Below are 114108 nucleotides of genomic sequence, written 5' to 3'. Positions count from 1 at the left end.
GTTGAAAGGCTGGGGTATCCATGATGGTAGACCTCAAGGTGATGGCCTACTTCAAGCTTAGCCTTTCAACACATAATTGGGACAGAGCCTTTTATTTTATCTCCGATCTGCAAACAGGCTCTGTGCCATCACCAGCCAATTGTAACAAGCTGTTGCCGTTACCCATTTAATGGTTACTGCGGGGTTGACCTCCCCACGGGATTAGATAATCATGCCGCCGGCACAACCCAGGGTTGTGCAGATTATTTGCAGCATCTCGTTAGGCGAGGCTCCTGTATAAACACAGGCCACTGATCTCACGACGTCCAGAGACGCCCAAGATCAGGACAGTTTTCATCGGATTAAGGTGTAAACCCAAGTGGCTTCCGGCATGCCGGATACGTTATACAGTGCTAAAGCTGGTACGTGGGGATGATGACACGCCGAACGGCGTCATTTCCTGCCTATTACTCGTCAATCAAATTGCTGTTTTCTTTCAGACTGCGATCGGATATCCGATCGTGTTCAGGCTCAGCCTGAAATCACATAAGGTCATTTGTGATGAAGAAAACACATACCATTCTTAACCGTCATCAACTGCTCGATCTGGCTGCCCTGCAGGGTTGGCTGGAACATAATCTGGATCCGGTTCAGCGCGCAGATCAACTGCTGACCCTGCGTCCGGAAGAGCTCAACTGTATCTTTGATACCCTGCCCGTTTCACAAGGGGCCGAACTACTTGGCTCGCTCTCGGCCGAGAGTGCGGCCCGCTTGCTACAGCGACTGCATGGCAGCATTGTCAGCGTGTTGCAGGAGGCCATTCCCCGTCGTGAGATGGTCGCCATCCTGCGCAAACTGGGCCGTCAGGAACGCACTATCTTGCTGGCCCGCTTCCCGACCCAGGCGCAGGCCATGTACTACTCCCTGCTGGATTGGCCCACCGAATCGGTGGGAGCCAACATGCGCCACGAGTATCTGGCGGTGCGGGAGGAGGACACCGTCGGTCACGCCAAACAGCTGATCCACGATGCCTGGGACAATGCCCAGCTGTTTCGCCACATCTATGTGGTCAACGGGGATGGCCGTCTGCAAGGGAGCCTCTCTCTCAAGACCTTGCTGATCGCCGACCCGCTGGCTAATGTGGCCAACCTGATGGATCGGGAGACGGTACGGATCAACGCCCGGGCGGATCAGGAGTTGGCCGCGCGCCTGCTGATCGACCGCGACCTCTCGGTCCTGCCGGTCGAGGATCAGGGGCGCCTGGTCGGTATTTTCCACGTCGATGACGCGGCCGATATTCTGGAGCTCGAATCCACCGAGGATGCCGAGATGCAGGGGGGCTCATCGCCGCTCGATACTCCCTACCTGCAGGCTACACCCTGGCAGCTGTGGCGCAAACGGGTGGGCTGGCTGCTTATCCTGTTTGTGGCGGAAGCCTACACCGGCACAGTGCTGCGGGCCTTTGAGGAACAGCTGGAGGCCGCCATCGCGCTGGCCTTCTTTATCCCCCTGTTGATCGGCACCGGTGGTAACAGTGGTACCCAGATCACCACCACCATAGTCCGCGCCATGGCGGTCGGAGAGGTGAGCCTGCGCAATCTCGGCACAGTGCTGAAAAAGGAGCTCTCCACCGGCCTCTTGATCTCGGGGGCCATTGCCATGGCCGCCTGGGTGCGCGCCTGGAGCCTGGGGGTTGGCCCCGAAATAGGCATGGTGGTGACCTTTACCATCATCGCCATCGTGCTGTGGAGTGCCACGGTCGCCTCTATCATCCCCATGGTGCTACGTCGTTTCCGCATTGACCCGGCGGTGGTCTCTGCGCCGTTTATTGCGACCCTGGTGGATGGTACCGGTCTTATCATCTACTTCGAGATGGCCAAATGGTTATTGCCTGAGTTGCAGTAACGAGAGATTAAACCCTGTTGATGAGACCTGGATAAACAAGCGGGGCAGTTTGTATTGCCGGAACCTTGTATTGCCGAAAAGAAGGGAGCTAAGCTATCCCCGCAGCGTGAAGCCAAGGCCACAGAAAAACAGTGTGAAAAAAGCCAATAAAAAAATGCCAGTCAGGCTTAACTGACTGGCATTTTCCTCATGGAGCCGGTTTTGGGCTTCTGACCATCAACCAGTCATTACATTTGGTCGATCATGTCCTGAGCAAACTGGGAGCAGGAGCGCAGGGTGGCCCCCTCCATCAGACGCTCGAAGTCATAGGTGACGGTCTTGTTGGCGATGGCCGCTTCCATCCCCTTGATAATGAGATCGGCCGCTTCGACCCAACCCATGTGGCGCAGCATCATCTCGGCGGAGAGGATCAGGGAGCCCGGGTTGACCTTGTCCTGACCGGCATATTTCGGTGCAGTACCGTGGGTCGCCTCGAACAGGGCCACGCCGTCACCAATGTTGGCGCCCGGCGCGATACCGATACCACCCACCTGAGCGGCCAGTGCGTCGGAGATGTAGTCGCCGTTGAGGTTCATACAGGCGATGACGTCATACTCGGCCGGACGCAGCAGGATCTGCTGCAGGAAGGCGTCAGCGATGACATCCTTGATAACGATGGTCTTGCCGGTTTTCGGGTTCTTGAAGGAGCACCAGGGGCCGCCGTCAATCAGCTGGGCACCGTACTCGTGCTGGGCCAGAGCATAACCCCAATCCTTGAAGGCACCTTCGGTGAACTTCATGATGTTGCCCTTGTGCACCAGGGTCACGGAGTCGCGATCGTTGTCGATGGCATACTCGATGGCGGCACGCACCAGACGCTCGGTACCGGCCCTGGACATCGGCTTGATGCCGATACCGCAAGACTCGGGGAAGCGAATTTTCTTCACGCCCATCTCGTTTTGCAGGAAGGCGATTACTTTCTTGGCTTCTTCGCTATCCGCCTTCCACTCGATACCGGCGTAGATGTCTTCGGCGTTCTCGCGGAAGATCACCATGTCAGTCAGATCCGGACGTTTGACCGGGCTCGGGGTCCCTTCGTAGTAACGGACCGGGCGCAGGCAGATGTAGAGATCCAGCTCCTGACGCAGGGCCACGTTGAGGGAGCGAATACCGCCACCGACCGGCGTGGTCAGCGGGCCCTTTATGGCCACGCAATATTCACGAATGAAATCCAGGGTTTCGGCCGGCAGCCAGGCACCTTCGCCATAAACATGAGTCGACTTCTCGCCGGTATAGATCTCCATCCAGGCGATCTTGCGCTCGCCCTTGTAGGCTTTCTCGACCGCAGCATTCACCACATTCAACATGGCCGGGGTTACGTCAACACCGATGCCATCCCCTTCGATAAACGGAATGATCGGATGGTTGGGAACCTGCAGCTTGCCGTTGGCATCGACTGTGATTTTCTGACCCTGGGTCGGGATTACTACTTTGCTTTCCATCGGCATCTCCTAACTTCCGTTTGTTATCAACTTGTTTGTTGCGCGCGGCCATCTTAGCCCATTCATTTTCATAATAAAATGGCGAGCAAGCATGTCAGACCAAAGAGGTAGCCACCCGCCAGTGCGCCGTCACCACCCCTTCCCGACCCCGGCCATTTATCCCTCCTGCTCGCTGGTTACAGCCTGGGGCTGACTTAACGATCGATACTGGGAAGGGGTCAGCCCAGTCTTCAACTTGAACACCCTACAGAAATAGTTCACATCGGTAAAACCGCAGCGATTGGCCACCTCTTCCAGACGAAAGCGATATTTTTTGAGCATGAACTTGGCCCGCTCCAGCCGTACCCAACTGATGTAGTCCGCCAGCCGCATATGCCCCTGCTGGCGGAACAAGCGGGAAAGGTGGCTGGGGGAGAGATTGAAGCGGGCGGCGATGCATTCGCGACTGATGGGGCGGTGAAAGTTTTCCTGAATGTAGATGCAGATGCCGTGGAAGAGATCGGAGCCGCGAGGACGACCGCTCTCCGACTCCACCAGCAGTTGCCGTGAATAGCTCAGCAGCGCCTGTAGCAGGTGATTGTCCATCGGCGCCCTCACCTGCTCCTGCGCCAGAGTATTAAGAGAGAGCAGGATATGATCGAGCGCTCGTCCAGCCCCGGCCTGAATACTGTGTTTTTGCACATCGAAGAAACCGGTGTCCCCCTTGTGTTTGCTCACCAGACTGAACCCTATCTGGCGCTTGCCAAACAGCAGGCTGAGCACGGAACAGTCGTTGTCCCAGTCCGGCTTGTTCCAGCCGTTGGGGGGGATGTACATCGCCTCCCGCTGACCCATCTGTACCGACTGCACATCCCCTTCAGGGGACCAGATCTGGTTGAGATAGTGGCCACTGAATACCAGCTCGAGACGCGGGAAGTTGACCTGATAACTGAAGCAGGGAGGCACCCCTTTGTCAGAGGCAAACAAGACCTTCTCAAAGCCTTCCCCTTCACTTAGAAAGCCATCCAACAGCTGGGTAAAGATGATACTCATGAATGATCCTGATCAAGATGCAGAGAGCAACCGATTGCGGTGCGCTGCCCCTGCCATGCTATAGTCCGCGCCAGACTGAAATTCCCAAAAAATCGTTCTGATACAAGGAGCCATCCATGAGCTACCCACCGTTTTTTCTAATGTGCAACCCGATCCAGGATTATGTCTGGGGCAGTCGTGACTCCCTGACCACGCTGTTTGGCATCAAAAATCCCGAGGGCAAACCACAAGCTGAACTGTGGATGGGCGCTCACCCCAATGGCTGCTCCGAAGTGACCCTGACCGGCGAAAAACTGAAGCTATCCAGCCTGATTGAAGCCAACCCCGTTGCCATGTTGGGCGCAGCCACCCAGGCTCGCTTCGGCTCACTCCCCTTCCTGTTCAAAGTGCTCTGCGCCGAGCAAGCCCTCTCCATTCAGGTGCACCCGAGCAAGGCCCAGGCCGAAGCGGGCTTTGCCAAAGAAGAGGCCGCAGGCATCGATATCAAGGCGAGCAACCGCAACTACAAGGATCCGAACCACAAGCCGGAGCTGGTCTTTGCCCTCACCCGCTATCAGGCGATGAACGGCTTTCGCGCCATCCCGGCCATCCTGGCCCTGTTCGATCGGATGGCGCTGCCAGCGCTGACCGACCTGACCACGGCACTGCGCCAGTCACAGGATGAAGCTGGCTTGCAGCACTTCTTCCACCAGTTACTGATCCTCTGCGGTGCGCGCAAGGACGAGGCGCTGGCAGGCCTGCTGGCCTATGCCGCCGCCCATCAGGATGAAGAGACCTTCGCCACCATCAGCAATCTGGCCAACCAGTATCCGGGGGATGTGGGGCTCTTCTCGCCGCTGCTGCTCAACGTGGTCACCCTCGAGCCGGGTCAGGCGATGTTCCTCGATGCCCAGACCCCTCACGCCTACATTCACGGCACAGGCCTCGAGATCATGGCCAACTCCGACAACGTGCTGCGCGCAGGGCTCACCCCCAAATACATGGATGTGCCGGAGCTGCTGGCCTGCACCCGCTGCGTCGCCAAACCGGACGACCAGATCCTGCTTAGCCCGCGCATGGAAGGCACGGTACAGCACTTCGACGTGCCGGTACCGGACTTCACTTTCAGCGTGTATGACGCAGGGGAACATGCCCTGACCACCGGCAATGCCGAGATCCTGTTCGCCATCGATGGGCCCATCACCCTGATCGGCCAACATGATGAGCATCTGACCCTGACCATCGGACAATCTGCTTTTGTACCCGCCAGCACCGGCGATTATCGAGTGATGGCTGAAGGGCGTTTTGCCCGCGCCAGCAACCGCTGATCCTGCTGAGCCATCGGCTCACCACCGTCTATTTCAAGGGCCCTTCAGGGCCCTTTTTTCCAGCTCATCTGACCACATGGGTGCAGGTATCGCTCACAAAACCGGTCATTTAACCCAACGCCAAAGAGTAACACGTTGACTTATAATGATTAATATCATTTAGCCTCCAAGGTCACGCTACCCTGCGGTTATGCGAGCCAGCTCACACCCTTCCGCACACGTCATAAAAATCCAGTTAATGCCATTTTTTTCCTCTGTCAACGGATATTAATCACGGAAATAATAGAAATCGTTAATTTACAGGCAGCAGGAAAAACGCTTCAGACCATTTATATATTTCAAATTTAACACAGCGTTGCCATTTATTTCAGATGTAGAAGAGGCGACGTTTCAAATCAGGCTATGGGTGCCTGTTATTTCCCTGCGCTTTTATTTTTCCGCCTGTATGGCCAGATCGTTTTCACTATCCATTTTATCTGGCTGATATTTTCCCCTGTCACCATCTATATCCAGTGACAGTCGGGGCAATACATGCAGATGGCCCTCTCATCCGGCAGATATTCATTGGCTGAACCGGCGACTGCATTATCGGTTTTTATACGTTCAATACCCTACTTCCATTAACCTGTGGCGACAAATATGAAACTGAAACGTTCCCTACTTGCTTGTGCCGTACTGGCTGGCCTGGTTGGTATATCCGGTTGTCAAAATGACTCAGATACCGCTGGCGATAACAATAATGAGACCAGCGTCTCCCGTTACGTCAATCCGTTTATCGGCACAGGGAATCTGGGCAACACCTACCCCGGTGCCACCACCCCGCACGGCATGGTGCAGCTTTCGCCCAACAACGGCGCCAATGGCTGGGAATACATCTCCGGCTATTACTACCACGACAATCGCCTCGCCGGGTTTTCTCACACCCACCTCTCGGGGGCTGGTGCCGGGGATCTCAACGATATTCTGGTGATGCCCATCAACTCCCGCTCCAATTTCATGCTGAACGAGGGGTCAGCCTCCCTCAATCTGGAGGCCTCCCGTTACAGCCACAAGGATGAAGAGGCAACGGCGGGCTACTACAAGGTCGATCTGAAGGATTACGGCATCAAGGCCGAGCTGACCGCCTCGGATCGGGTGGGTGTTCATCGCTACAGCTTCCCGCAGGATAAAAAATCACAAATCGTGGTCAACCTCGGCTTCAAGGTCAACTGGGACTACACCTCCGACTCCTATCTGAAATGGGACAAAACCAACAACCGGATCGAGGGCCATCGCTTCTCTGACGGCTGGGCCCCCAGCCAGAAAGAGTTCTTCGTGATGGCGTTCGACCAGCCCATCAAAAATATCCGCTTCGCCTACTTCGACAAAGAGCAGAACCGCTATCTGGATCTGCCGGAAGGCACCACCGAGATCGGCAACGAGACCCGTGGCAAATATCAGTACGCGCGCGCCTATGTGGAGTTTGATACTGCAGATAAGGGCCTGGCCGTGGAGGCCAAGGTAGCCCTCTCCAACGTCGAGATCGGCCGGGATGGCAACGCCGGCGCCTCCCTCAACATGACCGAAGTGGCCAACATGTCGTTTGACGATGTCCGTCAGGCCGCCACTAAAAAATGGGAAGAGGAGCTGGGCAAGATCCAGGTCAGCGGGGATGAGGAGTACAAGCAGACCTTCTATACCGCGCTCTATCACACCTATCTGGGCCAGACCATCCACTCCGATCTGGATGGGCGCTACCGCCAGGTGCATCAGGGGCGCAATGCCTACCCGGATGGCAACACGCCGTGGGGCGAGCAGATCGACACCCTCAAGGAGTCGGTGCGCACCGCCGATGCCAACCGGGATGGCAAAGCGGACTTTACCCGTTACGACACCTTCTCCCTGTGGGACACCTACCGCGCAGTACAACCCCTCTCGTCACTGCTGGAACCGGATCGCCTCGCCGATGTGGTGCTCTCCATGCTCTCTTACGCCGAAGAAGAGTGGATGGACGATCTGGGCAACCTGCGCAAGGGCAGATTGCCGGAGTGGACCTTCAAGGGCAACGAGACCGGCATGATGATGGGGATGCACTCCACCACCGTCATCCATGATGTGCTCTCCAAAGGGTCGCTAGAGCGACGGATGATCGCGCTTGGCTTCAGCGATGCGGAGCGTCAGGAGATCAAGGAACGACTGGTGACCGCCATGATCACCGATGCCCGCGCATCCACCAGCCAGGGGGTCGCCTGGATCAAGGAGTACGAGCAGCAGGGCTATGTGCCCGCCCAGTTGCACGACACGCCGCCGACCAATGACTGGGAATCACACTCCCCGTTCAAGGATGCCTGGACTTCCTCCTACTCGCTGGAGTACTCCATGGATGACTGGGCGATCGCCCAATCGATCAAGGCGGTGTTTGGCGAAAGTGACCCCCGCTATCAAGAGTTTGCCGATCGCTCCAAGAACTGGCAGGCGCAGTTTGACTTTGGCGGCAAGCAGTACAAGGGGTGGTTCAAGGCCCGCGACTACGACGGCAACTTCATTGATGCCGACTGGGTAGACCCGAAAACCGGCCGGGCAGTGGGCAAGGACTGGCGACCAGACATGTTTAACTGGTCATTCGCCGAGTCCAACGGCTGGCAATATGCCTTTAGCGTGCAGCATGACATCCAGGGTCTGGTCGACCTGATGACCCGTTTCGATCAGACCCAGAATCCTCAGGCTAAACGGGGCGAACTGTTTGCCAAGCGGCTGGACGAGTATTGGACCACCTACCCGGATCGCAACGCTGGCGACAACCAGTTCCCGGTGTTCAACACCGGTAACGTGGGTCAGCATGTGCAGGGCAACGAGCCGGATATCCATGTTCCCTACCTCTACAACTACGTAGGGCAACCCTGGAAGGGACAGGCGGCCATCGCGGCAGCCACCAACGTCTGCTACAAAAACACCCCTGACGGCATCTGTGGCAACGATGACTTTGGCACCCTTTCTGCCTGGTTCGTGTTCCGGGCGTTGGGCTTCTTCCCGGTCAATGCCTCCTCCGGCATCTACGAGATTGGCACCCCCATGTTCGAAACCGCCTCGCTCGATGTGGGGGCTGGTAAGCAGTTCACCGTCACGGCCCAGAACGTCAGCCGCGACAACATCTACATCCAGTCCGCTCGCCTCAATGGCAGCGAGTTCAATCGCAGCTACCTCACCCATGAGGAAATTCTGAGTGGTGGCAAGCTTGAATTCGTCATGGGCGATAGCCCCAACCAGAACTGGGCCAGCCAGCCGGAAGATTTGCCGCCCGCGCAAGGTATCGGCACCTTCCTGCACGAAAGTGATATGCCTGCTGGCTCACGTTAACGATCTGTTCGGGGGAGGGTTCCCTCCCCCACCATCAATCAATATTGGAATGCCCATGTTCAAACGTAATTTCATCGCCCTTGCCGTTATTGCTGGCCTGACGGGCGGTATTGCTGGCTGTACTGACGAAGAGCAGTCAACCGCCGTCGAGATCCCCGTGACCCCGATTGTCGACCTTTCCGTACTCAACTACGTCAATCCCATGATCGGCACAGCGGCCTCCGGCCATACCTTTCCCGGCGCCACCCACCCGGCAGGGATGGTGCAGCTCTCGCCAGATACCTTTATTGGCTCCAACAGCGGTCATGAGTCAGGGCAAAACCCCTGGCACTCCGCCTCGGGTTACTGGGATTCATCCAATTACCTGACCGGCGACATAGTCGCGAACGATGTCCCGCTCTACGGTTTTTCCCACACCCACCTCTCCGGTACCGGGGCCACGGACCTCGGGGATATTCTGGTGCTGCCTTACTCGGACATGGCAGACACCCAGCTCAACAGCTTTGACAAAGCCAATGAAAAAGCCAGCGCCGGTTTTTACAAAACCAAGCTGAATAAGGGCGGTATTGAGGTGGAACTGACCGCCACCAAGCGGGTGGGACTGCACAAATACACCTTTGCCAAAGGGGCCGAACGCAGCGTGAAGTTCGATCTGGGTCACACCCTGCTCAACAACAACGGTCAATCACTGAACAACAAGATCGAAGTGCTTGATGAATACACCCTTCGTGGCCGCAGAACCTCAACCGGTTGGTTTCAGGGGCAAAATCACCTGGGTCAGGATATTTTTTTCTACGCCAAGTTCAACCAGCCAGTGGCCAGAGCCATGCTGGGGGAACAAGACAAGATGCCGACCCGGGAGATGCGCTACAACAGCGTTTATCAGGGCGATGATGTCACCGCCTACCTCGATTTTGGTCAGGGCGATCAAGCCATCGAGATCCGGGTCGGCATCTCCCCGGTAAACTGGCAAGGGGCACAGCAGAACCTGGAGGCTGAAGCCCCCACCTTTGATTTTGCCAAGGCGAAATCACAAGCCGAATACGCCTGGGCCGAAAAGCTGACCAAGATCCGGGCTGAAGGGGGAAGCTCGACGGAAAAAACCAACTTCTACACCGCCCTCTATCACATGATGATTGCCCCCATCGAGTTCTACGATGTGGATGGCCGATACGTTGATATGCTCGGTACTGTGCGCACCCTCAAGCCGGGTGACACGCCAAACTACTCCATCTACTCCACCTGGGATACCTTCCGCGCCGTGCACCCCATGTGGACCATCATGGATCCGCCGCAGGCGACCCTGTATGCCAAGGATTTAATCCGTAAGTCCAACGTGGAGTTCGGCCTGCTGCCCAAGTGGGAAGGTCACGGTTCGGAAACCGGCACCATGATCGGCTACCCTTCGGCCGCGATTCTCGGCGACGCTGTCACCAAAGGATTGATAGATGCAGACGAGGCGCTGCAAGCCTCGGTCAAATCGGCCCACTACCGACCGGCCGATTACCCGCAGATCAACGATGACATTCTGAGCGCACTGATGGCCGGTCAGCTCAGCTATCACGAGAAAGAGCAGTGCGTCCGTTATCCCAACTGGAACTCGGTCTCCTACTCGCTGGAGTTCTCTTTCTACGACTGGACCATCGCCGAGATGGCGAAAGCCGCGGGCGACATGACCACCTATCAAGAGTTCAAGGCGCGCTCCTACAACTCGCTCAAGCATTGGGATCCCCAGGCAGGCAATGCCGATGGCAAGGGCTTCTTCGTGCCGACCGAGCTGAAAAACGGCGACCCGTGTGCCCTGAAATACGCGGCGGCCGATTTTGATCCCTACAAGTCGGATGCCTTCTACTACACCGAGGGTAACGCCTGGCAGTGGCAGTGGTCCTTCATGCAGGATCTCGACAAGCTGACCGAAATCATGGGGGGTCAGCAGGGGCTCAACGACAAGCTCGACAACCTGTTCAACGCCAACCCGAATGGTGGCGATGCACATCAGGACATGACCGGCTATATCGGGCAGTACATCCACGGCAACGAGCCCTCCCACCACGTCATCTATCTCTACAACCGCACCGCCCAGCCCTGGAAAGCGCAGGAGTACCTCGATCTGGTCTACAAGGCGTTTTATAAAAACACCCCGGATGGTCTGATCGGCAATGAAGACGTCGGCCAGATGTCCGCCTGGTACATCATGAGTGCCATGGGCTTTTATCAAATCTCCCCGGGCAACCCGACCTACACCATAGGCCGACCCATTTTTGACAAGGTCACCATCAACCTGCCCAACGGCCAGTTCAAGGTGGTGGCGCAGAACAATGGCCCGGACAACCTCTATGTCAAAGAGGTCACCATCAATGGCAAGCCGCTCAACCAGTACAACACCTTTGCCCACAGCGAGATCCATCCCGGTGGTGAGCTGCGTTTTGTGATGACCAACCAGAAACCGACCCCGTAACTCTGCAAGCGGCAAGCCACCCGGCTTGCCGCGTGTTCATATCAGGTATTCAGGAGCAACAGATGTTCAAACCCCATAAGCTGGCCATCGTGGTGACCACCCTGCTTGGTCTTTATGGCTGCAACGCAAACGATGAGACCACCACTGACAATGACCGCCCCGACAATCCCCTGCAGGTGCTGCAATATGTTGATCCCCTGATCGGCACCGATGGGCTGGGCAATGTCAATCCCGCCCCCGTCATGCCGGAAGGGATGATCCAGCCAGGCCCGGATAACTGGAACCCGGCCAACTGGAATGGCAAGGGCTCCCCTTCCGACTACCACCACCATCTGACCAAGCTTTCCGGCTTTAGCAGCACCCATATCTCGGGGGCCGGCAAGGGGGATCTCAATGACTTTGCCTTCTTGCCATACACCGGCAGCAATACCGATCCGGTCACCATCAACAAGCCGAGCGAGCTGTCGGAGGTGGGCTATTACAAAGCCGATCTGGTAGAGACCGGTATCAAGGCCGAGCTCACCGCCACCCAGCGAGTTGCCTTCCACCGTTACCGCTATCCGGCAGGTGAAGATCGCAAAGTCCAGCTTGATCTGCAGCACGAGCTGCTGGAGCAGTACGGCAACCACTCCCGCAACATTTACTTCAAGCGGGTCAGCGATAACGCCATTGCCGGGGCCAGAACCAGCAACGAGTGGGGGCAGTGGCAAACGGTCTTTTTCTACGCCGAATTTTCCGAAAACTTCGTGGAGCAGACCCTCTATGTCGATGGCAAACTGAGCAGCGACACCGAGGTGGGGCTTGCCGATTACATCGGGTATGGCGAAACCAGACCCCGGGTGCGGGATGTGGTGACCCAGCTCAACTTTGCCAAAGGGGAGCAGCCCATCACCATGAAGATGGCGATCTCGGGCACCGGCATTGAGGGGGCGATGGCCAACCTGCGCGCCGATGAACATGGCTACCGCTTCGATCAGGTGGTGCAGGAGAACAAGCAGGCATGGGCGAAGGTGCTCAATAAGTTCACCCTGGAGGGGGGGAGCGATGCCGACAAGACGATGTTTTATACCTCCCTCTATCGCACCTACATAGCCCCCTTCGTCTATCAGGATGTGGATGGCCACTATCGCGGGATGGATGGCAAGGTGCATCAGGCCAAGCCGGGCTTTACCAACTACTCGGTCTACTCCATGTGGGACACCTTCCGCGCCGCCCACCCGCTGAAGACCATCATCGAAAAAGATCGCGCCATCGACTATGTGCACGATCTGCTCAACAAATATAAAACCGGCGGCATCATGCCCAAATGGGAGCTGCACTCCGACTATACCGGCGAGATGGTCGGCTATCCGGCGGTCTCCATCATCGCCGACGTCATCGTCAAATATCCGGGTAAGTTTTCCTCTGAAGAGATAAAGCTGGCGCTGCAGGCGGCCAACGTCTCCGCTAGCTTTGACCTCGAATTGACCAAATCCTGGGTGCCCTATCAGGATCCCTGGAACGGCGACAAGCGCTTCACCGTGATGACCCGTCACGGCCAGTATGCCGAGCAGCACGGCTATGTCCCCGCCAACGTCAAACTCAAGCCAGAAGAGGGGGGCATGGCGCAGGACAAGTACGATGAGCTGGTCAACGAGTCCGTCTCCTACGGCGTAGAGAATGCCTACTATGACTGGTGCATCGCCCAGCTGGCCCGCCTGGCGGGCGACAAATCCGCCGAGAACCGCTATCTGGCCCGGGCCACCACCTGGCGCGCCTATTTTGATTACAACCCGACGGAATATGGCAAATATGGCGCGACCGGCTTTATGCGCCCCAAAAATTACGATGGCAGCTGGGTCAACAACTACCCCTCCTGTGCCATCGACAAAAACGGCAACCCGGTCACGCCACCACAAAATTGCGACATCAACGACAGCAGCCGTTATGACACCTTCTGGCCCTATCGTGCCGAGCACCGGGGGCAGGACTTTACCGAAGGCAACACCTGGCAGTGGAGCTGGTTTGTTCCCCACGATATAGAGGGGCTCAAAGAGGCGATGGGGGGCGAGGAGGGATTCCGGAAAAATCTGGATGCCCTCTTCACCGCCAACTCCAGCGCTGACACCTCGCAAGGGGACATGACCGGCTATATCGGGCAGTTCGTGATGGGTAACGAGCCGGATCACCATGTCCCCTACCTCTATAACTGGACCAAAGAGCCGTGGAAAACCCAGGAGTATGTGGATCAGGCGGTGCGCAGCTTCTTCCACCCGACCACCACCGGCCTGATTGGCAATGAGGACGTGGGGCAAATGTCGGCCTGGTACATCATGAGCGCCCTCGGCTTCTATCAGGTCACGCCGGGGCTCCCGGTCTACACCATAGGTCGGCCACTGTTTGACAAGGTGACGATGGATATTGATGGCGGGAAATTCACCGTGATCGCCGAAAACAATGGCCCCAAAAATATCTATGTGGAATCCGTCACCATCAATGGCAAACCGTTGGGGGAAAACCTGACCTTCAACCACAGCGATATTCGGGCAGGCGGAGAGTTGAAATTTATCATGACGGCGCAAAAACCAACCCGCTCAGATAATAAATAACCATCATTTATTACCAATATATGCCCAGGTCCAAAGCTTCCTTTGGGCCTCTTTTTTGCTGGGCTCACAAAAACACTCAAAAAATATAACGTTCTGTATCACATGATACGCGGATCACAAACAGACAGCCTTGTCACAAAAGTCTAGTGAATGACACTTTTTTGCTCTGTCGATGAAACAGGGGGCATGGGAATAATAGCGGTAGCCGGGATTAACAGCGCTGAGCCTTAATATTGCGCAGGTACCACTCCGGCATCAGAAAAATAGATCATGACTGCTCACCCCCTACCCGATGGAGCCGTTCCATATGTTCAAGAAAAGTATTCTGGCCATTACCCTGACCACCACGCTCACCATGTTATCTGGCTGTGATGCTGATGACAGCACCACCAATAACGATGACCAAAAGCCAACGCCAACCAATGTGTTGCAATACGTGAATCCATTCGTTGGCACTGGTTTTAATGGGCACACCTTTCCCGGCCCCGTGGTACCGGAAGGGATGGTGCAACTGTCGCCGGATACCGAACTGATTGGCTGGCACTCCTCCTCCGGCTATCACTTCGATAAAGATACCCTGTTCGGCTTTTCTCACACCCACCTCTCCGGCACCGGCATGGGGGGGCTGGGGGATATTCTGTTCCTGCCCTTTACCGAAGATAAATCCAAATACATCGAGCAGAGCGATGATTACCGCAAAGCCATCTCGGTCAAAATGGACAAAAAGTCCGAGCAAGCCGAGCCTGGTTATTATGCGGTCCGCATCGCCGAAAATGGCATCAAGGCAGAGTTGACCGCCTCCGAGCGGGTGGGCTTTCACCGCTACACCTATCCGCAGGGCCAACCACAACGGCTGAAGATCGACTTGAACTCGATCCTCAACAGCGACTGGGGCTCGAGTTCGCTTCGCAACAAACTCACCGTCAGTGAAGATGGCTACACCATCACCGGCGAACGGGATGCCGCCCACTTCTCCGGCTGGGCGAAAAACCAGAAGATCTTCTTCTATGCGACCTTCGACAAGAAGATCAAAGGGGTCTACATCCTCGCCGGAGGTGTACCGGTAGAGGGGTTGAGCGCCGAGCACAAGGCAAAATCCAAAGCCGATGTCACCGCCTACGTCGAGTTTGAAGAGGGGGATTCTGCCCAGCTGAACGCCAAAGTCGCCCTCTCGGCAGTTGATGCCAGCGGCGCCCGGAACAACTACCAGGCAGAAGGCAATGTGTCGTTTGACGAAGCCCGCACCAACGCCCGCGAGAAGTGGGCCAATGCCCTCAACTTCACCATCGAGGGGAGCAGCAAGGAGCAAAACGAGATCTTCTACACTGCCCTCTATCACACCAAGATCGCCCCCATCGTCCATCAGGATGTGGATGGCAGCTTCCGCGGCATGGGCAAAGGGGCGCAGGCCAAGGGGGAAGGCAGCTACTCAATCTATTACGGTCAGGCAAGCGAAGAGCAGCCTAACTTCTCGGTCTACTCCCTGTGGGACACCCAGCGGGCGCTGCACCCGCTCAAGACCATCACCGAACCCACCCGCGCTGTGCAATATGCCAAGAACCTGATCCAGAAGTATCAGGAGAGCGGCCTGCTGCCCAAGTGGGAGCATCTGGGGGATGAGACCGGCACCATGGTGGGCTATCCGGCGGTGGTGGTGATTGCCGACGCCATCACCAAATACCCCGATGCCTTCACCGCGCAGGAGAAAAATCTGGCGCTCAAGGCCGCCATCGACTCCTCCAGCTATGACAACTATCCCATGTTGGCGACCGAGTGGGACAAGGATGTGCTGGACAAGACCCTGACCAACCACATCGATTACATCGAGAAGAACGGCTTTGCCCCGGCGGTGCAGCGGATCAACAGTCAGCCCGTCTCCCCTGACTACACCCTCGAGTCAGTCTCCTACGGTCTGGAAAACGCCTTCTACGACTGGGCCATCTCCCGGATCGCCAAGGCGGCCGGCAACCCGGCGGCAGAGGCGCGCTATCTGGCCCGTTCGAACGGCTACCAGCGCTACTTCGATCACAATGCGGCCGAATATGCCCAGTACGGGGTGACCGGTTTCATGCGTCCGGTGATGAGCTATGGCTCCTTCATGACGCCGTTTGATCCCTATGGCACCGAACATGAGACCGGCAACTATACCGAGGGCAACGCCTGGCAGTGGACCTGGTTTGTCCCCCATGACATCAAGGGGCTGAAAACCGCGATGGGCGGGGAAGAGGCCTTCAAGCAGAATCTGGATGCGACCTTCGCCGCCGAGAGTCAGGGATCGGAGACCGCTGACATGACCGGGATGCTGGGGCAGGTAGCCTTTGGCAACGAACCTTCCCACCATATCCCCTACCTCTACAACTGGACCTCGGAGCCGTGGAAAACCCAGGAGAAGGTCGATTACATCCTCCACACCATGTACACCAACACCCCGGCAGGCATCATAGGTAACGAGGATGTGGGCGCCATGTCTGCCTGGTACGTCATGTCTTCACTCGGCTTCTATCAGGTGAATGCGGCAGATCCCGTCTACACCATCGGCCGTCCGCTGTTTGCCAAAGCGACCATCCCGGTCAAGGGAGGAACCTTCACCATCAGCGCCGATAACAACAGTGAGAAGAACCGCTATGTCCAGTCGGTCACCATCAATGGCAAACCGCTCAAGGATGGTCTCTTCTTCGAGCACAAAGAGTTTGTACCCGGTGGCAACCTCCACTTCGTGATGAGCGATACTCCGCCACAAAAGTAACGAGCCATAGCATTGAAGTGACATTCAGCACGTAACCCGCAAATGTCACTTTGTGATACCCTACGGCCCACGCCAGATGGATTGATAAAATCCAATCAGCGCCGGGCCGTTTTATTTTCCAGTGGGGAACGGCAGCACAGCAATAAACCCGTTTTTTCTGAAAACCGCCTTAAATCGGGCAATAAACCGCAAAAAATGGCCTTAAAGTTCGTTGCAAGGGTTTTTCTGCCATACCTTGACCGCTGTCACATCCCGCCATCAATTAAACAAAAACAGCTATTGAGTCACCACTCAACACTTTGCGAGCTGGATCACACCGGCAGAACCATGCAACAAAAATCCAGTTATTGCTACATTCATCGCCTGTCCAACCCAACCTGTGAGGGCAATAATGAGCCCAATTCGCAACGCATGACTTAGCCCTGACGGGAAAGGAGAGTGAGATGTTACCCACCATGACCAACGGCAGACTCATCTGCCTGGAGTTGAAGGCCACCAGCAAGGAGGCCCTGTTCGACGAGATGGCACAGATGCTGGCGCGCGATGGCGCTGTGTCTGATCAACAGCAGTTCGTCAAAGATGTCTGGGCCCGCGAGCAGCTGGACTGCACCGGCTTCGAGCAAGGTGTCGCCCTGCCCCATGCCAAGAGCAAGGCCGTCAGCCGCCCTGCCATTGCCATCGGTGTCAGCCGCCAAGGTATCGAGTACGGCGCCGAAGATGGCAAGCCGACCCAGCTGATCTTCATGATCGCCTCCCCGGATGGCGGCGCCAACCACCACATCGAAGTGCTGGCCGAGCTCTCTACCCGTCTGCTGGAACCCGGTTTTATCGAGCAGATGAAAGCGGCCACTACCGTTGAGCAAGCGCTGACCCTGCTCAAGCAAGGCCCGAAAGTGGCAAAGCCTGCCCCTGCCGCCAAACCGGCAGCCACTGCTCCGGCAGCCCCCGAAGAGCGCACCTTCAAGGATCGCCTCAATACCATGAAGCAACATCTGCTGTTTGGTACCTCCCACATGATCCCCTTCATCGTGGCGGGCGGTGTCCTGCTGTCGCTGTCAGTGATGCTGAGCGGCAAGGGCGCCGTGCCGGAAGCGGGCTTCCTCAAAGACATGGCTACCATGGGTATCGCCGGTCTGACCCTGTTTACCGCCGTACTGGGTGGCTACATCGCCTACTCACTGGCTGACAAACCGGGCCTGGCCCCGGGCATGATCGGCTCCTGGATTGCCGTTCAGCACTATCAAACCGGTTTCCTCGGCGCCATTCTGGTGGGCTTTATAGCCGGTTTCGTGGTCAATCAGCTCAAGCGGATCAAGTTGCCTGACTCCATGACCTCGCTAGGTTCCATCTTCATCTATCCGCTAATCGGTACCTTCCTGGTGTGCGGCATCGTGATGTGGGGGATCGGTGCCCCGATCGCCGCCATGATGGAAGGGATGAACCACTGGCTCTCCAGCATGGCGGGCTCAGGTAAAGTGATGTTGGGTGCCATTCTGGGTGGTATGACTGCCTTCGATATGGGCGGCCCGGTCAACAAGGTTGCCACCCTGTTTGCCCAGACTCAGGTCAACACCCAGCCCTGGCTGATGGGTGGTGTCGGTATCGCCATCTGTGTGCCGCCACTGGGTATGGCACTGGCTACCTTCATGTCTCCGAAGCGTTACAAGAAAGAAGAGCGTGAATCCGGCAAAGCGGCCGCCATCATGGGCATGATCGGTATCAGTGAAGGTGCTATCCCGTTCGCCGCTGCTGACCCCGTGCGTGTTATCCCGGCCATCGTCGCAGGCGGTATCGTCGGCAACATCACCGGCTTCATGATGCACAGTATCAACCACGCCCCTTGGGGTGGCTGGATTGTCCTGCCGGTAGTAGAAGGCAAGATGGGTTACATCCTGGGTACCGTCCTCGGCGCCCTGACCACGGCCATCATCGTCAACCTGCTGAAGAAGCCGGTGAGCGAAGAAGATGACGTGACAACCACCCAAACCAGCTTCGAGATCATCGAAGCGGAAGGTGAAGCTGACGTGCTGGCCATCACAGCCTGCCCGTCCGGTGTTGCCCACACCTTCCTGGCCGCCAAGAGCCTGCAGAAGGCAGCTGCCAAGCAGGGGATCAAGATCAAGGTCGAGACCCAAGGCGCCAACGGCATCATCAACCGCATCACCGCCAAGGATGTCGCCAACGCTCGCTACGTTATCTTCGCTCACGATGTGGCGATCAAATACCGCGAACGCTTCACCGATATCGAAGTCATCGATGTGAAGACCAAAGAGGCGATTCACAATCCGGAAGGTCTGCTGGCCCGCACCCTGGGCAACAAGGCAAACGCCGCCTGATAGCAGTCAGACTCCACCGATCACAAGGGGCCCATCACGGGCCCCTTTTCATTGCCTGCCGAGCAACCGCACATCATCCCACCGACCAAGCCACTGATTTAAAACATATTAACCAGTCACATCACGGATCTTGGCGAGCCGTCACAGAACGGTGACCGCTAAAAAAACAGCGATTGAAGCGCTGGTCAGATCTCATGTCAAATGGCTCCGCCTACTAAACTGGAGCATCACAAAAATGATAAAAATCAATAAATTGGTTATGGCTGTTACCCTCACCCTCACTGCTACCCCCTTGCTGGCTGCCCACTGGGCGTGCGGCGAGCACGTGCGCTTCGGCCTCCCCTCCGAATCGGATCAGAAGCTCTGCCGTGAAGGGTATGCCGTTGGCTACAACTACGACTACAAGGTGGCGGACTGGGTCTCCTACCGGATGACCGCCCAGAGCGCACAGGGCACAGTGCCGCGCAAGGATGCCTTCGCCGAGGACAAGGAGATCCCGGTTGCCTACCGCGCCACCCTCTCCGACTACAAGGGATCCGGTTATGACCGTGGTCATCAGGCCCCGGCGGGGGACATGAAATCGAACAAGAACACCATGAAAGAGAGCTTCCTGCTGAGCAATATGACGCCGCAGATCGGGGTGCTCAACCAGAAGGCGTGGCGCGTGCTGGAGGACAAGGTGAACAAGTGGGCGGTCTCCCGCAAGGAGGTGCAGGTGATCACCGGCCCCATTTTTACCGGCTCTGAAGAGTCCATCGGTCAGGGGGTGGCGATCCCGAGCGCCTACTACAAGATCGTGATGGACCCGGCCAAACTGCAGGCCATCGCCTTTATCATGCCGCAAGAAGAGGTGCCCATCAGCCAGATCGCCGACTACCGGGTCTCGGTGCGTCAGGTGGAGGAGCAGACCCAGCTCAACTTCTTCAGCGATATGCCCGAAGAGCAGCAAGAGACGCTGGAAGCCCGCGTCTCCCAGATGTGGAACTGACCGCGAATACTCATTAGCAGATAGATTGACACCCCATCTATCTTGAATCGCGATAGATAGAGGGAGGGGCCAGCGTCCCTCACAGCAGGGGGAAGCCGGTTCCCCCTGCCCCTTTTAGATGCCTGCAGGCCCTTTGTTGCCACAGGGATACATCCCTGACAGTGGCAACCAGGCAACCCGCCCCGACTCACAGTTTGCCGCACCGTTAGCTGGTATATTGCCCCCTCTTTGGCACTAACAGACTGAATTGACGCACTTTTGCCTTATCCCATCGGCCCACAAGCCGGCGCACCATGGCGCGATTCAGCCCGACAGAGGAATCCTTCGATGAAACAGACCCTTCTTGCCCTGACCCTCGGCGGCCTGCTGACGCTCTCTCCCCTCGCCCTGCAGGCGGCAGAAAGCTCGATGCAGATGGAGCACGACCTCAATACCCTGGTCAGCAAACGCCAGACGGTGGATATGCTGCTCGGTGAGGCGCTGCAGATCTACAAGTCGCCAGCCAAGATCTCCCACGCCGGTTTTACCGCCAAGATGCCGAGCAATATGGAGCTGGTGACCGAGCGGCTGCTGGCCGCCTACCAGCTTGAACCCTACCGCACCGACCTGCTGATCTCGGCCGCCAACGCCCAGATCTACAACGGCAACCTGAGCCGCGCCATCACCTTGCTGGAGCAGGCGCAGGCCGTCGCCCCCGATGATCTCGACATCAACAGCTATCTCGCCATCTGGCAGCTGGTGAAGGGCAACAAGGAGGCCTCCCGCAGCTATCTGGCGAAAGTGGCGGATCGCAACAGCGGCCGCGCCGCCGATCTGGAGGAGATCATCGCCCGAGTGCAGCGGATCACTGCCGCCCCGCTGCAGACCGAACTGACCGGGGATCAACTCAAGGCTACCCAGGAGGGCAAACGCGCCATCGTCACCCTGGGCTACGCCCTCAATCCCGACGGCAGCATGGACAAGATCCTGCTGGGCCGCCTGCAAACCACGCTGGCGCTGGCCAAGGCCGACCCGGAGGCGCTGCTCATCCTGACCGGCGGCGTACCCCAGAACCGCCAGACCGAGGGCAAGCTGATGGCGGACTGGCTGGCCAACCACGGCATCGACCGCAGTCGGCTGATTGAAGAGAACTACGCCACCAGCACGGTGGATAACGCCCTCTACAGCGCCTATGCCCTCGCCCGCCACCAGATTGACTATGCGCTGCTGGTGAGCTCCGCCAGCCATGTGCGCCGGGGCCAGACGGTGCTGGAAGTAGCCTGCGACCAGATTGGTCCGGCCAACCTCAAGGTGGCGAGCGTCAGCTACCCCGACAAGCCCCTCGAGGAGCTGGCCACCCCGAGCGAAAGCGAGCTGCTCGGCATCTACCGCGACGCCCTGCGCACCTACGGCATGTGGAGCTACCGCTCCGCCCCCCTGCTGGAGCGTTGATCGGCCATCAAAACAAAAAAGAGAGGGCGGCGTCATGCCTCCCTCTCTTTTTATTGGCCCAGCCGCTTTCCTTAACTGACCATAAAGCCCTGCGAGGGGGCCGCTTTGGGATCGTCACCGAAGCGGTTCGGTCCCTGCTGGCCGTTGCAAACCATAAAGTAGATGAGCACCAGGGTGCCGATGATGGGGATGAGCCCGAGCAGCAGCCACCAGCCGCTGCGGTCGGTGTCGTGCAAGCGACGGGCCGCCACAGCCAATGACGGCAGCAGCACCGCCAGCGAATAGATGGAACTGATCAGCTCCTTGTCGCCGCCAATCAGCTTGTCCACCATGCCGAGCAGCAGCATAACGATGACGTTGCACAGCACGAACATCCAGTATTCAGTGCGGCGAGCCCGCCCGCTAAATACCGCATATTGCTTGAGGACCGAGATATACCAGTTCATTGCGCCTCCAGAATGGCTATCACGCCAGTGAGTAAAAAGAGAGTCGATAAAACAAGTAGTTAAGATCTTAGCGCGATCATCCCCCCGAGTCGACAAAGATGCCCGAACGCCTCCAAAACTAATCAACTGCGGCAATCATTGACCGGCCCAAGCCGGGAGATCTGCGCCCCTGCGACAGGGCAAATCATCCCCATCAGCGCATCACTCTCGTCACAAGCAGGAAAATGGTGCTTAATAATCCATTAGCAATCGTATGGACTCGGCGTGAGGATAACGGTAGATTCTGCGCCCAATCCTGAACAGGATCTGTGTCTCCCTCCCATAATGAATCCACTTATTCATTACTTCTCCTAACACAGGGATTGCCATGAGTATTACACGCAGAGATTTTCTCAATGGCGTTGCCATCACCATTGCGGCAGGCATCGCCCCCATCAATCTGCTCAAGGCTGCCGAAGGCGGCAGCGCGCTGGCGGATAAAACCCTGGCCTACCCGCCCGCCCTCACCGGCCTGCGCGGCAACCACCCAGGCTCTTTCGAACCGGCCCACAGCATCGCCCGTGACGGCAAGCAGTATGACTTCGCCAATATTCCCCTTGAGGGAGAGGTCGATCTGGTGATCGTCGGCGCCGGGATCAGCGGTCTGGCCGCCGCCTGCTTCTATCAGCAGTTGCTCGGCGCGGATAAGAAGATCCTGCTGCTCGACAACCACGACGACTTTGGCGGCCACGCCAAGCGCAACGAGTTCACCACCCCCGATGGCCTGCGGCTGGGTTATGGCGGCAGCGAATCCCTGCAATCCCCGCGCTCGGTCTACAGCCCGGTGGCGCTGGGGCTGCTCAAGGCGCTGGAGGTCAACATCGACGAACTGGCGGCCGGCTTCCAGCAGACCTTCTATCCGGATCTGGGGCTGAGCCGCGGCGTCTATTTCGACGAGAAGCACTTTGGTGTCAACAAGATAGTGAGCGGGGACCCGGGTCACAACGTGGCGGACGACATCCCCCGCGATCGCCTGAACGGCCGGCCGCTGGCGGAGTTTATCGGTGACTTCCCGCTGGATGATGCCGACAAGGCTGCCCTGTTGGCCCTGCACGAGTCGAAGATCGACTACCTGAGCGGCATGACCCGCGAGCAGCAGGACGAGTGGGTGACTCGCAACAGCTACACCAGCTTCCTGCGTGACAAGGTGGGCCTGAGCGAGCGGGCGATCACTTACTTCCAGCAACGCACCAACGACTTCCAGGCGGTCGGCATCGACGCCACCGCCTGTGCCGATGCGCGCCTCTGCGCCTTGCCGGGTTTTGATGGCCTCAATCTGACGCCGCTGGATGCCGAGGAGCAGGCGGAGCTGGACGATCCCTACATCTTCCACTTCCCAGATGGCAACGCCGGTCTCACCCGCCTGATGGTGCGCAAGCTGATCCCGCAAGTGGCACCGGGTCACACCATGCAGGATGTGGTGCTGGCCAAGTTTGACTACAGCAAACTCGACCTGCCTGAGCACAAGGTGCAGTTGCGCTTGGGCAGCACGGCACTGCAGGCCAAAAACGTGCGCCTCGCCGATGGCAAGCTGGCCGTGGATGTCACCTACATAAAGGAGGGGAAACTGCATCGGGTGCGGGCCAAGCAGTCGATCATGGCGGGCTACAACATGATGATCCCCTACATGGTGCCCGAGATGCCGGAGCCCCAGAAGGAGGCGCTGCGCCAGAATGCCAAGGCGCCGCTGGTCTACACCAAGGTGGTGATCAAGAACTGGCAAGCCTTCGTCAAGCTGGGGGTGCATGAGGTCTACTCCCCGGCCGCCCCTTACAGCCGGGTCAAGCTCGACTATCCGGTCAACCTCGGCGGCTACGAGCATCCCAAGAGCCCGGATCAGCCCATGTGCCTGCACATGGTCTATGTACCTACCCTGCCGGGCAGTGGCCTCTCGGCCCGCGAACAGTCCCGCAAGGGGCGCGCCATGATCCTCGGCATGCCATTCGAGCAGCATGAGCAGATGATCCGCGAACAGTTGCAGGGGATGCTGGGCAGCGCCGGTTTCAACCATGAGCAGGATATCCTCGCCATCACGGTCAACCGCTGGTCTCACGGCTACTCCTATGTCACCAACACCCTGTTTGATGACGAAGCCCAGTGCGAAAAATGGATTGAGCTTGGTCGCCAGCCGGTGGGCAACATCACCATCGCCAACTCGGATGCAGGCTGGAGCCCCTACGCCCACGCCGCCATCGACGAAGCGTGGCGCGCCGTCAACGAGCTGGTGGCCATCAGCAAGGGAGGTGCCCAATGAACCGCACCCTGTCACTGACCGCCAGCGCCCTGCTGCTAGCCCTGCCCGCCCTTGTCGCCAACGCAGCCCCCGCCATGTCGGCGGGGGAATACGTGGCCAAGCTCGGCGATTGCGCCGCCTGCCACACCAGCGAGACCAGCAAGCCGCTGGCGGGCGGCAAAGGGTTCCCGACCCCTATCGGCACCGTGTTTGCCACCAACATCACCCCCGACAAGACTCGCGGTATCGGCAACTACAGCCTGCCGGAGTTCATCAAGGTGATGCGTGAAGGGGTGGCCCGCGACGGGCATCAGCTCTATCCGGCCATGCCCTACACCGCCTACGCCAAGATGAGCGATGAGGATCTCACCACCCTCTACCACTACTTGATGAAGGATGTGCAGCCGCTGGCCATCGCCAACAAGGAGAGCGACATCCCCTGGCCGCTCAACATGCGCTGGCCGCTGATAGGCTGGAACTGGCTCTATCACGACGACAGCCGCTTCACCCCGGTGGCCGGCAAGAGCGAAGAGTGGAACCGCGGCGCCTATCTGGTGCAGGGTGCCGGTCACTGCGGCAGCTGCCACACCCCGCGCGGGCTCGGCATGCAGGAGAAAGCGCTGACCGAGGCGGATCCCGTCTACCTGAGCGGTGCCGCCCTCGATGGCTGGTATGCCCCCGACATTCGCGGTAGCCGTTATAGCAAGCAGGCGCTGATCGATCTGCTGAAAACCGGCCGCAGCCAACATGAAGCGGTCGCAGGCCCCATGGGGGAAGTGATCACTCACAGCAGCCAGTATTTCAGCGACGCCGATCTGGCCAGCATCGCCACCTATCTGACCGATCTGAAAGATGAGCCGATGGCCGAGAAAGGGGCCCGTGCCTATGCCAGTGCCAGCGGCAAGGCGGACTACGCCATGTACTGCTCCACCTGTCACGGGGTCAACGGCCAGGGCAATGACCACGTCATCCCCTCGCTGGTGAACAACCGCACCGTGCTGGCGAGCGATCCGTCTAGCCTGATCAACGTGCTGCTGCACGGCGCCGAAACACCGGTCACCCAAGGCCATCTGGGTTACCACATGCCGGGCTATGGCTGGACCATGGATGACGAGCGGCTCGCCGAGCTGGTCAACACCCTGCGCGCCTCCTGGGGCAATGAAGGCACCGCCATCAAGGCGGCTGCAGTCAAGACCCAGCGCGAGCTGCACGGCAAGGAGTAAAGGCTGTCAGCTCTCTCTTGGCCAAGTGCCATAAAAAACGGGCCTCCACTGGAGGCCCGTTTGCTATTGGCGAACCGCTGACAGGGGGGTCAGCCCTTGCGGGATTTGGGACCCGGCAGCGGCGCCGCGGGCTGGCGGTAATCGCCATAGGGGAAGATATTACGAAAACGCTGAGCCACCGGCTCGGGGATGGAACGAGAGAAGATCAGCTTCACGCCATCGCCATCGCGCTGCCCCACAATGCGACCACGCACCATGTCGTGGCGCAGGATCTGCTTGGCATGCTCAATAAAGGCGGGCGACACCTTGCCCTGCTTGACCACCACCTTGCCGGGAGCAAGGCGGATCTCGAACAGGGCACCACGCCCCAGCTTCATCAACCACCAGATCAGCGCAATCGCCACTATCAAGGAAATCCAGGCCATCTCCATCCCTCCCAAGGTCTTGATATCAAGCAGTATAAGCGGCTGTGCGCCCCGATTGTTTGGCGCCGATCACAGCCCCCGCGTCAGCGCGATACAAGGTCCCCCTCAGCAATCCTTGCCCCAGGCCACCAGCGTCTCGCGATAGAGCGCCAGCAGCGCCTGATCCCGCACCGCCACCCCGACCTGCTGGGCACGATAGTCGGCCCAGCCGTCGTGGGGATGGGACTTGCCATCGAATTTTTGCAAGGTATGGCCGATGGCAGGCCCCTCGTTGATGACCCGCACCGGCCCCTCGCGCAGGGTAAAGAGAGTCGGATCTATCACGTAGGCGATGGCGGAGGGGTCGTGCACGTGGCAGCCATCCAGACCGATGCGCTCCGAATAGAAACGCAAGTAGAAGCGGCTGACATCCCACAGGAAGCGGCCCGGCTCTCCCGCCTTATCCTTGAGATCATCCAGATAGGCGCTGCTGAAGAAGCTCTGCTGGGTCACATCCAGCCCGATGATCACCACCGGCCAGTCGGCGGTAAAGACCCGGTCGGCGGCGTCGGGATCATCGTGAATATTGGCCTCGGCATAGGGGGTGACGTTACCACGATGGCCATTGACGCCAAAAGCGCCCCCCATCACCACCACCTGTTTTACCAACGAGACAATCTCGGGGGCCTGTTGCAGTGCCAGCGCCAGATTGGTGAGCGGGCCGATAGTGACTATGGTGATCTCTCCCGGCGCGGCTTTCACAGCCTCGACCATGTATTGCCAGGCGGGGCGGGGATCCGGGGCGATAGTGACCTCACCCGCCTCGATATCGCCAAAGCCGCTCGGGCCGTGGACTATGGTGGTGGGGCCGACCGGTTCGCGCAGCAGCGGCGCGGCCGCCCCCTTGGCCACATCCACCTTCATGCCATATTTCTGCTTGAGCCAGAGGGCGTTGTGGGTGCCATTGTCGATAGTGGCGTTGCCAAAAACGGTGCTGATGGCGAGCAGCTCGATGGCGGGGTGGGCCTCGGCAAACAGGATGGCCATGGCATCGTCGATACCCGGGTCGGTATCGAGAATAATTTTATGGGTCATGAGAAATTCCTACGGTGACAAACCCTGCGACAAAGGGGAGAGTCTACCCGGCTGACGGCCTCGTATCCCGGCATGGGATCACAGACCGGGCCTTTGCCCCGGGCTGCGAGGGGGCTCTGGCGACGATCAGCACAAAAAAACGGCGCGGCCCTGTTGCCAGCGCCGCGCCATAAAATTGTTCGTTATCTGGCACCGATCTGCCTGACTGCCCCCTCAGTGCTTGCGATGCCAGCGCGGTGAGGTCGCCTTCTCCCCCCAGGGGGTAACGCAAGGGAGCAACGCCCCTTCAATCACCACCTCACTACCCGCCAGCGCCTCGGCGATCTTCTGGTGCAGCACCCGCAGCACCTTGCCCTCGTGTTCGGCCAGAGAGTGACCGGCAGCAAAAAACTCCGGCTGATATTGCAGTGCCAGCTTCTGGGCAAATTCATAGGTGTTGAAGCAATCCGGCATCCGCTCAACCACATCGTCAAGCCGGGTCAACAAGCTGTTCAGTTCCCTGGTCATCATGATCTCTCCTTGTCGGTTAATAACCAAAACCTACCCCTTATTGGATAAGTCACCAATGAGCAAACCACAAAAATGTGGTGGGGCACACAGTTCTCTCTTGCGTCCTCCTCGCGGTGAGCGGGAAACAGCTTGCCAGCTTTACATTCTTGCAACAAAGCGCTAAATTCAGACCGACTAATCAGTCGGTCACTTTTCATTCGGAGAACAACATGGGTGCGGCGCAGCGTCAACACAATCCAGAGGATATCCTCGCCATCAAATTATCCTTACCAGACCATCTGGCGCGGCTAAAGCGGGCGAGTCTGGCCCACCCCATGCCGACACTGGCCGAGCGAAAAGCACAACTGAACAAGCTCAAACAGGCGCTGCTCGCCAACAAGGGGGCTCTGTGTAAGGCCCTGGCCGAGGACTATGGCCAGCGCAGTGAATACGACAGCCTGATCGCCGATGTACTGCCCTGCATCATGCAGATCAACTACACCCAGAAGCGGCTCAAACGCTGGATGCAGCCTCACCGCCGTCATGCGGGTCTGCTGCTGGCCCCCGCCAAAGTAGAAGTGCACTTCCAGCCGCTGGGGGTAGTCGGCATCATAGTGCCGTGGAATTTCCCGGTGATGCTGAGCCTCGGCCCCCTTATCACCGCCATCGCGGCGGGTAACCGGGCGATGTTGAAGCTCTCCGAGTTCACTCCCCACACCAACACCGTATTGCGGAGCCTGCTCACCAGCGTATTTGACGAGCACGAAATCGCCATCATCGAGGGGGATGCCCAGATGGCGGCGGCGTTCAGCTCGCTTCCGTTTGATCACCTGCTCTTTACCGGCTCCACCATGGTGGGCAAGCTGGTGATGGCTGCCGCCGCCCCCCAGCTCACCCCGCTCACCCTTGAACTGGGCGGCAAGAGTCCGTGTCTCATCGCCCCCGACATGCCGGTGGCCACCGCGGTCGAGCGGATGATCTTTGGCAAGAGCCTCAATGCCGGGCAGATCTGCGTCGCCCCCGACTATGTGCTGCTGCCCCGCAGCGAGGTGGATAACTTTATCGCTGCCTATCGCAGCCACTTCAGCAAGCTCTACCCGCAGGGGCTCAATAGTGCCGACTACGGCGCCATCATCAACGACCGCCAGTATCAGCGCCTCGTCAGCTGGCTGGATGAGGCCGAGCAGGCCGGGGCCCAGATCCACCCCTGTGCCAGCCCGGCCCGTGACGATCAGCGCCGCCTGCTGATCCCGCACCTGCTCACTGGAGTACCCGACCGCTGCCAGGTGATGCAACAGGAGATCTTCGGCCCGCTGTTGCCGCTTATTCCCTACGACACCCTGGAGGAGGCGCTCGCTTATGTGGCCGAGCGGCCCCGCCCACTGGCGCTCTATCTGATGAGCTTCGACTCCGAGCTGCAGGCACGGGTGACCCGGGAGACCCACTCAGGCGGCATGGCGATCAACGAGAGTCTGTTTCAGGTGGCTGCCGATGATGTGCCGTTCGGCGGCATCGGTGCCTCCGGCATGGGACACTACCACGGTCACGAGGGGTTCCTCACCTTCTCCAAGGCGAAAACCGTGCTGACCCGCGGCAAGTTCACCACCGGCTCGCTGATCCATCCGCCCTACAACAGCTGGATCCAGAAGCTGATGATGGCTTTCTTCCTGCGTTGATGGAGAGCCACCCATGAGCAAGGCCATGCCGCAGCCACAAACCATGACCGACAAGCGTCGCCAGATCCTGGATGCCGCCCTCGCCTTGTGTGCCGAAGATGGCCTGCAAGGGGCGGCCACGGCGCGGATCGCCAAAGCGGCCGGGGTCGCCAATGGCACCCTGTTCCACCACTTCCCGAGTAAGGAGGCGCTGATCCTCCAGCTCTATCAGGATGTGAAAACCCGGATGGGGGCCGCCATCCATGAAGCAGACCCCACCCTGCCGCTGTACGACCAGACCCGCCACTATTGGCAACTGGCGATGGGGTGGATGCAGGCCCACCCCAACGAGCTCAAATTTGTGTTGGGTTTCTTTCACTCCCCGCTGCTGGCCAGACCGGCTCGCAGTCAGATCTTGCACGAGGCGTTGCGTTTTCTGCCCGCCCTGCTGGCAAAAGGACAGGCCAGCGGCGAGCTGATGAACGCTCCCGCACCACTACTGCTGGAAGTGTGTCAGGGGCAATTTCTTGCCTGTGCCTCACTGTTTGTCGATCAACCCCACCTTGGGCAGGATGCCTACTGGCAAGCCAGTGCGTTCGCCCTCTTCTGGTCAGCCATCTCAGGAGCCAATCCCCATGCGCCTTTCCATACCAACATGGAAGTTTGAATCTGCGGCCGCCCTTGGTCGCCGCCTCTGGATCACCACTCTGCTCTGGGTGGTGGGTCGCACCCTCTGCCGCGCCGCCCGCACCGACGAGGCGGTACGACGGGAGCTTGCGCCACTGCAAGACGGGCAGGTAATCCGCCTTGAGGTCTGCGGTATCGCTTACGCCATGAACATGCACAAGCAGGGTGGCCGCTGGTATCCCGGCGCGCCAGTCGCCCCGCATGCCACCATCCATCCGCTGCGGGTGCGCTTCAAGCACCCCAATATCGCCTTTCGCACCCTCAGTTTTCGGCTCGGGGTCAATCAGGCGTTTGGTGAAAACCGGCTGTTGGTGGAGGGGGACTTAACCGTCGCCATGCAACTGGTGCGGGGGCTTGAACAGTTGCAAGCACTGATCCTGCCCGCCTTTATCGCGCGCACTTTGCTGCGTGACTATCCCGCCCCGACCAACAAACTCGGTCGGGCCTGCAACATCTATCTGGGTCTGGTGACCGGCTAACGTGCAAGGAGCCTTTAAATGAGCCGCTACTACGATTTTTTCTGCCCGGTCAAACTGTTGGCCGGTGAACAGGCGCTGGAGCAGTTGGCCAGTGAACTGGCCGGCCTCGGGGCACGCCGCCCGCTGCTGCTCACCGACAAGGGGGTCAATGCCACTGGCCTTGCTACCCTGTTGGCCAATGTGCTGGCCGAAGGGGAGCTGCCGGTCGCCGCCATCTGGGACGAGATCCCCGCCGACTCCTCCACCGCCGTGGTGGAGCGGATCGCCAAACGCTACCGCGAGCTTGCCTGCGACAGTCTGGTGGCGCTGGGGGGCGGCTCGGTCATCGACACCGCCAAGGCAGTCAATATTCTGGCATCCATGGGAGGAGAACATCTGCTCGACTACTCGGGCGCCGGTTGCCTGACTCATGCACTCAAGCCGCTGGCGGTGGTGCCCACCACGGCGGGCACAGGATCAGAAGTGACATTGGTTGCAGTGATCAAGGATGAGGCCAGTGGCCGCAAGGTGCCCTTCACCTCCCCCTTCCTGCTGCCTCAGCTGGCTGTGCTCGACCCGCGCCTGACCCAGGGGTTACCCCTCAATATAACCGCCGCCACCGCCATGGATGCCATGACCCACGCCATCGAGGCTTTTCTCGGCACCGCCAAGAACCCGGTGAGCGATGCACTGGCACTGATGGCGGTGGAGAAGATCGCCAACGCCCTGCCGCAAATTCTCACCGATCCGCAGAACAAACAGCTGCGGCTGCAGCTGGCGGAAGGCTCTACCCTGGCCGGCATGGCCTTCTCCAACTCCATGGTGGGGCTGGTACACGCCCTCGGCCACAGTCTGGGGGCCCGCTGCCATCTGCCCCACGGGCTGTGCATGAACCTTTTTCTGCCCACCGTGCTCGACTACAACCGCCCCGAGGTGGATAACGAGTTGGCAAGGCTGCTGTTGCCGCTGGTGGGTGCAGAGCGCTTTGCCGCCACCCCGGCCCACCAGCGGGCCGAGGCGACCATCACCGCCATCCGCACCCTGCGCGATACCTTGTGGCAAGCGGTCAAGCTACCGCGCACCCTCAACGAAGCAGGTGTGAGCGATCGCTCGCTGCTGGGGGAGATCCGCGATCTGGCGATCAACGACGGCGCCATGCTGTTCAATCGCAAAGATGCCGATCGTGAGCAGTTACTTACCCTGTTGGAGCGTGCCTGGGCCTGATCCCGGCACTGAACCTGTGCCCGACTGTCAGTCGGGCACCTTCAATCAGCATCGCGATAGTTACCCTCCCTCAAACCAGATAAACCAATGCCAAAGCGGATGATATTGGCCACGGGCTTTCATTATCTGTTCTATACCTTGGCTAACAGTTATGTTGTCCCGAGAGACCCAACTTCATGCCAGAGGTGCCCACCATGAGCGAGATCATTCATCAGGCCAACCAGCAGCAGTTCATCTGTATGGTGGAGGGGAAAGAGTCGAGACTGCGCTACCGGCGGCTCGATGCCAAAACCATCGATGCCTACAGCACCTTCGTGCCCCCCGAGTTGCGGGTGCAGGGTATTGCCGAACAGCTGGCGCGCGCCTTCTTCAACTGGACTCAGGCGGAGGGGCTCACTATAGTGCCGAGCTGCCGTTACATTGATGTCTGGTTACGCCGCAATGCCAACAACTGAACCTCTGAACACCGCCCTCGAACAGCAATACCAAGCCAAAATAGAAGCCCTGCTGCGGGCCGATCCGCAGCGGATGGCCTGCCTGCAAGCCGCCGCCGAGCTCAATCTGCCCGACTGGGCACTGGGGGCCGGTTTTATCCGCAATCTCATCTGGGATCACCTTCACCACAAGGCGGTGCCCACCCCGCTCAACGATATCGACCTTATCTATCTCGATAAAAGCGACCCGCAAGGGCTGGCCGAAGCGGCGCATGAAGCTTGGCTTACAAAACGGCTGCCGGGTCAGCAGTGGGAGGTGCGCAATCAGGCCCGCATGCACACCCGGCAGCTTGTCGCGCCGTTTGCCAGCAGTCTGGAGGCGCTCAGCCACTGGGTCGAAGTACCCACCTGCATCGGCGTGCGCCTGAACCAGAATGGCGAGTTCGAGTGGCTCGCCCCCTACGGCTTTGCCATCAACTGGTCGCTGCAAGTGAGTGCCAACCCCAGATGTCGCCAGGACAAACAGATTTTTACCAAGCGCATCAAGGAGAAACGCTGGCAGGCTATCTGGCCTGACCTTCAGGTAAACTGGCCATAACCTGATTGCAATCTTTCGATAACCTTGGGCACACTAGGGGAAAAGCTGGTTGTAACTCAATGGGTTAAATAATGCGCGACTTCTTCTCTCTCGAACGCTGGCTACCGGGCCTCGCTGCCCTGCTGCAATACCAGCGCGCCTGGTTGATGCCAGACCTTCGCGCCGGACTCTCGGTGGCGGCCGTGGCGCTGCCCGTCGCCATCGCCTATGCAGAGCTAGCCGGGGTGGGGGCCATCGTCGGTCTCTACTCCTGCATCCTGCCCATGCTGGTCTACGCCCTGTTTGGCACCTCCCGCCAGCTGATTGTCGGCCCCGATGCTGCCACCTGTGCGGTGATTGCCGCCGTAGTGACGCCACTGGCCGCAGGGGATCCGACCCGTCACTGGCAACTGGTGATGACCATGACCGCCATGACCGGCTTCTGGTGCCTGATTGCCAGCCGCTTCAAGCTGGGGGTGCTAGCGGACTTCCTCTCCCGCCCGATCCTGATGGGGCTGCTCAACGGGGTGGCCATCACCATCATGGTGGGCCAGCTCTCCAAGATCTTCGGCTTCACCTTCAGCGAACGCTACCTCATCGAGCGGATCGCCAGCGGCGCAAGCTATATCACCCAAACCCATCTGCCGACCCTGGCCATGAGTCTGGTGGCCCTGCTCACCCTGCTGCTGGCCAAACGCTACAAACCGACATGGCCCTCCTCCATGGTGGCCATGGTGGTGACCGCTGCGCTGGTGTGGGGCTTCAATCTGGGTCAGTTTGATATCGCCACCCTGGGGGCGGTGGGTTCCGGTCTGCCAGCGTTCCAGATGCCGGAGTTTCCCCCCGGACTGATGCGGGAGCTGGTGCTGCCCGCCCTTAACCTGGCTATGGTGAGCTTCGTCTCCATGATGCTGACCGCCCGCAGCTTTGCCGCCAAAAACGGTTACGAGATAGACGCGGACAAGGAGTTTCGAGCCCTCGGCATGGCGAACCTCGCCTCGGCGGTCTCCCAAGGCTTTGCCATCAGCGGGGCGGATTCGCGCACCGCGGTCAACGACGCCAACGGCGGCAAAAGCCAGCTGGTCTCCATCATCGCCGCCGCAGTGATCGCTCTCATCACCTTCTACCTGACGGCGCCGCTCAAATACATTCCTACCGCCGCCCTCGGGGTGGTGCTGGTGATGGCCTCCCTGTCGCTCACCGATTTTCGCGGCCTGTGGGCCCTGCGCAACTCCGATCGCTCCGCCTTCTGGCTGGCGCTGATCACCTTTATCAGCGTGCTCACCATGGGGGTGATCCCGGGGATCACCCTCGCAGTCTTGCTCGGCTTGTTCCAGTTTCTGCGCAATGTGATGCGCCCCACCGACCAGCTGCTCGGTATGGATGACGAGGGGGTGGTGCGCACCCTGGGGGACAACGAGCAGGCCAAGGCGATCCCGGGCATTCTGGTCTATCGCTTCAACTCGCCGCTGACCTACTTCAACGCCCCCTACTTCAAGCGGCGGGTGCTGGCCTTGCTGGTGCAAGATCCCCGCAATCCCAAGTGTCTGGTGATCGATGCGGTGGCCTGCTTCACCCATCAGGACATCAGCGTGATGAGCATGGTGGGGGAGCTGCATAAGGATCTGAAACGACGCGGCATCCATATGGTGATGGCGGGTCGCCACGGCCAGATGACCCACTGGCTCAAACAGGCGGGCGTACGGGTGGGCGATGAGGGGATCATCCTCTGCCCGGATATGTATCAGGCGCTGCGCCTGACCCGCTGCTATCGCGAGCCGGTGTTCAAGGATGATGCGGTGGTGGAGAGCACCACAGATGCCATCCGCTCAAATTGGCCGCAGGATGATGCCCTGCCCGACTCGGCGCGTCTCACCCTGCCGAGCGAACAGGAGGCGGGAGCCACTCCTGCCTGATCCCCTGGCCTGATCCCCCGGGCCGGGCAATCCTGCACAAGGATTGCGCCGGCCTTTGCCTTGGTGTTAAATGCGCCCCCAGAGGGCACTTCTCCGTGCCCGTACAGCTGTTGGACATGCCATGCAATCTCAATCCCACGCCGGCCCGGGCACGCTCTTTGCGCTGACCTGGCCGCTCTTTATCGATCTCGCCCTGCACTTTCTGACCGGTGCCCTCAACACCTTCATGGTGGGTCACGTCTCCTATCAGGGGGTGGCCGCGCTGGCGGTCGGAAATCAGGTGTTCGATCTCGCCATCACCCTGTTCAGCTTCGTCAGCATTGGTACCAGCGTGGTGATCACCCAGTATCTGGGGGCGGGCGATCGGGAGAAGAGCCGGGTGGTGATCCACACCGCAATTGGTTTCAACCTGCTGATCGGTCTGGTGGCCGCCATTGGCGTGATGGCGGGGGCCAGCACCATGCTGGCGCTGATGAACCTGCCCGCCCACCTGATGAGCGACGCGACGCTTTACTTACAGATCATCGGTCTCTGCCTGCTGCCGGAGGCCGCAGCCCTCTGTCTGGCGGCGACCCTGCGCGCCCACGGCCACACCCGTCAGGCGATGTATGTGACCCTCATCGTCAACCTCATCACCTTCGTCGGCAACCTGCTGCTGCTCTACGGCTGGTTCGGCTTGCCCCAGCTGGGGGTCGCTGGCGTTGCCATCAGCACGGTCGCTGGCCGACTGGTGGGCGTGGTACTGCTGGTGTGGCTGGTAGCCCGCAAGACCGGCATTCGACTGGTGGTGCGTGATATCGTCCACCCCAGCCGGGAGATGCTGGGCAAGGTGCTCCATATCGGCCTGCCTGCTGCAGGGGAGAATCTCTCCTGGATGCTGCAGTTTATGGTGGTGACAGCCTTTGTCGGACTGCTGGGTGACAAGGCGCTGGCGACCCAGTCCTACTTCTTCCAGATCTGCCTGTTTATCCTGCTGTTTGGCCTCTCCATCGGCCTTGGCAACGAGATCATCATCGGTCATCTGGCGGGGGCCAGACAGTTCGATCGCGCCTATCAGCAGCTGCTCAAGAGCCTCAAGCTGGGGCTGGCGGTCACCTGCGTCATCGCCGTGGCGGCTGCCCTCAATGGCCGCACCATCATCAGCCTCTTTACCGATGATGCCGACATCATCACTCAGGTGGCGCAACTGTTTCTTATCAGCCTTATCCTCGAACCCGGCCGCACCTTCAATCTGGTGGTGATCAACGCCCTGCGGGCCACCGGGGATGCCCGTTTCCCCCTCTACATGGCGTTGCTCTCCATGTGGGGAATTGCCGTGCCACTCTCCTATTTCCTCGGTATCATGCAGGGTTATGGACTGGTCGGTATCTGGCTGGCGCTGGCCTGCGACGAGTGGGTGCGCGGTCTGGCCATGTTCTGGCGCTGGCGCAGTCGTCGCTGGCAAAACAAAATTCTTGTTGAAACAAAAGCGGAATCACAATGAAGAAGATAGGACTCTTGCTGGCTGCCATCCTGCTCAGCCCCCTGGCCATGGCGCAAACTGCCCCTGCCGCTCCCAAGGCTCAAGCCACCCAGACCTGGTATGTGGCCCCCATCGCCATCGATGAAACCAGCGACGCCCAGAAGGCGCTGACCAAGGACTTCATGGCCCAGATGATCAAGACCATCAAGATCAACGAGTACCAGACCGGTAAGGCGGTGGGCAACACCAAGAAGCCCAAGTGGCTGATCCGCACCAAGCTGATCCCCGCCAGCAACGAGCCACTGGTCGGCAAGAAGCACCCGCAGGGTCTCACCTACGGCAAGGGCAATCCGACACAGGAGATCGTCGGCGAGCTGTTGATGAACGGCACCCTGGTGGCCCACATCGGCCAGGGCTGGCGCGAGCCTATCGTCCCGGGCACGCCGGTGGCCGAAAAGCTCTCCATCGCCAACTATCGCTACGCCATCGGTGATCAGGCCAAGTCGGCGGATCTGGAGGAGCTGGCGGCCCAGATTGGCTTTGAAGCGGGCAAGGTGATCAACCGCGATGGCAAGCCGCTACCCGAGAAGAAAAAGAAAAAAGAGCAGGCTGACGCAGAAAAAGAGTAACGTCGCCAGCATCCAAATAAAGGAGCCATTCACCAACCTCTTATACAGAACTCCCCAAGCATCGCTTGGGGAGTTTTTTTACTTTCTCCCCCTTGCGTGATTTGAACCTGTCATCGCCTCATCAAACTCCTAACATGCCCCTCACTCAACCAGCACAAGGGGCTCAGGCCCAGTTTGGCCACGCGAACCTACAACACTCCGTGCAGCCGTTCGCGCCGCGCGAGCGCAAGGTCGGGGGCATTGCCGACCAACGTATCTGTACCAGTGAAGTCAGCACGCGAGGGCTGTGCATTCGATGCTGCTGACTGACTGGAATGGCGCCCGCTGACCAGTGAAGCCGTAACGACATCAGAGCAGGCCAGCGAGATTATCGGCGACGACAAGCGGCGCTGGCTCATTGAAGATGATCACAAAATCGGAAGAGTGCGGGCACCCGGGTCGAGGGAGTTAAAGATGCAGAGTAGGGATAACCTGACACGGATGTGCGTCATGCTGGTGTTTATCGCGGCGCGATTGCTGCAGCTGCGATGTATCGAAAAGGAACCATCCGTAGCGGGAGAAAGCTGCTGTGGTTGAAGATGGATGAAGAAGCCACTGCCGGGTAAGGCTGTTTTCAGTCAATCTGCCTCCAGCCTTTATACAGCGTGACTTGCAATAGAAAGAGGGAGGCATCATGCCTCCCTCGCTTTTTAGCCCTGATACTAGGTGGGCTGGAACTCAAATTCTCTTAAGTGAATCGGATTGTGCCTTTAAGCTGCCTTTTTACGGGTCACAAACAGGCTTAACCCCATGGACGCCAGCAGGATCAACGCAACTACGCCCTATGCGATGTCACTCAGGGGGATCTTGAACAGACCCCACCGAGATTATTGACGCCGCTTCAAGCCGCCTTTTTACGGGTCACAAACAGGCTTAGGCCCATGGACGCCAGCAGGATCAAGGCCACCACGCCCAGTGCAATGCCGGTCGGGATCTTGAAGATATCCAGCAGCAGCATCTTGACCCCGATAAACATCAGGATCAGCGCCAGACCGTACTTCAGCAGGGCGAAACGATCAGCCACACCAGCCAGCAGGAAGTACATGGCGCGCAGACCCATGATGGCGAAGATGTTTGAGGTCAGCACGATGAAGGGATCCGTGGTCACCGCAAAGATGGCCGGGATACTGTCCACCGCGAAGATGAGATCGCTCACCTCCACCAGCACCAGAATAAGCAGCAGCGGAGTGGCATAGCGCACACCGTCACGCCAGACGAAGAAGTTCTCCCCTTCCAGGGTCTCGGTCACCTTGAAGCGACGGCGCATCCAGCCCAGCAGCGGGTTGTTGGCCAAGTCAGGCTCCTTGTCGGCCGCCCACAGCATCTTGGCACCGGTCAGCAGCAAGAAGGCGCCGAACAGATAGAGGATCCAGTGGAACTGCTCGATCAGCCAGCTACCCGCGAACACCATACCGGCACGCATCACGATGGCACCCAGTACCCCGTACAGCAGCACCCGACGCTGCAGCTCGGCCGGAATGGCAAAGTAGCCAAACAGCATCAGCCAGACGAAGACGTTGTCCACCGCCAGCGCTTTCTCGATGAGGTAGCCGGTGAGGAACTCCAACCCCTTCTGGTTGGCAATTTCACGGCCAGCGCTGTGATCCAGCCAGAGCCAGATAGCCAGGTTGAAGAGCAGGGCCACACTGATCCAGATGAGGGACCAGACACCCGCCTCTTTAAGAGACACCTTGTGTGACTTGCCGCCACCGACAAAGCGTATGTCTATCCATAACAGGACCAGCACTATGCTGAAGAAACCGGTCCACATCCACCATTCACCCATTTCACTTCTCCCAAAAACGACAAAACCCACGACCGAGAGGCGTGGGTTTGCGTTTAGAGCAGATACACCTTGCCTCTCGGCAAGGTCTCACTTACAGCTGATTTTCATCAACTGCCCGGCTGCCGGGTGCACTGCAGGATATGGGTGCACCGTAATGACGACAAACCGGCGAGAAGTTACTCCCCTTGTGCGGCGGATATTAACAGCGGAAAAAGATAACGCCAAGAGGCATCTTCATCTGTTGCCAAAATTAATCGGGGCACCACAAGGGCACCCCGCAATACGTTCAACACCTCGCCATCAGAGCGGATCGACCTTGAGGCAGGAGACCGCGTGATCGAAGTTGCCTTCCAGCACTGGCCGAGTCTTGGCGCACTCGGGGCCAGCCACCGGGCAGCGGGTGCGGAACACGCAACCGGACGGCGGGTTCATCGGTGAGGGCAAATCCCCCTCCAGGATCTGGATCACCTTGTTGCGCTCCAGCTCCGGGTCCGGGATTGGTACTGCCGACATCAGCGCCTTGGTGTAGGGGTGCAACGGATTGGCGAAGATCTCCTTGCGGGTCCCCAGCTCAACGGCATTGCCCAGATACATCACCAGCACCCGATCGGAGATATGTTTGACCACCGACAGATCGTGGGCGATGAAGATGAGCGACAGCCCCATCTCCTTTTGCAGGGCTTTGAGCAGGTTGACTACCTGCGCCTGAATGGAGACATCGAGCGCCGAAACCGGTTCATCGCAGATGATCATCTTGGGTTCCAGGATCAACGCCCGGGCAATGCCGATCCGTTGGCACTGGCCGCCAGAAAATTCGTGCGGATAGCGGTTGACCAGGTTGGGCAGCAGCCCCACCTTGCTCATCATGGCGCGCACCTTCTCTTTTACCTCTTCCCGCGACAGCTTGGGATAAAAGGTGATGAGCGGTTCAGCGATGATGTCGCCGATGGTCATGCGCGGGTTGAGGGAAGCCAGCGGGTCCTGGAAGATCATCTGGATCTCTTTGCGCTTCTCCCTCAGCGCATTGGGGTCGAGCTTGGTCAAGTCATCCCCGAGCCACACCACCTTGCCCGCCGTAGCAGGCACCAGCCCGATGATGGCGCGGGCAAAGGTTGACTTGCCACAGCCGGATTCACCCACCACCCCCAGGGTCTCCCCTTCGTAGAGACGCATGGTGACGCCGTCGACCGCTTTGAGGTCAGATGGCTTGGCCCAGGGCCATGCCTTGCCACTCTTGATACTGAAGTGAACCTTGAGGTCAGACACTTCCAACAGCAATTTTTTGTCGGCACCCATTTAGTTGGCCCCCTTGTTGATCGCATCCGAAACCCAGTGACAAGCCCGCTCCCGACCGTCGTTGAACGGCGTGAGGATCGGTGACTGTTGGCCGCAAATCTCGCTGACCCGGTGGCAACGCTCCTGGAAGGGGCAGCCGGTGGGCAGACGCAGCAGGTTGGGCGGATTGCCCGGGATGGTGGGCAGCTCTTCCCCTTCGGTATCGAGGCGAGGAATGGCGCGCAGCAAGCCTTCGGTATAGGGGTGGCTGGGGCGATAGAAGATATCGTCGACCTTGCCGTACTCCATGGTACGACCGGCATACATCACCAGCACCTTGTTGCAGATACCGGCAACCACGCCAAGGTCGTGGGTGATCATGATGATGGCGGTGTTGAACTCGCGCTTGAGCTCGTTCATCAGGGTCATGATCTGGGCCTGTACGGTCACGTCGAGGGCGGTGGTCGGCTCATCGGCGATCAGCAGTTGTGGCCGGCACAAGAGGGCCATGGCGATCATCACCCGCTGGCGCATACCGCCGGAGAACTCGTGGGGATACATGGCGATCCGCTTGCGCGCTTCAGGGATCTTCACCGCGTCGAGCATCCGCACCGACTCTTCGAACGCTTCCGCCTTGCTCACCCCTTTGTGCAGCATCAGCACTTCCATCAGCTGATCCTTCACCTTCATGTAGGGGTTCAGCGAGGTCATGGGGTCCTGGAAAATCATGGCGATCTTCTCGGCGCGGATCTTGTTGAGCTTGTGTTCCGGCAGGTTGAGGATCTCGTCGCCCTGAAACTTGGCAGACCCTGTGATGATGCCGTTTTTGGCCAGCAGCCCCATGATGGCAAAGGCAGTCTGGGACTTGCCGGAGCCGGATTCACCCACAATGCCGAGGGTCTCGCCCGCAGCGAGAGAGAAGTTGAGGTCGTTGACCGCCACCACATTGCCGTCCGGGGTCTTGAACTCGACCCGCAGATCTTTTACATCCAGTAACTTCATATAAAAACTCCTTATCGATCTTTCGTGATGCTTTCCTGTCGATCCATTGGACGCGATTAACGGCCCTTCGCCGCTTTCTTAGCGATCCTTCGGATCGAGGGCGTCACGCAGACCATCCCCGAGGAAGTTGAAGCAAAACAGGGTCACCACCATAAAGCAGGCGGGGAACAGCAGTTGCCAGATGGCCACTTCCATCGACTTGGAGCCTTCATCCAGCAGGGCACCCCAGCTGGTCATCGGTTCCTGAACCCCAAGGCCCAGGAAACTGAGGAAGGATTCAAACATGATCATCCCCGGCACCAGCAAAGTGGCATAAACGGCCACGATACCAAGCACGTTAGGGACTATGTGACGGGTGATGATCTTCCACTTGGAGACGCCACAGACGTGGGCCGCCTCGATAAACTCCTTGCTCTTGAGGCTCAGGGTCTGACCTCGCACAATCCGCGCCATGTCGAGCCAGCTCACCGCGCCGATGGCGATAAAGATCAGCGCCAGATTGCGGCCGAAGAAGGTCACCAGCATGATCACGAAGAACATGAAGGGGAAGGCGTTGAGGATCTCAAGAATGCGCATCATCAGGCTATCGACCCGACCACCGATAAAGCCGGAAGCCGCACCATACAAGGTGCCGATGATCACCGCCACCACGGCGCCCATGATGCCAACCATCAGCGAAATACGGCCACCGAGCAGGGTACGCACGAACAGATCCCGCCCCAGACTGTCGGTACCGAAGTAGTGACCCGCCTCCATATCTGGCGGTGACTGCATCGCGTTCCAGTCCGGATCGTCAAAGGTGTACTGAGACAGATAGGGCCCGAAGATGACGGCCAGCCCGATGATGGTCAATATAATCAGGCTGGTCAGTGCCGCCCTGTTACGCAGGAAACGGCGGCGGGCATCCTTCCACAGGGAGCGACCCTCCACCACTTCCACTTTTTGCGCGAACGCGTCAACGGCGTCACGTTTTTCAGTTGAAACAACCATGATGAACTCCCGAATTAGTAACGGATCTTGGGATCGATAAAGGCATAGAGAATATCGACCACAGCGTTAAAGGTGATGGTGAGGGCGCCGACCAGAATGGTCAGACCGAGCACCATGGAGTAATCACGGTTAAGGGCACCGTTGACGAACAGCTGGCCAATCCCCGGCAAGCCGAAGATGGTCTCGATCACCACAGAACCGGTGATGATGCCGACAAATGCCGGGCCCAGATAGGAGACCACCGGCAGCATGGCCGGACGCAGCGCGTGTTTGAGGATGATGTGGCGCAGCGGCAATCCCTTGGCGCGGGCGGTACGGATGAAGTTGGCATTCATGGTTTCGATCATGCTGCCTCGCATGATCCGCGAGATGGCGGAGATGTAGTACATCATCATGCCGAACACCGGCAACACCATAAACTGGATGCCGCCACCCTGCCAGCCACCGGCTGGGAACCAGCCCAGATAGATACTGAAAAACAGCACCAGCAAAGGCGCCAGCACAAAGCCCGGGATCACCACCCCGGCCATCGCCGACGACATCAACAGATAGTCAATAATGGTGTTCTGTTTCAAGGCTGCAATGGTACCTAAGGTAACCCCCAGCAACACGGCGAAAAAGAACGCAGCCGCCCCGATCTTGGCTGAAACAGGCAGTGCCTGGCTCACCAGATCATTGACGGTGAAATCTTTATATTTGAAAGAGGGCCCCAGATCCCCCTGCACCAGGTTGCCCAGGTAGGTGAGATATTGCATGCCAATGGGTTTGTCGAGCCCGTATTTGGCCTCGATGTTGGCAATGACTTCGGGAGGCAGTGAACGCTCGCTGGTAAAGGGGTTACCCGGGGCGAAACGCATCATGAAGAACGAGACGGTGATCAAGACTAGCAGAGTCGGGATCGCTTCCAATAGCCGTTTAAAAATGAATTTCAACATAGACATTACCTGTCCTGAACTGCTTCCAAATGGTCGCGGTTGTAATAAAGGCCCGCCGTCTGGCGGGCCCTGCTTGTTATGCGACTTGTTGCTTTAAATCAGTGAGCAATGATGTACATATCTTTGCTGTAGAGGTTATCCAGCGGGTTGGCAGGGTAACCGCCCACAAAAGGTTTCACCATCCGAGCCGTCACATACTGGTAGATAGGCGCAATCGGCATGTCTTTGGCCAGGATCTCTTCGCCCTGGACGTAGAGCTTGTTGCGAGCCGCCACATCAACCTGATCACGAGACGAATCCATCAGCTTGTCGAACTCCGGATTGGAGTACTTGCCATCGTTGTTACCGTGAGTGGTCTGCATCAGATCCAGCATGGAAGAGGCTTCGTTGTAGTCGGCAATCCAGCCGGCACGGCCCACATCAAACTGGCCCTGTTTCTTGGTTTCCAGATAAGTTTTCCACTCCTGGTTAACCAGGCTCACCTGCACACCCAGCTTCTTCCACATGGAGGCAACGGCCACAGCCACTTTCTTGTGGTTGTCGTCGGTGTTGTAGAGCAGCTCGAACTTCAGCGGTTTGCTGGCATCGAAACCAGCCTCTTCCAGCAGCGCCTTGGCCTTGGCATCACGCTCGGCCTGAGTCATCTTCGACCACTCGGGGGCAACCGGTTTGAAACCATCGACGAAGTCCGGTACCAAGGTATAACCCGGTGTCTGACCCTGACCCATCACCTTGTCGGCAATTACGTCACGGTTGATGGCATAGGAGAGCGCGGTACGGACACGCACGTCATCAAACGGCTTCTTCTTGACGTTGTACTGGTAGTAATAGGTCCCGACATAACCGGTCACTTTCAGCTCGTCCGGCTTCTCTTTCTTCATCTGCTTGAAGCGCTCGATGGGCATCTGATAGGTGATGTCCACTTCGCCCGCCAGATAGCGGCTGAGATCGGCGTTGGTAGACTGGATTGGCAGATAAACCACCTTGTTGATCACTGTCTTGCCATCGTTCCAGTAGTGCTTGTTGCGCTCCACTTCGACGCGTTCGTTCACGACCCAACTCTTCAACGCATAGGCACCGTTGGACACCATATTTTCCGGCTGGGTCCACTTGTCACCAAACTTCTCGATCACCTTCTTCGGTACCGGATAGGTAGTGGTGTGGGAAAGCATACTGACGAAATAGGGGATCGCTTTTTCAAGCTGAACTTCGAAGGTGTAGTCATCAACCGCCTTCACACCCAAGGTATCAGACGGCTTCTTGCCGGTAATGATCTCACTGGCGTTGAGGATGGTCGGGATCTCCAGATACCAGGAGTAAGGAGAGGCGGTTTTCGGATCAACGGCGCGTTTAAAGGCGAATTCGAAGTCGTGGGCGGTAACCGGATCACCGTTGGACCACTTGGCATCTTTGCGCAGGTGGAACACGAAGTGCTTGTTATCCTTGGTTTCCCAGGATTCAGCCACCGCTGGGAGAATTTCCCCTTTCGGGCCGGAAGCAACGAGACCCTCGAACAGGTCGCGCAGAATATTGGATTCGACCGTTCCTTCGGTCTTGTGCGGGTCAAGGGTGGCAGGCTCTGAGCCATTACCCTTTACCAGTTGCTGGACATCCGCCAGCTTGGTTCCCGCCGGAACATCGGCAGCCTGTGCCACATTGATGCCACCAAACAGGGCAGCCATCAGAACTGTGTTAATAATTGTTTTTTTATGAGTCATTTCCCTACTCCAACAAGAACATTCCATGCATTTACTAAAGTGACGGGGTCGAAACCCGCTCCCAGCATAATTCCCTGCCAATTGCGATAATGCAACAGATATTGTCAGGGTAATCGGCCTTTTCTGGTCAAAAAATCAGCTTCGGCGCTATTTTTCAGTATTAAAACACCGCCTCAAAGCTCGTTTTTTATACAAACGACCGATTCTAGAAAAAACCGGGCAAAAAGCAACCAATAAAAAGCCGGTCACGAGGACCGGCTTTGATAAAACAGAGCTGGCTCACATCAAGCTAGGGAAAACCCCCTTGATGCCGGCCACCATGATCTCGATACCAAGGGACATCATGATAAGACCCATGATACGGGTCACCACGTTGATCCCGGTATTGCCCATGATCTTGAACAGCAAGGGCGCGGCACGGAAGATAAGCCAGGAGCAGAACGAAAAGACCACCACCACCACCGACATGCCGAGCAGCTGCTGCCAGTGGCTCTGGCTGGCATAGACGATGACTGAGGAGATGGCACCGGGGCCCGCCATTAGCGGCAGTGCCAACGGCACCACGGCGATGGATTCCCGCACCGCCAGCTCTCCTTTCTCCTGTTTGTTGTGCTTTACCTCGCCCAGCTTGCCCTGCAGCATCGACCAGGCGATCAGGGTGATCAGCGAACCGCCAGCAATGCGAAACGACGCCAGCGAGATGCCAAAACCATCGAGGATCAGCTGCCCCATATACATGGAGACCAGCAGGATCACCATCACCGCGATATTGGCGGTGGTGTTGGTCTTCATCCGCTCGGCCTGGGTATGGTGGCTGGTCAGGCTGACAAACACCGGCAACAGACCAAGCGGATTGATAATTGCGAACAAACCGACAAAAAACTTCAGATACAAAGAGACGTCAATTGCTGCCATAGGCGCCTTCCAATAGTGTTACGGGCCCGTCGGGCCAATCCATTAATTTCGTGCGTAAATTTACATCATAGCCAGAGCGGGCACCAATCAAATCATCACACTTATGCGGGTGATTGTTGGTGAGTTCACCTAATGATTGCAATCAACACGGGATAAAGTGGCAAGAAGATGCGCCTTAGCCAGAGAGTAGGTAACAACAAGACAGGCACATTGCTGACAACCACCGCTAGCGCCGCCGGTGCCTCCCAGTTCAGCGAGCCTGGTTGCACCGAGTGACTCTGCGTTGCCCAACAGAGGAGAGTCACAACCGTTATGATCTCGGTGATACAGGGGTCATTCTGCTCGCTACACCCCACCAGGTAAGGCCGCCACAACGTCAGTTACAACTTCATCACAATCAAAATTTACCACGGATTAAAACAACAACCATTTACGCAACACTTGCTGGAGATTTGCGCACAACCCCGACATCGCAACCCTGTAAAAATCAAAATGGTTAACTTTAACGGGAGGAAATAGCCGTAACACCCTCTTAAAAAGATCATTAACCACATGATTAATGAGCCTAAAAACCTTTTCATTACAACTCATTTCACTTCCGCTACAATCCCCCCTCCTGTAACATCCCTCACACACGGATGATGAAATAAAATTTCTTTTGTTCTTTTGTTACACATGATCCAGATCAAGTTTTTATGGACCAACACAGCTCTATAATCGACTCGGAAAGCAATTTAGTAAGGCATGTAAATACCCCGTTATGGTCATTCGCTATTTGACAGAGGGTCTATAATTGCCGGGCATTGCCAACGTCTTACTAAACAGTTTTCAAATAATCAGGAGATAAACATGGCAGTAACCAACTTGGCTGAACTGGATGCAATGGTCGCCCGCGTTAAAGAAGCCCAGCGTGAATTCGCCAGCTTCTCGCAAGAGCAGGTAGACAAGGTTTTCCGTGCAGCCGCCCTGGCCGCCAGTAATGCTCGTATTCCCCTGGCTCAAATGGCCGTGGCTGAATCAGGCATGGGTATAATCGAAGACAAGGTTATCAAGAACCACTTCGCTTCCGAATACATCTATAACGCATACAAAGATGAGAAGACCTGCGGCATCCTGAGCCAGGATGACGAGATGGGCACCATGATCATCGCCGAGCCGGTAGGTATCATCTGCGGTATCGTTCCGACCACCAACCCGACCGCTACCGCGATCTTCAAATCTTTGATCTCCCTGAAGACTCGTAACGCCATCATCTTCTCCCCGCACCCCCGTGCCAAGAACTCCACCAATACCGCTGCCAAGCTGGTACTGGATGCAGCTGTTGCCGCCGGTGCACCGAAAGACATCATCGGCTGGATCGATCAACCGTCTGTTGAGCTGTCTAACGCACTGATGAAGCACAACGACATCAACCTGATCCTGGCCACCGGTGGCCCGGGCATGGTGAAAGCCGCTTACTCTTCCGGTAAGCCTGCTATCGGTGTAGGTGCCGGTAACGTGCCAATCGTTATCGACGAAACCGCTGATGTGAAGCGTGCTGTCGCCTCTATCCTGATGTCCAAAACCTTCGACAACGGTGTGGTCTGTGCTTCCGAGCAAGCCGTTATCGTCGTTGACTCCATCTACAACCAGGTGAAAGAGCGTTTCTCCAACCACGATGGCTACATCCTGTCCAAAGATGAAGCGGACAAGGTACGTAAAGTGCTGCTGATTAACGGCGCACTGAACGCAGATATCGTCGGTCAGCCAGCCACCAAGATCGCCGCCATGGCCGGTGTGACTGTGCCTGCCACCACCAAGATCCTGATCGGTGAAGGCTTGGAATTGTGCGCTGAAGATGAGTTCGCTCATGAGAAGCTCTCCCCGACCCTGGGTATGTTCCGCGCCAAGAATTTTGAAGACGCTGTCGAGATGGCCTGCACCATGGTCAACATCGGTGGTATCGGTCACACCTCAGGTCTGTACACCGACCAGGATCGCAATCAGGACCGCATCAGATACTTCGGCGACAAGATGAAGACCGCTCGTATCCTGATCAACACCCCTTCCACCCAGGGTGGTATCGGTGACCTGTACAACTTTGCTCTTGCTCCTTCCCTGACCCTGGGTTGCGGCTCCTGGAGTGGTAACTCCATCTCCGAGAACGTCGGTCCCAAGCACCTGATCAACAAGAAGACAGTCGCAAAACGGGCAGAAAATATGCTGTGGCACAAACTTCCGAAATCCATCTATTTCCGTCGTGGCTCCCTGCCGATCGCCTTGGGCGACCTGGAAGGCAAAAAGCGTGCAATGGTTGTTACCGACCGCTTCCTGTTCAACAACGGCTATGCCGATGACGTGGTTCGTCTGCTCAAGAAGCTGAACATGGAAGTGGAAGTATTCTACGAAGTAGAAGCTGACCCGACCCTGTCCATCGTCCGCAAGGGCGCCGAGATGGCCAACTCCTTCAAGCCGGACGTTATCCTGGCACTGGGTGGTGGTTCACCGATGGATGCAGCCAAGATCATGTGGGTCATGTACGAGCACCCGGATACTGCGTTCGAAGATCTGGCCATGCGCTTTATGGACATCCGCAAGCGTATCTACAAGTTCCCGAAAATGGGCGTGAAGGCCGAACTGGTCTGTATCACTACCACTTCCGGTACCGGTTCTGAAGTCACCCCGTTTGCGGTAGTAACCGACGACGCCACCGGCATGAAGTACCCGCTGGCTGACTACGAGCTGACCCCGAACATGGCTATCGTGGATGCCAACCTGGTCATGAACATGCCCAAGTCCCTGTGCGCCTTCGGTGGTGTGGATGCGGTCACTCATGCCATGGAAGCCTACGTTTCCGTACTGGCTAACGAATACTCCGATGGCCAGGCACTGCAAGCGCTGAAGCTGCTGAAAGAGTACCTGCCGTCCAGCTACCAGAATGGTGCCAACGATCCGGTTGCTCGCGAGAAGGTGCACAATGCTGCCACCATCGCCGGTATCGCGTTCGCCAACGCCTTCCTGGGTGTCTGCCACTCCATGGCGCACAAACTGGGTGCTGAATTCCACATTCCGCACGGCCTGGCTAACGCCCTGCTGATCAGCAACGTGATCCGTTACAACGCCAACGACAACCCGACCAAGCAGACTGCGTTCTCCCAGTACGACCGTCCGCAAGCTCGCCGTCGTTATGCCGAAGTGGCTGACCACCTGGGTCTGACTGCTGCTGGCGACCGTACCGCTGCCAAGATCGAGAAGCTGCTGGCCTGGCTGGATGAGTTGAAAGCCACTCTGGGCATCCCTGCTTCCATCCGTGAAGCTGGCGTGAACGAAGCTGACTTCCTGGCCAAGGTTGACCAGCTGGCGCTGGAAGCCTTCGATGACCAGTGCACCGGTGCCAACCCGCGCTACCCGCTGATCACAGAGCTGAAAGCCATCCTGATGGATACCTACTACGGTCGTCCGTTCACCGAAGGCGCTGCCGCTGCTCCTGCCGCCGCTGCCCCGGTTGAAGCCAAGGTTGATACCAAGAAAAAATCCAAGGCCTGATAACCAGCCCTGAGATCACAAGCCCGCGCCATGCGCGGGCTTTTTTTATCTGCCTGCAACTCATCACTCCCCCTCCTCTCCCCCTGCATATTGTTGTAGTGCAAACCATCCCCTCTCCCGACCAACCTGCACACCCAGCGTCTAGCCAATCATCCGATAGCAACATCCAGGCAATGGCTCAGCATTGATTGCCGCACCGTGACAACAAGGCCATCGACAATCACCTCGGACATCCTGTACACGGAGCAATCTGCCTACTGGCAGGCGCGAGCCGTCAACTCCACCTAAAGAGCCGCTCGCCTGATAAACCGGATAAGAGGAGCCATACCATGATCACGTAACGCAACCCCGCTAGCGTGTCGGGCTGACCAGCCAACAGGATCCGTGAAATGGTAAGACGTAGATGAGGCGGGAAAAGTATTGAGCGAAGAGAAGTGTTGCATTGGTGAATCAAACGACTCGTCAGCGGTTTCACCGATGCAAAGATAAAAAAATGGCAGCCAGATGGCCGCCATTGGGAGAGCACAATTCAGCGATCAGAGGGTCGCTGCAACTTCATCGGAGATGGAGCCGTTGTGATACACCTCTTGCACATCGTCCAGATCTTCCAGCATGTCGATCAGACGCATCAGCTTGGGAGCGGTTTCCGCATCCAGCTCGGCTTCGGTAGAGGGGATCATAGTCACTTCGGCGTTAGCCGCCTTGAAACCCGCCGCTTCCAGCGCATCCAGCACGGTACCGAAATCGTTCGGGCTGGTGTACACCTCGATGGAACCATCCTCTTCGGTGACCACGTCATCGGCGCCAGCTTCCAGTGCCGCATCCATCAATGCATCTTCATCGGCACCGACGAAGGTCAGCAGCCCTTTCTTGCTGAACAGATAGGCGACGGAGCCGTCGGTACCCAGGTTACCGCCACTCTTGCTGAAGGCATGACGCACTTCGGCAACAGTCCGGTTCCGGTTGTCTGTCAGGCACTCGACCATCACGGCAGATCCAGCCGGACCGTAACCTTCATAGACGATGGTTTCCAGCTGCTCACCATCACCACCACCGGCCCCACGCGCGATGGCGCGGTTGATGGTCTCGCGGGTCATGTTGCTGGTCAGGGCGGCAGTCACCGCCGCACGCAGGCGCGGGTTGTTGGCCGGGTCAGGATCACCGATCCGGGCGGAAGTGGTGATTTCCCGGATCAGTTTGGTGAAGATCTTGCCCCGCTTGGCATCTTGCGCAGCCTTACGGTGTTTGATGTTGGCCCATTTGCTGTGACCTGCCATAGAGATTCTCCGTTATTTTTTAAATGTCAGTAACACACTTCATTGCTCACCAAAGGGGAGAGAAAGGCCACCTGTGGCGGCCTTTGCTGCCGGTAGCGGCTTACTCGTCGCCCTTGACGGTAGTTGCAATCGCCAATTCACCCAGCTGGGCTGCGTTGGCAAGGCTGGGGGCGTCAGTCATCAGACAGGCAGCCGCAGTGGTTTTCGGGAAGGCAATCACGTCCCGAATGTTTTCAGTACCGGTCAGCAGCATGCTGAGACGATCCAGACCGAAGGCCAGACCGGCGTGCGGCGGGGTACCGTATTTCAGCGCATCCAGCAGGAAGCCAAACTTCAGGCGCTGCTCGGCCGGGGTAATGCCCAGGATGTCGAACACGGTGGCCTGCATCTCGCTGTTGTGGATACGGACAGAACCGCCACCCACTTCATAGCCGTTGATCACCATGTCGTAGGCGTTGGCGTAAGCACTCAGCGGGCTGGCTTTCAGATCGCTCGGGCCCATGTTGCTCGGGGCGGTGAACGGGTGGTGCATGGCGGCCAGACCACCTTCACTGTCTTCTTCAAACATCGGGAAATCGATGACCCACAACGGCTTCCAGCTGTTCTCCAGCAGACCCAGATCGCGACCCACTTTCAGGCGCAGGGCGCCCATGGCATCACAGACTACTTTCTTGCTGTCAGCGCCAAAGAAGATGATGTCGCCATCAGCGGCACCGGTACGGGCCAGGATCTCGCGCACGATGGCGTCGGAGAGGAACTTGGCAACCGGAGACTGCACACCTTCGAGGCCATTCGCGGCTTCGTTGACCTTCATCCAGGCCAGGCCCTTGGCACCGTAGATGCCGACAAACTTGGTGTACTCGTCGATCTGCTTGCGGGACAGCTCGGCGCCGCCCGGCACTTTCAGGGCTGCTACGCGGCCTTTCGGGTCGTTGGCAGGGCCAGCGAACACCGCAAACTCAACTGCAGTCAGCAGATCAGCAACATCGACCAGCTCCATCGGCAGACGCAGATCCGGCTTGTCGGAGCCAAAGCGACGCATGGCTTCATCGAAAGTCATCACCGGGAAGTCACCGAGATCGACGGCCAGCACGTGTTGCCACAGCTTGCGGATCATCTCTTCCATCAACTCACGCACTTGCGGCGCAGTCATGAAGGAGGTCTCCACGTCGATCTGGGTAAATTCCGGCTGACGGTCGGCACGCAGGTCTTCGTCACGGAAGCACTTGACGATCTGGTAGTAACGGTCGAAGCCGGACATCATCAGCAACTGCTTGAACAGCTGGGGAGATTGCGGCAGGGCGTAGAACTTACCCTTGTGCACGCGGCTCGGTACCAGATAGTCACGGGCACCTTCCGGGGTCGCCTTGGTCAGCATCGGGGTCTCGATGTCGAGGAAGCCCTGCTCATCCATGAAGCGACGCACGAAAGCACTGGCCTTGGCACGGGTCTTCAGATACTTGGCCATCTCGGGGCGGCGCAAGTCCAGATAACGGAACTTGAGACGTTGCTCTTCGCTGTTGACCTGATTGAAGTCCAGCGGCAACGGCTCGGCACGGTTGATGATGTTGAGCTCGTGAGCGAACACTTCGATGGCGCCGGTTGCCATGTCGCTGTTGCGTTGGGAGTCCGGACGGGTACGCACCACGCCGGTCACCTGGATGCAGAACTCGCCGCGCAGCTCGGAAGCCAGCGCGAATGCGTCCGGCTTGTCCGGATCGAAGAACACCTGCACGATCCCTTCCCGGTCGCGCATGTCGATAAAGATCAGGCCGCCAAGATCACGACGACGATGAACCCAACCGCACAATGTAATGGTCTGCCCGGCATGGGCCTCATTGACCTGTCCGCAATAGATAGAGCGCATGGACTTCTTCCTTCGAAATTGTAGAGAGACGGTTAACCTTGGGCCGCCGGGCACGACTGGCAAGCACCGTCTGTCTCACAGCTGGCCAGATTCTTTTCTTACCCGGTTTGAAATCAGTCTCGTACCATCCGGTTCCCTTGAGCCGGAAGCCTGCCGCCGATATCAGCTTGACCCGATGTGGCTTGCTACAGGCCGGACAGTCGGTCAGGGGGGCATCGGAAAGCTTTTGCAGTTTTGCCAATTCAGGGCCACAGACATCGCAACGATCTGCGTAGACAGGCATGGGCCACTAGAAATTGGTAAACAAAAGGGCTGGCATTATAGAGGAAAACCCCCTTTTGGGTAAAATGGCCAGCAGCCTCCTTTCAGCAGTTTTTTGCACTCGGTGGCAAAAAAATCGACAAAAACGGGCATGCGAGCCCCAAGACCGACGAGAATAGCCGCCATGAGCCTCTATTTGGGCCTGCCACAGTGGTCCCACCCCAGCTGGCCCGGCCAGTTGCTGGGCCTTGGCGCCAAGCCTGCCGAACACCTCGCCCACTACGCCACCGTGTTCAATTCGGTGGAGGGTAACACCACCTTCTATGCCCTGCCGACAGCGGAGACGGTACAACGCTGGGCCGATGCGGTACCCGCCCACTTTCGCTTCAACTTCAAGTTTCCGCAAACCATCAGCCACCAGAGCGATCTGGTGAGCGCAGATAAGCAAGTGGCCGACTTTATCCGCCTGCTCGCCCCGCTGCACCACAAGCTGGGCCTGCTCACCCTGCAACTGCCCGCCCGCTTCGGCCCGGAGGGGCTGGCCAGACTGGCGGCCTTTATCGAGCGGCTGCCGGCACAGTTCACCTACGCCATTGAAGTACGCCACCCCGACTTCTTCGCCAAGGGGGAGGCCGAACGGGCATTGAACCGGCTGCTGATGGAGAAGGGGGTGAATCGCATCATGCTCGACAGTCGGCCGCTTTTCTCGGTGCAAGCAACAACAGCGGCCCTTGTCGATGCCCAGGGCAAGAAGCCGCGGCTGCCGGTGCATCTGCTGGCGACTGCCACAGCCCCCATGGTGCGCTTTATCGGCCTGCCGGATCCGGCGGCCAACCATCCCTTCCTGCCCAGCTGGCTCCCCCACTGGCGCCAGTGGCTCGCGGAGGGCAAGGATCTTTACCTCTATATACATACTGCCGACAACGCCCAGGCACCTGAGCTGGCTCGCCAGATCACTCGCCTGCTGGAGCAGGAGATGGCCCCCTGGCCGGGGGAAAACGATCGCGCACGTCAGGGAGTGCTGCGCTTTTAGCCAACCCATTCTGCGGCCATCGAACTGCGGCAAAAAAAGCGCTTTTTTGTGGCGAGGTAAGCCCTGGCGTCAAGACAAATGGTCATCAATCCTCTACACTACCGCCCCAAGTAAGGGTCCGGAACATGACCCATACGAACAGGGTCGGTCCAAAGGATTTCATGACCAGCCACCCCGTTCGTAAACAGGTGATTAATCTACTCTGATGGGTGTCACCCAACGACTCAATTGAACAATACAGCCGGGCTATGCCCCGACTGTCAGGTTGCGCCAGCATGCAGACCAAAGACCAAATTTTTGCCGCCCCGATCGCCCGATTGGGGGATTTCTGTTTTGACGAACAGGTCGTCGACGTATTTCCCGATATGATCCAGCGCTCAGTGCCGGGTTACAGCAACATCATCTCCGCCATCGGTATGATGGCCGCCCGTTACGCCCAGCCGATGAGCCGACTCTATGATCTCGGCTGTTCACTGGGGGCCGCGACCCAAGCAATGCGCCGCCATATCAGCCAGCCCGGTTGCCGTATCACCGCGGTGGATCTCTCCCACCCGATGATCGAGCGCGCCCGCGCCCACCTCTCCGGTTTCAAATCCGAAGTGCCGGTGGAGCTGGTGGAAGCGGATATCTGCGACATCGAGATCGAGAACGCCTCTGTGGTGGTGCTCAACTTCACCCTGCAATTTGTCGAGCCGGAGAAGCGGGCTGCTCTGATCCAGCGCATTCACGATGGTCTGCGCCCGGGCGGGATCCTGATCCTGAGCGAGAAGTTTCGCTTTGAAGATGAACCGGTCAACGAGCTGCTGATCGAGCTTCATCTCGACTTCAAACGGGCCAACGGCTACAGCGAGCTGGAGATCAGCCAGAAGCGCACCGCCCTTGAGAACGTGATGCGCACCGACAGCCTGCAGACCCACCGTGATCGCCTGCGGGATGCCGGCTTCGTTCATCAGGATCTCTGGTTCCAGTGCTTCAATTTCGGCTCCATGATTGCCATCAAATCCAGCGAGCCCAACCAGCCATGATCGACTTTGCCAACTTCTATCAACTGATTGCCAAAAACCGGCTGAGCCACTGGCTGCATACCCTGCCCGCCCAGCTGCACACCTGGCAACATGACAACCAGCACGGCGATCTGCCGCGCTGGAACCGCGCCCTCAACAAGCTGCCGGTGGTATCCCCCGGACACATCGAGCTGAAAAGCCGGGTCGAGATAGGCTCGGCCGAGAGCCTCGGCGAAGGGGAGCGCAAAAAGGTCGAGAGCCTGCTGCGCCACTTCATGCCCTGGCGCAAAGGGCCATTCACGGTGCACGGCATCCACATCGATACCGAGTGGCGCTCCGACTGGAAGTGGGATCGGGTGCTGCCCCATATCAGCCAGTTGGCTGGCCGCTACGTACTGGATGTGGGCTGCGGCAGCGGCTATCACCTCTGGCGCATGGTGGGTGAAGGGGCCAAACTGGCGGTCGGCATCGACCCGAGCCCGCTGTTTCTCTGCCAGTTCGAAGCCATTCGCCACTTCGCAGGCAATGATCAGCGCGCCCACCTGTTGCCGCTCGGCATTCAGGAGTTGCCTGAGCTGCGCGCCTTTGACACCGTCTTCTCCATGGGGGTGCTCTATCACCGTAAATCCCCCATCGAGCACATCGAACAGCTGCGCAACCAACTGAAAGACGATGGTGAACTGGTGCTGGAGACGCTGGTGGTTGATGGTGACGTCAATGAAGTATTGGTGCCGACAGATCGCTACGGCAAAATGCGCAATGTCTGGTTTATTCCCTCAAGTAGCGCCCTCAAGCTGTGGGTTGAACGTTGCGGCTTCACCGATGTGCGGATTGTAGACGAGAATATGACCAGCACCGACGAACAGCGTCGTACCGACTGGATGATTAATGAATCCCTGAGTGATTACCTGGACCCAGACAATCCGGCACTCACGGTAGAAGGACACCCGGCGCCCAAACGTGCCGTCCTGATTGCCCGCAAGGCCAAAGACTAGCCGCTGGCGATTCAGAAAGTTACACTGACCCAATTCCAGGAAGCACAGTTAAATGAATGACATGAAAAGCAAATTAAAAGGAATGACCCTGCTCTCCCTGCTTAGTCTCGGCGGGTGTGTCAATATGGAAAAAACGCCTCAGGTTCCTGTACTGACGCTGGCCGAGCTCCGTAGCGAACTCGACCAGAGCGAGCAGCGCCTGCAAACCTCCATGGAACAGCAACAAAAGCACTATGTGCAGCAACAGCACCTGCTGGTTCAGCTCAATACTGATGTCACCAATATGAAAGAGTCAGTCAAAAAACTCGATACCAAGCTCACCGCGATTCCTGCTGAGCCGCCCAAACCCATGGCCCTCCCGGCTGAGCAATGCCCTGCCCCCACTCAGGGCCACACCATAGATGGCAAACTGATGGTCGGTGAAGCGGAGTGGATCTGGGTTGACGCCGCCAACGACGCCTTCCAGGCGCGGGTGGATACCGGTGCCACCACCTCCTCCATCAGCGCTCAGGAGATCACCATTTTCGAGCGCAACGGCAAGAACTGGGTGCGCTTCTTCCTGAGTCATCAGGATGTTGATGACAAGATCCAGATCGAAGCCCCGCTGGTGCGCCATGTGCGGGTACGTCAGGCCTCTGCTGATGATCTCGACCGCCGTCCGGTGGTGCGTCTGGCAGTGCGGATCGGTGACATGACCGAGAAAGCCGAATTTACCCTGAAAGACCGTAGCGACATGACCTTCCCGGTGCTGCTGGGTCGTGAATTTTTGAAAGACATCGCCGTGGTTGATGTGGCCCGCGAATATATCCAACCCAAACCCAAGCTCAAGGATGTGAAATAATCCATGGTTTCCCGTAAGCCGTTCTATTTGCTGGTAGCCCTGCTGTACATTGTCGGCCTGGGGATGACGATCTACCACCATATCGCGTTGGATGTGCCGCTCACCCCCGGTGAAAAGCGCCAGATCTGGTCCATCGAAGCCAAGCTGGAGTTCGAGGCGACCGGTGATCCGGTGATCGCATCCCTGGCTATTCCGGGCACCCAGCCCGGTTTCACCCTGATGAACGAGAACGCCGCCAGCCCGGGCTACGGCCTCTCCTTTGTCGAGAAAGATGGCGACGCCCGCGCCGAGTGGTCTATTCGCACCGCTTCCGGTCGTCAAGAGCTCTACTACCGCGTCGACATGATGGCGGATGCCCATGCCAAACCGGCAGCCAATCCGCAGCCGCCCGCCATCGAGAAGCAGATCGAGAGTGAGCCCTACGCCACCGCGATGAAACAGATCGTGGAGCGGGCACAAGAGCGCTCAGCAGATGGCTACACCTTGACTCGCGAGATCATCAAGGAGATCGAGAAGCAGGAGCAAAATGCCGAGCTGCTCAAAAAGAACAAGAGCCGTGCCAACCTGATCGCCGAGCTGCTCAACAATGCCGACGTACCGACCCGGGTGGTGCATGCACTGAACCTGGAAGATGGCCGCCGTCGTCAGGAGCTGGTGGATTACCTGCAGGTGTTCAACAGCCCGACCGACTACAAGCTGTTCAACCCGCAAACCGGTGAACAGGGCCGTCCTGCCAACCTGCTACTGTGGGAATACAACTCAGGCGCGCTGCTGGATGTCACCGGTGGTCACAACTCCCGTGTCAGCTTCTCGATGATCGAGCAAGAGCAGCCGGTCAACGTGGCACTGGCCCAGAAGTTCGAAAAATCCGAGATGATGAACTTCTCCATTCATAGCCTGCCGCTGGAAGAGCAGACCCTGTTCAAGGGCTTGCTGCTGATCCCGATAGGCGTGCTGATGGTGGTGTTCCTGCGGGTTCTGGTGGGGATCAAGACTTCGGGCACCTTCATGCCGGTGCTGATCGCGGTCGCCTTTATCCAGACTTCGCTGGTCACCGGTCTCATCGGTTTCCTGCTGATTGTCGGCACCGGTCTCATCATCCGCTCCTACCTGTCGCGGCTTAACCTGCTGCTGGTTGCCCGAATATCGGCCATCATCATAATGGTGATTTCGATGATCGGTATCTTCTCGGCGTTCGCTTTCAAGCTGGGGCTGACCGATGGCATGAAGATCACCTTCTTCCCGATGATCATCCTCTCCTGGACTATCGAGCGTATGTCGATCCTGTGGGAAGAAGAGGGCCCGAAAGAGGTGGTGCGTCAGGGCGGCGGTTCACTGCTGGTCGCCGTTATCGCCTATCTGGCCATGGATAACGAGTTGATCCGTCACCTTACCTTCAACTTCCTCGGTCTGCAGCTGGTGCTGATGGCAACCGTGCTGTTGATGGGTAACTACACCGGCTACAAGCTGAGCGAACTGAAGCGCTTCAAGCCGCTGGTGGACGAGATGAAGTCAGGCGCCACCCCGGGTAAGGACAAGTAACAGATGTGGTTCTGGGAAAAATACACCACCCCGTGGAGCCTGTCCCAATCAGGCATCCTCGGTATGAACAAGCGTAACCACTCCTACATCAGCCGCTACAATCCGCGCAGCCTCTACCCGCTGGTGGATGACAAGCTGCAGACCAAGCGCATCGCGCTGGATGCCGGTGTCACCGTGCCTGAGCTGATCGGTACCATCCGAGCCCAGCACGATGTGGTGCGGATCACCAAGCTGGTCAAGGATTGGCCAGGGTTTTGTATCAAACCGGCCCGCGGCTCGGGTGGCAAGGGGATCTTGGTGATCCTGCGTCAGGAAGATGGTCTCTTCTACAAGCCCAACGGCAGTGCCTCCAACGGTCAGGATCTGGAGCGTCATGTCTCCAACATTCTGGCGGGGCTCTATTCGCTTGGCGGCAAGCCCGACGTGGCACTGGTGGAAGGCCTCATCAACTTTGATGATGTGTTCGACGGGTACTCCTTCGAAGGGGTACCCGATGCCCGGGTCATCATCTTCAAGGGGTTCCCGGTGATGGCGATGATGCGCCTCTCTACCGCCGCCTCGGATGGCAAGGCGAACCTGCACCAGGGCGCCGTGGGGGTAGGCCTGTGCCTGCGTACCGGTCGTGCCCTGCGGGCGGTGCAGTTTGGCAATCCGCTGCGCCACCACCCGGATACCGGCCTTGACCTCTATGATCTCAAGGTGCCCCACTGGGATACCCTGCTGACCCTGGCCGCCTCCTGCTACGAGATGTCGGGTCTGGGCTATATCGGCACCGATATGGTGCTGGACAAGTTCCGTGGCCCCATGCTGCTGGAGCTCAACGCCCGTCCCGGTCTTGCCATCCAGATCGCCAACGGCCGCGGCCTGGTACCCAATCTCAAGACCATCGAGAAGCTGGGCCAAGTGAAGATGAACGTGGAGCAGCGGGTCAACTTCGCCAAAGATCACTTCGGGATCTTTGACGAGTAGCCACAAGCAGATAGCAAAACGCGCCAATTGGCGCGTTTTTTTATGCCTAACCACTGGCTACCCCACTCTGATTGAGCAGCCATCACTTGGTTCTGCTGATCACAAACATAAAAAAACCGGCGCCTTGGCGCCGGTTCTTCAAATGGAGTGCGACCCGATTACAGGGAGTCAGCATTCTCGGACAGGTACTTGGCCACGCCATCCGGTGAAGCTGTCATGCCTTTTTTGCCTTTTTCCCACTGAGCCGGGCACACTTCGCCGTGCTCTTCGTGGAATTGCAGGGCATCGACCATGCGCAGCATCTCGTCGATGTTGCGGCCCAGCGGCAGATCGTTGACCACCTGGTGACGAACGACACCGTTCCTGTCGATCAGGAAGGAACCACGGAACGCCACACCGGCTTCCGGATGCTCAACGTCATAGGCTTTGCAGATTTCGTGTTTCACGTCAGCGATCAGCGGGTACTTGACCTGACCAATACCACCATCTTCCACTTTGGTATTGCGCCATGCGTTGTGGGAGAACTGGGAATCGATGGAAACACCGATAACTTCCACGCCACGCTTCTGGAACTCTTCATAGCGGTGATCGAAGGCAATCAGCTCGGACGGGCAGACGAAGGTGAAATCGAGCGGATAGAAGAAGATAACGGCAGCTTTGCCTTTGATGTGGGATGACAGGTTGAATGAATCAACGATCTCGCCATTGCCCAGAACAGCTGCGGCAGTAAAATCGGGTGCGGGACGGCCTACCAATACCATATTCAATTCCTCTTTATGTGAAGTGAACAATCCGGTGCGGATTGGGCTACCTAGAGCCAAGTCCATCTAATTCAAGCGACAAACTATAGACCCGATGGTAGATTAGTAAATCAAATTAAATAGATAGCATTAATCGGGTTTTTCTATGCAACGTTGGCCCAGCCTCAAACAGCTGCAATATCTGGTTGCTCTCGACGAGCACAAGAACTTCAATCGCGCCGCCAAGGCCTGCCATGTCAGCCAGTCGACCCTGAGTACCGGGATCCAGACGCTGGAGGACATGATGAGCCTGCAACTGGTGGAACGGGACCACAAGAGCTTCATTATGACCCCGGTCGGCATGGAAATCGTCGAGCGAGCTCGCAATTTACTCTCCGATGCGCGGGATCTGATGGAGCTCGGACAACATCAGGGCGGCGTGATGCAGGGTACAGTCCGTCTTGGCTGTATTCCCACTATTGCCCCCTTCCTGCTCAGCAAACTGCTGAAAGTGTGCAGCAAGACCTATCCTGAGCTGGAATTGTTGCTGCGCGAAGACACCACCAGCAACCTGCTCAAGCAGCTGGAGCAGGGGCAGCTCGATCTGCTGATCCTCGCCCTGCCCATCGAGATCGGCGGTTTTCACTGCAAGACCGTTGGTCAGGATCCGTTCCATATGGTGATGCCCGCCAGCATGGCGGCCGGTCTGCATACCCCGTTCGACTATAAAGAGCTGCCGAATCAAAGCATCTTTCTGCTGGAGCGGGAACACTGCCTCACCGAGCACGCGGTGAGCGCATGCAGCTTGCGGGACAAGAGCAAGATCAACCCGTTCGCCGCTACCAGCCTGCATACCCTGGTACAGATGGTGGAAGCGGGTCTCGGCACCACCTTCTTGCCGCAGATGGCCATCGATGCCGGCATTCTCGCCAACTCCGATCTGGTAGCCATCCCGCTCCCCGGGGAGATGCCCTATCGCGAAATCGGACTGGTCTGGCGCCCCAGCACCACCCGGGTGCAGACCTTCTACAAGCTGGCGGAACTGCTCAAGCCGTTGATAACCCCTGCCTCATAACGCAGACGCCAGCCCTCGGGCTGGCTTTTTTTGAGCCCCCGCCGCATTTTTCCGCTCCGCTGCTAGGTATGGAGCCAGATCCCTGTTTATGATGGAAAAGTTGTCGCATCACCACCTCCGGCCCAACAACCAGGTGGTTGAACACAGCAGTAGCTGTACTTTGCTATTGGTTAAACATGTCTGTGAAGAGAGCCCCGATGTATCGCAAGCTGTCGCTATTCCTGCTGACCCTGCTGCTGGCCGCCTGCTCCAGCACGCCGGAGCCGCCTCCGCCCCCCCGGCAGAGTAGTGCCTTTGATGGTTTCTACCAGCAGTGGCGCGGTGTCCCTTACCGGATGGGCGGTGCCAGCCGCGCCGGGCTCGACTGCTCCGCCTTCACCCAACTCGCCTACAACCAGGTTCTCGGCTTCAGTCTGCCAAGAACCACCGAGTCCCAGGCCAGCATAGGTAAGCCGGTGGATCGCTACCGCCTGCAGCACGGGGACCTGGTCTTTTTCAAGACCGGCTGGCAGCAATACCATGTGGGGGTCTATACCGGTGCAGGGGAGTTTATCCACGCCTCCACCAGTAAAGGCGTTATCCGCTCCCGTCTCGACAACGTCTACTGGAACAGCCGCTACTGGCAAGCCCGCCGGGTGACCCAGTAACGGGTCACCTAGCTCCTATCCCCCTTCTCACTGGTTCCCCCAGCACAGGTCGTGGCTATAGCCCCCCTGCGCTTATAACTCAATTGGCCCCAAAACCTGCAATTCACACCATTTCGTGATAAGGTGGTAGCCAATTTTTAACACCTTCGCACTGTTTTTATACGCCAGTTATCAGAATTGACAGTAAGTGTGGCGATAGAAACAACCGATCACCATCAGGCGTGGCGAAAGTGGCTGTGGTAACGCGCTCCGGGAAGGACCGCCCACAGCAGCAATTTCAAAGGTTAAATGGATAAGGAGATCGTGCAATGAAACAGTATCAAAGCTGGCTGGGGCAATACCTGATGAGTCGCCGTGACGGTGACCACGCCATGGCATGCGAGATGGCGAGTTCCATCTGCGAGTTCTGGCAGCAACAGGGTGATGAAAACGAACTGGACAAGTGGCAGCAGATTTACCAAAACCACCTGGAAAAGACCACTTAACCCCACTTGCCACCTTGCTGCCAGCCATCTGGTGTGGCAGCAGGGCCATAGCTTCCGTCGCGCCTTCTACCCCACACTCCCACTGCCTTAGCCCTGTTGCCAAGGGCTGTCGTCCAATGACAGAGCACTGAAGTCTTACCTCAGGATTGGCGCTGGTTGTCGAGCCAGTGCTGGATCAAAAACTCTTCATCCAGTGGCGAGAGATCAAAACGCAGGCTGGCCTCTTCAATGGCGGCGATATCGTGCAGGTGGTGTTCACTGAGCCAGCGCACCGCACGACGCAGATCTTCACCATGGGGGAGCAGCAGATGGTCGCTCATGGGATACCTCCAGTAGACTGCAAGGCAGCCAGCGAAGGTGGCCACCTCTTTCAAGTCTAGTCGGTCAATCCCCATCACCCGCGTCTCTTCACCCTCCCCCATCTATCACTGCGATCAGCGACCGAAAGCGCGCTGCCAATCCTGATCAAACTTCGCCAATGCCGCATCCACCGCAGGCACATTTAGCAACTGCTCGGCCACATCGAGCGGCAATGTGATGGATTGGCAACCGGCCAGCAGGCAGTCGAGCGCCTGACGGGGAGTGCGGAATGACGCCGCCAGCACCTTGCTGTTCGGTGCGTGCAGCTCAAGCAGCTGTTGCAGCTCCTGCACGGTGGCGATGCCATCGCCCCCCTGAGCGTCCAGCCGGTTAACGTAGGGAGCGACATATTCCGCCCCCGCCACCGCCGCCAACCAGCCTTGCAGCGGGGTATAGACAGCCGTACCCAGGGTCGGCACCCCGTTGGCGGTCAGGCTCTTGATGGCAACCAGCCCCTCTGCGCATACCGGGATCTTGATCACCAGATCCGGGTCCAGCTCACGCAGGGCGAACGCCTCACGCACCATCTCGGTTTCGGTTTTGGCCATCACCTGGGCAAACAGGCGAGCCTTGGGGCCCAGTACGTCGCGCAGGGCGGGCAGCAGCTCGCTCAGCGGCAATCCCCCGGCGGCAGTAATGGAAGGATTGGTGGTGACACCGGCCAACGGCAGGATCCGTGACCAACGACGTACTGCCGCCACATCGGCGGTATCGAGATATAGCTCCATCTCTAACTCCTTAACGGGATGTTTAATATGTCGCCATTCTAGCGACAAAACATCTGCGAAATACTTGATCGAAATCAAATCAACTTTCGAATGAAAGCAAATAGAATGAAAAACAAAAGGAGGCGGTATGATTTTCGACCTGCAACGATATTCAACTCACGATGGCCCCGGCATTCGCACCCTGGTGTTTCTCAAGGGGTGCTCGCTAGCTTGCCTGTGGTGTCAAAACCCGGAAAGCCGCGCTCTCAAGCCGGACATACTACTCGACCGACGCCAATGCATCGAGGGATGCCAGCTCTGCAGCCAGACCTGTCCGGCAATCTTGCGTGACAGCGAAGGCATCCAGCTCACCCGCTCAGCCCTCAAGGCCGAAGATATGGAACGGCTGCGCGGCCTCTGCCCCAGCGAAGCGCTGCAGGTGTGCGGCCACGATGAAACCCTGGACACCCTGATGGACACCATCTTGCGCGATCGCCCCTTCTTCGAGCGCAGCGGCGGTGGCGTCACCCTCTCTGGTGGCGAGCCTTTTATGCAGCCCGACTTTGCAGCGTCCCTGCTGGCCCGCTGCAAGGCCGAAGGGCTGCACACTGCGGTCGAGAGCTGCCTCCATGTGCCCTGGCACCAGATTGAGCCAAGCCTCCCCTCACTGGATCTGGTGCTGGCGGATCTCAAACACGTGGATAAAGAACGTTTCTTCAACTGGACCCGCGGCAAGGTGGAGCTGCCCATCGCGAACCTCAAACGCCTCGCCGAGCACGGTGTGCCGATGCAGATCCGGGTGCCGCTCATTCCCGGTTTCAATGCCGACCGCGCATCGATCACCGCCATCACCGACACCGCCGCCAGTCTCGGCACGGTGCAGGAGATCCACTTCCTCCCCTACCACACCTTGGGGATGGGCAAATATGCCCTGCTGGATCTGCCCTATCAGGCGCCGGATACACCACTCGACGACCCCGATTTACTCAGCTTTGCCCACGCATACGCCCAACGTCAGGGGCTGACCCCTGTGACCAGAGGATAAGATCATGACCCAGCTCGACCTCAATACCCTCAGCCCGCGGATCCGCGCCCACAAAGAGAGCCTGATCCACATCGTTCAGCCACCGGTTTGCACCGAGCGTGCCCGCCACTACACCGAGGCCTATCAGGCTCATCTCGCCCGCCCATTGCCGGTGCGCCGCGCTCTGGCGCTGGCCCATCACCTCAAGGAACGCACCATCTGGATCAAGCACGACGAGCTCATCGTCGGCAACCAGGCCAGTCAGGTGCGGGCGGCGCCGCTGTTTCCCGAATACACAGTGAGCTGGATTGAGAAGGAGATCGACGAGCTGGCAGACCGCCCCGGTGCCGGTTTTGCGGTCAGCGAAACCGACAAAGAGATCATCCACGCCCTCACCCCCTTCTGGCGCGGCCAGACGGTGCAGGATCGCTGTTTCGGTCTCTTTACCGATGAGCAGAAAGCGCTGCTGGAGAGCGGCATCATCAAGGCCGAGGGCAACATGACCTCGGGAGATGCCCATCTCGCGGTCAACTATGAGGAGCTGCTCACGCTGGGGCTCGATGGCTTCAAGGCCAAAGTGGCCGAGCGGCGCAGTCGGCTGGATCTGGCGGATTGGGCCGATCTGCAACGCGAGCAGTTCCTGCACGCCGTCGCCATCACCCTGGATGCGGTCAGCGATCACATCGGGCGCTACGCCGCCCTTGCCAGCGACATGGCCACGCAAGAGCAGCAAGCCGAGCGCCAAAGCGAACTTGAGACCATCGCGCTCAACTGCGCCCACATAGCCCACCAGCCCCCTGAGACCTTCTGGCAGGCGCTGCAACTCTGCTACTTTATCCAGCTCATTCTGCAGATCGAATCCAATGGCCATTCGGTGTCGTTTGGCCGGATGGATCAATACCTCTACCCTTGGTATCGCCGCGAAGTGGAGCTGTCAGAATCACTGCCACGGACGCGCGCCATCGAGCTGCTGCAAGGGTGCTGGCTCAAGTTGCTGGAAGTGAACAAGATCCGCTCCGGCACCCACTCCAAGGCCTCCGCTGGCAGCCCGCTCTATCAGAACGTCACCATTGGCGGCCAGAACTGGCGGGATGGTGCGGCCCATGACGCGGTCAACGGCCTCTCCTACGCGATTCTGGAGTCCTGCGGCCAGCTGCGCTCCACCCAGCCCAACCTCTCGGTGCGCTACCACGCCGGGATGAGCGAGGATTTCCTCGACGCCTGCATTCAAGTGATCCGCTGCGGCTTTGGCATGCCCGCCTTCAACAACGACGAGGTAGTGATCCCCGAGTTCATCAAGCTCGGGGTGAGCGTAGAGGATGCCCACCACTACGCCGCCATCGGCTGCATCGAGACCGCGGTGCCCGGCAAGTGGGGCTACCGCTGCACCGGCATGAGCTTTATCAACTTCGCCCGCATCCTGCTGGCCTCCCTCGATGGCGGCCGCGATGCCACCACCGGCAAGGTATTCCTGCCACAATCCCAGTCACTGCGGGAAGGGAGCTTTGGTAACTTTGACGAGGTGATGGCCCGCTGGGACGAGCAGGTGCGCTACTTCACCCGCAAATCCATCGAGATCGACTGCGTGGTCGACAGCGTGCTGGAAGCGCAGGCCCACGACATCCTCTGCAGCACGTTGGTGGATGACTGCATCGAGCGCGGCAAGACCGTCAAGGAGGGGGGCGCCGTCTATGACTGGGTATCCGGTCTGCAGGTGGGGATCGCCAACCTCGGCAACAGTCTGGCGGCCCTGAAGAAACTGGTATTCGAGCAGGGTGTGGTGGGGCAGCACGAACTGGCTGCCGCGCTGGAGCAGGACTTTGCCGGGCTGGCAGGGGAGCAGCTGCGCCAGCGCCTCACCAATGCCGCCCCCAAATATGGTAACGATCTGGACGAGGTAGACCTGCTGCTGGTGCAGGCTTACCAAAGCTACATCGACGAGCTCAAGGGGCTGCACAACACCCGCTTCGGCCGCGGCCCCATCGGCGGTACCTACTACGCCGGTACCTCCTCCATCTCCGCCAACGTACCGTTCGGTGCTGCCACCCTGGCCACCCCGGATGGCCGCCATGCCCGCACCCCGCTGGCGGAAGGGGCCAGCCCCTCCTCGGGTTCGGATCGTCTCGGCCCGACGGCGGTGTTCAACTCCATCGGCAAGCTGCCCACGGCGGCGATCCTCGGCGGGGTGCTGCTCAACCAGAAGCTGAGTCCGGCCAGCCTTGAGAACGAGCGGGATAAGGCCAAGCTGATGAGCCTGCTGCGCACCTTCTTCGAGGTGCACAAGGGGTGGCACGTGCAGTACAACATCGTCTCGCGGGAGACCCTGCTGGCGGCCAAGGCCAATCCGGATCAGTACCGGGATCTGGTGGTGCGAGTGGCGGGCTATTCGGCCTTCTTCACCGCCTTATCCCCGGATGCGCAAGATGATATCATCGCCCGCACCGAGCACAGTCTCTGACGGGGCGCTCCCCATGGCGCCTGTGACGTCATATGATTGGCAAGCCACCCCACGGGTGGCTTGCCGCTATCCACCACTTTGCATGCGAGCGCACCATGAATCCACGCCACCAACTGATCCTCACTCTGGTCCATCAGGCTCGCAAGATGAGCGTGAGTGAGCTCTCCCAACACACCGGCGTGTCGGAGGTGACGGTGCGTAACGACCTCACCGCGCTGGAAAAACAGGGGCTGCTCAGACGGGTACATGGCTCTGCCATGGCGCTGGAGACCGATGACCCGGATGCCCGGATGAACATCAACTACCTGCTCAAGGAGCGCCTCGCCGAGCGGGCCGCCCAGCTGGTGGAAGATGGCGAGACGGTCTTTATCGAAGGGGGCAGCGCCAACGCCATTCTGGCGCGCCATCTGGCCCTGCACAAACGGGTCACCATCATCACCATCAGCAGCTATATCGCCCACCTGCTCAAAGACACCCCGGCCCAGGTGGTGCTGCTCGGCGGGCTGTTCCAGCATCAGAGCGAAAGCGTGGTGGGGCCGCTGACTCGCCTCTGTATCGAGCAGGTACACTTCTCCAAGGCCTTTATCGGAGTCGACGGTTTTCACCCCGAGGTGGGCTTTACCGGCCGCGACATGATGCGGGCCGATGTGGTCAACAGCGTGCTGGCCAAGGGGATGACCAATGTGGTGATCACCGACAGCAGCAAATTTGGCGCCATCCACCCGAGCCAGCTTGGCGCGCCGGGCCAGATCAAGGTGCTGGTCACCGATGATGCCCTGCCCGCCCCCATGCGTGCGGCCATCGCGGCCAAGGGGATCACCCTGCACTGCGTTGCGGCCTGATCTCCCCTGACCTTACCACCTGACCCCGCCACCGGCCCCTCAACCAGGAACGTCCAAACGGGTCTTTCTCCTTGACACTCACCACATGCCCAAGGGTATGCTCCCCCTCTTGCCGATCGCGCCGGGCTGTGTAAACCCACCCGCTCGCCGCACTGCTGATGACAGGGATTTCAACCATGCAAACCAAGGACAAGTGTCTGGCCGCTCTGGTCATCCTCTGCTGGGGGCTCAACTTCGTCGCCATCAAGTGGGGGCTGGAGGGGATACCACCGCTACTGTTGGGGGCACTGCGCTTTATCGGCGTGGTCTTTCCCGCCATCTTGCTGGTGCCCAAGCCCGCCATGCCCTGGCGCTGGCTGCTGGCCTATGGCGGCGCCATCAGCCTCGGCCAGTTCGCATTTTTGTTCAGTGCCATGAAGTTCGGCATGCCGGCGGGCATGGCCTCGTTGGTGCTGCAATCCCAGGTGGTGTTCACCCTGCTGTTTGCCATGATCTGGCTCGGGGAGCGCTGGCAGCCCCACCACTGGGTGGCGTTGCCCTTGGCGGGGTTCGGCCTCTATCTCATCGCCACTCACGGTGAAGGCAACCTGACCTTGCTCGGGTTTCTCCTGACGCTGTGCGCTGCAGCCTGTTGGGGCCTTGGCAACGTCATCAATCGCCAGATTGGTCTGCGCTATCACACCTCCCTGCCCAGCCTGATCGCCTGGGCTGGGCTGGTGCCCATCCTGCCGTTTTTCGCCCTCTCCTGGCTGTTCGAAGGGCCGGAACTGATTGCCAGCAGCCTGCTCAACTTCAGCTGGCAGGGATTATTGTGCGTGCTCTATCTCTCGTATGTCGCGACCTGGCTGGGTTACGGCCTGTGGGGACGGCTGCTGATGCGCTATCCGGTGGCACAGGTGGCGCCGCTCTCCCTGCTTATCCCCTGTGTCGGTATGGTGGCGGCCGCCCTGCTGCTCGATGAACATCCGACTACCTTGCAGTGGCTGGGCTCCGGTCTGGTGCTGCTCGGCTTTGTGGTGCATCTGCTGGGTAGCCGACTGCGCTGGTTCAAACCACAGAGTACGACATGATGAACGCCTGCCCATTTGCGCTATTTCATTGACCTGACAGGATAAAATTTTCATGATGAGCTAGTCCCCTTCGGGACTGACATCACCAGCGCGTGATCTGCAGGAAGCAGACTTTCAGGAGAGCAAGGACATGCCATCGACTATCACTGCCGGGGGGCGCCGCCTCCCCCCTATCATTCGCGCCACCGCCATCACCCTGACCCTGTGCTGGAGCCCGTTTGGCTGGAGTGCCATCCTGCCCGCAGACTTGAAGTGGGAGAGCAACAACCAGGATCCGCTCTATGCCGATCCGGCCGCCAAGCGCGGCGGCACCTTTCGCACCTTTATGACCAGCTTCCCCCTGACCTTGCGCAAATATGGCCCCGACTCCAACGGCGGCTTTGCCGGTTACGTGCGGGAAACCAACCTGCCTCTGCTGAGCACTCATCCCGTCACCGGCAACCCCATGCCAATGCTGGCAAACGAGTGGGCCTTCGGCGCCGACCACAAGACCCTCTATTTTCGCATCAATCCCAAGGCGCGCTGGTCAGACGGTCAACCGGTCACCGCCGATGACTGGCTCTTTACCCTCAAGATGATGCGCAGCAAGGAGATCAACGACCCCTGGTACAACAACTACTACAGCACCCAGATAACCGATATCACCAAGTTTGATGATCACACCCTGGCCATCACCAGCGGCACCGAAAAGAGCCGCCAGGATCTGCTCGAATCACTGCCCATCAGCCCGGAGCCGAGCCACGCCATCAAGCTCACTGCCAACTGGGTCAAGGAGTACAACTGGAAGGTGTTGCCGGTCACCGGCCCCTATCAGCTCGATCAGGTGAAAAAGGGCAAGTCGGTCACCTTCAAACGGATTGAAAACTGGTGGGGGGATGACGAGCGTTACTTCCAGCATCGCTTCAATCCCGCGCGGATCGAGATCAAGGTGCTCAGGGATCTGAACATCGCCTGGCAACACTTCCTGCGCGGCGATCTCGACAGCTTCCCGCTGGTGATGCCCAACTGGTGGCACGACAAGACCAAAACATCGGAGTTCGAAAAGGGATATATCGCGCGTATCTGGTTCTACAACCAGACACCGCAATCGCCGATGGGGCTCTATCTCAACACCGCCGATCCGCTGCTCAAAGACCTCAATGTGCGGCTAGGGATCCAGCATGCCCTCAACCTCGACAAGATGCTCACCACCCTGTTGCGGGGAGATTACCAGCGCCTCAACAGCTATGGATCCGGTCAGGGGGAGTTTACCAACAGCGAGATCAAGGCCCGTCCGTTCGATCCCAAACTGGCACGGCAATACTTTGCCAAGGCCGGTTTCAACAAGGCGGGGCCGCAGGGAATTTTGCAAAACGACAAAGGCCAGTCACTGACTCTCGCCATCACCTACACCACCGCAGAGCACGCCCAGCGGCTCACTTTGCTGCGGGAAGAGGCCAAGAAGGCGGGGCTTAATCTGGAGCTCAATCTGATGGATGCCTCGGCCGGTTTCAAATCGATGCTGGAGAAAAAACACCAGAGCGCCTGGATGGCCTGGAGCGGCGGCCGCTACCCCGCCTATTGGGAGTTCTTCCACAAGATCAACGCCAACAAGCCGCAAACCAACAACATCATGAACATCGATGACGACGCAATCACGGCGCTGGTGGAGCAGTACGACAAGGAGTTCGATTTTGCCAAAAAGGCGACCCTGTCGCGGCAGATCCAGCAGCGGCTCTATGAGCTGGCCAGCTTCGTCCCCGCCTATCAGGTGCCCTACACCCGGGAAGGGGCCTGGCGCTGGCTCAAGCTGCCCAAGGTGCCCGCAACCCCCAAGAGCGAGTTGCTCTACTGGCCCCTCGGTGGCGACAATAGCGGTTACAGCTATGGCGGCCTGCTGTGGATCGATGAAAAGTTGAAGTCAGAGACCAAGGCGGCGATCAAGAGCGGCCAGACCTTCCCTGCCGATCCCATTATTGACACCACCTATCGCCAGCCCTGATAGCGACAGTTCACTCGGCAAAAGGCCTTAAAACAAAAGACCCCGCTAGCTAGCGGGGTCTTTGTTGGCAACCTGTGTTGCGAATGCAGCGGTAATCAGGCGCGCTTGGCCTGCTTCTCTGCGATGGCGTCAGCCACGTCGCCCGGCTCCAGTACGATGCCTTCCTGATCCGGGGTCGGGAACACGGCGACACACAGCTCGTCCTGCTCCATACCGTCAACCCAGCGCTCCAGCCACACCTTGAGGGTGATGGACTGCGGCTTGCACTCAGCCCACTCACCTTCGGCCCACGCCTGGGCGTACTCCGGGTGCGGCCATACCGGGATGCAATCTTCATCGTCGGTGGTCAGCATCATGACGCCATGTTCGTCAGTCAGAACAAACAGCTCTTCATGCTCGACCAGCTTGCTGATGAAGTGCTCGTAACGGTAGTCAGCATTCAGTTGCAGCGCGGCATTGCGCTCGGTGTCACTCAGTTCATAGCTCATTGGCCAAGTCTCTCTCTCGATAAAGGGCGTCATGTTCACATCTTGTCGGCAGCTTGTCCAGCTTGCACCCACGCCAGGATGGCGGGATCGCACTACGAATATGCGCGAGTAATGCACTCACTTTGCGCGGCTGCCGCCCATAAGGATAGAGCAATCCCACCTGCCAGGGCGCGGCCTGCCACCCGGGCAAGCAAGGCACCAGACTGTCCGGATGAGCCTGGTTCAACGCCCGGACACGGATATCTGGCACAATGCCGATCCCTCGTCCACGGCACATGGCGCTCATCCTCATGCCGACATCATCAAACAGCAAACGGGCAGAGGTTGGTTGGCACAGATACTCTCCTTGCTGCCGATGCCGTAGTTGCACCCCCTCGCTGACGCACAGTTCACCACCGATCCAGTCATGGGTGATCAGATCTCCGGGATGCCGCAGCGGCGGTTGCTGTGCCAGATATTCGGGACTGGCATAGAGTGACGCAGGCAGTTGTACCAACGACTCATATCGCAGGTCACTCTCGGGATCGGCACCAAACCAGCACCAGATAGCACCCTGGCTGGCACCATTGACGGGAAGCTTATCCTCGGTTTTGAGGGTGATCCGCGCCCCCGGGTAGCGATCCAGAAATGACTCCAGCGCGGCCACAAACCATGGCTCGGCACAGACGGGATGACAGCGCACCTGCAGCTCCCCGCTCACCTCTTCCCGCAGATCCTCTATCACCTGCAACCCTTGCTGCGAGAGTCGCAACATTTGCCGGGCATAGGATTCAAATAGCCGACCGGCTTCGGTTAACTGCAGCCGATTGCTTTGACGACGTAATAACGGCTGGCCAACCCGCTGCTCCAGTTGGGTAAGGCGCCGACTCATGGTCGATTTCGGCATGCCAAGGGTATCGGCGGCGGCAGTCAGCCCACCGCTATCGACCACGGCACAAAATATTTTTATCTCGATCAGATCCAGCATTCAAATACCGAGCTCACTCTGCTGATGGTGCAAGCTGGTGACTCAACGCCTGCTGGTTTTGCGCCAGCCAGACCTCTATCGATTGCCCCCCCATCCGTAGCAAGGGATCCGGTTGCCACATCCGACGCGCCTCCCCCTTGGCGGGACGGCTGGTCAACACCAGATCGGCATCCTGTTCAGCCACCAGTGGCAAACCGAGCGCCAGCGCCAATGGCATCAAACGCTCATCAGCCACCGCCAGACTGGCCACATTGTGTTCGAGCAACAGGTTATCGATGGCCATGGCACTGCCCTGCACCGCCCGCAGCAGTCGCTGGCGGTTGCGTTCAATCTGCGCGCTCTGGGCTGGCCACACCCGCGCCAGATCCCGCGCGGCCACATTGCCCATCAGGGTCAGGTTGCCAAAATCGAGCCAGAAGTAATCTCCCTCCCCGTCCGGTCGCAGGGTCACTTTGGCACCTGCTGGCGCCAACTCCTGGGCCACATCGATCGGTACAATGCGGATCTGACGCTGGCGCAGCAGAGGATAAATCGCCAGATCGGGTTGCAACGACTCCATGGTAAGCAGGGCATCCGCCTGTCCCAGGGTGGCCACATCCACCTTGTTCAGCCAGCCGGGGAGCCGGTTAAGGGGCAATCTGGCAGGTGGCAGGTAACGTGCTTCGATGCCGGTATCGGCCAACAGTGACAGGTTGATCCCGTGCAGCACGGGTACCGCACTGACCACCGTCGGCGCGGCCCAGAGCGGTAACGCCAACACGCTGAGCAGCAGAGGGATAAGAAACTTCATTCAATGGTTCTCCAGCGACGATAGCCGAGGGCAAGCACAAAAAAGAGCGAGGCAAACATCACGATGGCCGCCCCGGAAGGGAGTGGCAGGGCGCCAGCCATCGGAATCAAAATGCCCAATAAACAGCTGAGGGTAGAAAACAGTACCGATAACCAGAAAAACTGGGCACCACTGCGGCTCACCAGTCGGGCCGCGGTCGCGGGGATAAGCAGCAGTGCCCCCACCAGAATGGCGCCAATCACCTTGACCGAGGCAACCGTCATCAACGCAATCAACAGAACAAACAGATAGTCATACAGACGCACCGACACCCCGCGACTGCGGGCCAGTTCAGGGGCCAGACTTGCCAGCAGGGCGGTATTGGTGCCTCGCAACAACATCAGCAGTGCCGGGATGGCAATGATCAGCAACACCAGCAGATCGAGATCCTTGACCGTCAGAATCGAGCCAAACAGCACGTTCTCCAGAATGTGTACGTTGACCCTCTTGGCCACATAGAGCAGCAAGGCCGCCCCCAGGGCGATGGCAAACGAGAGAAACACCCCCACCAACGCATCATAGGGGATCTGGGTGCGGCTCTTGACCCAGTGCAACAGCAAGGCAAACAGGGTGCAAAAACAAAACAGCGCCACCAGCGGCGCTGTGGCGGGCTCCCCCAGCAAGATCCCTAGTGCGACGCCAGTCAGGGCGCCATGCCCGACCGCTTCGGAGAAAAACGCCAGTCGTTTGACTACCACCAGCGGGCCCAGCGCCCCGAGCAAGGGCCCCATCAACAAGGCCGCCACCAGGGCATTGGTCAGAAAGGCATACTGGAACATCTCGGGCAAATAGCCGCTTTCAAAGAGGGAAAATACCCATTGACGCAAACCCTCCATCACGGAACCTCCTGCGGGGAGTGAGCAAATATCTCATCCGGCGTGCCAACCGCAACCAGACCACCATCGATGAGCCACACCCGATCGGCATAGCGCCTCACCCAGGCCATATCATGGTGAACCACCAGCATGGTGACCCCCTGTTCACGCAGTTGTAGCAGCAAGCGGTTAACCATCTCTTGTCCTTCTTGATCGAGCCCGGTCATGGGTTCATCCAGACACCAGAGTTGGCTCTGCTGATCCAGCCCCTGCGCCAATAGCAACCGTTGGCGTTCCCCCCCGGAGAGTTGACCGAGACGCAAGTGCCCCTTGCCGCTGAGCCCGACGTGCGCCAACAGGCGATCGATCCGGCTTTTTGCCGCTGTGCTCATCGGTAACCAGAGCGGACGACGAGAGAAGGTAGCGAGCAGAAATTCGTTGATGGTAATGGGCAGGGATGGCTCAAACTGGCTCTGCTGAGGCACGTAAGCCACCGGCCCCGGCGCCCCCGGCCACTCTCTGAATACCTCGCCGCGATGAGGTCTCAGACCGAGCACGCTCTTGAGCAGAGAGGATTTTCCCGCCCCGTTGGGACCGACGATGGCATGCAGTTTTCCCGACTCAAAGGTGCCATCGATCGGCTTGAGAATAGATACCCGATTAAGTGACAAGGCCAGCCCTTGCAAGATGATTGAGGGCCCCATCAGCTCGCCTGCGCCGCCAGTGACAGCGCCTTGACCAGGGTCTTGAGGTTGTGCTCCATCTCCCGGCTCACCAGGGTCGGGTCATAGTCACCAAAGGTCATGTGGGAGAAGTGGTAAATCCGGATCCCGGTGGCGTCCTGGATCAGTTCTACGTAGCGGTTATCCATATCGAGTTCGGTAAACAGTACCTGAATATTGGCCGCTTTGATCCGCGCTATGGTCTGTTGTAACTGGGTCGCATTCGGCTCAACCCCATGGGCAGGTTCAATGACGGTGTCGATGCTGATGCCGAACTCTTGCAGCAGGTAGCCGTAGGCATTATGGGTACTGGCAATACGCACACTGGCCAGATCCAGCGCCAGCAACTCGGCCCGGTAACGATTCTTGATGGCACGCAAACTGCGGGCATAGGTCAGGGCATTTTGCTGAAAGTAATCCCGATTTTCCGGGTCGAGCCGTCCCAATTCGCGGGCAATGGTATAGACCTGACGCACCGCCGCATCAATGGAGACAAAGGTATGGGGGTTGTAACTCCCTTTGCCGGTGGCGAGCAGCGGCAAATCGGCATTGGCATAAATGCGGGTCAGGTTGGGCAACGCCAGACCATCCAGGGCATGCACCGCAAACTCATCATGGCCGATACCATTGAGTACCAGCGCATCCATGGTGGCCAGTCGCTTGAGGTCGCTCGGTTGCAGCTCATAACTGTGGGGATTGAAGCCACTCTCGATGAGCGGAATGACCTTGGCCCGATCACCGACAATATGGTGCACATAACTGTAATAAGGGTGCAGGGTGATCCCCACGGTCAGCGGTTTGCTCCACACCGTAAGGCTGGTCAGCAGCAAGGTCAGGCTCAGAAAGAAACGCATCATGGTGTCATCGAAATCCAGTGGATAGGTGTAGTGCAATCAGGGGTACCGGATACCCCCTCGCCAGCCATAAAAATGGCGTTGGCAGGCAGCGACAATAGCCAGCGCCCATCAGCATGACCAGGGCGAGGCCCCAGCCAGCAGCCATTGGCCAGCTCCTGCCAGTCACCCTCGTGAAAAGGCGGGATCTGTGCTTGCGCCATGGCGGCCAACGCAGGCCAGCGCCCGTCACTGGCCATAAAGCGGGCTTCATCAAGGGCGATGGTGAGCTCGGTGAGCTGCTGGCGCGCGGACGGGGTCAGTTGCAGAGTCTGCACCACTGGCGTGGCAGGCTCCTGGCGCAGCCAGATCCCCACCACGCCACACAACAAGAGGGCGATGGTGAAGATCGCCACCCAGCGGTTCTCGTTGCGCCCATTATCCGGCGCCACTCGCTCCCGGTAACCGGTCATGTCAGAGCAACTCGGCATAATCAAATTCAGCTGGATCTTCATGTCCGGCATCGAAGCGGATGTAAAACTCCCCTTTCGGCTCGGTGAAACGTGCTTGGGAGTGACCATTGGCCTTGACGGTAGCCAGTACTTCATCGTCATAGCTATACATGACGACCTCGGCACCGGTCGCGAACGTGCCATCGCTATAGCCCACCTTGCAGACCAGCTCAGCCCCCTCACGACCACAATCCATCACCGGATAGTGGGCTTGGGCGGCCAGCGGCGTCAGTAACGTCAAAGCGATCGCCAACTTGTTAAGCAGTGTCATTGCGGCAGCACCTCGAAGGTCAGCAGGTAGTTGATCTCCACCTTGTCAGCCAGTGGCGAACGGCTGACCTGCTCAATGTTGGCAGACAGCAGGTGTGGGCCCCGCTGGGCAGGAGTGAATGCCACCACACCATCCTGATCGCTCACCAGATCCTGCTGCTGGCGCCCATCACGCCACTGAGTGCCATGCCCCACCACTTCTACTTTGCGCTCAGCCAGCGGTTGACCATCGAAAGTCAGGCGGAAACGGGCGGCCTCACCCACCACCACATCGCTGGGATGGGTCAATGGTTGCAGCTCGAGCCCCTGGCCGCTGCTTTTGAGCACGGTATCGCTTGGCGTGTTGCGGGTGACATAGAAGGCGCTGATGTTTTGCATGGCATAGGTGGTCACCCCCTGCGCCTTGGTTGGCACCTGAGCGGTAGCCTCGTGCTTGTTGGCCATGATCCGCCGTTCAGTATTGCGCTTGCCAATGGTGTAGGTAGTGACATAACGAGGCGGATTACGCAGCTCGACCTTGTAGGTGCCCACCTCGCTCAATGCCAGATCAAACACACTGCGGCGTTGCCCTTTGTAATAGGGCCCGATCCTGGCGGGGTTACCTGCGGGATCATAGACAGTGACATTATCCAGCCCTATCGGCTTGTCAAAACTGAATACCCCGTGGGACGCCGTGCCATCCACTGTCACCCAATGGGCAGTATCACTCGACACATTGAACTCACTTGGCAGCATCCAGACCGGATGCGCGGAAGCGGACGTGGCAACCAGGGCCAGCAGGCCCCAGCCAAAGGAACGGTTAATCATGATTTAACTCCGGTGTGGATGGTGATCGCGCCCAGTTCAGCGACGGGTTCGAGGTGGTAACTGGTTGTTTGTCCAAGTTCAATCGCCTGACTGACCAAAGATCGACTGCCATGCTCGCGAGCGGCTTCGATATGCAGGGTGTAACGCCCCGGCGGCAGGGCGTTGCCCTGCTGGTCACGGCCGTCCCACTGCAATTGGTAAACCCCGGGTTTACGGGTCGCTCCGGAGACTCCATCCGGCTGGCCATTCTCATAGCGGCCACTCTTGCGCCACCAGCGCCGCATATCCTTGAGCCAGTCCGCCTCTTTGCGCCAGACGGCGAGCGTGGCCACCGCCTGTTGCTGGGGATTTTCTACCCAGACAGCCACATAAGGGCGGTATTGACTACCTTCATGACGCGGTAATTCCAGTGACAAGGTCACCTCAGCGGCAGCTGGCACACTCACCAGCACGAGTGCCAGCGTGGTGGATTTGAACATCCAGGACTCCGTTTAGTAGTAGAGGATAATGAGGTAGAACATGCCCATCAGGGTCGTGCCCGCCAGACTGAGACCAAACAGGCCAATCCGACGCTTGCGCTGGGACAACACCAACCAGAAACCGCTCAAGGTAAACAGCAACATGACCAACGCTGACAGGTCGATGAACCATCGCCATAGCTCGCCACTGTAGCGCCCCATGTGAAGATCGTTGAGCTGGGCCAGCCAACCCGCTGGCTGAGTCTCGATCCTCACTTCTGCCAGGGCGGGTTCAATTTCTACCAGGCTGTAGCCACCGGGGCGCTTGATGTCGAGGGTGAGCAACTGCTCATCGGCATTCCACTCCATGACGACTTCCCCACCCGCCAGCACATCTTGCTGACGGAGCCAGTGCAGCAGCTGCGCACCCGCCAACAGAGGATCCTGTTGCCATAACCCGGTTTCCACCCACTGGGCTGGCAATACCAATCGTTGATGTACCAAAGGGGACGCTGCGGGTAGCCACTGACGATTGTTCAGCGTCAATCCGGTCACTGTGAAAAAGAGCATGATCACCAGCATCAGCATGGAGCTGTATGTATGCAGAGGGCGAACCCAGCGAGGCACATGATAGGGACGGGCAGACTTGCTCGACATGGTAAAGAAAAGCTCCCGCAGGTAGTCATCATAAACCGCGGCAAAGTATTGCAAATGCAAATCATTGTCAATAACGTTTAATTCATTGAATTGACAATAAAAGCTTTTGCTATGGCGGGCCTCTCTTCGCCCTTATCTGCAAAAAAACAGTAACTAACTGATTTAACTTAAATTAAGTATCGATTAATTGATTGCATCCCAGACGAGAACCAACCTCACCTCGCCAGTTCCATTTTTTGGAACAACAGGTTCCATAAACATAACTCTCTGCTCGACCCGAGTTTGCATAGAATGCTGCCGCCACAGGGTGATAATGATTATCAATAGCAGGATTGACTCGTCAGCCGCATTCCAATAACAACAGGAGAGTTCACATGCCCATACCTCAACCATCCCGACTTGGTTACGCCATTGCGATGGCTCTGCTGCCTGCCGGCGCAGTCTCGGCCCAGGCAGTCAATGAAACCATGGTGATCACGGCATCCGGATTTGAGCAGAAGGTAACCGATGCGCCCGCCAGCATCACTGTTATCACTCGCGAAGATCTGGAACAAAAACGCGTGGCGAGCATCGCTGATGCACTCAGCGATGTGGAAGGAGTGGATGTGGGAGGCAGCGTCGGCAAGACGGGTGGCCTGAATATCAGCATGCGGGGTATGCCCAGCGACTACACCCTGATCCTGATCGATGGTCGCCGTCAGAACAATGTGGGGAACGTGACCCCCAACGGCTTCGGTGAAACCGCCAACAGCTTTATGCCACCAGTCGCGGCGATTGAGCGTATCGAAGTGATCCGTGGCCCCATGTCCACCCTCTATGGTTCAGATGCAATGGGTGGGGTCGTCAACATTATTACCCGCAAACCGGCCAAAGAGTGGATGGGCGCCCTTACCCTGGAAAATACCCAACAGCAGCACCGGGAATTTGGCAACAGTGCAGCGGTCAGTTTCTATACCAGCGGCGCCCTGATCGAAGACAAATTGGGGCTGACCCTGCGCGGCAGTGTGTTTGACCGCAGTGCCTCTGATATTCGCTATCAGGACGCCAATGGCCTGGAAAAAACACCGATCATGGGGGCAAACCCCGTAAAATCTGACATTCAGAATTTGGGCGGAAGAGTGACGTTCACCCCCACCAGCAATCAGGATATCTGGCTGGATGTTGATCGCGGCAATCAGGAATATGACAACAGCGAGGGCCAGCTTGGCACCCTGGATACACCGACCAAGATCGGTGGTTATGAGAAACAACAACGCTACAGCCGCGATCAATATGTGCTGGCCCACGATGGCCGTTTCAGTTTTGGTAACCTCTCCAGCAGCATTACCCGAAGCGAAACAGATACCGCAGGACGGACCCTGCCCAAAGGTGTTCCGGGGAAAACGGCAGGGACTCCCCGTACCCTTGAGCTGGAAAACACCATAATCGACAGCAAGCTAGTCACAGTGCTGGGTGACAATACCCTCTCGGTCGGCGGCCAGTGGTGGAAAGCAGAGATGATCGACGGGGTTGCTACAGCACCGTTCGAGCATAAGCAACTGGCACTGTTTGCTGAAGATGAGTGGCGCTTCCTGGCTGATTGGGCGCTCACTGTTGGTGCTCGTTATGATGACCACAGTGTGTTTGGTAGCCAGCTCAGTCCACGTGGTTATCTGGTGTGGAATGCCAGCAGCAACTGGACCTTCAAGGGGGGTGTCAGCCAGGGTTACAAGACCCCTCGCCTGGATCAACTGACCAGCGGCATCGTCGGATTCGGCCGCCAAGGGGCCCTGCCGCTCATCGGCACCCCCAGCCTGACCCCCGAGACCACCACCAGTTCGGAGCTGGCAGCCTACTATCAGGCCGATAATGGCTTTAACGCCAACCTCACCCTGTTCCAGAATAACTTCAACGACAAGATTGCCAGCGGCACGCCGGTAGCTAACTGCCACTACAGCAAGGCGCCCAATCAGCCGGGCTGTGTCGATATAGGAACCAGCTGGAACGATATCAAAGAGTTTGGTCAGACAGTCAATATCGACGAGGCCATTACCCGGGGGGTCGAGGTAGGATCTTACATTCCGCTGGCAGAGTATTGGGATCTCAAAGCCAACTACACCTTCACCGATAGCGAGCAAAAATCGGGCTCGCAAGCGGGCCAGCAGCTGACCGATACCCCCAAACACATGGTCAACATGAAGCTGAACTGGCAGACCACTGCCCAGCTGAATACCTGGCTGCAGGGTGAGTATCGCAGCAAGCGTTGGCGCGGGGTCGGTGCCGAGCAAGATACGTTTGGTGATTACAACGCATTTACCCTGTTCCACCTAGGGGCGTCATACCGGATCAGCGAAAATGTCACCGTCAATGGCACCATCTACAACTTGCTGGATGAAGACTTCTTGCAGTACCACGCCTATAACGACGCTGGCAAAACCGAGTATGCCAACGAATACAACAATAATCAGGAAGGGCGCCGCTTCTGGATCTCGACCAATATCACCTTCTGATCCTCTGATCTGCACTTAACAAAGATGGCCCGTCACGGGCCATCTTTCTCGACGTTAGCGGACGTCATCAGGTCATGGATACACTCGTCTGCCGACCCCATCGCCTCACCCTTACTGCATCATTGGCAACGATTGCCAACAACCGTTCCCACCATCCTTGCCATCAGGCAATTGAGGGCGAGCAAAGCGTGATGTCGGTTTGCTCACTGAGCTTCTGGCGCAACCAATAGGCCGATTCAACCTCGACAAAACAGAGCAGATCTCCGCCGTTGGCCGCCATCGCCATCAGCTGCTCAAACCGCAGTTGCTGTTGTTGCTCCCACGCGGCAGCGAGTTTAGCCCCATGGGCCTCATCGACTACCTCACGGCGCAGCTCAAACAGGTTATCGGTGATCGGGCTGTTGATCTTGACCGCGCTGTGCCAATACATCAGCAGGTTATCCATCATCTCGGTGTCGTAGTTGGCCAGCGCATCCAACTCGGGCGTGTCGCCGCTGTCACTGGCGGCAAAATCACACCAGCCGGAATTGAGTGACGCCAGCTCATGTGCCACTGCCCCTTTGACATGCTTGCGTAGCACCGCGATATCGGCGCCCTTGCGTGCAGGCAACCACACCTCACCCTGATGAGCATCCAGCAGTGACGTCAATAAAGACGTGGGGTAGACCGGAAAGCGGGGACAAAGTGAATGCAGCAGGGATACCAGAGTGATCTTGACCATGAGCGATACCTTGAACTAAGCGCACAGCCGCCAACGGGCCGCACTATGTAAAAAAGTGCCTTATCCTATCACGTTTACAGTGGTTAGACCCTTGGTGAAGCCAGTTGGCCAAGCATTTGATTCCGCCGAAAAAAACAGCATTTGAAACGAGCAATCTAGCCAAAGATCAATAATTTGAACCAGCGCCCACTAAAGTGGATTCGGGGATGCTAGTTTGCATACATCTTTAGCGTAAGGAGTGAATCCATGATTGGGATCGACCAGGTTTCTAACGAATTTGTCAACGATTTGAAAATACTGGCATGCTTTGATCCGGCCAACATGAGTTTGGGGATTAAATTACGCAGCGATATGTCTGACGACCTGTGCCAGGCCGCTGCCCGTCTGCATCAGCAGGGGCTCATCAGCGCAGTAGATGGCGGCTATCTCACCCCGTTCGGCATGACCATGGTGGAACACCTGCAGCACCTGCTGGTCGCACTCAAGCCCCTTTAATCGGCTGTGGTGCCCAGAGCGAAAAGTTAAGTAGCTCCCAACGCTTGCCTTGATGAAGATGGCAAGCAAACAGCAAAGGACCTTCGGGTCCTTTCACTTTGCCATCGACCAGCCACTCCCCCTCTCTTTTTGGTACCAGTCGCGCCTTTATTTCTTCGGGCCGTAACGCTTGCCCAAGACGAACCTGCACAAATTGCTGACAAACCAACTGTGCATCCAACGTGGATTGAACCGGTACCGGCGTATCGGAGATCGGGGTAAGAAGGGAGATAAGCAGCAACGATAGCGACATGATGAAAGAGTTTATGAATCAGTGCAGGAGCCAGATAAACAAAAAGCCGTGGCACCAGAGGTACCACGGCTTTCTTAAATTCTGTAAGAATTACAGAGCAGTTACGTTCTCAGCCTGCGGGCCTTTCTGACCAGTGGTCACGGAGAACTGTACGCGCTGACCTTCAGCCAGGGTGCGGAAGCCGGCACCTTGAATTGCGCTGAAGTGAACGAAAACGTCCGGGCCGTTTTCTTGCTGGATGAAGCCAAAACCTTTGGTTTCGTTGAAAAACTTAACGGTACCGGTGATCATGTTAGACATATCTTTAAACCTGTATTCAAAATAATTACTTATGCTTTTCAGCGGATAAAGCTTAAAAAACGGGATGACTATGAACAACAGGACAAGATGTAAAACATCGTATTCATTGACATAACTATCGCCCTTTCAAGCTGGAGTGAATTATACGCAGCTTTGTCGATTACGCAAACAAATTTGTGCCCTGCCAATGGCAGGGCACAACTGTCTATAACGTGGCGGCTTCCAGTGCATCCACCAGCACCTTGAGAAAACGGGCAGCCTCCCCGCCAGTGCATGCTCTGTGGTCAAATGTCATCGACAGTGGCAAGGTTCTGACGGGACGCGCTTCACCATGAATGAACACCACTTTTTCAAACAACTTGCCCGCCCCTATGATGGCCACTTGCGGCGGCGTGACGATGGGGCTGGCATAGCGGCCTGCGATGGCGCCGAAGTTGGTCAGGGTGATGGTCGCCCCCTGCAACATTTCACGGGGCACTGCACGGGCCTTCACATCGGCGATCATCCGATCCAGCCCCTGCCGGATATCCGCCCCCTCCCGCTCGGCCACGTTCTCCATCACCGGCACATAAAGGCCATGCTTTGAATCCACCGCGATGGCTACATTGACCTCTTTGAACAGACGCCGTGACAGGGTTTCGCCATCGAACCAGGCGTTCATCGAGGGCTCGGCGCGGCACGCCACGCCAATGGCCTTGATAAGGCGCACCGTCACATCCTCATCAGGCCGCCAGTGACGCAAATCCACCTCATCGGTGATGCTGACCGGCACCACAGTCTGATGAGAGAGCTCCATCGCCTTGGCCATGGCCCGCCGTGACCCTTTGAGGAACTCGTTGCCACTGCTCTGCTGGGCCTCGAATGCCTGCTGCACATCCAGTTCGGTCACCATGCCGCCGCTGCCACTCCCCTTGAGCCGGTCGATATCCAGACCCAGTTTTTGTGCCAGCAGCCGCACGGCTGGCATGGCTTGCACCAGCGCGCCACCCGGGGCAATGGCCCCCACCACGAAGTGATCCTCGATATGTTGCTGATGAGCGCTGACCTTGCCCACCACGGTGCCATCATCCTCGCCCCCTTCGAACTCCACCAGCGGCGCACCGATATGGAGGATATCCCCCTCGGCGCCACAGAGACGGGCGATCACCCCGGTCACCGGAGAGGGCACATCCACCAGCGCCTTGGCGGTTTCCACCGACAACAGCACCTGATCGACCGCAACGGTATCACCGGCACTCACCTTCCACTCGACGATCTCGGCTTCAGCCAACCCTTCACCCAGATCCGGTAATTTGAAAAATTTCATAGCCACTGGTTCTCCATCAGCTGGTGAGCGGCATCGGCGATATCCTGCTCGGTGATGAGGTAATACGCTTCGTTGCGATAGTAAGGGACGGCAGCATCCACGCCGGTCAGCCGTTTGGGCGGCGCCTTGAGGCAGGGAAGTGCCTGCTCGGTAACCCGCGCCACAATTTCGGCCCCGACACCGAAGCTACCGCACGCCTCGTGCACCACCAGCAGCCGGCCGGTCTTGCGCACCGAGGTGAGGATGGTCTCTATATCCAACGGCTTGATGGTGGCCAGATCCAGCACTTCACACTGGATATCCTGTTCGGCCAGCAGGTTCGCCGCCCGCATCACCTCCTGAATGCAGGCCCCCCAGGCCACTACCGTGATATCCCGGCCCGGGCGCAGGGTGAAACAGACATCCAGCGGCAGGCCGACACCGTCATCGACTACCTCTGATTTCATCGAGCGATAGATGCGATCGGGCTCGAAAAACATCACCGGATCCGGGTCGCGGATAGCCGAGAGCAGCAAGCCATAAGCACGTCTCGGACTGGAGGGGATCACTACCCGCAGCCCTGGAATATGGGCAAACAGCGCCTCGACACTCTCGCTATGGTGTTCCGGCGAGTGAATGCCAGCGCCATACGGGGAGCGATAGACAAGAGGACAAGAGAGGCGGCCACGGGTACGGTTTCGCATCCGCGCTGCCTGACAGATGATCTGCTCCATCCCGGGGAAGATGAAACCCTGAAACTGGAACTCCGCCACCGGCTTGAGCCCCTGGGTGGCCATGCCGACCGCCACCCCAGCGATCAATCCCTCGGCCAGCGGCGTGTCGATCACCCGCTTGAAACCGAACTTGTCGCGCAGGCCCACGGTGGCGCGAAACACCCCGCCGTTGACCCCCACATCTTCACCCAGCACCACCACATCCGGGTCGTGCTCCATCTCGTAGTGAAGGGCCATGTTGACCGCTTCCAGCAAACTGATCTCACTCATGGCCAACCTCCTGCTTCATCCCCTTGGCAATCACTCGCTCGCGCTGGGGCAACAGTTCGGCGGGCATGCTGGCGTAGTGATAATCGAGCATCGCCTCCGGCGGCTGGGGCGCCATCCCCTCATAACGGGCGACCGCCTGCTCTACCTCTCGGGCTGCGTCCGCCAGCAGGGCCTGCTCCTGCTCTTCATCCCACCACCCCTGGCTGTGCATAAACTGGCGCAGGCGCTTGACCGGCTCCTTGGCCCAGGCGGCCTCCACCTCGGCACTGTCGCGATAGCGAGTGGCATCATCAGCCGTGGTGTGATCGCCGAGGCGATAGCTGACCGCCTCGATCAGGGTCGGCCCCTTGCCGTTGCGGGCCCGTTCGATTGCACTGCGTGCGGCATCATAGACCGCGACCACATCATTACCATCTACCTGAAGGCTGCGCACACCGGCGCCAATCCCCTTCTGGGCCAGCGTAGGGGCGCTCGATTGCAGCTTGCGCGGCACCGAGATGGCCCACTGGTTGTTGTTGACGATGATGACCATCGGCAGGTGCCAGACACCGGCGCAGTTGAGCCCCTCCAGAAAATCCCCTTTGGAGGTGCCGCCGTCGCCGATGGTGACTACGGCGACGCGCGGTTGATTACGCAGTTTAAAGGCAGACGCAATGCCACAGGCATGGGTGATCTGGGTGGCGATGGGGACGCAGATGGGGAGATCTTCAGAGGGAGTCCCATCGGGTTTAAGAAAATAACTGCCCCGCTCGTCACCACCCCAATATTGCAGGTTCTTCTCCATCGGCACGCCCCGCACATAGAGGGTGGGCATATCCCGATAGTAGGGGACGTAGACATCCTGCTGCTGCATGGCCAGACCAATGCCAATCCCCACGGCTTCCGCCCCGAGGTGGGAGGGAAAGGTACCTAGCTTGCCGGTTCGTTGCAGCGCAATCGCTTTTTTGTCATAGCTGCGCACCATCACCATATTGCGGTAGAAGGTGTGCAGTATCGCCTTGTCCAGCCAGGTCGGTAAGGTGGCGACCGGGCACCCTTCCGCATCGAGATAACGAAGGAAAGGGATGTCGACATGGGTCATAACTGGCTCCTTGCCGTTGTGAGCGTCACCGATGCTGGTGACACCTAGATGTAAATACTTTGTTAAATAAAAAGCAAAGAAATTTACTCAGGTAAGACCAGTAGAAACTTCTTCAAAGTAGTGAAGGAGCTGAATTTTCGGCGAGGTTAGAGATTTAACGCCGTAATATGTTCATATTTGGGTGGAGAAATTCAGTGTGGAATGTCCGTATAACAAGGAGCTGCGCCCCCTTTACTGCCCGAGCAAATTGCAGATTTATAAGCGCTGGCAGAAACAAGCGTGGCCCCGATGGGGCCACGTTGTTGTTCGCAGTTAGACGCTCGTCAGGCGACTGACTCACGCTCGACCAGCTGGGCTTCAAACTTGAGCGTCAAGCCATCGACCGGCTTGTGGGCGAGCAGGCGCAGCGCCAGCTCTGCGGCGCAACTGCCCATCTCTTCGATGGGATAGCGCACCGTGGTGAGCTTGGGATAGATGTAGCGGGCATAGGGGATATCGTCGAACCCCACTACCGACACCTGCTGCGGGATCTTGTAACCGCGTTCCAGCAGGCAGGAGATAGCTCCCGCCACCATGCCGTCGTTGAAACCGAGCACGGCAGTGAACTCGACACCACGGGCCAGCAGTTCACTCATCGCCACATAACCGCCATTTTCGTCGGCAAAGGCGCGGCTGATGAGAGCAGGATCAAACCCTATCCCTGCTCGAGCCAGGGTTTGGGTATAACCGGCCATCCGCTGCTGACCATCGACAAACTCTTCGTCGTCGGAGGTAATAAAGGCGATTTTGCGATGTCCGGCATCCAGCAAATGCTGACAGGCGGTGGTGATGCCTGCCTGGTTATCGAGCCAGACACAGCGCTCTTCAAAACCGGGGACCTGGCGGTTGATAAAGACGATGGGGGTTGAACCTGCGGCCAACTCGCGCAGCTCCTCGTCCGGAAGCGCCTTGCTGTGCAGGATCAAGGCATCACACTGACGTTGTAACAGTGCCTGAATGGCATGACGCTCACGGGCGATATCGTGGTTACCGGACATCACTATGGTGAACTTGTTGGCCTTGTCGACCATGGTTTCGATACCACGCATCATCTGGGCAAAGAAAGGGCCGCCACAGAGATCGCCAACCAGCACGCCAATGCAGTTAGAGCGCTTGCTCACCAGCGCCTGGGCAAAACTGTTGGGCCGAAAATTCAGTTCCTTCATGGCCGCCAATACGGCCTCACGCTTGTCTGGTGCTACCTGCGCCGTGCTGTTAATCACACGCGACACGGTGGAGATAGACACATTTGCCAGCTGAGAAACGTCTTTAATCGTTGCCACTATCCATTCCTTTATTGTGGGGGAACCTGTCGGTACCGACGCCCGAGTATACCCTGAGCCCTGGCACAATTACCTGCGCCAGGTCACTAGAGATGTTTCACTTGGTAACGCAATATTACCCCGCGGTCCAGACATCAGCCTGATGAAAACAGCGGGGGCCATTGAGGACCACCCAGCTCAATAGGCGTGATTGAGCTCCCGCTCAGACATAAAGCGCAGCGGTTGCTGCAACTTGTGCTGATAGATGAGATCGAACGACAACACGTTCTGCACGTAGTTACGGGTCTCCTTGTAAGGGATACTCTCGACCCACACATCCATCGGCTTGTTGTCACTCTGGTCACGCCAGCGTTTTACTCTGCCCGGCCCGGCATTGTAGGCGGCGGCAGCGAGGATCCGGTTGCCATCGTAGACATCCAGCAACCGCTTGAGATAGGCGCTGCCAAGACGCACATTGAGCTCGGGATCAAACAGTTGCTGCTCATTGCGGTAAGGTACCCCCAGCTTGCCTGCGGTCTCCTTTGCCGTTGCGGGCATCAGCTGCATCAGACCACGGGCCCCCACCGGCGATTGTGCCAGGGGATAAAGCGCACTCTCCTGACGGGAAATGGCGTATAACAAGCTCATATTCACCGATCGCTCCCGCGCTATCTGGCTGAAGGTCTGTCGGTAGGGTTTGGGAAAGCGCAGCTCGAGGGCATCCCACGCCTCGGCACGAATGCTGGAGAGAATCGCCAGTTCATGCCAGCCCTGATTGAGGGCGATATGGCCAAATTCGATGCGCTGGGCCACCGGATTGCGATCCATATTGTGGATCCACTCCGAGCGTGCCGCCGTAATCTCGTTCATCGACAACAGCTCGCGTACCCGCAGTAAAAACGGCCAGCGCTGGCTGGCGCTGCGCCAATCAGGCACTTGCTTGGCGCTCTGGTTTTTCATGCGATAGGGTATACCAGTGCGCTGCGCCGCCATGAAACCATAGAAACCCCGCAGGTTGGCGGTTTCGAGATAAAGGTCATGGGCCGGTTTTTTCTGCCCTTGCTCCTCCAGCGAGCGAGCCGCCCAATAACGCCAGCGATCCTCTTTCTGGCGGGCCATCGGCATCAATTTTACCCAACCGGACAGGCTACGCCAGTCTTGCTCCCAGATGGCCAGCCGGGCACGCAGCTCGGTGATATCGGGATCCGCCAACCGCTTGACCGTGCTGTCGACCCAGCTGCGCTGGACAATGGCGCGATCCAGCAGCAGACGACGAGCGATGGCCCGCTCGATGGGCTTCTGCTCACTCTGGCTCAAGCCAAACTGGCTACGATACAAGGCCAATTGCCGCAGCACCGATTCCGGCTCCTGATTGGCATAACGGGCCAAGCCCAGTGACAGCAACTTTTTAGAGTAAGGGTTAGTGCTGAAGTAAGCAGGGTTCATCGCCTTGGCTGGCTGTGCAAAGAGGGTCACCATCTGATCGCCATAGGGCTGCAATCCGCTCCCCAAGGTCGCGCCAAGGTGACTGATCAAATTGGGATTTTCTGCCTCAAACGCCAACGTCATCCGTTGCCAGATCTTCTCCTGAGTACGCAGCCCTGCCCCTTGCCATAGCTGGAACAACGGGGAGCAGGCATCGGGACGTGACTGACCACTCATCCACAACTCACCCGCCCCCCGTAATGCCTCTTTTTTCTTGCCGGTGTAATAACCGGCTTGATAGTGCATGCAGAGCAGGTCAGTGGAGCTCGGTTTGGCCGGATAGAAGCGCAAGAACTGCGACCACTGCTGGCTCTGGGCCAGATAGGTCAAATAGCTGCGCTCCAGCCGGTTCGATTGCGGTGTATCGCCGTGCTGACGAATAAAGCGGGTCACATCGCTGTACTCGGCAGCCCCTGGGCGAAAGGCAAGCTGATAGTAATCAAGATAGGGTAACAGGGGATAATGGGTCAAACGGGCACGAATTTGCTGAAAGCGGACCTGATCATTTGCCCGTACAGCCTCATAGGCCTGACGGTATAGGGTCTGGTCTGCCGTTTGTGCCATAAGATTCGGCACAAACAGTGCCGCTAACATAATTCCCCATACAGCTTTCACTGAGCATCTCCATTGAGGGCAATACACCGCCTATGTTGGCGGTGGTTCTACTGCCTCTCATTCTACCCGTTGCCGGGCAGCGCTACAGCGGGGAGAAGGGACTATTTTTCTACATCGCTCAGCTGTATTTCGCGCAATTGCTCCGGTCTGGTCAGCCGCTGTACATATTTCTCCAGATACGGCACTGGCAAAGGCTTGGAGGCGAGATAGCCCTGATAGAAATGACACCCTTGTGCCTTGAGAAACTCCAGCTGCTGGCGGGACTCGACCCCTTCCGCCGTGACGTTGAAGCCCATATGGCGGGCCATGGCGATCACCGCCTCGACAATCGCCATGTTGTCGCCATCTTTCGGAATATCCTGAATAAAGGAGCGATCGATCTTGAGCTCGTCGGCGGGCAACCGCTTGAGGTAGCTCAGGGAGGAGTAACCGGCGCCAAAATCGTCGATGGCAAAGCTGATGCCTAACCCCTTGAGGTCAGTCATTTTGCTAATCGTATCTTCGGCGTGGCCGAGCACCACAGATTCGGTGATCTCCAGATTGAGGCACGCGGGATCCATGCCGGTTTGCGCCAGCACATCGTGGATCCGCTCGACAAAATCGGTGGCGTGAAACTGCTTGGCACTGACATTGACCGAGATCTGCGGAATGTGGATGCCGTTTTCTTCCCACAGCACGTATTGGGCACACGCCTCGTGCAGCACCCAGTTACCAATGTCGACGATCAGATCCGTCTCCTCGGCAATGGGGATAAACTCGGCTGGCGAGACCAGCGCGCGTCCGGCTGGCTGCCAGCGGATCAACGCCTCGACGCCAATGATGTCGCCACCCTCAACCATGTGCTGCGGTTGATAGTAAAGCGTCAGCTCCTGCTGACTGAGGGCATTGCGCAGCTCATTGTGAATAAGCAAACGGCGATCCGCCTGTTGCTGCATCGACGCATCGAAGAAGCGGCGGGTCTTGCGGCCAGCAGATTTGGCCTGATACATAGCGGTATCCGCCTGCTTGAGCAGATCATCAACCCCCTGCTCCCGATCAGGGAACAGGGTAATACCGACGCTGGCGCCAATATGCAGTACCTGCCCCACGTAGGTATAGGGGGCCGCAATTTCACTGATCAGCCGCTCGGCAATGATATCGGCCTGCATCTCGGCTTGCGGTGGGCTTGCAGACAGGGACGGTAGCAGCAGCACAAACTCGTCACCGCCGAGGCGCGCAAGACAATCCCCTTGCCGCACCAACCGTTTGAGGCGAGTGGCCACCTCTTTGAGCAGCCAGTCGCCAGTGGCGTGACCGAGGGAGTCGTTGATGGTCTTGAAGTGATCCAGATCGATAAAAAGCAGCGCCCCGACCAAGCCATTGCGAGTCGCCTCATTGAAGGTCTGCAACAGGGTTTCGTGCAGCTGGCGGCGATTGGGCAGGCCGGTCAGCTCATCGTAATAGGCAAGATCCTGGATCCGTTTCTCGGCCGCCTTGCGCTCTGAAATATCCTCAAAACAGATGACAAAGTGGCTGATCACCCCTTTTTCATCCTGCACCGGCGTCACTATCTCCCACTGGGGATAGGTGTGGCCATCGACGTGGCGACGCTGGGTCTCCCCCTGCCAACGACTGAGGGTGTTGAGCTCGTAACCCAGCCCCCCGAGATTGGGCCAGAGATCCTCTTCCAGCTGCAGGCCCAGCACCGCCTGGCTTTCAAAGCCGGTGATCTGGCTAAAAGCATTGTTGACCCGCAGGATCTTGAACCCGGGATCGGTGATGATGATCCCTTCGTGAGTTTCAAAAGCCACGGCAGAAAGTCGCATTTGGGCATCAGATTGCAACCGTTCCAGCTCGGCCACCATCCGCACCGAAAAGGTATTAAGGACCGATTTGAGATTGGCTATATCCGCTGGCGCCGAATAGAGCAGCGCCAGATGACCGAGCAACTGGCCTCTGGCATCAAACAGCGGCTGACCATAATAAGTCTGCCCGGCCGCCAGCCAGGGCTGATAGTCGTGCGACTCGTCGATCACCTCGAAACAGATGGCCCCTTGTTTGTAGAGCTCCTGACAGGGGGAGTCCGCCAAGGGGTACTCCTTGAGTGCCAGCCCATCGGCGGCCAGCACTCTGACCCGGTCAGCACCGCACAGCTCCCCCACCCAGACCACATCCACCTTGAGGATATGGGCCAGTTGACTCACCAAGGTGCTGAAAAAATCGAGCCCGGTGCGGGCAGAGAGCGCCTGCGCCAGCTGGGTGAGCAGAGTGGTTTGCAGTAACGGCAGGGAGATATTGAGCGAGCTCGCCACGTTGTTGACTGAATCGAGGGGCGCCAACCAACCACAACACACCTGCTGATGGGGCACAAACTGGGCGCTCCAGAGCACATGATTGATAACACCCTTGCCATCGTTCAGATGACCGATAAATTGTTCCGGCAGATGTGACTCATGGAGCCGGGCGAGAAAGTCGGCAAAGCCAGCTTCATCTTCCGGTTGCAGGCGATCGGACCAGGGATGCTTCCCTTCCCCTTGCCACTGTTGGTAGGAACCCTGATCAGAAAGACTCCACTGATCCTGTTCCCGATTGAAAAACCACATGACCTGCGTGGCTTGCTGCTTCATTTACCACTCCAACCAGACAACCGACTACGTTTGATGTCCAGACAAGCGGGCACCGCAACTTCCCCAGAAGCCATCATCAGACCAACGGTTAGCGGGGAAGAGTACAAACATGCGATATCAAGCAGTGGAAACCGGACATGAGGTCGACACGAAGTGCTGCCAAGAAGGGACAGAAACGATCCTATTCCCGTCATACTGCCTGCCAGTTTCATGCAGCTCAAGCTGTTTTTGGCACGAAACCGAGAAAGATCACAATTTACAAGTTACTGAATAGCAAAGGCAAAGCTTCGTGATGCAGATCACATTTTCATCTTTACCAATGAGTAATCTGAAGGTGAAGACACAAGCAAGACGACCCGAAGGGGGCCAATATGAAAATCGAAATCACCAGCAAAATCATCGACATTACCCCGGCTATCCGCGAGCGCATTGAATCACGTTTTGAAAAGCTCGAACGTCTTCAGGTACCTCTCATCACTCCCCATGTGATTGTTTCCAAAGAGCGCCTGATGTTCACTGTCGAAGCCAGTGCTGGCATCCCCAACGGCAAACTGTTTGCCCAGGCAGAGCATGAGGATCTCTACGCCGCCATCAATGAACTGGGACAAAAACTGGAGCGCCAGCTCAACCGTCATACCGCAAAACCGATTGCCCGTCGAGCCAACGCCGGACTGAAGGATCAGCCGCAAACGGATGAAGCTGACGCGTAACAAGGTGGCACTCAAGAGCAAAGGACAGCGTGCAAAAAGGCGGGATATCCCGCCTTTTTTGTTGCCTGTGATTGACCGATTCTGTGGCCCCCACGTCAGTGCGCCCACCATCAACCGAGCCAGTGCAGACGGGTATCTACCCCCTGTTGCAAGCGCTCAAGGATCGGTAGCATGACCAGCGGATCCTCTTGACGCGGCACCACCGCCAGAGCGCCTTGCAGCCGCTCCCGCGCCAGCGGTGACAGGTTGTCATAGACTGCCTCATCAAATAACGGCGGTTTCGTAATCAGGGCTGGTCTTTGCAGTGCTAGCCAGAGCCGCACATCCATCATGCTCCCCCCCTGCTGTAGCCGCTCATTGATGGCACTGCAATCGGTCTCCTGACCATCAGCAACCAGCACAACACTCGGCCTCAGCTCAAAGTGTGCGCGCCAGTCACGGTCATCGGCACTGGCTGTCGGCTTGGTATCGAACCAGGGTTGCTCCTCTACCGCGTCGGTAAGCAGGGCCAGATGCAGCCGAAAATCCGCCCGATCGCCATGTTGCAGGTCACGGTTAAGCCGTTGCCCCAACTGCCCCTCATCGACGAGTAAGTGATCACGAATTGAACTGGGCAGCATGAGATAACTCTCAAAAATGACGATTTCATTGGTTATCGGCCATAAATCCAATTCTTTTAATAGAAAAATTTTGCTTGGGGGTTCCCAAAAGCGGAAGATCTGTTAGTATGCGCCTCGCACTTGTGGAGGGGTTCCCGAGTGGCCAAAGGGATCAGACTGTAAATCTGACGGCTCTGCCTTCGAAGGTTCGAATCCTTCTCCCTCCACCATTTCAAGTGCGACAAGTTGTAAGTAATACCCCGTGGAGGGGTTCCCGAGCGGCCAAAGGGATCAGACTGTAAATCTGACGGCTCTGCCTTCGAAGGTTCGAATCCTTCTCCCTCCACCATCATTTAGAAAACCCGGCCTGGTGCCGGGTTTTCGCATTTCTGGGCCTCTCAATCCGCTATCCCTCTACACTGCCAACCTTTATCACCGTTTGCCTGCTGCCGAGCGCGCAATAAAAAACGGGAGGCCTGCGCCTCCCGTTTACTCTCATGTCTGCCCGGTTACAGGGCGAAGCGTTACAGGGTAAAGCGATAGAAGATATCGACCGCCTGGGCTACCCCGCTCATCGCCTGCAGATAGAGCCGTGGCAATACCTCGTAGCGCAGTTTGAATTCGGCGATAGGGCTGAAGACCCCAACCCCGTACTGGAACTGCAAGCCCGGCAGCAGATAGGCCGACAGGGTTACCTGAGTGTTGTCACCGCTGCCCGCTGTATCGAGGGAGACATCGCTCATCCCCAGCGACTCGCCAATGCTCGACACCACGCCGTTGGCCTGACTCACCGCACCGGCCACCAGCAGGCCGTTGAAACCGCCATCCTCACCGCCGGTCTGCAACCCTTTGCCACGCAGCAAATAGGAGAGCTGTTCCGACTGCGCCATCTGCGGCTCGGAGTAGACATTGATCTCCGGCTTGCTGGCAGGGCCGGTCACCCGCACCCCGACCGTTACCTGACCCTCGATGGTGGCTGGGTCACGGTTGGCTTCGATGTTGAGGAACGGCCGATCCAGCGGACCGGAGAAGAGGATCCGCCCCTCCTTGATGATGAGGTTCTGACCGTAGGCCTTGAAGCGACCATTGGTCAACACCAGCTGGCCATTGCCTGCCAGAGGCTTTTCAGGATCCTGCCGAAGATTGATCCCGCCGGAGACATCGGTCTTCAGCCCCATGGCATCGATCTTCACATCACTCCCCAACCGGATCGCCACCTTCATCGCCAGCGGCAGGCTGGCCTGCTGAGGTGCAGGGGGCAGATCGTCATAGACCACAGTCACATCATCGGAGACCGCCACCGCCGAATCCGGCAGGCTCTTGACCAAAATGCGCGCCCAGGGAATATCCACCTGACCGGTAATGCGGGTCTCCTCTCCCAACGACACGGCGATATCGGGAGAGACTCTGACCCGGCCCATGCCCGGATATTGCGCTTCCAGATCCTTGCCCTGAATGGTGAGGCTGCCGCTGACCGGCATCTTGGCCCAGCTGAGCCAGCCGCCCAACGCCAGCGGTCCCTTACCCACCAGCATGGAGCCATCAAGCTCGGCGCGATTACCCTCGATCTTGAGGCGGGTCACCAGCTTGGTCAGGGTCACCATGTCGGAGTGAGTCTGCACTTCACCGTCACGCAGGTTGAGCTGACCAAACAGCAGGGGCGCCGCCAGTGTGCCGTCGAAACGGGCATCGGCGGAGATGATCCCTTGCAAGGAGCGCACCTCAGGGATCAGTGGCGCAAAGGTATTGAGCTTGAGATCGTCAAACTTGAGCTGACCGCCGAGCAGACCGCGACCGGCAGGCTCCTTGATCAGCAGTTCAGTATCGATATTGCCGATCTGCTTGGATGCAAAATCGAGGCGAATTGCTGCCTGCTGCCGCTCGAAATCAAGGGCCAGTGCCAGCTGCTGATAGTCGGTCTTGAGGCCATCGGCGACAAAGGTGCCCGGCGTGGTGCGCACCACCGCATGCAGGGTGGGCTGATTGCCACGCCAGCTGGCACGGCCGTCGGCCGAGAGCATCGCCTGCCAGCGGAAGTTGTCCGGCAACCAGGGGCGCAACCGCTTGAGATCAAACTCGCTCAGGGCAAACTCCAGTGTGCCTTGCGCAGCGGAGACCTGACTCCCCTTGACGCAAAGGCTGGCACCTTGGGAGCCGAGGCAGAGATCCCCCATCGCCAGCCGCTGATGCGGCAGATCGAGATCCAGCGCCCAGGGGGAGCTCAAGTCCCAACGCCGCAGCGGAGTTTTCAGCTGCAACTCGGAGAGCGCCCCGCGCCAGTGATCCCCGCGCACGCCGCCACCCAGCTTGAGATTGGCCGCCAGCGGGTCACCCTTCATGGTCAGGGTCAGCAGATGCTGACTGATATCGCCGCTGAGGTTCAGGGCCAGTTGACTGAGCTTGGTTTCACCCTGTTTCAGCTGCGCCACCAACAGCGAGAGCTCACCGGCCGGTTTGGCGCCAATCGCCGCATTGCCCTTGAGGTTGATCCCCTTCAGGTCGGTGCCGGCATAGTAGAGCCGCTCGGAGGCGAGATCTGCATCGACTTTAGGTGTCTGCTGATTGCCGCTCACCTTCACCTGCCCCTTAATATCCCCTTTCAGGCCGGGATAGATGCCCCCCAGCTGGGGAGCCTGCAGGTTGGCATCGAGCTGCCACCGGGCGCTGCTGATACTGCCCTTGGCCTGCAGTTGGTTGGGGCCACTTTGCAGCGAGAGCGCCGGGATCTGCCACTCCATCTTGTCGTTGCCGCTGAGCTCCCCTTTTAGGGCCAGCGGGTACTGATTGAGCTTGCCATCCACCTTGAGCTTGGGCAGTTTCAGCTCCCAGTGACCCGCCTCGTTCATCACGAAACGGCTCTCCAGCTCGCCGGCCAGCGTCCCTTTCAGCTCAGGCACCAGCTCGGCCGGATTGATCCCCTTGAACAGGGTGGTCCCCTGCCACTCGATCCCCTTGTTCCAGGCCAGCTTGCCATCTAGCTTCAGCTCCCCCTTGAGGGCGTTGAGCTGCAAGGCGATCTTGCTGAGCCGCTCCAGATCTCCCTTCCCGTTCAGCGCAAGCTTGAAGGGGGGCACATCGGTCCCCTTGCCGGAGGTATTGAGGGCAAACTGGTAGCCGGAGAGCTTGCCCTTGGCGGTCAGGCTCCCTTTATCCAGCCGATAACTCGGCTCATCTTTGGCAGGCTTATGCAATGGCCAGCCTAGGCTCTTCCAGTCGAGGGCCAAATCAAAAGGCAGATCCGGGTCGAGCGAGGCCAGAGAGCCCTTGAGATTGGCGGCGACCGGTCCCTTGGCCGACAACGCCAGCCCCAGCTTGCCGACCGAACCGCTCAGCGTCAGCTTGGACTGCTGCCCTTGCAGCTCACCATCCAGCAGCCCCTTGCGGGCCTTGGCATCCAGCGTCACCGCCAGCGGGTAGTCATCACTGAGCTGGATATGGCCCTTAAGCGCCAGATCGGCCATGGCGTGACGCAGCGAGAGCTCACGCACCTCGATGCGATCGTCTGCAGCAGTGGCAGAGAGCAGCAACTTGTCGAGCCCTTCGATCAGCTCGCCCTGCTGGTATTGCACCCGGGTCGCGCTAACCCCTTCCAGCTGGATGGGGAAAGGAAGGTGAATGGCGGGCAGGATAATGGGAGCAGCCTTTGCAAGTTTTGCAACTGGCGCCCCTTTGCCCTGTTTAGCGGCCTCGGCACTGGCCTTGTCGGTGCGAGCAACCGCAGCCCCGGCTTGCTGCTCGTTAGCGCTCTTATCGTTAATGGGCTTTACGTTAACGGTCTTGGCGTTCGCTGTGGCTGACTGCTTGGTGGAGCTGGCCCCTGCATTGGCAGGCGCCGCGTCATCCAGAGTCACTTTCAGGTTATCGAGCACCGGGCCGAGCACAATCAGCCCCTTGCGATTGAGGGTGGCGCCGATATCGAGCGACCCCAGGGTCACGGCAACGCCGGGCACCGCCAGATCGAGATCCGCGACCTTGAGGCTGTCGATCTGAATCTTGAGCGGCAACGGGTGCCAGACAAAGGGTTCGGAAGGCTCTTCCGGTGTCGGCTCGGAGTCAGCTACCTTGACCACCGGATGGGTCACCGCCAGGGATTTTATCCAGAGCTTGCCCTGCAACAACTTGCCGAGATCCCAGTCGAGCACGGCGCGATCGACCGTGACATCCACCAGCTCATCCTGCCAGCCCGCCCCTTCCAGGGTCCAGCCGTAGCCAAGCTGACCGGCCACCAGCTCCCCCTTGAGGGAGGGCAGCGCCCCCTTGGCCTGTTGCCACAACCACTTGTTACCCTGATGGGTAAAGCCCAGCAGGCTGACGCCGATCAGCAGCAGGAACACCAGCCCCATCAGCCAGAGAAAAATGCGTTTTAGCCAGATCACAATGCAGACCCCCGCGCAAGATACAGCTGCAGCGGCCAAAGAAAAAAGCGTTTAGACAACATCATAATTCAGGCCCCAATGCGAAATGCAGCCGCAAGGGCTTATCCTCCTCTGATACTCCGACCGCCAGATCCAGCCTGACCTGACCGATGGGAGTGACCCAGCGCACACCCACACCAGTACCTATTTTCCAGGGTTCGCTGTAATCGATGGTGGAGGTGCCACCATCCACAAACATGGCCCCCAGCCACTTCTCGCTGAAGCGGTAGTTGTACTCCAGACTCGCCACGCTGGTGTAGCGGCCACCGGTCAGCTTGCCATCCGGTCCGGTGGGGGAGATGGTCTCGTAATCAAAGCCGCGCACCGTCTGATCGCCACCGGTAAAGAAACGCAATGACGGCGGCACCAGCGAGAAGCTGTCACCTATGATGGCTCCCTGTTCGGCCCGCATCAGGAATCTGTGGTTATCGCCGAGGGTCCGCAGCCACTTGCTGCGCCCCCACACCCGCATAAAGCTGATGTCGGAGCCCCATCTCGGGTCGGAAAACTCCAGCGTCACCTGCTGGCGATCCCCCCAATCGGGCACCAACCCGCCGCGCACCCGCAGCCGGGACCAGGAGATCCCCGGGATCAGCAGCAAGCTGTTCCCCTCATCGGCGCCCTGGGTATAGATCTCATTCTCCAGCCGGATGAACACATCCCGATCCCAGCTCTCCGGTCGCCGCGTCCAGCGGTGGACACCGACGGTGGTGAGATCGGAGCGGGTATCGTTGTTGTCTTTGTACTGATAACCGGCCTGCACCGAGTAATAGTCCCGCAGCGGATTACCTACCGGGATCTGGTAATCGAAACTGAGCTCAGACTCCGGTGCCGATACCTTGGCAGTGGCAAACAGACGGTGGCCATAACGGTTGACCCAGGGCTTTTCCCAGGTAGCGCTCATTCGCGGCCCCACATCAGTGGCGTAACCCACACCCGCTTCAATCTCGTGATCGACCCGGTTATCCAGGGTCACTGCGATGGGCACCCGGTAGTTGCTCGCGTCACTGAGCACCGGTTTGATATCGACCTGACGGAATAGCTTGGTGGAAGAGACATCTTGCGACATCTCGGCCAAGCGGATGGCGAGATAGGGATCACCGCTCTGAATATTGATGAGTGGCCGGATCAGGTGCAGCGCTTCCGGGGTGGCGTCATAGCGGATCTCACCGAAACGGTAGCGATGGCCCGACTCGAACAGAATGAAGATCTCCGCTGTGCCCTTGTCCGGAAACACCTTGACCTGACTCTTGCTTAACTTGCCATCAAAGTAACCCCGGGCCAGCCCGAGGCTACCCAGATCAGCCTTGATCGATTCATATTTGGCGTGATTGAGAGGATCGCCCTCCTTGAGGGGCAACTTGTCCAGCAGTTCGCTATATCGCTCATCACTACCGGCATCCCCTTCGAGCAACACATCCAGTCGGGAGACGATAACCGGCTCCCCTTTATCCACCTCGATCACCACTTTGGACGGGGTCTGTTTGTCGCGACTCAGGGTAATTTTTGGCTGGTAGTAGCCATACACCTGCAGCGCTTTTTGCACACTCTCGGTGATTTTGGCGCGGGCAGGGCGGTACTGACGCTCCTGATAAACCGGCAGCGCATTGAGGTAGGCTTCGACGTTATCCTTGTTGTCCCCTTTCAACCCCTTGATCTGATAGGTGAGCTTGGCGGCAAACACGGGCGAGGCCACCAGCGACAGCAACAGGCCCACCACCAGTACCAACATGCCGCGACGAAACGCTGGGCCGGACAGTGAACGCCCTGCCAGCAGGGATGAAATGCATCCTGTCAAAGGTCAATATTCCTGAAGCTGTGGTGAAGAAAACCAACGCCCTTTCGAACCGAACCCGAAAGCGGCGCAGCACGCCATGCAGTGCATGGCCGTGACACAATAATGCGCGCCAGAAAAATGGCGGACCTTATCCTAACATAGGCATCGGCCAGCAACAGCGCGCCACCATTGGCAAATTCACCATATCTTTTAGGCGGTTGGCTACAAATCACACATTTTGGTAACCATGGTGTGGCCCAGTCCTCTGCCACAGGCCACCCTGACTGCCTTAAGGGGAGCCGTCCGCAGTGTCAGCCCTGCACGCGCCTTGCGGCCCAAGACTTCGCAGCAACCTCTCGCCCCACGACAAGGCTTGACGGCATCGATGCCGTGGTGATCTCGAACGTATCCCACTTGCCGGCTCACTGCCGCTTGACGATTCAAAATATGGATTAAGAATTGCTCGTTCAGCGCAATCGAATTATCCCGCTGCCTTTGCAAGCGCCCCTCCCTCACACTTGAACCATCAACTGAAGGAGACACATCATGCATGCACGTAGCGAACAGATGGCTGACTATATTGCCGATCGTCTCGAGTTCATCACCTTTCTCGCCTGTTGCAGCGCCCTGCTGGCCCTGCTGACCGGCATGAGCGGCCAACAGGCACTGGCCTTTACCGCCCTTAACCTGCCGTTTGGCCTCGGCATTCTGCTGGCGATGGCGATGCTGGCCCCGCTGCCCGCCCACTGGCGGCTGCCGGGGATCACCTTGCTGCTGGCAGGTTGCGCCCTGATGACCCTGCAACTGGGGGGTGAGTGGCTCAATCCGCTGGCCATCTGGAGCCTCTACGCCCTGCTCGGGCTGGAGATCATCTGGCAAGCTCGCCCCCGCACCGTGCTGGCCACCCGCGCTCGCCAATAACAGGGCCGACGAGCGCCGATAAACGGCGGGCGGTGATGGCTGACGCCGGTGGCAAATTGGGGTACTCTTGCGCCCCGATTTGCTACCACCCTTGGCGTTAACAACCTTCGCCATCACTCCCAGGAGCGCCCCGATGAAAAAAGCCTGTGCCCAGCACATTCTGGTCAAGACCGAAAAACAGTGTCTGGAGATCAAGGAGAAGATCGAGAAGGGAGCCGACTTCGGCCAGATGGCCAAGCGCTTCTCCACCTGCGCCTCTTCAAAACGCAGCGGCGATCTGGGGGAGTTCAACAAAGGGGATATGGTCAAGCCCTTTGACGATGCGGTATTCAAGGGCGAACTGCTCAAAGTGCTGGGGCCGGTGCGCACCAAGTTCGGCTTTCACCTGATCAAAGTGCTCTATCGCACTTAAATATTGCAATTAAAGCGAGCCACCCCATCGCAACTGGTCATTTTCTCGGTGAAGCTCCCATCTGGCGGGCTTCACCTCCCTCTGCATCCTCCTCGCAAAACTGGCCAAAACAACGCCAAACTCGCATCAATTTACTAACGTTATCAGGCAATTAGGTTTATCCTTCTCGGCATTATCCACATTCGACGATGGATCCCGTGCTATGCCCCGCTCTTGCTTGTGGCCCCTGCTGGCCTGGTTACTCCCGCTCGCTGGCGCCCTCGGCAGCCGCTTTCATCTCTGGCCCTGGTGGATCGGTTTTGCCATCTGTCTCATCGGAGCGCTTGTCTCACTTATCTTGCTGGTGCGCCTGCCCTGGAGCCGCAACCGCTACGCCAGCGGTTGGGGCGCCTTGCCGCTGCTGCTGCCCCTGACCTTTGTGCTGCAGGCGCTGCGCATGCCGCTGATCAACGATGTGAGCACCGATCCCTATAATCCCCCCCTGCTGCGCTGGGCGGCAGAGCTGAGAACGGCGCAGGATCTGCCAATAAATAGCGCCCCGCTGAAAGCATTTGAGACAAAACCCGGTCCTCTCTTTACCCGCTCCGCCCCCGAAGAGGTGGTCATCGAGGCAGAAGAGCTGATGCAGGAGCTGGGCTGGCAGGTGCGACCGAGCCCGGATGGCCTGGATGCAGTGGTCACCACTGGCTGGTTCGGCTTTCAGGATGATGTGGCGCTGCGGGTCTTTGCCGGCCCCAAAGAGACACGTATTGATATGCGATCAGCCTCCCGTCAGGGGCAAAGCGATCTGGGCACCAACCGGGCACGGATCGAGGATTTCCTGACGCGCCTGAACGAGCGGCTGGGTCAGGCCTACAAACCCAATTTGAAACCGTAAGTGTGAAACAACAAGAAGGTAACTGATGCGCGTTGAGGTCAAACCCGACCGGGAATATGCCTGGTTTATCCGCCCCTTTTTCTGGCTGCAAAAGCGCAACTATGGTCAGGTGCTCATTCCGGGCAAGTGCTGGGGCCGCTCGCCGCGCCTGTTTGCCGCCGTCGCCACCCTCTACGGGGTCATCAACCGCAAGCGCTCCCCCATCGATCCCGTGCTGCGCTCTCTGGTAACGGTGCGGGTCTCCCAACTCAACTGGTGCCGTTTTTGCGTCGACATCAACGCCATGACCCTGATCAAACGGGCAGGCTCCAGCGAGAAGGTGGAGGCGCTGGCCAACTGGCGCGAAAGCCCCTTGTTCGACGAGCGGGAGAAAGCGGTGCTCGACTACACCGAAGCGATGACTGGCCTCGATGGGGTGAGCGATGAACAGGCATCCCGCCTCAAGCCCTGGTTCAACGACGACGCCATGGTTGAGCTGACCGGCCTTATCGCCTTCCAGAACATGTCGGCCAAGTTCAACGCCGCCCTCGATATTGCGCCGCAGGGCTTCTGCCAGCTGCCGGTGCAACCGGAACGCCCCGTCCAGCCAGACAGCAAGGACGCCTGATGAACCGGACCCGCCTGCTGCTTCTGCTGGTGATGGGGAGCCTTATCGGCGCCTTTTTTGCCCTCGATCTTGGCCGTTACCTCAGTCTGGACGCCTTGCAGGCTCAACAAGCGGCAGTGGCACAATGGGTCGACAGCCACTTTGTCTCGGCCAGCCTGCTGTTCGTGCTTATCTATGTGCTGAGCACGGCCCTCTCCCTGCCCGGCGCCAGCCTGCTCACCCTGGGTGGCAGCGCGGTGTTCGGCGTCGCCTGGGGGCTGCTGCTGGTCTCTTTTGCCAGCAGCATCGGCGCGACCCTGGCCTTTCTCAGCGCCCGTTTTCTGCTGCGCGACTGGGTCACGGCCCGCTTTGGCGACAAGCTGGCCACCTTTCAGTCCGGCATGGCGAAAGAGGGGGCCTTCTATCTGCTGAGCCTGCGCCTCATCCCCATCTTCCCCTTCTTTCTGGTCAATCTGCTGATGGGGCTCACCCCCATCAGAGTCAGCACATACTACTGGGTGAGCCAGCTTGGCATGCTGCCCGGCACCTTCGTCTATGTGCTGGCAGGCAGTGAGCTTGGCCAATTAACCAGCACCGGCAATATCCTCTCCCCCGGCCTGATGGTGGCGTTGACCCTGCTCGGGCTGATGCCTTGGCTGGTCAAGAAATTGACCGCGCACCTCGCGCTGCGGCGCCAGCTCGCCCCCTACCGCAAACCGGCTCGCTATGACTACAACCTGCTGGTGATCGGTGCCGGTGCCGGTGGGCTGGTCACCAGCTATATCGCGGCAGCGGTGAAGGCCAAGGTGGCGCTCATCGAGAAGCACAAGATGGGGGGCGATTGCCTCAACAGCGGCTGCGTCCCCTCCAAGGCATTGATCCGCAGCGCCCGCTTTGCCGCAGAGCAGCGCAAGGCCGACCAGCTGGGTTTTAGTCCAAGCAACTCCCGCGCCGATTTTTCGGCGGTGATGGAGCGGGTGGCTGAGGTCATCAAAGAGGTCGAGCCCCACGATTCTGTGGAGCGCTATGAAGGGCTTGGGGTGGAGTGCATCGAAGGGGAGGCGCGGCTGGTCTCTCCCTGGGAGGTAGAAGTGAACGGCCAGCGCCTCGCCAGCCGCCATATCGTTATCTCCACCGGCGCTCGGCCGCTGGTGCCCAAGCTGCCAGGGCTGGATCAGGTGCCTTACCTCACCTCGGATAGCCTCTGGCAGCTGCGCACCCCGCCGCGCCGCCTGCTGGTACTGGGCGGTGGCCCCATCGGCTGCGAGCTGGCCCAGAGCTTCGCCCTGCTCGGCATTCCCGTCACCTTGGTGGAACTCTCTGAGCAGTTGTTGCCCCGCGAAGATAGGGAAGTGGCCGACGAGCTGGCCGATCAAATAAGCCGCGATGGCGTGCGGCTACTCACCGGCTGGCGCGCCGAGCGAGCCGACTACCTGCCCGCGGCCGAGGGGGATCTGCCGATCCGGCTGCAGCTGCGCCGAGGCGAAGAAAAGCAGGTGGTGGAAGGGGATCAACTACTGTTGGCACTGGGTCGGGTCGCTAACATCAGCGGCTTCGGGCTCGAAGAGTTGGGGGTCGAGCTTGCCCCCCGCGGCACCATAGCGGTCGATGGCTTTCTTGCCACCAACTTCCCCAGCATATTGGCGGTGGGGGATGTTGCAGGCCCTTACCAGTTCACCCACTTCGCCGCCCATCAGGCCTGGTATGCGGCGGTCAATGCCCTATTTGGCCAGTTCAAGCACTTTCGGGCCGACTATCGGGTCATTCCGGCGGCCACCTACACCACGCCGGAGATTGCCCGGGTCGGCCTAAATCGCCAGGAGGCCGAGGCGCAGGGGATTCCCTTCGAGGCGACCCGCTTCGAGCTGGCCGAGCTGGATCGCGCCATTGCCGATGGGGAGCGCCAGGGTTTTGTCGAGGTGCTGACCGTGCCGGGCAAAGATACTATCCTTGGCGCCACCATAGTGGGCACTCACGCTGGTGAACGGATTGCCGAGTTCGTGCTCGCCATGCGTCACCGCCTCGGCCTTGGCAAGATCCTCGGCACCATTCACGCCTATCCCACCCTGATGGAGGGGAACAAATACGTGGCAGGTGAATGGAAACGGGCCCACCAGCCCACCCGGGTGCTGGCGTTGCTGGCCCGTTATCACCGCTGGCGCCGTGGCGCCTGACAACCAGAGAAACTTTTATGCTCAAGCCATTCTCACAGCTCAAGCAGCGGCTCAACGCCCTGCTGTGCACCCTGTCACTGCTGGCCAGCGGCCCGCTGTTTGCCAACCCTGATAACAACTGGCAGCAGACCCTAGAGGAGGCGAAAGGAGAGACCGTCTACTTCAACGCTTGGGGCGGCAGCCCGGAGATCAACGCCTATCTGGTGTGGGCCGGGCAGGAGCTGGCGCGCGACTATCAGGTCAAGCTGGTGCAGGTGAAGGTGGATGACATCGCCCAGAGCGTCAGCCAACTGCTGGCCAACAAGCAGGCGGGCAAGCAAGCTGGCGGCCCCATCGATCTGCTCTGGGTCAACGGCGAGAACTTCAAGGCGCTCAAGGAGCAGGGGCTGCTTGGCGCTCCCTTTACCGCTGAGCTACCCAACATGGCGCTGGTCGACAGCAGCCTGCCGGTGAGTGAGGACTTCACCCTGCCGGTGGAAGGGCTGGAAGCCCCATGGGGCATCGGCCAGCTCAATCTGATGGTCGATACCGAAGAGGTCGCCAGCCCGCCCACCTCGGCAGAAGCCCTGCTTGCGTGGGCCAAGGCCCATCCCGGCCGCTTTACCTATCCCAAACCGCCCCAGTTCCATGGCTCCAGCTTTCTCAAGCAGATCTTGCTGGAGCTGACCCTGGATCCCGCCCCTCTCTATCGGGAGGCGACCGATGCCGAGTTCATCAGGATCACAACCCCGCTCTGGGCCTGGCTGGATCAACTGCACCCGACACTCTGGCGCAAGGGCAAACTGTTCCCCACCAGCGCCGCCGAAACCCGCCAGCTGCTCGATGATGGCGAACTGGCCATGGCCATCAGCTTCAACCCGCAGGAGGCGCAAAGCGCTGTCCAGATTGGCGCCCTGCCCCCCAGCGTAGAGGCGGTCGCCATGGAGAAAGGCGCGCTCACCAACAGCCACTTTCTCGCCATCCCCTTTAACGCCAACGCCCGTGCGGGGGCCAAGGTGGTGGCCAACTTCCTGTTGAGCCCAGCGGCGCAGGCACGTAAAGCCAATCCGGTATTCTGGGGCGATCCCAGCGTGCTGCGGGCCGATGCGCTGCCTGACTCCGCCAAAGGGCAACCGGCACTGCGCTTCAAGGCGATGGCCGAGCCTCACCCCAGCTGGCAGCTCAAACTGGAAGCGGTCTGGGCCGAGCGTTACGGCCACTGATGAGTGCCGCTGGTCACCCGCTTTCCCGCTCCACCCCGTGGTGCCGGTTGACACGCCACCCCAGTATGAATATGGGGATGGCGGTCATTTATCTGGCGCTCTTCGTCATCCCTCTGCTGGCGGGGCTGTGGCAACTGCTGGCGGAGGGGATGACCGCCTCTCATCTTGCCTTGCTGCTGGCCCAGCCTGGCCTTTGGCACTCCGCTGCGCTGAGCCTGTGGATTGGCGCCGCCTCGACCCTCGGCACTCTGCTGTTGACCGCCCTGCTGCTGGCTCACAGCAACAGCCGTGCTTTCGAGCTGCTCCGTCGCCTGCTCTCGCCCATGCTGGCCATGCCCCACGTCGCCTTTGCCATCGGCTTTGCCTTTCTGCTTGCCCCCTCTGGCTGGCTGCTGCGGCTCGTCTCGCCAACGCTTACCGGATTTGAACTGCCCCCCGATTGGCAGACCATTCGCGATCCTCTGGGGCTCGGGCTGATTGCACAGCTCGTTCTCAAAGAGACCCCCTTTCTGTTGCTGATGGCGATGGCCGCGCAGCAACCCATCCTGCTGGCACGCCAGCAGTGGCTGGGGGCGAGCCTCGGCTTCAGCGCACACCAGATCTGGTGGCGCCTGCTGCTGCCAGCGCTCTGGCCTACCCTGCGCCTGCCCATCTATGCGGTGGCGGCCTACGGAGTGGCGGTGGTGGATCTCGCCCAGCTGCTCGGGCCCGATGCTCCCGCCCCGCTGGCGGTACGGTTGTGGCTCTGGTATCAGGACCCTGATCTGCTCTGGCGCGGCGCCACCGCCAGCGGCGCCCTGCTGCTGCTCGCCATCACGGCGCTGTTGATCGCCCTGCTCAGATTACTGGAGTGGTGTCATCAAGAGGTGGGCAAAGGCTGCTGGCTAGATGGCAAACGGGCGGCGCCCCACTCCTTTGCCAACCGGCTCGCAACAGGCTTTGCATTCACCCTGATTACCCTCAATCTGGCGGTGCTGGCGGCCCTGCTGCTCTGGTCGCTGGCGCGCCGCTGGCCCTTTCCCGCCCTCTGGCCCAGCCAGTGGAGCTGTCACTACTGGCTGGATCTGCTGCCAACCCTGCTGCCGCTGCTGGCAACCAGCGCGCTGTTGGCACTGGCGAGCGGCTTGCTGGCACTGGTGATGACGGTGCTGAGTCTGGAGGCGCAGGCCGGGCGCCGCCCCTGGCCGCTCTGGCTTATCTGCCTGCCGCTGTTGCTGCCGCAGGCGAGCCTGCTGTTTGGTATCCGGCTCGGGTTGGATTGGCTTGCACATGACTCAATAAGTAGCGGCATTGGCTGGGGCTGGGTGCTCTGGAGCCAGCTGCTGTTTGTTTTTCCCTATGTTTATTTGTGTCTGCATGGCCCCTATCGCCAGTTCGATCCGCGGATCACCCAAAGCGCCCTGCTGCTGGGGGCTACGCCATGGCGAGCCTGGTGGCAGGTCAAAGCGCCGCTGCTGGCGCACCCGCTGCTGTTTGCCTTCGGCGTCGGGGCAGCGGTGAGCCTGGCCCAGTATCTGCCGACCTTGCTCTTTGGCGCAGGCAGGGTGGTCACTATCACCACCGAGGCAGTGGCCATTGGCAGCGGCCTCAACCGGCGGTTGGCGGGGCTCTACGGCCTGCTGCAACTGCTGCTGCCGCTCGTTATCTATCTGCTGGCGCTCTGGCTGCCAGCGCGGATCAATCCGGCGCTCAAGGGGGGCGGCTCACGATGAACTCTGATGATGGAAACAACCATATGCTGAGCACCACGCCTCTTCGACTTTACCTTGATGAAAATCTGCTGCTCTCGCTGCCCGCCCTGCAGGTGGCCCCCGGCGAGGTGTTGACCCTGATGGGGCCAAGTGGCTGTGGTAAAAGCTCCCTGCTGGCAGGGCTGGCCGGAGTACTGCCCGGCGCGCTGACAGGAAATGGCCCGATCCGGCTGGAGGGGGAGATAAGGCTCGGCGAGCGGCTACTCAACGCCCTACCGCAGCAGGCGCGGCGCATCGGCATGCTGTTTCAGGATGACCTGCTGTTTGACCATCTGACGGTGGCGGAGAACCTGATGTTCGGCATGCCTGCGACCATCAAGGGAAAACGCACGCGGCGGGAAAAGGCGCTGACCGCATTGGTACAGGTCGCACTGGCGGATCAGGCTGACAAGCTACCGCAACTGCTGTCTGGCGGTCAGCGGGCGCGGGTCAGTCTGCTGCGAGCCCTGTTAGCCGAACCCGACGCCCTGCTGCTGGATGAGCCCTTCTCCCGCCTCGACAAACCGCTGCGGGCAGCCTTTCGCCAGCTGGTGTTAGCGCAGATCAAGGCGCTGGCCATCCCCGCCATCCTGGTGACCCACGATGCGGAAGACGCGCCGGGCACCATACTGAACCTCATCGAAGATCGTTGTTAACCCTTATTTCATCACCAAGGAGTGTTCATCTTGTTTGATCGCCACCTGATCCCCGTGATCCGCAGCCCCCTCACCCAGCTTGCCAAGCCGCTCTGCCGCGCCGGGATCAGTGCCAATCAAGTGAGCCTCACCGGCTTTGCCATCGGCATGCTGGCGCTGCCGCTACTGGCACTTGGCTGCTATCCATGGGCGCTCGCGGCCATCCTGCTCAACCGTTTGCTGGACGGGCTCGACGGCGCCGTGGCGCGGGAAACCGGCATCACCGACTGTGGCGGCTTTCTCGACATCACGCTGGATTTCATCTTCTACGCTGCCGTGGTACTGGGCTTTGCCCTCGCCGCCCCCGCCAACGCACTGCCCGCCGCCACCCTGCTGTTTGCCTTTATGGGCACAGGGTCGAGCTTTCTGGCATTTGCCATCATGGCGGGCAAGCGGGGGATCGAAAATCCGGTCTATCACCACAAGTCCCTCTACTATCTGGGCGGCCTCACCGAGGGGAGCGAGACCATCGCCCTCTTTGTGCTGATGTGCCTGTGGCCCGCCGCCTTCGCCCCGCTCGCCTACGGTTTTGCCCTGCTCTGCCTCATCACTACCCTGACCCGGCTCTGGAGCGGTTATCACACTCTACGTTACACCCCGCGCTGACCCCTCGCTGAACAGTGCAACCCTCACCGGAGGGCTAATCCATCGCTCGATGAATTGGCAGCCAACAAGGCACACGGAACACTTGCACGTGGATGACAATGTTTTACCATGACGGCACTTTTTTCAGTCTCTTTGAGAACCCTATGCGTCGCCTTGCCTCTCTTCTCACTCTGTCGTTATTCCCCCTGCTCGGTGGCTGCAGCAGCGCCCCGGCCCCCAAGCCCGTGGTCATCCCCCAGCCCAACAGCGCCTTTATCAATCAGGTGCCATCGAGTAAACCCGTTTATACACAAGGGGTTAGCAAAGGGGATTTCGCCAATCGCGCCAATGTGGACAGATTCGTCCAGAAGATGGTTGAGAAGCACGGTTTTGACAGCGCCCAGCTGCATCAGGTGCTGGCACAGGCAGAGCGTTACGACTGGATCATCCGCCTGATGGATGCCCAGGCGCCGACCACCGCCAAGCCCACCGGCCCGACCGGTGCCTGGAACCGCTATCGCGCCAAGTTCATCACCCCCGACAACGTGCAAAACGGCGTCAACTTCTGGCGTGAATACGCAAGCGAGCTCAACCGGGCAGAACAGATCTATGGGGTACCGCCGGAGATCATCGTCGGCATTATCGGGGTCGAGACCCGTTGGGGCCGGGTAATGGGCAAGACCCGTATTCTGGATGCGCTGGCCACCCTGGCGTTTGATTACCCGCGCCGCGCCGAGTTCTTCACCAGCGAGCTGGAAGCCTTCCTGGTGATGACCCGCGACGAGGGGATGGATCCCACCGAACCCAAGGGCTCCTACGCCGGCGCCATGGGCTATGGCCAGTTCATGCCCTCCAGCTTCCAGCGCTATGCGGTGGACTTTGATGGCAACGGCCACACCAACTTGTGGGATCCGGTGGATGCCATCGGCAGCGTCGCCAACTACTTCAAGGCCCACGGCTGGGAGAAAGGCCAACCGGTGGCGGTGCGCGGTCAGGGCCAACTGCCCGGCTATGAGCATGGCTTCCAGACCCGCTACCCGGTCGCCACCCTGCGCAGTGCCGGTTTGACCCCCACCAGCAACCTGGGCAACCACAGCGAGTCGAGCCTGCTGCGTCTCGATGTGGGCACCGGCTACCAATACTGGTACGGCCTGCCCAACTTCTACGCCATCACCCGCTACAACCACAGCACCCACTACGCCATGGCGGTGTGGCAGCTGGGTCTGGCGGTCAAAGCGGCACGCTAACAACACCATGAGGCGCCATGGCGCCTCATATCAACAAACGGGAGGCAGGATCTACTGGCGATAAACCAGTCGATCCTGCCTCCCGTGTTCTATTGTGGTTCACCATTTGTGGGGCAACATAGTTGCGCACCGATGCGGCAACCGATTCATCACTGCTCTGGCAAGTTAAGATCCAGCTTGGCGGCCGGTTGCGCCGATTGCTGATTTTCAGCCTGCGCCGCAGCCAGGGCTCGCTTGAGAGCCCGCCGTTTTTGCACCACCACAAATCCGACCCCACCCAGTATGACGGCCAATAACACCCCGCCACCGGCCAGCACCCAGACTAACCAGCTTATACCTTGCTTTTCTGGTACTTCATCAGTCGCTGCAGCACTGGAGGCCACTGGCGCTACCACCACAGGCTCAGGAGGTGGTGGCGGTGGAAAGATGTTGAAGGTTTTAGCCGGTAAGGTAATTTTCAGCTCACGGCCCTGCAGGGTGGTGCCATACAGGGTGGCATTCACCACATGTTGCCCGACCGCGGTGATCATGGAGAGATCAATGTCCAATTTGGGCTCAATGGCCATCTCGCTAAAAGCGTAATCCCCCCCCGCATTACTGGTCACACGACCTTTAACCACCACAGAGGCAGGATCCAGTTCATCACGATCAATCAGCAGTGAAAGTTTGGCGCCCAACTCTTCTGAAGGCGGCGCCAGGCTATAGGCAAACGGAGAGGGATAGAGCAGGATGTCCTGATAACGGGCCCGCACGAACACCTGATTACCGGTGCTGAACATGGCGCGGTACTTGCCGGCGGGAATATCCTGCAGGCTCACTTCCGCGGTCATGATGCCGTCGCCCGGCACTTCATCGAGCCCCTTGCCATCATCGCGATAGTGGCCAAGTACCTCATCCAGCACCACCCTTTGCTGGCTGGCATCGCTGAAGGATTGCAGCTTGACGGTCATCCCCAGATCAGAGAGGTAATATTTATCCTTTGGCGGCTGACCATTAATCAACAGCCATGACTTGAGCTTGATCAGCTCCCCCTGATAGAGCTGCATCGGTAGCGCCGCGATATCGAGCCGGATATCGGAGAGGATGCGCACCCGATTATCGGGGTCGACCTCGCCAATGGCCTGCCAGGGACCGGGCATGGGATTGCGCAGGGTAATAAGGTCATGTTCAGGGAGTGCCAGCCAGCCAACCTCATCGGGTTTGACCTTGCCGACATAGAGCTTGCTACCATCGGGCCGCACCAGGATCACCGAAGGGGTTTGTGGCTTGCGCTTGACGATAAAGGTGATCTCCTTCACCCCGGAATCAATACGAAAACGGTTATCCAGCAACGGAATATCGGAGGGTGCAAACACCTCAGTCTCGGTCGCTGTTGCGCCCAACGAGGCTAACAGCAGCAGGCAGCCCCACCACTTGCTCACTCTCGCCACAGGCAACTACCTCCTTTTTTCTGCACCAAATCGAGTCTGGCCTCGTGCAGTGCCAGATCCTCGGCACTGGCGCGCACAATATTGAGCGCGGGACGGTTGCTCTCCAACCGCCGAATACTGGTGTCCTGATTGTTTTCATTTTCGCTGTTTTCGCTCGCCAGATTCAGCTTGGTCTGGCCACCGGTCATCAGCAGATAGACATCCGCCAGGATCTCCGCATCGAGCAAAGCCCCGTGCAAGGTCCGGTGAGAGTTGTCTATGCCGTAGCGATCACACAGCACATCCAGGTTATTACGCTTGCCGGGAAAGATATCCCGGGCCATTGCCAGGGTATCTGTGATGCTGCAGATATCTGCCGTCTTGAAGTCGAGTCCGAGCTTGCTGAACTCGTAATCCATAAAGCTGACGTCAAACGGCGCGTTGTGAGCGATAAGCTCTGCGCCACGAATAAACTCGATGAAGTCATCAGCTATCTGTCTGAAGGGAGGCTTGTCCGCCAGATACGCATCCGTAATGCCGTGCACCTGGATGGCTTCCGGGTCGACCAGACGATCCGGCTTGATATAGACGTGGTAGTGATTACCGGTCAGCTTGCGGTTGACCACCTCCACACAGCCGATTTCGATGATGCGGTGACCCATATAGATAGGGCCGCCACTGGTGTTCATACCCGTGGTTTCAGTATCCAGGATGATCTGGCGATTCAGTTGGGGTGTGTTCATGATCCAATCTATGTCAAACTTCGGTTTTACTCGCTAGTTTACCCCAAGCCTCATGCTAAAACAGATTGATTGCTCATGTTAAAACACATTGATGTCTATACCGATGGCTCCTGCCTCGGTAATCCCGGCCCCGGTGGTTACGGCGCCGTCATGGTCTACGGTACCCATCGTAAAGAAATTTCCGCAGGCTTTACCCTGACCACCAATAACCGGATGGAGCTGATGGCCGCCATCATGGGCCTGCGCACCCTCAACGAACCGTGCAAGGTACGTCTCACCACCGACAGCCAGTATGTGCGCCAGGGGATCACCCAGTGGATCATCGGCTGGAAGAAAAAAGGGTGGATCACCGCCAGCCGTCAGCCGGTCAAAAATGTCGATCTCTGGAAGGAGCTGGATGCGGAAGTGGCTCGCCATCAGATCGAATGGCTCTGGGTGAAAGGCCATTCGGGTCACCCCGAAAACGAGCGCTGTGACGAACTGGCCCGTGACGCCGCCTGCGGCAAGGATCTGGCCGAGGATACCGGCTACCAGCCCTGACGTGCCATTCCCGGTGTGGCAAGCGACTTTGGCAACTGCCAGCGCCGCCGCACCGGGAGCAATGGAAAGCGCCGTTTACGGGCCGCGATCACGTATACCGAGGCAAACGCCCTGCAATAATCCCGCCCGACACTCTCTCGCCACCAGCTATGCCAGCTCTGCTTGCCCATGAGCGAGTAGCCAAAACGATCATCAAACATCACCTCACAACCCAATAGATGGAGCCAGTCCGTGACTCGTCCAGGGGTGAACATCCGTGCCGACCAGGGCAGTTTTCGCCGCAAGAACGGCACACAATGACCTATCCCGACCAGACTCAAGGGGTTGTAGCCACTGATGATTAACCAGCCATCGTCGGTCAGCACCCGTTCGGCTTCACGCAATACCTGATGGGGATCGGCAGAGAAGTCGAGGCAGTGGGCCAGCAGGCAGGCATCGACGCTGCCGGTACGTACCGGCAGATCCAGCGGATCGCCATACATATCGAGCAAGCGCCCGCTGGGCGCCACCCCTATTTGATGGCGAATGGATGAACGTTTACAGGAGAGTTCGGCACTCAGGGCGCCTATTTTCAGCAGATGATAACCAAACAGATTGGGACACCAGTTGTCGAGTCGATCCTGGATTTCTGCGGCTACCCAATCCCCCATAGGGAGGGCAGACCAGCTGGTCGGTATCTCGATTTGTTGTTCGGTATGTGCCACCTGCATAATAGAGCTCAACTCGGGGTTTCGAACGCCATCCTGTTATATAAGATACCCTCCCTAAAGAGAAGCAAACTCATGTATACCGTCATCACAGTTCCTGCCTTTAATGACAACTATATCTGGTTGATCCGCCACGAAAATCACTGCCTGGTGGTCGATCCTGGCGAGGCCGCGCCGGTGCTGGAGCGGCTCGCAGTGCTGGGGTTGCAACTCGATGCCATTTTGCTGACCCATCATCATCATGATCATGTGGGCGGCGTCACTGAACTGCTCGCCCACTTCCCCCATGCCAGACTCTATGGCCCCAAACTTGACCCCATGCCGGATCACCACGGCCAGTGGCTGGACGACGGCGATCAGATCACCTGGCACGGCCTCGCCCTCGAGGTGCTCCATGTGCCCGGCCACACCCGTGGCCACATCGCCTACCATGGCAACGGCATGCTGTTTTGTGGCGACACCCTCTTCTCGGCCGGTTGTGGCCGACTGTTTGAAGGGACGCCGGAGCAGATGTACCACTCGCTGCAACGGCTCGCCGCCCTGCCCGATGAAACCCTCATTTATTGTGCCCACGAGTACACCCTCTCCAACCTGCGGTTTGCCTATGCGGTCGAACCGGGCAACCCGGCGATCCAGCGTCAGATCGGTCTGATCAGCAAACTGCGCCAGCAAGGGCTGCCAAGCCTGCCGACCCGACTGGCAGACGAGCGCACTTTCAACGTTTTTCTGCGCTGCGAGCAGGATTCGGTAAAATTTTCTGCTGAAAAGCATGGGCTAAAATGCGTGGAAAATCCGGTAGATACCTTCACCATACTGCGCCAGTGGAAGGACGTTTTTTGAACAAACCTTGATCAGAGGGGCATTGCCCCTTATGATGCCCGCTGTTTTTCCTAAAAATGACCGGAGCGAGATGAAGGTACGAACGGCCTTATTGGCGGCGCTGTTGCTCAGCGGCTGCCAAAACCTGAGCCATCAGGATGACCGGGCGCTAACGGCAATCGAGTCGATCAAGTCCCCCCAAGTCAACAAAAAAGCGCACAAAAAGCACGCTTCCGGTTTTCTGTTTAGCGATGAACAGCTAGACGAAATGGAAGATACCGACAATCTGTGGGTACGTATCAGCAATGACATGCAGCTTGATACCCCAGAGAATGATCGCGTGCGTCAACAACGTGCATTGCTGTTGCGTAATGATATGCATCTGGCGACCATTGCCAGCCGGGCTGAACCCTACCTCTATTTGATGGTGGCGGAGATTGAACGGCGTGAGCTGCCAATGGAGCTTATTACTGTCCCGATGATCGAGAGCATGTTTGATCCCCATGCCCGATCCCGCAGCAATGCGGTGGGTCTGTGGCAGTTTGTGCCCGCCACGGGCAAGAACTTCGGTCTGCGCCATGACAACTGGTATGACGGTCGCCGTGATGTGATGGCCTCTACCAATGCGGCGCTCGATTATCTGGAATACCTCAACCGCTTCTTTGATGGCGACTGGCTGCAAACCCTGGCCGCCTACAATGCCGGTGAAGGTCGGGTGCGCAACGCCATTCAACGCAACCAGCGCGCCGGTCGACCGACCGATTACTGGTCGCTGGACCTGCCCCGCGAAACCCGGATGTATGTCCCCAAGATCCTGGCCATGGCGGACATGATCAGCAATGCCGACAAGTACAACGTCCAATTGCCGGTGCTCGCCAACCAGCCGCAGCTGCGGGTAGTAGATACCGGTAGCCGGATCGATCTGAACGTGGCGGCACAACTGGCGGGCCTGCGCACCTCACAGCTCAAGGAGGTCAATCCGGCCTTGAGCCGTGGCGTGATGTCCC

96 protein-coding genes, 2 tRNA genes and 1 riboswitch (1 of these 99 cut by a window edge) are annotated in these 114108 nt (G+C 58.5%); of the genes, 53 read left to right on the top strand and 45 right to left on the bottom strand.

Annotation, left to right across the window (positions count from 1 at the left end; translation table 11 throughout):
• The first annotated feature begins 248 nt into the window (after nucleotides 1-248).
• Nucleotides 249-418, top strand: a riboswitch (M-box (ykoK) riboswitch).
• Nucleotides 419-540: 122 nt separating this feature from the next.
• Nucleotides 541-1884, top strand: coding sequence for a magnesium transporter (mgtE, locus tag BN1135_RS12050; protein ID WP_042021368.1), 1344 nt, complete (start codon nucleotides 541-543; stop codon nucleotides 1882-1884).
• Nucleotides 1885-2111: 227 nt separating this feature from the next.
• On the opposite strand, the gene icd is transcribed toward mgtE, so the two are convergent.
• Together icd and BN1135_RS12040 are read right to left on the bottom strand one after the other, a co-directional pair.
• A complete protein-coding gene (gene icd, locus BN1135_RS12045) occupies nucleotides 2112-3365 on the bottom strand; it encodes an NADP-dependent isocitrate dehydrogenase (RefSeq protein WP_042021367.1) in 1254 nt (417 codons plus the stop codon).
• A gap of 156 nt (nucleotides 3366-3521) precedes the next feature.
• Complete coding sequence (locus tag BN1135_RS12040) at nucleotides 3522-4397, bottom strand: AraC family transcriptional regulator (RefSeq protein WP_042021366.1); 876 nt, start codon at nucleotides 4395-4397, stop codon at nucleotides 3522-3524.
• A gap of 116 nt (nucleotides 4398-4513) precedes the next feature.
• On the opposite strand from BN1135_RS12040, the gene manA reads away from it, so the two are divergent.
• The 8 genes from manA (at nucleotide 4514) to BN1135_RS12000 (ending at nucleotide 21587) form a co-directional block, all read left to right on the top strand.
• The gene (gene manA / locus BN1135_RS12035; protein WP_042021365.1) at nucleotides 4514-5704 is read left to right on the top strand and encodes a mannose-6-phosphate isomerase, class I; all 1191 of its coding nucleotides are present in this window, start codon (nucleotides 4514-4516) and stop codon (nucleotides 5702-5704) included.
• A gap of 639 nt (nucleotides 5705-6343) precedes the next feature.
• Nucleotides 6344-9040: a GH92 family glycosyl hydrolase gene (locus BN1135_RS12030; RefSeq protein ID WP_042021364.1), complete on the top strand. Its 2697-nt coding sequence runs from the start codon at nucleotides 6344-6346 to the stop codon at nucleotides 9038-9040.
• Nucleotides 9041-9095: 55 nt separating this feature from the next.
• Nucleotides 9096-11498 carry a GH92 family glycosyl hydrolase gene (locus BN1135_RS12025; RefSeq protein ID WP_042021363.1) on the top strand — a complete coding sequence of 801 codons (2403 nt, stop codon included), beginning with the start codon at nucleotides 9096-9098 and terminating at the stop codon, nucleotides 11496-11498.
• A gap of 62 nt (nucleotides 11499-11560) precedes the next feature.
• Nucleotides 11561-14086 carry a GH92 family glycosyl hydrolase gene (locus BN1135_RS12020; protein ID WP_042021362.1) on the top strand — a complete coding sequence of 842 codons (2526 nt, stop codon included), beginning with the start codon at nucleotides 11561-11563 and terminating at the stop codon, nucleotides 14084-14086.
• 307 nt (nucleotides 14087-14393) lie between these two features.
• Entirely contained in the window at nucleotides 14394-16832 is a 2439-nt protein-coding gene (locus tag BN1135_RS12015; RefSeq protein ID WP_042021360.1) for a GH92 family glycosyl hydrolase, read from the top strand.
• Nucleotides 16833-17275: 443 nt separating this feature from the next.
• Nucleotides 17276-19168 carry a PTS fructose transporter subunit EIIC gene (locus BN1135_RS12010; protein ID WP_042021358.1) on the top strand — a complete coding sequence of 631 codons (1893 nt, stop codon included), beginning with the start codon at nucleotides 17276-17278 and terminating at the stop codon, nucleotides 19166-19168.
• Between the two features lie 235 nt (nucleotides 19169-19403).
• Complete coding sequence (locus BN1135_RS12005; protein WP_042021357.1) at nucleotides 19404-20156, top strand: DNA/RNA non-specific endonuclease; 753 nt, start codon at nucleotides 19404-19406, stop codon at nucleotides 20154-20156.
• 327 nt (nucleotides 20157-20483) lie between these two features.
• Nucleotides 20484-21587, top strand: a complete 1104-nt coding sequence (locus tag BN1135_RS12000; protein ID WP_042021356.1) for a YdcF family protein — start codon at nucleotides 20484-20486, stop codon at nucleotides 21585-21587.
• 71 nt (nucleotides 21588-21658) lie between these two features.
• Here BN1135_RS12000 and BN1135_RS11995 read toward each other — a convergent pair whose 3' ends face one another.
• Nucleotides 21659-22033 carry a DUF805 domain-containing protein gene (locus tag BN1135_RS11995; RefSeq protein ID WP_042021355.1) on the bottom strand — a complete coding sequence of 125 codons (375 nt, stop codon included), beginning with the start codon at nucleotides 22031-22033 and terminating at the stop codon, nucleotides 21659-21661.
• Nucleotides 22034-22400: 367 nt separating this feature from the next.
• Here BN1135_RS11995 and BN1135_RS11990 point away from each other — a divergent pair, with 367 nt between their 5' ends.
• Complete coding sequence (locus tag BN1135_RS11990; RefSeq protein ID WP_042021354.1) at nucleotides 22401-24326, top strand: NAD(P)-binding protein; 1926 nt, start codon at nucleotides 22401-22403, stop codon at nucleotides 24324-24326.
• Entirely contained in the window at nucleotides 24323-25528 is a 1206-nt protein-coding gene (locus BN1135_RS11985; protein WP_042021353.1) for a c-type cytochrome, read from the top strand. The genes BN1135_RS11990 and BN1135_RS11985 overlap by 4 nt, the downstream gene beginning before the upstream one ends.
• Before the next feature lie 89 nt (nucleotides 25529-25617).
• Here BN1135_RS11985 and BN1135_RS11980 read toward each other — a convergent pair whose 3' ends face one another.
• The 3 genes from BN1135_RS11980 to BN1135_RS11970 all read right to left on the bottom strand — a co-directional run bounded on the left by BN1135_RS11980 (nucleotide 25618) and on the right by BN1135_RS11970 (nucleotide 27534).
• Nucleotides 25618-25953, bottom strand: coding sequence for a DUF3634 family protein (locus BN1135_RS11980; RefSeq protein WP_042021352.1), 336 nt, complete (start codon nucleotides 25951-25953; stop codon nucleotides 25618-25620).
• A gap of 105 nt (nucleotides 25954-26058) precedes the next feature.
• Complete coding sequence (locus BN1135_RS11975) at nucleotides 26059-27027, bottom strand: nucleoside hydrolase (RefSeq protein WP_042021351.1); 969 nt, start codon at nucleotides 27025-27027, stop codon at nucleotides 26059-26061.
• A gap of 213 nt (nucleotides 27028-27240) precedes the next feature.
• Complete coding sequence (locus BN1135_RS11970; RefSeq protein WP_042021387.1) at nucleotides 27241-27534, bottom strand: hypothetical protein; 294 nt, start codon at nucleotides 27532-27534, stop codon at nucleotides 27241-27243.
• A gap of 212 nt (nucleotides 27535-27746) precedes the next feature.
• Between BN1135_RS11970 and BN1135_RS11965 the strand changes: the two genes are divergently transcribed.
• The 9 genes from BN1135_RS11965 to BN1135_RS11925 all read left to right on the top strand — a co-directional run bounded on the left by BN1135_RS11965 (nucleotide 27747) and on the right by BN1135_RS11925 (nucleotide 36558).
• Complete coding sequence (locus BN1135_RS11965) at nucleotides 27747-29192, top strand: coniferyl aldehyde dehydrogenase (protein ID WP_042021350.1); 1446 nt, start codon at nucleotides 27747-27749, stop codon at nucleotides 29190-29192.
• Nucleotides 29193-29205: 13 nt separating this feature from the next.
• Nucleotides 29206-29838 (top strand): TetR/AcrR family transcriptional regulator, encoded by a 633-nt coding sequence (locus BN1135_RS11960; RefSeq protein ID WP_175479115.1) that lies wholly within the window; start codon nucleotides 29206-29208, stop codon nucleotides 29836-29838.
• On the top strand, nucleotides 29807-30337 hold the full coding sequence (locus BN1135_RS11955) for a hypothetical protein (protein WP_042021348.1): 531 nt from the start codon (nucleotides 29807-29809) through the stop codon (nucleotides 30335-30337). The genes BN1135_RS11960 and BN1135_RS11955 overlap by 32 nt, the downstream gene beginning before the upstream one ends.
• Nucleotides 30338-30355: 18 nt before the next feature.
• Entirely contained in the window at nucleotides 30356-31540 is a 1185-nt protein-coding gene (locus tag BN1135_RS11950) for an iron-containing alcohol dehydrogenase (RefSeq protein ID WP_042021347.1), read from the top strand.
• Nucleotides 31541-31734: 194 nt separating this feature from the next.
• Entirely contained in the window at nucleotides 31735-31995 is a 261-nt protein-coding gene (locus BN1135_RS11945; protein ID WP_042021384.1) for a GNAT family N-acetyltransferase, read from the top strand.
• The gene (locus BN1135_RS11940) at nucleotides 31982-32572 is read left to right on the top strand and encodes a nucleotidyltransferase family protein (RefSeq protein ID WP_042021346.1); all 591 of its coding nucleotides are present in this window, start codon (nucleotides 31982-31984) and stop codon (nucleotides 32570-32572) included. The genes BN1135_RS11945 and BN1135_RS11940 overlap by 14 nt, the downstream gene beginning before the upstream one ends.
• 71 nt (nucleotides 32573-32643) lie before the next feature.
• On the top strand, nucleotides 32644-34467 hold the full coding sequence (locus BN1135_RS11935; RefSeq protein WP_042021344.1) for a SulP family inorganic anion transporter: 1824 nt from the start codon (nucleotides 32644-32646) through the stop codon (nucleotides 34465-34467).
• A 121-nt stretch (nucleotides 34468-34588) separates the two neighbouring features.
• Nucleotides 34589-35950: an MATE family efflux transporter gene (locus BN1135_RS11930; RefSeq protein WP_042021342.1), complete on the top strand. Its 1362-nt coding sequence runs from the start codon at nucleotides 34589-34591 to the stop codon at nucleotides 35948-35950.
• The gene (locus BN1135_RS11925; protein ID WP_042021339.1) at nucleotides 35947-36558 is read left to right on the top strand and encodes a hypothetical protein; all 612 of its coding nucleotides are present in this window, start codon (nucleotides 35947-35949) and stop codon (nucleotides 36556-36558) included. The genes BN1135_RS11930 and BN1135_RS11925 overlap by 4 nt, the downstream gene beginning before the upstream one ends.
• A gap of 880 nt (nucleotides 36559-37438) precedes the next feature.
• Here the strand turns inward: BN1135_RS11925 and BN1135_RS11920 are convergent.
• The 7 genes from BN1135_RS11920 to BN1135_RS11890 form a co-directional block, all read right to left on the bottom strand.
• Nucleotides 37439-38383 (bottom strand): TerC family protein, encoded by a 945-nt coding sequence (locus BN1135_RS11920; RefSeq protein ID WP_033137996.1) that lies wholly within the window; start codon nucleotides 38381-38383, stop codon nucleotides 37439-37441.
• Nucleotides 38384-38683: 300 nt separating this feature from the next.
• Nucleotides 38684-39679, bottom strand: coding sequence for a murein tripeptide/oligopeptide ABC transporter ATP binding protein OppF (oppF, locus tag BN1135_RS11915; protein WP_042021336.1), 996 nt, complete (start codon nucleotides 39677-39679; stop codon nucleotides 38684-38686).
• Nucleotides 39680-40660 carry an ABC transporter ATP-binding protein gene (oppD, locus tag BN1135_RS11910; protein ID WP_042021334.1) on the bottom strand — a complete coding sequence of 327 codons (981 nt, stop codon included), beginning with the start codon at nucleotides 40658-40660 and terminating at the stop codon, nucleotides 39680-39682.
• A 78-nt stretch (nucleotides 40661-40738) separates the two neighbouring features.
• A complete protein-coding gene (oppC, locus tag BN1135_RS11905) occupies nucleotides 40739-41650 on the bottom strand; it encodes an oligopeptide ABC transporter permease OppC (RefSeq protein ID WP_042021331.1) in 912 nt (303 codons plus the stop codon).
• Nucleotides 41651-41664: 14 nt separating this feature from the next.
• Nucleotides 41665-42585, bottom strand: a complete 921-nt coding sequence (gene oppB, locus BN1135_RS11900; RefSeq protein WP_042021329.1) for an oligopeptide ABC transporter permease OppB — start codon at nucleotides 42583-42585, stop codon at nucleotides 41665-41667.
• A gap of 98 nt (nucleotides 42586-42683) precedes the next feature.
• A complete protein-coding gene (locus tag BN1135_RS11895; protein ID WP_042021327.1) occupies nucleotides 42684-44303 on the bottom strand; it encodes an ABC transporter substrate-binding protein in 1620 nt (539 codons plus the stop codon).
• 279 nt (nucleotides 44304-44582) lie between these two features.
• A complete protein-coding gene (locus tag BN1135_RS11890) occupies nucleotides 44583-45218 on the bottom strand; it encodes a YchE family NAAT transporter (RefSeq protein ID WP_005337678.1) in 636 nt (211 codons plus the stop codon).
• A gap of 849 nt (nucleotides 45219-46067) precedes the next feature.
• On the opposite strand from BN1135_RS11890, the gene adhE reads away from it, so the two are divergent.
• A complete protein-coding gene (gene adhE / locus BN1135_RS11885; protein ID WP_042021325.1) occupies nucleotides 46068-48743 on the top strand; it encodes a bifunctional acetaldehyde-CoA/alcohol dehydrogenase in 2676 nt (891 codons plus the stop codon).
• A gap of 536 nt (nucleotides 48744-49279) precedes the next feature.
• Here adhE and BN1135_RS11880 read toward each other — a convergent pair.
• From BN1135_RS11880 to BN1135_RS21605, 3 genes are all read right to left on the bottom strand, one after another.
• Nucleotides 49280-50020, bottom strand: a complete 741-nt coding sequence (locus BN1135_RS11880) for a YebC/PmpR family DNA-binding transcriptional regulator (RefSeq protein WP_042021324.1) — start codon at nucleotides 50018-50020, stop codon at nucleotides 49280-49282.
• A 100-nt stretch (nucleotides 50021-50120) separates the two neighbouring features.
• Entirely contained in the window at nucleotides 50121-51887 is a 1767-nt protein-coding gene (gene aspS / locus BN1135_RS11875) for an aspartate--tRNA ligase (RefSeq protein ID WP_042021322.1), read from the bottom strand.
• Nucleotides 51856-52170, bottom strand: a complete 315-nt coding sequence (locus tag BN1135_RS21605) for an FmdB family zinc ribbon protein (RefSeq protein WP_204787380.1) — start codon at nucleotides 52168-52170, stop codon at nucleotides 51856-51858. Before BN1135_RS21605 ends, aspS begins: the two co-directional genes overlap by 32 nt.
• Before the next feature lie 162 nt (nucleotides 52171-52332).
• Between BN1135_RS21605 and BN1135_RS11870 the strand changes: the two genes are divergently transcribed.
• The 6 genes from BN1135_RS11870 (at nucleotide 52333) to BN1135_RS11845 (ending at nucleotide 58532) form a co-directional block, all read left to right on the top strand.
• Nucleotides 52333-53181, top strand: coding sequence for a DUF72 domain-containing protein (locus BN1135_RS11870; RefSeq protein WP_042021321.1), 849 nt, complete (start codon nucleotides 52333-52335; stop codon nucleotides 53179-53181).
• A gap of 275 nt (nucleotides 53182-53456) precedes the next feature.
• Complete coding sequence (cmoA, locus tag BN1135_RS11865) at nucleotides 53457-54206, top strand: carboxy-S-adenosyl-L-methionine synthase CmoA (protein WP_042021320.1); 750 nt, start codon at nucleotides 53457-53459, stop codon at nucleotides 54204-54206.
• Nucleotides 54203-55180, top strand: a complete 978-nt coding sequence (gene cmoB, locus BN1135_RS11860) for a tRNA 5-methoxyuridine(34)/uridine 5-oxyacetic acid(34) synthase CmoB (protein ID WP_042021318.1) — start codon at nucleotides 54203-54205, stop codon at nucleotides 55178-55180. Before cmoA ends, cmoB begins: the two co-directional genes overlap by 4 nt.
• A gap of 52 nt (nucleotides 55181-55232) precedes the next feature.
• Nucleotides 55233-56021: an ATP-dependent zinc protease family protein gene (locus BN1135_RS11855; RefSeq protein ID WP_042021316.1), complete on the top strand. Its 789-nt coding sequence runs from the start codon at nucleotides 55233-55235 to the stop codon at nucleotides 56019-56021.
• Between the two features lie 3 nt (nucleotides 56022-56024).
• Nucleotides 56025-57563, top strand: a complete 1539-nt coding sequence (locus BN1135_RS11850; protein ID WP_042021314.1) for an inactive transglutaminase family protein — start codon at nucleotides 56025-56027, stop codon at nucleotides 57561-57563.
• Between the two features lie 3 nt (nucleotides 57564-57566).
• Entirely contained in the window at nucleotides 57567-58532 is a 966-nt protein-coding gene (locus tag BN1135_RS11845) for an alpha-L-glutamate ligase-like protein (protein ID WP_042021312.1), read from the top strand.
• A 158-nt stretch (nucleotides 58533-58690) separates the two neighbouring features.
• Here the strand turns inward: BN1135_RS11845 and BN1135_RS11840 are convergent, their stop codons facing one another.
• A complete protein-coding gene (locus BN1135_RS11840; protein WP_042021310.1) occupies nucleotides 58691-59293 on the bottom strand; it encodes a peroxiredoxin C in 603 nt (200 codons plus the stop codon).
• Nucleotides 59294-59438: 145 nt separating this feature from the next.
• On the opposite strand from BN1135_RS11840, the gene BN1135_RS11835 reads away from it, so the two are divergent.
• The 3 genes from BN1135_RS11835 to BN1135_RS22150 all read left to right on the top strand — a co-directional run bounded on the left by BN1135_RS11835 (nucleotide 59439) and on the right by BN1135_RS22150 (nucleotide 61479).
• The gene (locus BN1135_RS11835) at nucleotides 59439-60347 is read left to right on the top strand and encodes a hydrogen peroxide-inducible genes activator (protein WP_042021308.1); all 909 of its coding nucleotides are present in this window, start codon (nucleotides 59439-59441) and stop codon (nucleotides 60345-60347) included.
• 197 nt (nucleotides 60348-60544) lie between these two features.
• Complete coding sequence (locus tag BN1135_RS11830; protein ID WP_042021306.1) at nucleotides 60545-60994, top strand: C40 family peptidase; 450 nt, start codon at nucleotides 60545-60547, stop codon at nucleotides 60992-60994.
• 308 nt (nucleotides 60995-61302) lie between these two features.
• Entirely contained in the window at nucleotides 61303-61479 is a 177-nt protein-coding gene (locus BN1135_RS22150) for a hypothetical protein (protein WP_005337704.1), read from the top strand.
• A 140-nt stretch (nucleotides 61480-61619) separates the two neighbouring features.
• On the opposite strand, the gene BN1135_RS11825 is transcribed toward BN1135_RS22150, so the two are convergent.
• Nucleotides 61620-61799, bottom strand: coding sequence for a hypothetical protein (locus BN1135_RS11825; protein ID WP_042021305.1), 180 nt, complete (start codon nucleotides 61797-61799; stop codon nucleotides 61620-61622).
• Nucleotides 61800-61913: 114 nt separating this feature from the next.
• Nucleotides 61914-62567 carry a fructose-6-phosphate aldolase gene (gene fsa / locus BN1135_RS11820; RefSeq protein WP_042021304.1) on the bottom strand — a complete coding sequence of 218 codons (654 nt, stop codon included), beginning with the start codon at nucleotides 62565-62567 and terminating at the stop codon, nucleotides 61914-61916.
• 127 nt (nucleotides 62568-62694) lie between these two features.
• Between fsa and BN1135_RS11815 the strand changes: the two genes are divergently transcribed.
• From BN1135_RS11815 to BN1135_RS11795, 5 genes are all read left to right on the top strand, one after another.
• Entirely contained in the window at nucleotides 62695-63591 is an 897-nt protein-coding gene (locus tag BN1135_RS11815; protein ID WP_042021303.1) for a glycyl-radical enzyme activating protein, read from the top strand.
• Between the two features lie 4 nt (nucleotides 63592-63595).
• Entirely contained in the window at nucleotides 63596-66028 is a 2433-nt protein-coding gene (locus BN1135_RS11810; RefSeq protein ID WP_042021301.1) for a formate C-acetyltransferase/glycerol dehydratase family glycyl radical enzyme, read from the top strand.
• 95 nt (nucleotides 66029-66123) lie between these two features.
• Nucleotides 66124-66870 carry a DeoR/GlpR family DNA-binding transcription regulator gene (locus tag BN1135_RS11805; protein WP_042021382.1) on the top strand — a complete coding sequence of 249 codons (747 nt, stop codon included), beginning with the start codon at nucleotides 66124-66126 and terminating at the stop codon, nucleotides 66868-66870.
• Between the two features lie 176 nt (nucleotides 66871-67046).
• On the top strand, nucleotides 67047-67940 hold the full coding sequence (locus BN1135_RS11800; protein WP_042021299.1) for an EamA family transporter: 894 nt from the start codon (nucleotides 67047-67049) through the stop codon (nucleotides 67938-67940).
• Between the two features lie 130 nt (nucleotides 67941-68070).
• On the top strand, nucleotides 68071-69921 hold the full coding sequence (locus BN1135_RS11795; RefSeq protein ID WP_042021297.1) for an extracellular solute-binding protein: 1851 nt from the start codon (nucleotides 68071-68073) through the stop codon (nucleotides 69919-69921).
• A gap of 95 nt (nucleotides 69922-70016) precedes the next feature.
• Here the strand turns inward: BN1135_RS11795 and BN1135_RS11790 are convergent, their stop codons facing one another.
• Genes BN1135_RS11790 through BN1135_RS11740 form a run of 11 tightly spaced genes read right to left on the bottom strand, consistent with a single transcriptional unit; the run spans nucleotide 70017 to nucleotide 77333 of the window.
• A complete protein-coding gene (locus BN1135_RS11790) occupies nucleotides 70017-70409 on the bottom strand; it encodes a DUF2750 domain-containing protein (protein ID WP_042021294.1) in 393 nt (130 codons plus the stop codon).
• Entirely contained in the window at nucleotides 70399-71376 is a 978-nt protein-coding gene (locus BN1135_RS11785) for a LysR family transcriptional regulator (protein ID WP_071287634.1), read from the bottom strand. The genes BN1135_RS11790 and BN1135_RS11785 overlap by 11 nt, the downstream gene beginning before the upstream one ends.
• Before the next feature lie 13 nt (nucleotides 71377-71389).
• The gene (locus BN1135_RS11780) at nucleotides 71390-72166 is read right to left on the bottom strand and encodes a hypothetical protein (RefSeq protein ID WP_042021292.1); all 777 of its coding nucleotides are present in this window, start codon (nucleotides 72164-72166) and stop codon (nucleotides 71390-71392) included.
• A complete protein-coding gene (locus BN1135_RS11775) occupies nucleotides 72163-73041 on the bottom strand; it encodes a metal ABC transporter permease (RefSeq protein ID WP_042021290.1) in 879 nt (292 codons plus the stop codon). The genes BN1135_RS11780 and BN1135_RS11775 overlap by 4 nt, the downstream gene beginning before the upstream one ends.
• Nucleotides 73041-73724 carry a metal ABC transporter ATP-binding protein gene (locus BN1135_RS11770; protein WP_042021288.1) on the bottom strand — a complete coding sequence of 228 codons (684 nt, stop codon included), beginning with the start codon at nucleotides 73722-73724 and terminating at the stop codon, nucleotides 73041-73043. The genes BN1135_RS11775 and BN1135_RS11770 overlap by 1 nt, the downstream gene beginning before the upstream one ends.
• Entirely contained in the window at nucleotides 73724-74599 is an 876-nt protein-coding gene (locus tag BN1135_RS11765; RefSeq protein ID WP_042021287.1) for a metal ABC transporter solute-binding protein, Zn/Mn family, read from the bottom strand. The genes BN1135_RS11770 and BN1135_RS11765 overlap by 1 nt, the downstream gene beginning before the upstream one ends.
• On the bottom strand, nucleotides 74596-75066 hold the full coding sequence (locus tag BN1135_RS11760) for a DUF6162 family protein (RefSeq protein ID WP_139245215.1): 471 nt from the start codon (nucleotides 75064-75066) through the stop codon (nucleotides 74596-74598). Before BN1135_RS11760 ends, BN1135_RS11765 begins: the two co-directional genes overlap by 4 nt.
• Nucleotides 75050-75358: a hypothetical protein gene (locus BN1135_RS11755; protein WP_042021283.1), complete on the bottom strand. Its 309-nt coding sequence runs from the start codon at nucleotides 75356-75358 to the stop codon at nucleotides 75050-75052. Before BN1135_RS11755 ends, BN1135_RS11760 begins: the two co-directional genes overlap by 17 nt.
• Complete coding sequence (locus BN1135_RS11750; RefSeq protein WP_042021282.1) at nucleotides 75355-76164, bottom strand: DUF4198 domain-containing protein; 810 nt, start codon at nucleotides 76162-76164, stop codon at nucleotides 75355-75357. Before BN1135_RS11750 ends, BN1135_RS11755 begins: the two co-directional genes overlap by 4 nt.
• Nucleotides 76161-76643 (bottom strand): DUF2271 domain-containing protein, encoded by a 483-nt coding sequence (locus BN1135_RS11745; protein WP_042021281.1) that lies wholly within the window; start codon nucleotides 76641-76643, stop codon nucleotides 76161-76163. Before BN1135_RS11745 ends, BN1135_RS11750 begins: the two co-directional genes overlap by 4 nt.
• A 12-nt stretch (nucleotides 76644-76655) precedes the next feature.
• Nucleotides 76656-77333 (bottom strand): PepSY-associated TM helix domain-containing protein, encoded by a 678-nt coding sequence (locus BN1135_RS11740; RefSeq protein ID WP_042021279.1) that lies wholly within the window; start codon nucleotides 77331-77333, stop codon nucleotides 76656-76658.
• Nucleotides 77334-77653: 320 nt separating this feature from the next.
• Here BN1135_RS11740 and BN1135_RS11735 point away from each other — a divergent pair, with 320 nt between their 5' ends.
• A complete protein-coding gene (locus tag BN1135_RS11735; protein WP_042021277.1) occupies nucleotides 77654-79768 on the top strand; it encodes a TonB-dependent receptor domain-containing protein in 2115 nt (704 codons plus the stop codon).
• 163 nt (nucleotides 79769-79931) lie between these two features.
• Here the strand turns inward: BN1135_RS11735 and BN1135_RS11730 are convergent, their stop codons facing one another.
• Entirely contained in the window at nucleotides 79932-80489 is a 558-nt protein-coding gene (locus tag BN1135_RS11730; protein WP_042021275.1) for a hypothetical protein, read from the bottom strand.
• Nucleotides 80490-80735: 246 nt separating this feature from the next.
• Here BN1135_RS11730 and BN1135_RS11725 point away from each other — a divergent pair, with 246 nt between their 5' ends.
• Complete coding sequence (locus tag BN1135_RS11725) at nucleotides 80736-80984, top strand: TIGR02647 family protein (protein ID WP_042021271.1); 249 nt, start codon at nucleotides 80736-80738, stop codon at nucleotides 80982-80984.
• Here BN1135_RS11725 and BN1135_RS21600 read toward each other — a convergent pair.
• The 8 genes from BN1135_RS21600 to BN1135_RS11690 all read right to left on the bottom strand — a co-directional run bounded on the left by BN1135_RS21600 (nucleotide 80971) and on the right by BN1135_RS11690 (nucleotide 90953).
• The gene (locus tag BN1135_RS21600) at nucleotides 80971-81276 is read right to left on the bottom strand and encodes a hypothetical protein (RefSeq protein ID WP_082186782.1); all 306 of its coding nucleotides are present in this window, start codon (nucleotides 81274-81276) and stop codon (nucleotides 80971-80973) included. The two genes, BN1135_RS11725 and BN1135_RS21600, sit on opposite strands and share 14 nt — an antisense overlap.
• Nucleotides 81277-81366: 90 nt before the next feature.
• Complete coding sequence (locus tag BN1135_RS11720; RefSeq protein ID WP_082186781.1) at nucleotides 81367-81576, bottom strand: cold-shock protein; 210 nt, start codon at nucleotides 81574-81576, stop codon at nucleotides 81367-81369.
• Nucleotides 81577-81781: 205 nt separating this feature from the next.
• Complete coding sequence (locus BN1135_RS11715) at nucleotides 81782-82882, bottom strand: dihydrolipoamide acetyltransferase family protein (protein WP_042021268.1); 1101 nt, start codon at nucleotides 82880-82882, stop codon at nucleotides 81782-81784.
• Nucleotides 82879-83865: an alpha-ketoacid dehydrogenase subunit beta gene (locus tag BN1135_RS11710; protein ID WP_042021266.1), complete on the bottom strand. Its 987-nt coding sequence runs from the start codon at nucleotides 83863-83865 to the stop codon at nucleotides 82879-82881. The genes BN1135_RS11715 and BN1135_RS11710 overlap by 4 nt, the downstream gene beginning before the upstream one ends.
• Nucleotides 83858-84946 carry a pyruvate dehydrogenase (acetyl-transferring) E1 component subunit alpha gene (gene pdhA, locus BN1135_RS11705; RefSeq protein WP_042021264.1) on the bottom strand — a complete coding sequence of 363 codons (1089 nt, stop codon included), beginning with the start codon at nucleotides 84944-84946 and terminating at the stop codon, nucleotides 83858-83860. Before pdhA ends, BN1135_RS11710 begins: the two co-directional genes overlap by 8 nt.
• A 323-nt stretch (nucleotides 84947-85269) precedes the next feature.
• The gene (locus tag BN1135_RS11700; protein ID WP_042021262.1) at nucleotides 85270-86268 is read right to left on the bottom strand and encodes a LacI family DNA-binding transcriptional regulator; all 999 of its coding nucleotides are present in this window, start codon (nucleotides 86266-86268) and stop codon (nucleotides 85270-85272) included.
• A 177-nt stretch (nucleotides 86269-86445) separates the two neighbouring features.
• Entirely contained in the window at nucleotides 86446-88347 is a 1902-nt protein-coding gene (locus tag BN1135_RS11695; RefSeq protein ID WP_042021260.1) for a transglycosylase SLT domain-containing protein, read from the bottom strand.
• Between the two features lie 101 nt (nucleotides 88348-88448).
• The gene (locus tag BN1135_RS11690; protein WP_042021258.1) at nucleotides 88449-90953 is read right to left on the bottom strand and encodes a putative bifunctional diguanylate cyclase/phosphodiesterase; all 2505 of its coding nucleotides are present in this window, start codon (nucleotides 90951-90953) and stop codon (nucleotides 88449-88451) included.
• A gap of 371 nt (nucleotides 90954-91324) precedes the next feature.
• On the opposite strand from BN1135_RS11690, the gene hpf reads away from it, so the two are divergent.
• Nucleotides 91325-91663 carry a ribosome hibernation-promoting factor, HPF/YfiA family gene (hpf, locus tag BN1135_RS11685; RefSeq protein WP_042021257.1) on the top strand — a complete coding sequence of 113 codons (339 nt, stop codon included), beginning with the start codon at nucleotides 91325-91327 and terminating at the stop codon, nucleotides 91661-91663.
• 110 nt (nucleotides 91664-91773) lie between these two features.
• On the opposite strand, the gene BN1135_RS11680 is transcribed toward hpf, so the two are convergent.
• Nucleotides 91774-92283: a VC2046/SO_2500 family protein gene (locus BN1135_RS11680; protein WP_042021255.1), complete on the bottom strand. Its 510-nt coding sequence runs from the start codon at nucleotides 92281-92283 to the stop codon at nucleotides 91774-91776.
• Nucleotides 92284-92407: 124 nt separating this feature from the next.
• Between BN1135_RS11680 and BN1135_RS11675 the strand changes: the two genes are divergently transcribed.
• Both BN1135_RS11675 and BN1135_RS11670 read left to right on the top strand, forming a co-directional pair.
• Nucleotides 92408-92492: transfer RNA gene (locus BN1135_RS11675), tRNA-Tyr, on the top strand.
• 34 nt (nucleotides 92493-92526) lie between these two features.
• Nucleotides 92527-92611 (top strand) — tRNA-Tyr (locus BN1135_RS11670).
• Nucleotides 92612-92786: 175 nt separating this feature from the next.
• Here the strand turns inward: BN1135_RS11670 and tamB are convergent.
• On the bottom strand, nucleotides 92787-96638 hold the full coding sequence (gene tamB, locus BN1135_RS11665) for an autotransporter assembly complex protein TamB (RefSeq protein WP_042021253.1): 3852 nt from the start codon (nucleotides 96636-96638) through the stop codon (nucleotides 92787-92789).
• Between the two features lie 61 nt (nucleotides 96639-96699).
• Entirely contained in the window at nucleotides 96700-98475 is a 1776-nt protein-coding gene (gene tamA / locus BN1135_RS11660; RefSeq protein ID WP_042021250.1) for an autotransporter assembly complex protein TamA, read from the bottom strand.
• A gap of 525 nt (nucleotides 98476-99000) precedes the next feature.
• Between tamA and BN1135_RS11655 the strand changes: the two genes are divergently transcribed.
• From BN1135_RS11655 to mltB, 10 genes are all read left to right on the top strand, one after another.
• On the top strand, nucleotides 99001-99375 hold the full coding sequence (locus BN1135_RS11655) for a hypothetical protein (RefSeq protein WP_042021249.1): 375 nt from the start codon (nucleotides 99001-99003) through the stop codon (nucleotides 99373-99375).
• A gap of 133 nt (nucleotides 99376-99508) precedes the next feature.
• Nucleotides 99509-99787 (top strand): peptidylprolyl isomerase, encoded by a 279-nt coding sequence (locus BN1135_RS11650; protein WP_042021247.1) that lies wholly within the window; start codon nucleotides 99509-99511, stop codon nucleotides 99785-99787.
• A gap of 202 nt (nucleotides 99788-99989) precedes the next feature.
• Entirely contained in the window at nucleotides 99990-100664 is a 675-nt protein-coding gene (locus BN1135_RS11645) for a DUF1499 domain-containing protein (RefSeq protein ID WP_042021245.1), read from the top strand.
• Nucleotides 100665-100689: 25 nt separating this feature from the next.
• Nucleotides 100690-101271 (top strand): carboxymuconolactone decarboxylase family protein, encoded by a 582-nt coding sequence (locus BN1135_RS11640; protein ID WP_042021242.1) that lies wholly within the window; start codon nucleotides 100690-100692, stop codon nucleotides 101269-101271.
• Nucleotides 101271-103424 (top strand): FAD-dependent oxidoreductase, encoded by a 2154-nt coding sequence (locus BN1135_RS11635; RefSeq protein ID WP_042021240.1) that lies wholly within the window; start codon nucleotides 101271-101273, stop codon nucleotides 103422-103424. Before BN1135_RS11640 ends, BN1135_RS11635 begins: the two co-directional genes overlap by 1 nt.
• A gap of 17 nt (nucleotides 103425-103441) precedes the next feature.
• The gene (locus BN1135_RS11630; protein WP_042021237.1) at nucleotides 103442-104626 is read left to right on the top strand and encodes an ABC transporter substrate-binding protein; all 1185 of its coding nucleotides are present in this window, start codon (nucleotides 103442-103444) and stop codon (nucleotides 104624-104626) included.
• Between the two features lie 77 nt (nucleotides 104627-104703).
• A complete protein-coding gene (locus tag BN1135_RS11625) occupies nucleotides 104704-106338 on the top strand; it encodes an ABC transporter permease (protein ID WP_139245217.1) in 1635 nt (544 codons plus the stop codon).
• 23 nt (nucleotides 106339-106361) lie between these two features.
• Nucleotides 106362-107012, top strand: a complete 651-nt coding sequence (locus BN1135_RS11620; RefSeq protein WP_042021379.1) for an ATP-binding cassette domain-containing protein — start codon at nucleotides 106362-106364, stop codon at nucleotides 107010-107012.
• A gap of 30 nt (nucleotides 107013-107042) precedes the next feature.
• Nucleotides 107043-107657 carry a CDP-alcohol phosphatidyltransferase family protein gene (locus tag BN1135_RS11615; protein WP_042021233.1) on the top strand — a complete coding sequence of 205 codons (615 nt, stop codon included), beginning with the start codon at nucleotides 107043-107045 and terminating at the stop codon, nucleotides 107655-107657.
• A 143-nt stretch (nucleotides 107658-107800) separates the two neighbouring features.
• Nucleotides 107801-108883 carry a lytic murein transglycosylase B gene (mltB, locus tag BN1135_RS11610; protein WP_042021377.1) on the top strand — a complete coding sequence of 361 codons (1083 nt, stop codon included), beginning with the start codon at nucleotides 107801-107803 and terminating at the stop codon, nucleotides 108881-108883.
• A 149-nt stretch (nucleotides 108884-109032) separates the two neighbouring features.
• Here the strand turns inward: mltB and BN1135_RS11605 are convergent, their stop codons facing one another.
• A complete protein-coding gene (locus BN1135_RS11605) occupies nucleotides 109033-110304 on the bottom strand; it encodes a TIGR03503 family protein (protein WP_042021230.1) in 1272 nt (423 codons plus the stop codon).
• Complete coding sequence (gene dnaQ, locus BN1135_RS11600) at nucleotides 110301-111035, bottom strand: DNA polymerase III subunit epsilon (RefSeq protein ID WP_042021228.1); 735 nt, start codon at nucleotides 111033-111035, stop codon at nucleotides 110301-110303. The genes BN1135_RS11605 and dnaQ overlap by 4 nt, the downstream gene beginning before the upstream one ends.
• 75 nt (nucleotides 111036-111110) lie before the next feature.
• Between dnaQ and rnhA the strand changes: the two genes are divergently transcribed.
• A complete protein-coding gene (gene rnhA / locus BN1135_RS11595; protein ID WP_042021226.1) occupies nucleotides 111111-111575 on the top strand; it encodes a ribonuclease HI in 465 nt (154 codons plus the stop codon).
• On the opposite strand, the gene BN1135_RS11590 is transcribed toward rnhA, so the two are convergent.
• The gene (locus BN1135_RS11590) at nucleotides 111563-112285 is read right to left on the bottom strand and encodes a methyltransferase domain-containing protein (RefSeq protein WP_042021223.1); all 723 of its coding nucleotides are present in this window, start codon (nucleotides 112283-112285) and stop codon (nucleotides 111563-111565) included. The two genes, rnhA and BN1135_RS11590, sit on opposite strands and share 13 nt — an antisense overlap.
• Before the next feature lie 72 nt (nucleotides 112286-112357).
• Here BN1135_RS11590 and gloB point away from each other — a divergent pair, with 72 nt between their 5' ends.
• On the top strand, nucleotides 112358-113122 hold the full coding sequence (gloB, locus tag BN1135_RS11585; RefSeq protein WP_042021222.1) for a hydroxyacylglutathione hydrolase: 765 nt from the start codon (nucleotides 112358-112360) through the stop codon (nucleotides 113120-113122).
• A gap of 70 nt (nucleotides 113123-113192) precedes the next feature.
• Nucleotides 113193-114108, top strand: the 5' portion of a protein-coding gene (locus BN1135_RS11580; protein WP_042021220.1) for a lytic transglycosylase. It continues 647 nt past the right edge of the window; the window shows 916 of its 1563 coding nt (coding positions 1-916); it begins with the start codon at nucleotides 113193-113195; its stop codon lies beyond the right edge, outside the window.

The organism is Aeromonas sobria (assembly GCF_000820145.1).
In the GTDB taxonomy this organism is placed as follows: Bacteria; Pseudomonadota; Gammaproteobacteria; order Enterobacterales; family Aeromonadaceae; genus Aeromonas; species Aeromonas sobria.
Note: the sequence above shows the minus strand (reverse complement) of the source record. Positions and strands in the feature narration are given on the sequence as shown.

What these genes read in the sequence shown, in the direction of transcription:
- BN1135_RS11930 (WP_042021342.1), top strand. Translation starts at nt 34,589, where the DNA reads ATGCAATCTCAATCCCACGCCGGCCCGGGCACGCTCTTTGCGCTGACC.
- cmoB (WP_042021318.1), top strand. Translation starts at nt 54,203, where the DNA reads ATGATCGACTTTGCCAACTTCTATCAACTGATTGCCAAAAACCGGCTG.
- BN1135_RS11710 (WP_042021266.1), bottom strand. Translation starts at nt 83,865, where the DNA reads ATGAGTGAGATCAGTTTGCTGGAAGCGGTCAACATGGCCCTTCACTAC.
- BN1135_RS11895 (WP_042021327.1), bottom strand. Translation starts at nt 44,303, where the DNA reads ATGACTCATAAAAAAACAATTATTAACACAGTTCTGATGGCTGCCCTG.
- BN1135_RS11960 (WP_175479115.1), top strand. Translation starts at nt 29,206, where the DNA reads ATGAGCAAGGCCATGCCGCAGCCACAAACCATGACCGACAAGCGTCGC.
- BN1135_RS11625 (WP_139245217.1), top strand. Translation starts at nt 104,704, where the DNA reads ATGGCGGTCATTTATCTGGCGCTCTTCGTCATCCCTCTGCTGGCGGGG.
- oppF (WP_042021336.1), bottom strand. Translation starts at nt 39,679, where the DNA reads ATGGGTGCCGACAAAAAATTGCTGTTGGAAGTGTCTGACCTCAAGGTT.
- BN1135_RS11715 (WP_042021268.1), bottom strand. Translation starts at nt 82,882, where the DNA reads ATGAAATTTTTCAAATTACCGGATCTGGGTGAAGGGTTGGCTGAAGCC.
- BN1135_RS11935 (WP_042021344.1), top strand. Translation starts at nt 32,644, where the DNA reads ATGCGCGACTTCTTCTCTCTCGAACGCTGGCTACCGGGCCTCGCTGCC.
- BN1135_RS11980 (WP_042021352.1), bottom strand. Translation starts at nt 25,953, where the DNA reads ATGGCCTGGATTTCCTTGATAGTGGCGATTGCGCTGATCTGGTGGTTG.
- aspS (WP_042021322.1), bottom strand. Translation starts at nt 51,887, where the DNA reads ATGCGCTCTATCTATTGCGGACAGGTCAATGAGGCCCATGCCGGGCAG.
- BN1135_RS12040 (WP_042021366.1), bottom strand. Translation starts at nt 4,397, where the DNA reads ATGAGTATCATCTTTACCCAGCTGTTGGATGGCTTTCTAAGTGAAGGG.
- BN1135_RS12005 (WP_042021357.1), top strand. Translation starts at nt 19,404, where the DNA reads ATGATAAAAATCAATAAATTGGTTATGGCTGTTACCCTCACCCTCACT.
- BN1135_RS11690 (WP_042021258.1), bottom strand. Translation starts at nt 90,953, where the DNA reads ATGAAGCAGCAAGCCACGCAGGTCATGTGGTTTTTCAATCGGGAACAG.
- BN1135_RS11850 (WP_042021314.1), top strand. Translation starts at nt 56,025, where the DNA reads ATGGTTTCCCGTAAGCCGTTCTATTTGCTGGTAGCCCTGCTGTACATT.
- BN1135_RS11725 (WP_042021271.1), top strand. Translation starts at nt 80,736, where the DNA reads ATGATTGGGATCGACCAGGTTTCTAACGAATTTGTCAACGATTTGAAA.
- fsa (WP_042021304.1), bottom strand. Translation starts at nt 62,567, where the DNA reads ATGGAGCTATATCTCGATACCGCCGATGTGGCGGCAGTACGTCGTTGG.
- BN1135_RS11750 (WP_042021282.1), bottom strand. Translation starts at nt 76,164, where the DNA reads ATGATTAACCGTTCCTTTGGCTGGGGCCTGCTGGCCCTGGTTGCCACG.
- BN1135_RS11925 (WP_042021339.1), top strand. Translation starts at nt 35,947, where the DNA reads ATGAAGAAGATAGGACTCTTGCTGGCTGCCATCCTGCTCAGCCCCCTG.
- BN1135_RS11770 (WP_042021288.1), bottom strand. Translation starts at nt 73,724, where the DNA reads ATGGGGCCCTCAATCATCTTGCAAGGGCTGGCCTTGTCACTTAATCGG.
- BN1135_RS11760 (WP_139245215.1), bottom strand. Translation starts at nt 75,066, where the DNA reads ATGCCGAGTTGCTCTGACATGACCGGTTACCGGGAGCGAGTGGCGCCG.
- BN1135_RS11650 (WP_042021247.1), top strand. Translation starts at nt 99,509, where the DNA reads ATGAAAAAAGCCTGTGCCCAGCACATTCTGGTCAAGACCGAAAAACAG.
- BN1135_RS11730 (WP_042021275.1), bottom strand. Translation starts at nt 80,489, where the DNA reads ATGGTCAAGATCACTCTGGTATCCCTGCTGCATTCACTTTGTCCCCGC.
- BN1135_RS11755 (WP_042021283.1), bottom strand. Translation starts at nt 75,358, where the DNA reads ATGACACTGCTTAACAAGTTGGCGATCGCTTTGACGTTACTGACGCCG.
- BN1135_RS11985 (WP_042021353.1), top strand. Translation starts at nt 24,323, where the DNA reads ATGAACCGCACCCTGTCACTGACCGCCAGCGCCCTGCTGCTAGCCCTG.
- BN1135_RS12000 (WP_042021356.1), top strand. Translation starts at nt 20,484, where the DNA reads ATGAAACAGACCCTTCTTGCCCTGACCCTCGGCGGCCTGCTGACGCTC.
- BN1135_RS11830 (WP_042021306.1), top strand. Translation starts at nt 60,545, where the DNA reads ATGTATCGCAAGCTGTCGCTATTCCTGCTGACCCTGCTGCTGGCCGCC.
- BN1135_RS12020 (WP_042021362.1), top strand. Translation starts at nt 11,561, where the DNA reads ATGTTCAAACCCCATAAGCTGGCCATCGTGGTGACCACCCTGCTTGGT.
- BN1135_RS12025 (WP_042021363.1), top strand. Translation starts at nt 9,096, where the DNA reads ATGTTCAAACGTAATTTCATCGCCCTTGCCGTTATTGCTGGCCTGACG.
- BN1135_RS11805 (WP_042021382.1), top strand. Translation starts at nt 66,124, where the DNA reads ATGAATCCACGCCACCAACTGATCCTCACTCTGGTCCATCAGGCTCGC.
- dnaQ (WP_042021228.1), bottom strand. Translation starts at nt 111,035, where the DNA reads ATGAACACACCCCAACTGAATCGCCAGATCATCCTGGATACTGAAACC.
- BN1135_RS11630 (WP_042021237.1), top strand. Translation starts at nt 103,442, where the DNA reads ATGCTCAAGCCATTCTCACAGCTCAAGCAGCGGCTCAACGCCCTGCTG.
- BN1135_RS12010 (WP_042021358.1), top strand. Translation starts at nt 17,276, where the DNA reads ATGTTACCCACCATGACCAACGGCAGACTCATCTGCCTGGAGTTGAAG.
- cmoA (WP_042021320.1), top strand. Translation starts at nt 53,457, where the DNA reads ATGCAGACCAAAGACCAAATTTTTGCCGCCCCGATCGCCCGATTGGGG.
- manA (WP_042021365.1), top strand. Translation starts at nt 4,514, where the DNA reads ATGAGCTACCCACCGTTTTTTCTAATGTGCAACCCGATCCAGGATTAT.
- BN1135_RS11955 (WP_042021348.1), top strand. Translation starts at nt 29,807, where the DNA reads ATGCGCCTTTCCATACCAACATGGAAGTTTGAATCTGCGGCCGCCCTT.
- BN1135_RS11890 (WP_005337678.1), bottom strand. Translation starts at nt 45,218, where the DNA reads ATGGCAGCAATTGACGTCTCTTTGTATCTGAAGTTTTTTGTCGGTTTG.
- BN1135_RS11765 (WP_042021287.1), bottom strand. Translation starts at nt 74,599, where the DNA reads ATGATGCGTTTCTTTCTGAGCCTGACCTTGCTGCTGACCAGCCTTACG.
- BN1135_RS11780 (WP_042021292.1), bottom strand. Translation starts at nt 72,166, where the DNA reads ATGAAGTTTCTTATCCCTCTGCTGCTCAGCGTGTTGGCGTTACCGCTC.
- BN1135_RS11825 (WP_042021305.1), bottom strand. Translation starts at nt 61,799, where the DNA reads ATGAGCGACCATCTGCTGCTCCCCCATGGTGAAGATCTGCGTCGTGCG.
- BN1135_RS11975 (WP_042021351.1), bottom strand. Translation starts at nt 27,027, where the DNA reads ATGACCCATAAAATTATTCTCGATACCGACCCGGGTATCGACGATGCC.
- BN1135_RS11775 (WP_042021290.1), bottom strand. Translation starts at nt 73,041, where the DNA reads ATGGAGGGTTTGCGTCAATGGGTATTTTCCCTCTTTGAAAGCGGCTAT.
- BN1135_RS11735 (WP_042021277.1), top strand. Translation starts at nt 77,654, where the DNA reads ATGCCCATACCTCAACCATCCCGACTTGGTTACGCCATTGCGATGGCT.
- BN1135_RS11785 (WP_071287634.1), bottom strand. Translation starts at nt 71,376, where the DNA reads ATGCTGGATCTGATCGAGATAAAAATATTTTGTGCCGTGGTCGATAGC.
- BN1135_RS11645 (WP_042021245.1), top strand. Translation starts at nt 99,990, where the DNA reads ATGCCCCGCTCTTGCTTGTGGCCCCTGCTGGCCTGGTTACTCCCGCTC.
- BN1135_RS12015 (WP_042021360.1), top strand. Translation starts at nt 14,394, where the DNA reads ATGTTCAAGAAAAGTATTCTGGCCATTACCCTGACCACCACGCTCACC.
- BN1135_RS22150 (WP_005337704.1), top strand. Translation starts at nt 61,303, where the DNA reads ATGAAACAGTATCAAAGCTGGCTGGGGCAATACCTGATGAGTCGCCGT.
- BN1135_RS11590 (WP_042021223.1), bottom strand. Translation starts at nt 112,285, where the DNA reads ATGCAGGTGGCACATACCGAACAACAAATCGAGATACCGACCAGCTGG.
- BN1135_RS11945 (WP_042021384.1), top strand. Translation starts at nt 31,735, where the DNA reads ATGAGCGAGATCATTCATCAGGCCAACCAGCAGCAGTTCATCTGTATG.
- BN1135_RS11940 (WP_042021346.1), top strand. Translation starts at nt 31,982, where the DNA reads ATGCCAACAACTGAACCTCTGAACACCGCCCTCGAACAGCAATACCAA.
- pdhA (WP_042021264.1), bottom strand. Translation starts at nt 84,946, where the DNA reads ATGACCCATGTCGACATCCCTTTCCTTCGTTATCTCGATGCGGAAGGG.
- BN1135_RS11745 (WP_042021281.1), bottom strand. Translation starts at nt 76,643, where the DNA reads ATGTTCAAATCCACCACGCTGGCACTCGTGCTGGTGAGTGTGCCAGCT.
- mltB (WP_042021377.1), top strand. Translation starts at nt 107,801, where the DNA reads ATGCGTCGCCTTGCCTCTCTTCTCACTCTGTCGTTATTCCCCCTGCTC.
- BN1135_RS11855 (WP_042021316.1), top strand. Translation starts at nt 55,233, where the DNA reads ATGAATGACATGAAAAGCAAATTAAAAGGAATGACCCTGCTCTCCCTG.
- BN1135_RS12030 (WP_042021364.1), top strand. Translation starts at nt 6,344, where the DNA reads ATGAAACTGAAACGTTCCCTACTTGCTTGTGCCGTACTGGCTGGCCTG.
- oppB (WP_042021329.1), bottom strand. Translation starts at nt 42,585, where the DNA reads ATGTTGAAATTCATTTTTAAACGGCTATTGGAAGCGATCCCGACTCTG.
- BN1135_RS11835 (WP_042021308.1), top strand. Translation starts at nt 59,439, where the DNA reads ATGCAACGTTGGCCCAGCCTCAAACAGCTGCAATATCTGGTTGCTCTC.
- mgtE (WP_042021368.1), top strand. Translation starts at nt 541, where the DNA reads ATGAAGAAAACACATACCATTCTTAACCGTCATCAACTGCTCGATCTG.
- BN1135_RS11790 (WP_042021294.1), bottom strand. Translation starts at nt 70,409, where the DNA reads ATGAGCTATGAACTGAGTGACACCGAGCGCAATGCCGCGCTGCAACTG.
- BN1135_RS11795 (WP_042021297.1), top strand. Translation starts at nt 68,071, where the DNA reads ATGCCATCGACTATCACTGCCGGGGGGCGCCGCCTCCCCCCTATCATT.
- oppC (WP_042021331.1), bottom strand. Translation starts at nt 41,650, where the DNA reads ATGGTTGTTTCAACTGAAAAACGTGACGCCGTTGACGCGTTCGCGCAA.
- BN1135_RS11635 (WP_042021240.1), top strand. Translation starts at nt 101,271, where the DNA reads ATGAACCGGACCCGCCTGCTGCTTCTGCTGGTGATGGGGAGCCTTATC.
- BN1135_RS11840 (WP_042021310.1), bottom strand. Translation starts at nt 59,293, where the DNA reads ATGGTATTGGTAGGCCGTCCCGCACCCGATTTTACTGCCGCAGCTGTT.
- BN1135_RS11990 (WP_042021354.1), top strand. Translation starts at nt 22,401, where the DNA reads ATGAGTATTACACGCAGAGATTTTCTCAATGGCGTTGCCATCACCATT.
- BN1135_RS11800 (WP_042021299.1), top strand. Translation starts at nt 67,047, where the DNA reads ATGCAAACCAAGGACAAGTGTCTGGCCGCTCTGGTCATCCTCTGCTGG.
- BN1135_RS11810 (WP_042021301.1), top strand. Translation starts at nt 63,596, where the DNA reads ATGACCCAGCTCGACCTCAATACCCTCAGCCCGCGGATCCGCGCCCAC.
- BN1135_RS11815 (WP_042021303.1), top strand. Translation starts at nt 62,695, where the DNA reads ATGATTTTCGACCTGCAACGATATTCAACTCACGATGGCCCCGGCATT.
- BN1135_RS21605 (WP_204787380.1), bottom strand. Translation starts at nt 52,170, where the DNA reads ATGCCTGTCTACGCAGATCGTTGCGATGTCTGTGGCCCTGAATTGGCA.
- BN1135_RS11970 (WP_042021387.1), bottom strand. Translation starts at nt 27,534, where the DNA reads ATGACCAGGGAACTGAACAGCTTGTTGACCCGGCTTGACGATGTGGTT.
- gloB (WP_042021222.1), top strand. Translation starts at nt 112,358, where the DNA reads ATGTATACCGTCATCACAGTTCCTGCCTTTAATGACAACTATATCTGG.
- BN1135_RS11995 (WP_042021355.1), bottom strand. Translation starts at nt 22,033, where the DNA reads ATGAACTGGTATATCTCGGTCCTCAAGCAATATGCGGTATTTAGCGGG.
- BN1135_RS11845 (WP_042021312.1), top strand. Translation starts at nt 57,567, where the DNA reads ATGTGGTTCTGGGAAAAATACACCACCCCGTGGAGCCTGTCCCAATCA.
- BN1135_RS11920 (WP_033137996.1), bottom strand. Translation starts at nt 38,383, where the DNA reads ATGGGTGAATGGTGGATGTGGACCGGTTTCTTCAGCATAGTGCTGGTC.
- BN1135_RS11965 (WP_042021350.1), top strand. Translation starts at nt 27,747, where the DNA reads ATGGGTGCGGCGCAGCGTCAACACAATCCAGAGGATATCCTCGCCATC.
- BN1135_RS11640 (WP_042021242.1), top strand. Translation starts at nt 100,690, where the DNA reads ATGCGCGTTGAGGTCAAACCCGACCGGGAATATGCCTGGTTTATCCGC.
- BN1135_RS11870 (WP_042021321.1), top strand. Translation starts at nt 52,333, where the DNA reads ATGAGCCTCTATTTGGGCCTGCCACAGTGGTCCCACCCCAGCTGGCCC.
- BN1135_RS11880 (WP_042021324.1), bottom strand. Translation starts at nt 50,020, where the DNA reads ATGGCAGGTCACAGCAAATGGGCCAACATCAAACACCGTAAGGCTGCG.
- BN1135_RS11950 (WP_042021347.1), top strand. Translation starts at nt 30,356, where the DNA reads ATGAGCCGCTACTACGATTTTTTCTGCCCGGTCAAACTGTTGGCCGGT.
- BN1135_RS11680 (WP_042021255.1), bottom strand. Translation starts at nt 92,283, where the DNA reads ATGCTGCCCAGTTCAATTCGTGATCACTTACTCGTCGATGAGGGGCAG.
- BN1135_RS11655 (WP_042021249.1), top strand. Translation starts at nt 99,001, where the DNA reads ATGCATGCACGTAGCGAACAGATGGCTGACTATATTGCCGATCGTCTC.
- icd (WP_042021367.1), bottom strand. Translation starts at nt 3,365, where the DNA reads ATGGAAAGCAAAGTAGTAATCCCGACCCAGGGTCAGAAAATCACAGTC.
- oppD (WP_042021334.1), bottom strand. Translation starts at nt 40,660, where the DNA reads ATGAAGTTACTGGATGTAAAAGATCTGCGGGTCGAGTTCAAGACCCCG.
- BN1135_RS11720 (WP_082186781.1), bottom strand. Translation starts at nt 81,576, where the DNA reads ATGTCTAACATGATCACCGGTACCGTTAAGTTTTTCAACGAAACCAAA.
- rnhA (WP_042021226.1), top strand. Translation starts at nt 111,111, where the DNA reads ATGTTAAAACACATTGATGTCTATACCGATGGCTCCTGCCTCGGTAAT.
- BN1135_RS11620 (WP_042021379.1), top strand. Translation starts at nt 106,362, where the DNA reads ATGCTGAGCACCACGCCTCTTCGACTTTACCTTGATGAAAATCTGCTG.
- BN1135_RS21600 (WP_082186782.1), bottom strand. Translation starts at nt 81,276, where the DNA reads ATGTCGCTATCGTTGCTGCTTATCTCCCTTCTTACCCCGATCTCCGAT.
- hpf (WP_042021257.1), top strand. Translation starts at nt 91,325, where the DNA reads ATGAAAATCGAAATCACCAGCAAAATCATCGACATTACCCCGGCTATC.
- adhE (WP_042021325.1), top strand. Translation starts at nt 46,068, where the DNA reads ATGGCAGTAACCAACTTGGCTGAACTGGATGCAATGGTCGCCCGCGTT.